The organism is Mucilaginibacter lappiensis (assembly GCF_050433765.1).
Classification (GTDB): domain Bacteria; phylum Bacteroidota; class Bacteroidia; order Sphingobacteriales; family Sphingobacteriaceae; genus Mucilaginibacter; species Mucilaginibacter lappiensis_A.
Window position 1 is genome coordinate 288358 of sequence record NZ_JBNPWP010000005.1, and the last position, 115343, is coordinate 403700.

Sequence of the window (115343 nt, forward strand, 5' to 3'; positions counted from 1 at the left end):
ATTTGTTGGACCAACCGCGCCGGCCACAAAGCGTGGCTTGTTGGGTGTTTTTTTATTGTATTCGTCGGCCACTTCGCGGGCCAGGCGCGCGCCCTCAAAGCTCAGTTCGTAGGCTAATTCCTCCAGCTTATAATCGGCAAGGGAAATTACCTGGGTGCTAAAAGTATTGGTTTCAATAATATCAGCACCGGCATCCAAATATTCCGCATGTATGGCCTTAATAATATCAGGGCGTGTGATGTTCAGCAGGTCGTTATTTCCCTGCAGATCGGAGTGGTGATCTTTAAAACGCTCCCCACGAAAATCCCGTTCGGTTAATTGGTACCGTTGTATCATGGTACCCATTGCCCCGTCAATTACCAGTATGCGTTTCTCTAATTCTTTTCTAATATCCATGTTGGTATCAAGTAATTAGTATCAGATAGCGGTATCAGGTAGCGAGTATCAAGTATCAAGTAAATCAAATTTACTATCCACTTACAGATACAGTCGTGATACTTGATACTAAATACGTGATACTAAAAATACAGCTTACATCGAAAAGTCGGGTGTTATATTGACTTTCGCTTATCTTTCCCAACACTTTGTAGTGATTGAGTAGAATGTAGCACCTTGTGAAGCACAGGTTGCTAAGACATCGCAGGGTCTAATCCCTCCGTCTTTCTCCATAAGCAATGCAAAGGTGCATAATAAAGCTTTAATATGCAATAGTTACACCCTTTACAATATGTGTACATTAAGTAAAATTATGCAAACAAAAAAAGCTGCCTTTGCGTGGCAGCTTTTAATAATAGTTTTTATTCGTATTATCTTCTTCTGCCAAATAAACGCAGTATCATCAGGAAAAGGTTGATAAAATCAAGGTAAAGCGTTAAGCCCCCCATAAGCGCCATTTTTTTAGCTGTGGCATCACCATACTCTAAACCGGCACCAATGCGTTTAAGTTTTTGTACGTCATACGCGGTTAAACCCACAAATACAGCAATACCAATATAGCTGATGATATAATCTAACTGGCTGCTGCGCATAAACATATTAACAACCGATGCTATGATAATGCCGAACAGGCCCATCATCATGATAGAACCAAATTTGGTAAGATCAGTTTTTGTAGTATAACCTGCAACGGCCATGATACCAAAAACGGCTGAGGTAGTTATAAACACGCCTAAAACCGAGCCTGCAGTAAAAACCAAAAGTATGTAGCTTAAACTCACACCCATTATTGCCGAAAACGCAACAAAGAGAAATGCTAATACACCGTACGATAGGCGATTAAAACCAAACGATATTATTAATACAAATGCAAGTGGGGCAAACATGGTTATAGTACCCAAGCCAGTATTACGACCTGTTTCCGGGTCTCTAAGCATATTAATTAATGTCTGGTCCTGCGAGAAGGCAAACGCGCAAAATGCAGAAAGACCAAGGGCAACAAACATCCACACAAACACATTAGCTATAAATCTGCGGGATGCATCAACCTCATTTAATTGTATAACGTTTTTATAAACGTATTCAGAATCTTTAATTTCCATTTTATTAAAATAAATTAATATACGAATTTACGAATAAAATGTGAATATAGTGTGAAGAGAACAAGAGGGTAGCATCAAAAAACAGGGCATGGGTAAACACGTACCGAACTAATTATTTATCAACGCGTTTAAGGTTGCTTTTAACTTCCGGGTGTTGTAGCGGCAGGTCTTTTACAGATTGTTCAACTTCGGTATGCCGCACATATACGGCATACTCTGCCGGCTCAATGTGGCTCCCTATAGCCTCGGCATAAACCTGCGTAAACTCCGCGCCTATGTACAGTATAGCCGCGGTATAATATATCCAAACTAAAATAACAATGATAGATCCTGCAGCTCCATATACTGATCCCTGAGCCGTATAATGGATGTATTGGCCTATGAGGTACTGGCCAAGCATAAACAACAAGGCGGTAAAAAACGCGCCGGTACGTACATCTTTCCATTTGATCTTCACATCGGGCAAAAATTTAAATATAATGCCGAATAAAGTTGTGATTACTACCAGGGTAATACCCAGGTTAACCGCTTGTAAAAGCAGGCCTGTTACCGCGGGCAAAAAGTGTTCTATTTTTTTACCTAATGCTTCAATAATAAGATTTACCAATAGGGATGCTAAAAGCAAAAACCCTAAACTAACGATCAGTGAAAATGACAGGAAACGGTTTTGGAGCAATTTTATCCAGCCACTTCTGGGTTTAGCTTTAACCCGCCAAATGATGTTTAATGAATCCTGTATCTCAATAAATATACTGCTTGCCCCTACTAATAAAGTTACAACGCCTATGGCAAAACCAAATCCACTTTTACCACTAAGTTTAAGGCTTGCAACTGTGCTGTGTATTTGATTGGCGCCATCGGCACCTACGTACACCGCTAATTGCTGGTACAATGCGTCGGTTTTAGCCAAAGGAATTAAACCTACTACGGCAATTAGCAAGAATAGCAGCGGAGCTATAGAAAAAATGGTGTAATAAGCCAATGACGCGCTTAGCTTTAACCCGTTATCGTTTGAAAATCCGCTAAACGTGGCTACCAGTATTTTCCATAAATGTTTAAGATACTCTTTACTAAAAAATTTCATCCCGGTTATTTATCAAAACAATGCTTAGCAATTTTAGTGCCTTTATACCTCGAACATGTTAATTAAAGTGCCGAAAACGGAATATCAAGCAGTTCGTAATTAGCCCATCCATTAAAATCATAATGCCACCACTCGGTGGTTAGTACGGTAAACCCGTGGGCCTGCATGATTGTTTTAAGCAGTTCGCGGTTATCCAGTTGTGGTTTTGTAATAGCCTGATAATTTGCTGCTGCCTTTTTGCTAAAGCTATCAAACCCGGTGGGCATATCCAGTTCTTTACCGGTTTTGAGATTGATAAGACTAAGGTCGATAGCGCAACCACGGTTATGTTTAGAGCCTTTTCTGGGATCGGCAACAAAGTTGGTATCGCTCGCCATTTCGTAAAACTTAACAGTAACCGAGTAGGGACGATAGGCATCATAAATTTTAAGGCCAAGGCCACGGGTTTTCAGATCGGCCTCTACCTGTTGTAAAGCTTTTACCACGGGTAAACGCGCATATGCTTTAGGCTGCTGGTACATGCGCCGGTGCATAAAATTATTGATGGTGGCATACCTGATATCCAAAACTATGGCTGGAATGTATTGCTTAATTTCAACCAGTTGCTTATCCGGATTAGCTTTTACCTGTCTTTTATAACGGGCAGTTCCACTTATTTTTGTACTGTCGATATATTTATAATGCTGCGCCTGGGCGCCGATCCATGCAATAATAAAAACCAATGCAATGAGGTAACAGCGCATATTAATAATTTTTAGCGGTGCGATACAATAAGCAGATCAAGATCTTTACAGGGGATATAAAAACGCTCGCCAATATGTTTATTGGTCAAATGTCCGTGGTAAATATACACCGCATTACGCACACCCGACTTTTGCCAGATCACATTCTTTATACCGCCCTGCTCGCCAATATCTAATAATATAGGAGTAAATATATTGGTGAGCGCATAAGTAGCGGTACGGGCCACGCGCGAGGCTATATTGGGCACACAATAATGAATTACATCATACTTGCGAAAAACCGGGTGCGTATGATTGGTAACTTCTGATGTTTCAAAACAACCACCCTGGTCAATGCTTACATCTATAATTACCGAATCGCGTTTCATGCGGCTTACGGTGGCTTCTGAAATAATGCAGGAACTGCGACCATCTTCGGCACGTATGGCACCTATGGCTACATCGCAGGTGGTTATTGCTTTTTCAAGCACAATGGGCTGTACTACCGAAGTAAATACCCGGCTGCCAATGTTATTTTGCAAACGGCGAAGTTTATATATCGATGGGTCAAAAACCTTTACTTCGGCACCTAATGATATGGCTGTGCGGGCGGCATATTCGCCAACTGTACCGGCGCCTAATATCACAATTTCTGTAGGGGGCACACCGGTAATACCACCCAGCATTAAACCCTTGCCTTCAAATACATTGCTTAAATACTCGGCCGCTATGAGTATAGATGTGGCACCCACTATTTCGCTCATGGCCCTTACTACGCTGAGCGAATTACCCTCATCCCGTAAATGCTCAAAGCATAGCGCTGTAATTTTTTTATTCATCAGGGCATGAAGACATTCGGCTTTCAGGGTTGATAGCTGCAGGGCCGATATCAATATCTGTCCGGGTTTCATCAGCTCAATTTCCTGCAGCATAGGGGGCGCTATTTTTATAATGATATCAGCTTCGTAAACCGATTTTGTATCATAAACAACGCGGGCGCCCTGATCGCTGTAATCCTTGTCTGAAAAATTGGCGGCCTGCCCGGCATTGCTTTCTAAAATAACCTCGTGCCCGTTATTAACCAATAACGCTACTGATAACGGGGTTAACGGGATCCTGTTCTCCTGGAAGGATATCTCTTTAGGAATGCCGATGTATAGCTTATCTTTTTTGTTTTTAACCTCCAGCATTGACTCCTGAGGCTGCATCATTGCCTGCTTGGCAACGTCCGAAAACCCACTGTATATCCCTGAACTCATGATGTATTATTTTGTGGCTGATGAAGATAAGAAAAAAGGGCTTATCATTAAACTAAAAAATTTTCAATATTGATCTGTCGTGAACCATCACTCAAAGCCTTTATGCTGATGCTGGTATAATGCGGCGGCAGCAGGTCTGGTATCTTTTCGGGCCATTCAACAAAGCAATAAGCGCCCCCGTGAAAATATTCTTCATAACCCATGTCCAGGGCTTCTGTTTGGTCTTTAAGCCGATAAAAATCAAAGTGATAGATCTTATCTTTTGCAGCCTGATATTCATTCACAATGGCAAAGGTGGGGCTTGTAACAGCATCAGTTGTGCCCAAAAGCCTGCAGAGGGTTTTAATGAGTGTAGTTTTACCGGCCCCCATATCGCCGTAAAAAAGAAATATCCTGTTATTGGCCGCATGCTCAATGATGGCTTCAGCAGCGGCTGGTAATTCTGATATGGTTTGAACAGTTAGTAACACTTTTGTAATTAATTATTTTTTGTTTTGTCATCCTGAGGAACGAAGGATCTATTCGTGAGTTTTCCTGCACAGAATAGATGCTTCACTACGTTCAGCATGACAAAAATATTCTCCCTTCAAAAATAATCAAATACTTAACGGGATAAATCATCGGATCATCAAATATTATTGATAAGTGCCTTTAAAAACTTTTCGGGTACTTCAATGTGTGGTATGTGGCCGCAGTTATCAAACTCTATGAGCTTGCAGCCGGGATTTTTTTTAGCTGTTTCGGGGCCCAATATTTTATATTGTCCGTGTTTGGCCTTTTCCTCGTCGCTTAACAACGCCTTGCCCACAATGGTTTTATCTTCCTTGCCAATAAATAATACGGTTGGCACTTTGATCAAGCTAAATTCATAACATACCGGTTGCTCATATATCATTTCGAAAGTAAGCGCGGCAACCTTGGCGTATCGTGGAAAATCAGCACTTTTATTTACTCCGGCACCTATCTTAACCAGGTAGTCATATTCGGGTTTCCAGGAAGTAAAGTAGGAGGTTTGATAATATTTTTTTACGCTTTCATAGCTTGTTTTCAGTTCGGCTTTATAATCGTCTTCGGCGCTCTGATAGGGGACAAAGGTTCGGTAATCTTCCAAACCTATGGGGTCTTCCAGCAGCAGTTTTTCAACCCGTTCAGGATACATCAGTGTAAAGCGTGTAGCCAGCATACCGCCCATGGAGTGGCCTAATATGGTTACTTTTTTAATGCCCAAAGTGTCGAGCAGGTTTTTGTTAAAGCGAGCCAACAGGTGAAAGCTGTAATGTATAAACGCTTTTGATGATTTGCCGAAACCAATCTGATCGGGTACAATCACACGGTAACCTTTTTCACTTAGGGCCCGGATAACGTTTGTCCAGTAATAACCACCAAAGTTTTTGCCATGAAACAATATTACGGCTTTGCCATTGGCATTGGCGGGTTTAATATCCATATAGGCCATGCGCACATCCTGTCCCTCAACCTTGATGGGTAAAAAGCTTACCGGATAAGGGTATTTAACATTTTCGAGGGTGACAGATAGCGTATCTGATTGAGCATTGGCAGCAATTGATATGATCAGTATGGTAAATAGTAATATTATTTTTCGGCACATAAGTATTAATACAGGAATGAAGTATAAATGTTTATGCGGAATAAAAAATGACCTGCAAATGGATTGACAAACAAAAAAGCCCCGCTTTTTAAGGCGGGACTTTTACATTAGCATAGGTATATTAAGATTTCTTTCCGCTGTTGAAACCAAACGGCACAACCACTTTAAAGCTAATATTGCGGCCCATATTAAAAATACCCGGACGAACGCCATCAGGCACCGTTGGATTATCAAAATACTTAAGCCGGCTCATGTTTGATTGATAGTTTACATTAGCAAGGTTGGTACCCTCAATAAACAGTTTTAAAACCGGTTGACCGGCCTTGTTTACAATGTTGCCACCAAAACCTGCGCTTAACAGGTTATAGCCTGGCGTTGCTGTTTCTGTGCCATAAGCCGCAAAAAAGCGATCTTGCGCACTGTAATGATCAAAGCCTACAAAAGCATACACGCTTTTAAAGCTGCCAAACCCTTTATTAAAGGTTCCGCGAAGTTCGGAGTGGGTATGCAACGGAGGTATAAAGGGCAGGTATTTCAAGCTATCTGCCACCGGGCCGCCATTACCTTTATTTTCGCCATAAGTGAGGCTAAGCGCGTTTTCAAAATGCAGCCATGGTATTGGATGAAGATCAACATTAACCTCGCCACCGTAGATCCTGGCCTTACTTTGTACATACGTAAATGTGGTATATCCCTGCGTGAAAACCGGGCTGCCATCTGCCGCCAAAACCTGTTGCTGGTAAATATAATTGGAGATATCATTATTAAACAGCTCCACACTTGCCGAAATATTGGGCAGGGTTAAAAAAGTACCGATGTCTTCCTGCAAGCTAAACTCAGGCTTAAAGTTTTTGTCGCCTATGTGGTAGATCTGCGAACCTGGATCAGGCCCGTTTGCCGATATTTCTGCAATACTTGGCGCCCTGAAACCACGTGCAATATTGCCCTTGATCAGGAAAGCGTCTGACACGTTGTAAGTAGCACCAAAGCTGCCCGAAAAGCCCGAGAATGTTTTGCTGAATGCCTCAAACTGCGGGACAACATTTGGGGCAGTAGCTGGGTTGCTGCCGGTATATAACTGCGGGAAACCATTAGATCCCAGGGTATCAACATAGGCGGCGTTGTTTTTAAACGACCGGGTATCAAAACGCGCACCTGCAGAAAGATCTAATTTGCCATAGCTTTTCTTTATCACAAAAAACGGCCCTATATCAAACTGGTGGTAAGCCGGTATTGGAAAATCGGTAGCATCACCAATGGTATTGTTCTGGTACTGGCCATTAACACCAAAGGTAGTTTCGTAACCATTACCCATGTTAAAGTCATATTTAACGTCATAGGTGTAAGTACTCAGGTGTAGATTTAAGCCTGCAATATCACCCGCTTCCGGGTGTGTATACTCGCGCCTGTGGCTAAATTGGTAACCCAGGTTCACAATCAGGTTTCCGTTGCCTAAAACAAAGTTACTGTTATTATAGATACGGTAAAGTTGCACATGCTGATGCAATGTTGGAATGCGGTATGAATTTAATTCAGATTCGGGAACAATAGGGCGAAAGGCATCATCCTCGGTTATTTGCTTGGTAAATTTACGGGTTAGCGAATCGCGGCTGCCGTCAGGAATATCCTGCTCATCATCAAAAATTGAAGCATGTAAATAGGAATAACCCCACGATTTGTTTAAACCAACCATTACCCGTGCATCTTTTTCTTTATATCCGGTAGCATACACCCGGCCGTCATGCTGGTTCTGATAGTTTTTGGCCTCCTTGGCAGATACTACTGTTCCCCAAACAAAACCATTTTGATTACCCTGCAACCTGAACGAGCCATTAAGTAATCCCTGGTTGGTACCATAAATGCCCTGTACCGACCCTAAAATTTTACCCTCAGGTACCGGGGCAGGCGTAATCAGGTTAACCACACCGCCAATGGCATCAGAGCCATAAGTTAAACTGGCTGGCCCTTTTATCACCTCAACGCGGTCAATAGAATTTTGATCTACCTCAATTCCGTGCTCATCGCCCCATTGCTGACCTTCCTGGCGTATACCATCCTGTAAGGTGATCACCCGGTTATACCCTAAACCGTGTATAAATGGTTTTGATACGTTTGGCCCGGTTGTAACCGCGCTTACACCCGGCAAGTTGGCTATCTGATCAATAATGTTACCAGAGGCTGCACGCTGATCTAAATAGGTTTTACCCACGGCCACCATTGGAACGGGGCTTCGTTTTATTTCAGTGGCCTTACTTACACCGGTTATAACTACCTCGCCAGCTTCCAGCGATGAGGTTTGCATCTGTACATTAAATGTGGCAGTTTTTGAAAAGTCAACTCTTTGATTGAAGGTAGAATAACCTATATAAGTTACCTGTACCAGGTAAATCCCTTTAGGCACTTTGTTGAAAGCATATTTCCCATTTACATCGGTAATAGCGCCCATTCTTAAATCAGGAATACTCACAGTGGCCCCAATAATGGGTTTGCCATCTGCTTTATCAGTAACAATACCTGATAAACTACCGATTGCATCTTCAACAGCAGTGTTTTTAACAGTAATAAAGTGGGTATCGGCAAATGCGGAAAAACCTATAAACAGCATTAATAAGCTACTAATTAGCTTTAATTTCATAATAAAATAAATTTTGGATCAATAAATACCACGCAAATGGTGGAGCACCTTTAAGAAAAATTATTACTATGAAATTGCAGGAGGAGCACGACCTGCGGCCAGTACAAGCGCAATGCTTACAAAATTATAATCAGAGGCTTTAAAAAAATGTATTGTGGCTACCTGCGGTTCAAAATGAAAAGGATTATCAATTATAGCAGCCTGGTGATGCATCGCATCGCACATGTTACATTTTTCTTTAACAATTTGCTGATGAGGATCGTTAGAGGCGTATGCCGTTTTGATCGCCCCCTTTGTAAACTGGTGCTGGTGTGCATAAACCATATATTGCCCGGCAGTGAAGCAGATGAGCAACAACCATGAATATATGATATGTGATTTAATTTTTTTCACCCTTAACACCTTTTTACAAAGATCATGCAAAAATAGTTAATAAAACGTTAAAACTAATGCAACATTGTAACATTACTGTTAATCGCCGATATAAATCATCCTTTATTGGGTTATTTGTCTGAATCTTGATTTATCGGATTAAGGGATTGAGGGATTTTATTTAATCTTCTAAAATAATCCCGGGTATCTTTAAATCCCATGAATTATAGTTCATACAACTATTCCATATCTTTGCCGCTATGACACCTGCCGAAATTAATTTAAAGTGGAACGCCTTGCAGCAACGTATTGCAGAGGATTTTGATAATGAAAAACCGGATATTAAAGTAATGCTGTTTTTAATTGGCGTGCAGGAACTTGGCCAGGGGCCACGCAAGTTTAGCAAACGCCAAAAAGAGGAGTTGATGCACATTGCCAATTGTAAATTATTGAGCATGATGGGCTTTTATGAACTGGAAGGATTGGACCAGGATGGCTGGCCTCACTGGAAAAGGATAAAAGTTATACCAAACTATACCCTGCTTGAACAAGAAATGCTCATGAAATCATTGATCATCAATTACTTTGAGGAGCTGGAGGGGGCGTAGTTTGGGTTTACCTGGCTGATTAATTAAAAGATTAATTCTGGAAATTCTTAAATTCAGCAAATTCTGATTCAGACCACGATATATGAAAAAACTCATTACCCTAAGTTTATTATTGCTAACTATTATTACCGCGTTTGCCAAGCCGCCAAAAAACCAATACGTACGTATTAAAACCACTTATGGCGATTGCATTATCCGCTTATATAATGAAACTCCACTACACCGGGATAACTTTATTAAACTGGCTAAAAAGGGGCTTTATAATGGCACCTTATTTCATAGAGTGATACAAAACTTTATGATACAGGGTGGCGACCCTGATTCAAAAGACCCCGAAAAAACAAAGTTTGATGCCGAGCTTGGAAATGGCGATGTGGGATATACCGTACCGGCTGAGTTCAGGGATAGTCTTTTCCATAAACGTGGTGTACTGGCGGCAGCACGTGAAGATAACCCTAAAAAAGCATCAAGCGGATGCCAGTTTTATATTACCGAAGGCAAACGCTTTACCGATGGTAAATTGGATACCCTGGAAAAAACCCGCCTTAAAGGCCGCAAAATACCTGCCTGGCAAAGGGAATGGTATAAATCGGTTGGCGGTGTGCCACACCTTGACCAAAACTATACCGTTTATGGCGAATTAGTTTCAGGAATTGATATGGTTGACCGTATTGCCGCTGTAAAAAAGGATGAGTGTGACCGCCCCTTGGCTGATGTGCCTATGACCGTAGAGGTGCTCAGCAAAAAGGCCTGCAGACAGTTGGATAAAATATTGTTTTGATTTCGGAATTCGGATGTTCGATTTCGGATTTTTTTATTTAATGAGATAGGGATTTCTAATCATTAAGTTGACAAATAAAAAATCTAAAATATCGTACTTTGGCAATCTAAATCCGAAATCGAACATCCGAATTCCGAAATCAATATGAAGATCATCACTTATAACGTTAATGGTATCCGCTCGGCTATCAACAAAAACTGGCTGGCCTGGCTGCAGGCTACCGATGCCGATGTAGTTTGCCTGCAGGAAATTAAAGCCACGCCCGATGTACTTAGCGACCTGGGATTGGTAGATCAGCTGGGGTACAAACACTACTGGTTCCCGGCCGAAAAGAAAGGCTATAGCGGTACTGCTATTTTTTGCAAACAAACCCCAAAACACATAGAATACGGCTGCGGTATTGCCGATTTTGACCGTGAAGGCCGTAACATCCGGGTTGATTTTAATGAGGTATCGGTCATGAGTGTTTACTTTCCATCTGGTTCAAGCGGCGATGAGCGGCAGATATTTAAATACCGCTTTTTAGATGAGTTTGGTAAATACCTTACCCTGTTAAAAGCTACTTATCCCAAGCTGGTAGTATGCGGCGATTATAATATTTGCCACCGGCCTATTGATATCCACAACCCAAAATCAAACGCCAACTCATCCGGCTTTTTACCCGAAGAGCGTGAGTGGATGGAAAAATTTGTGGAGAGTGGCTTTATTGACACTTTCCGCCATTTAAATAAAGAACCGCACAACTATACCTGGTGGAGTTTCAGGGCCAATTCAAGGGCCAAAAACTTAGGCTGGCGCATTGATTATACCATGGCCAGTACCGAATTGGAAGCAAATATTAAAAGAGTAGCCATATTACCCGAAGCCCGTCACTCTGATCATTGCCCTGTTTTGCTGGAGCTGGAGTTTTAGCCCCCCCAGCCCCCTAAAGGGGGAGCTATGTGCGGGTGGTTTTTAATGTGTAAAGTACTGATAGGATTGAAGTCATGCCGAACTTGTTTCGGCATCCCACTTGCAAAGTGTAAAGCATGAAGGCTAATTTGTCCTGAGGGATCCTGAAACAAGTTCAGGATGACAAAATAAAAAAAGAGGTGCCGAAACGGCACCTCTTTTTTTATTTCTGCAAAGCAGAAAGTAGCTAATCAAAAGTTCCCCCTTCAGGGGGTTAGGGGGCTTACGCCTTTACTCTTTCCACATAAGTGCCGGTAGTGGTATCAACCTTTACCTTGTCACCAATGTTGATGAACAGTGGCACACGAATCTCGGCGCCGGTTTCAACGGTTGCATTCTTTAGCGCTCCACTTGAGGTATCGCCTTTAACAGCGGGCTCGGTGTAGGTAACTTCCAGTTCGGCAGAACCTGGGATAGAACCCATAATAGGCTCATCGCTTTCAAAAGCGACTATTACGTTCATGCCTTCTTTTAAAAACTTCACCGCCGGACCAAATAACGTTTTTGGTATGTTATGCTGATCATAGGTGGTGTTATCCATCACTACAAGGGCATCGCCATCCTCATATAAATATTGGTAATCATTGGTTTCAACACGGGCAATATCTACTTCTTCGTCGGTACGGAAACGGTACTCAACCAGTTTCCCTGATTTTACGTTACGCATACGGGCCTGATAAAATGCACGCAAGTTACCTGGTGTACGGTGTAAAAATTCCTCTACCTGCACTAATTCGCCATTAAAGCGAAGCACATTTCCATTTTTAACATCTGATGCTTTAGCCATAAAAAAATATTGAGGCGCAAACTTAGCTACTTATAGGCAAAGAAACAAGAGGTGTTTTGGTTGATTGGGTGAGTACCTGATCAAATTAAGTGGTTGGATGATGTTGATAATAAAGCGATTGGATAAAATACTGAAGAGTTGATTATTTTCCTGAACTCAACCCACTATTCACTTAATCCAACCTCATTAAACACTCACTAACTCTTATAATCAGAAATACTTAACTGATGCTTGCAAAAGCCATATTCATGCTCCTGGTTTGAGCAGATGATGGTAAGGCGGTTATGGGCAAACTGCTCAACAAGGCTCAGGTACCAATCCACACCCTGGGTATCTAAATTTGATGTGGGTTCATCAAGCATCAGCATAGGGGTATCGGCACAAAAAGCAAGTATAAGCTTAAGGCGCTGTTTCATGCCTGATGAAAAATACCGGATCAGCTTGTTTTCACTGTGAGCCAGATTAAGGAGCGTGATCAATCCCCTTTTATCCATCCCATCCTTATATTTTTTAAACCGGAAATGAAAATCAACCATCTCATTCAGCGTAAACTCCTCTATCAGTTCCAGGTAGGGTGCGGCCAGACTTAAGTAATTAAATACCTGCTCGGGTTCAACCGGTTTATCCTGAAATGTAAAATTGATTGTGCCTGCAGAGGGCGACAAGCTTGCATTTAAAACCTGTAACAAAGTAGACTTCCCCGAACCGTTTGGCCCCAGGATGGCATAAGAATCGCCGCTGGTAAAAGTATAATCAATACCCCTGAAAATCCAGTCGCGGTTAAATCTACGGCCGATGTTGTTGAGGGAGATGTTCATTTAGCTTATAGATGATGGTTCGTGTTGTGTGGTTCGCGTTGCCGGGTTGATGGTCTATAGTTCAACGGTTAACATACAATCTGGTAACTCGCACCCCGAACCTCATAACCCGAACCAATTTAAGTATTCCCAAATCCCTTCATGATACCCCTTTGCGAATTTTGCAAAAAGTTAATGATTTCGTCGCGCTCAACACTTGGGGTAAATTCGGCCTCGATAATATCGAGTGCCTTGCTTACATTATATTTTTTAAGGAATAAAATACGGTAGATCTCCTGGATCTCATTAATGGTAGCGGCCGAAAAGCCCCTGCGGCGTAAACCTACGGAGTTAATACCCACGTATGATAATGGCTCACGACCTGCCTTAGTGAACGGCGGAACATCCTTGCGCACCAACGATCCACCTGATATCATGCTGTGCGCGCCAATTTCAACAAACTGGTGTACGGCAGATGAACCACCAACAAAAGCATAATCATAAATATTGATGTGTCCCGCCAGTTGTACCGAGTTGGCAATAATTACATTATCGCCAATAACACAGTCATGAGCTACGTGCACGTAGGCCATTAACAGGCAATTACTGCCAATAGTGGTGGTATTTTTATCAAGCGCGGTACCGCGGTTAAGGGTAACGCATTCGCGTATGGTAGTATTATCGCCAATGGATACGGTACTTTGCTCGCCCTTATATTTTAGGTCCTGCGGTGGGGCCGATACTACAGCGCCGGGAAATATACGGCAGTTTTTGCCTATACGGGCACCATCCATGATAACGGAGTTGGAGCCAATCCAGGTACCTTCGCCAATTTCAACATCCTTGTGGATGGTTACAAAAGGCTCGATCACCACATTGTCGGCTATTTTAGCCTGTGGGTGTATATATGCTAAAGGCTGGATCATGCTTCTGTTCCTTTTACTTTTACTATTTGAGCCATTAATTCGGCTTCCACAACAACCCTGTCGCCCACCATACCAACACCTTTCATGGTTGCTATGCCACGCCTGATTGGGGCCAGCAGATCGCAAATATAAATAATGGTATCGCCGGGCACTACTTTACTTTTAAAGCGAGCGTTTTCGATCTTCAAAAACAAGGTAAGATAATTTTCCGGATCGGGCACAGTATTTAAAACCAGGATACCCCCGGTTTGCACCATGCCTTCAATCTGCAGCACACCCGGAAATATAGGAGCGCCCGGGAAATGGCCTTTAAAAAACTCCTCGTTTATGGTCACGTTCTTCATGCCCACTACATGGCTTTTGGTCAATTCCAGAATCTTATCTATCATTAAAAAAGGCTGCCTGTGCGGCAACATGCCCATGATCTCAACGGTATCAAACACCGGCTTGGCATTGGGGTCATAAACCTTAACCTGCTTACGGCTTTTTTCTTTTTTAATTAATGCTTTTATTTTTTTAGCGAAGGCCACATTGGCTGCATGGCCAGGCCTGGCCGCCATAATATGCCCCTTTAACGGAACACCAACCAATGCCAGATCGCCAATCATGTCCAGCAATTTATGCCTCGCGGGCTCGTTCTGGTGGCGCAGCTCAATATTATTTAATATACCCTGAGGCGCAACATTGATATCCTTACGGTTAAAAAGTTTTGCTAAGTGGGCCAGTTCATCTTCGTCTACATCCTTATCAACCACTACAATGGCATTGTTAAGATCACCGCCCTTTATCAGGTCGTGCTTTAACAGCATTTCAAGTTCATGCAAAAAGCAAAAAGTACGGCATGAGGCAATTTCCTTTTTAAATTCACTTATAGTTGATATGCTGGCATGCTGACTGCCCAACACCTGTGAATTATAATCAACCATGCAAGTAAAGCGGTAATCATCCAAAGGCATAGCTACCATTTCTACCTTACGATCGGGCTCAGAGTAGTGAATGTTATAAGGTATATGATAATATTCCCTGTCGGCTTCCTGTTCAATCAAACCGGTCTCCATCATCACATCAACAAACTGTATCGAACTACCATCCATAATAGGTGTTTCGGGGCCGTCCATATCTATCAAAACATTATCAATCTCCAAACCCACCAGTGCAGCCAGTACGTGCTCAACCGTATTTACCGTTGCGCCGTTTTGTGAAATGGTAGTACCTCTTGAAGTATCGGTCACGTTATCAACATCAGCATCAATTATAGGCGAACCAGGCATATCAACCCTCCTGAATTTATAACCGTGGTTTTCTGGTGCCGGGTTAAAGGTCATGGTTACCCTTTGGCCAGTATGTAAGCCCGTGCCCGAAACTGAAACAGGTGATTTAATGGTTCTTTGTTTTACATTCATAATATTAATGTCGGCCGTATTAATTTCCGTCGCCCTTAGCGTTACGTAGTTCTATAATTATTTTTTCTAATTCGTTTATTCTTTTTTCCAGCTCAGGTAAGCGGCTTATCACCACGTTAGAGCGCATATTGGCATTATATGGGGCTGCAGGCGTACCTCCCCATTTCTTACCTTCTTCGGTAATGGAGCGGCTTACACCCGATTGAGCCTGAAACTGCGTACGGTTTGCAATGCTAATATGTCCTACTAAACCAACCTGTCCGCCCATGATCACATTTTCGCCAATCTTTGTACTGCCCGATATGCCAGACTGTGCAGCAATTACCGTATTGGCACCTATCTCCACATTATGTGCTATCTGTATCAGATTATCCAGTTTAACACCTTTACGTATCACTGTTGAACCCATAGTGGCCCTGTCAATAGTGGTATTTGATCCCACCTCAACATCATCTTCCAAAATAACATTGCCAATTTGTGCAATTTTTGTGTAGGTACCATCGGGGTTGGGTGCAAAACCAAAACCATCGCTACCAATCACCGCGCCCGAATGCACTATAACATTATTACCAATTACACAATCAAAATAAACGGTAACACCCGAAAACAAGGTAACGTTATCACCGATAGTAACATTGTCGGCAATGTTAACATTAGGATAAATTTTACAGTTGTTACCAATTTTGGCATTAAGCCCAATGTAGGCAAACGCACCGATATAAAGATCGGTACCTATTTGAGCGGTTGGGTGTATAAAGTTAGGCTCTTCAATACCCTTTTTATTGAGCTTAATGGTATTGTATTGTTCAAGCAGAACCGAAAATGAACTATAAGCATTCTCAACCCTAATCAGTGTAGCTTTTACAGGCCCCGTAAGCTGCAAGTCATTATTAACAATAACTATCGAAGCATTGGTGGTATATAAATACTGCTCATACTTAGGGTTGGCCAAAAAAGAAAGGCTTCCTGGGGTACCATCTTCTATTTTAGCCAGCTGATGAACTTGTACAGAAGGATCACCTTCAACAGTTCCGTTAAGCAGTAAACTTATTTCCTGAGCAGTAAATTGCATCGACAAATTTAAATGTTAAAATTAAAGCAGCAAATTATTAATTAGTTGCGGGTTGGGTTGCCGGTTGCGGGGATCCTGGTTCGTGTTCTTTTGTATTCTTCGTTCAATACCCGAACCACGATCCTCGTTCCCCGAGCCTCATAAAAATTCCTTACTATAACAAAGTATATATTTCTTAACGGTTTTAGCCAGGGCCTCCAAATTTGAATTGTCGCTGGCTGTTGTAATATCATGTACATTTCCATCCTTCATCAATATACCTATATTACCATCGCCGGCGGTGTAGGCATTGTTACGTATGGATGTTGTAAAAACAAAATACGAAGCCTCATGCTCGCTTATGCCATATTTTTTTACCGCTTTTTGTATCAGGCTATTAACAAACTCCTTCTCGGGCTGTTTGCTGGTAATATCTACATGATAAAGATTACGCTGTACCAGGTTTTTTGACAGGGTTGAAAGTACAAAATCATCATGCCCGGCCCAAACCTTTACCGCCGACATGATATCAGCATCATCCAAGCTTGCAAAAATTTCGAGGTGATGATCTTCGTTCATAAAGGCATCCCTGCTAATGTTACTTTTAATAAAATGCTTTAATGCCGGGGTTGCAAACAGGTCTTCACCCTTTAAGGATAGTTCACGGCAGCGTTTAAAAACTTTACCCAACAGTTCCTCGGCTGCTATTACCGTTTTATGCAGATAAACCTGCCAGTACATCAACCTGCGGGCTATTAAAAATTTTTCTATCGAATAAATGCCCTTTTCTTCCACCACAATATGATCATCCTTTACGTTCAACATTTTGATGATACGGTCTGAGCTGATCACTCCTTCAGATACGCCGGTGAAAAAACTATCCCGGTTCAGGTAGTCCAGCCTGTCCATATCCAGCTGACTTGATACCAGCTGGTGCAAAAACCTGCGGGGGTAAGTATCATTAAAAATATTGATAGCCATGGTTAAGCGGCCTTCAAACTGCTCGTTTAACTTGTTCATGAGCATAGCCGATATATCTTCATGTGCTATGCCTTCTATAATAGTGCATTCCAGCGCGTGCGAGAATGGACCATGACCAACATCATGCAGCAATATGGCTATAGTTAGGGCTTCCTCTTCGTCTGTACTTATATGATGCCCTTTATAACGTAAGGTTTCAATGGCCATATCCATCAGGTGCATGGCTCCCAGTGCATGATGGAAACGGGTGTGCAACGCCCCCGGATACACCAGGTGCGTCATGCCTAATTGCTTGATGTACCTTAACCGCTGAAAGTACGGATGTTCGATCAGGTCAAATACCAGTTCGGTTGGGATACTGATAAAGCCATAAACAGGGTCGTTTATTATTTTCTTTTTGTTCAATGTGGATGATTACGTTGCAAAAATGTAAAACAAAGGTAAAATAAGCGCACGATGTTTGTTAAATTTTGTTAATACCTTTACCTGTCAACAACAAAAACCATTGCTTGGGGTTTAATCTCTGACCCTGAATTTATAGAATTCAGGGATTTGTTGAATTTTGTTAATTCAATAATTAGGTTAAAAACCCTTTTTTATTCTGCTAATCCCTTAATTCTATAAATTCAGGTTCAGATTTACTTTAATATACAGATACTATGCAAGATACCACCATTTTATGGGCCGATGACGAAATTGACCTTTTAAAGCCACATATACTTTTCTTAAACGAAAAAGGATACAAAGTTACTACCGTTACCAATGGTAACGACGCGGTTGACGCGTTTAAGCAGAATTATTTCGACCTCGTATTCCTCGATGAGAACATGCCTGGATTAACCGGACTGGAAACCCTGCAGCAAATAAAAAACATTAATAATGATGTTCCCATTGTGCTGATCACCAAAAACGAGGAAGAGTATTTGATGGAAGATGCCATTGGGTCAAAGATCGACGATTACCTGATCAAGCCGGTGCACCCTAAACAAATATTGCTCACCATAAAAAAGCTTACAGAAAACAAACGCCTGGTTACCGAAAAAACAACCATGGCCTACCAAATGGATTTCCGTACCCTGGGTATGACGCTTAACGACAACCTGAGCCATCAGGAATGGGTTGATGTTTATAAAAAACTCATATACTGGGAGCTGGAGCTGGAGCAACTGGAAGATGCCGGAATGCACGAGATACTAACCCTGCAAAAAGCCGAAGCCAATGTCCAGTTCTGCAAGTTTATTGAACGCAATTATTTAAACTGGATCAAGAACCCCGATTTTGCACCAACCAGCTCGCCGCAATTATTTAAGAAGAAGGTATTCCCGAAACTCGATGGTAAAGGGCCCCTGTTTTTTATATTGATTGATAACCTGAGGTATGACCAATTTAAGGTGATCAACCCTATTATATCTGAATATTTCAGACTGGAGGAAGAAGATACTTATTATAGTATTTTACCTACCGCCACCCAATATGCGCGTAACTCTATATTCTCGGGATTAATGCCCCTGGATATGGAAAAACGCTACCCAAACATGTGGCAAAATGATGAGGACGAGGGCGGCAAGAACTTATATGAATCTGAATTTATTGCCGATCATTTAAAGCGCGTACTGCGTAAGGAATGCAAATATTCGTATCATAAAATATTGAATATTGATGAGGGCCGTGCCCTTAACGAGTCGGTAAATAACCTGATGAACAACGAGCTTAATGTGGTGGTGTACAACTTTGTTGACATGCTTTCGCACGCCCGTACCGATATGCAGATGATCCGTGAGCTGGCCAGCGACGACGCGGCATACCGTTCCTTAACGCTATCCTGGTTTGAGCATTCGCCGCTGTTTGACCTGCTTAAGTTTTTAGCCCAGAAACAGGTAAGGGTAATTATCACTACAGATCATGGTACCATCCGTGTTAAAAACCCAAGCAAAATTGTGGGCGACAGGAATACCAATACCAACCTGCGCTACAAACAAGGTAAAAACCTTAACTATAACGCCAAGGAAGTGTTCCACATCCGCAATCCGCATGATGCTATGCTGCCCAAATTGCACCTGAGCTCGAGTTTTGTGTTTGCCAAGGAAGACAGCTATTTTGTGTACCCGAACAACTATAACCACTTTGTTAATTTCTATAACGAAACCTTCCAGCACGGTGGTATCTCGTTAGAAGAAATGATCATACCGATAGTTACTTACGGTCCTAAATAGATAGCCCCCAGCCCCCTGAAGGGGTAGCTTTTGACATATTAAACGCCATCGCTTCCAAAAAAGCGATGGCGTTTTTGTTTATACATTATAAACCATGTCATTGTGAGGAGGAACGACGAAGCAAGAAGCCCCCTCTAAATCTCCCCCGGTAGGGGAGACTTTAAAAAGCATTTTAAAGCCCTCTCCTTTGGGGAGGGTTGGGTGAGGTTTCTCGCCGCGCTGCGCTCGCAATAACATATCTTTTATTTTGCCAATTTTCGCTGCCGCGAGATTAGCGTAGCGTATCTCATGGTATTGTATGGGGTAAGCCTCCGACTTAAAACTACAGCTGAAAGCTGAGTCATGTTAACCACGGGCTGAAAGCCCGCGGTAGCGGACAATGACATATCTTTTATTTTGTTAATTCTTAAATTCTGAGAATCCTGATTCAGACAACCAACCGCTTCACGATCTCATCAGCGGTAAGTTTTTCCTGCTCGCCGGTGGTCATATTTTTAAAGGAGAGCAGACCGCTTTGCATTTCGTCGCTACCGATCACTACAGTGTAGGGAATATTTTTATTATTGGCATATTCCATTTGCTTTTTGATCTTAGCACCAGCAGGGTATAGTTCCGCATTGATATTTTGGCGGCGCAGTTCCTGCAACAGGGGCAGACCATACAGCTCACCCTCTTTATCAAAGTTGCAGATCAGTACCTGGGTACTTTGGTTTGCTGCTGCCGGGAACAGCTCAAGTTCTTCCAACACATCATAAATACGGTCGGCGCCAAAGGATATGCCTACACCGGTAAGTCCTTTTAAACCGAACATGCCGGTAAGGTCATCATAACGGCCGCCGCCGCCGATGCTGCCCATATTAACCTCGTTGGTTTTAACCTCGAAGATAGCGCCGGTATAATAGTTTAGTCCGCGGGCAAGGGTAATATCCAGTTCCAGCTTAGCGGTTTGCAGTGGACAGCTTTTTATATAGTTAAATACGGTTTCAATTTCATCGCATCCTTTTAAGCCGATCTCAGAGGTGGCAAGGGCTTCGCGCAGGCTTTGCAATTTTTCAGTATTGGAACCTTCCAGTAAAATTACTGGTTTAATTTTTTCAATATCAGCCTCGGTAAAACCGCGTTCCAGCAGTTCTTTGATCACACCATCAAGACCGATCTTATCTAATTTATCAATGGCTACAGTCAAATCAATGATGTTATCAGCTTTATCTATAATCTGAGCAATACCCGATAGGATTTTTCTATTATTAATTTTAATGCTAAAATCCTTCAATCCAAGCTTGCTTAAAGCCTCATCGTAGATCAATACAAACTCGGCTTCGTTCAGTAAAGAATCGGAGCCAACCACATCGGCATCGCACTGGTAAAACTCGCGGTAACGGCCGCGCTGCGGCCTGTCTGCGCGCCAAACCGGCTGCACCTGGAAACGCTTGAACGGGAAGGTGATCTCGTTTTGATGTTGAACTACGTAGCGGGCGAATGGAACGGTGAGATCGTAGCGGAGGGCTTTTTCGGAAATCTCATACGCTAATCTATTTGACGTTACATAGTTTTTTAAAAATTCATATAACTCCAATTCGATTTTAGTTTGATTTAATGAAGTTTCCTTAATACTCGATTTAAAATTTTCATCAAAATTATCGAAGTTGTCATGTAGTTTATCTAAGACTGCCCTATACCCTCCTGTTTGAGCTATTAATGCATTAACTTTTTCGTCCAGCAACTTAAATGTGTTCGCTTTCTCCAAAAATTCTCCGTTATCTAATATTTTAAATATCAGCTTATCCCCCTCATCCCCATATTTACCGGTTAGGGTTGATAGGTTCTCCATGGTTGGAGTTTCAATCTGTTGATAGCCGTATTTACGGAAAACACCTTTAATAGTATCAAATATATAGTTACGTTTCACCATTTCGGTTGGTGAAAAATCGCGGGTTCCTTTGGGTACGGATGGTTTGATGGATGCCATGCGGCAAATGTACAAAAAAGCAAATTATGGCGAATAGTGGCTTGCATTCGGGTGTTCGCTTTTTCTGAATAGGCCCGAACGCCCCCAAACGCCCATTTTGCGACATCTATACCCCACTAAATGACACAGTTTTTACCTAAGCCACTGCAAAAAACATGTGGAATAATATATTTTTGAAAACCATGAACATTATCGCAAAAACATCGCGCCTGCTGATCCGTGAGTTTACACCCGAAGACGAAACACTTTTACTTGCATTAGATGAAGACGAGCGCCTGACCCGGTACGTAAAAAAGCGCACGCCACAGGAAAGCAAACAAGTTTTTAAGGATACACTGAAAGAATATAAAATTCAGTCGGGCTTGGGGCGGTGGGGAATTTTCAATATCGCTGATAACGACTTTATAGGGGTATGCATATTAAACTACAGCGAATCTGATAAAAACAGTATCGAACTGGGCTACCGCCTGCACCTCAAATACTGGGGAGCGGGCATCGCGACCGAACTTGCAAAAACCCTGGTGTATTATGGCCTTAATGAAGTGGGGTTAAAGGAAATTTGCGCCGTTACCCATCCAGACAATGCCGCATCACAACGGGTTTTATCCAAAGCTGGTTTTGAACCACACGGCCGGGCGTTTTGGTATGGTGAGGATTTGCCTTTGTTTAAGGTGGTGAGGGCTGATTAAGGGTAAATAAACCTTTGTGCCTTCCAACCACGTCATTGCGAGGTACGAAGCAATGACGCGTGGGTGAGATTAGATTAACTATTAGCTGTTCGTTAGCTCCTTTATAATATCCTTACACCCACCTTCAATCAGCATAAAAACGGGTTCAAACTGGGTATCATCATAGTAGGGGTCGGGGACTACCTTATCGCCAAGCAATAACTTTACTTTTTGGGCATCCTCATCGTTGCGGGCCAGGGCCAAAACATCGCGCAGGTTGTTTTTGTCCATCACAAAAATATGATCGAACTCATCGAAATCACTTTCCCTGAACAAGCGGCATACCTGTTTGCTGATGTCGATGCCATGATTACCCGCCGCGCGGGTTGATCGCCGGTCAGGACCTTCGCCAACGTGCCAGTTGCCCGTACCTGCCGAATCAACTTCCCAGTTTAAGCCATTTGCAGTTGCCAAATGCTGCATAATCCCCTCGGCCAATGGCGAACGGCATATATTGCCCAGGCAAACCATTAGTATTCTCATTTTTTTAAGGTTAAAGCTGAAAGGTAAAAGGCCAAAGGTTTTTATTTGAAAGGCAAAAAGTAAAATGCAGAGGGTCTTTTTAACAAACCGCTCGAAACCTTTTACCTTTCGCCTTTACCCTTTCACCTCAAAATTATCCAAAAATTTGATTAAGCACGCCAGCCAGCCGTACACCGGCTTTTAGCATCTGGTGATTAAGTATCTCTATGTATTTAAAATTGTATTTGTAGCTCAGGTTCTCCAGCGGAGTAACACCGGCATATATTTTTTCGGCAAGCTGGTTGCTTTCAAACAACCACTCACTTATCGGATCTTTTTGCAGTTTAGCTCGTTCAGCAGCGGTGGAATGGTTTATCATTGCCGCATATTCGGTATAGCTCAGTTGCTGCGCATCTATCAGCCCACTATCCCAAACCGAGTGCAGGTTGCTTTCCTTACCAAACCATTGTACTTTAACATCATTACCACCTTTATCCTGGGTGTGACCAGTGTGTAATGGCTGGTGTACATCCTCTACGATATGGATCAGCATACGCAGGTAAAGCAGCTTGTTGGTTTTAGCAAGGTCTTTCTTTTTTAATTCAGTAATTAAAAAATTCATTTTGGTGTAGGCATCGGTTACGGTGTCGGCCTTTAAATAGGCCTGCAATTCGGGATAGGTATAAGCCTTATCCAGATCAATAAAATGCCAGTTGTACATATAGTTGTAAGCCGGATCAGATTTAATAAAGTCGGCCCAGTTACTGGTGATAGCGATTGACTCATTGCCTAAAATAGCCTGTATGGCCAGGCGGGCTTTAGGAGTTAAATAGCTGTCGGCTATTTGTCCGCAAATACGGTGGCCGTTTGTTCCCCAGGCCATGCTTTGTAAGGGAGCGTAACATACAGCAATAAACAGAATGATCTTTTTGAGGAGGTTTTTTTTCATTGTTATAATGGTTTTGGTGTACAGCTTGTTCTTTTTATTAAATGCGCGTTGATGGGTATAACATTGGATGTACTTGCAAATTGAATAAGCGAATCGGTTTTTTGTTTAACCTTAAAATACTCCTCATAATCGCCCGAACGAAAACAGCCTTTTTCATCCTTATAGCTGCCATCGGCGTTACAAAACTCGCCTTTGAGGTGTAGCGTATCCAGCCTTTGCGAGTAGGTTCCTTTTATATATTCGGCCCAATGGCCTTTGTTCATACAAGTATCTGAACCGTAATTTACCTTGCTGTATGAGCTGACCTTCATGAAAAAAGAATCGCAGCTAAATTTAAGATCATACAGCGAATAAGCAACCAACCGTTTTTGTGCCGGTACCGAATCCTGTTGCCACTCGCCCTGTACATATTTTTCGCCGGGTTTTTGCACGTCGGGATTTAAGGAGCAAGAGGCTATTAGAAAGGCGAAAGGTAAAAGGTAAAAGGCAAAAGGTTGTTTTGCAATAAAAGATAAAAAACAAAAGCTAAAGGGCTTTGACATAAATACTGTTCGCTATAAACTAAAAGCCCCTCTCCTAAAGGAGAGGGGTTGGGGGTGAGGCTTTTATTTTAAACTACCTATCATTTCTTCGGGTTTAACCCATTGGTCAAACTGCTCGCTGGTTAACAGGCCCAGGGCTATAGCGGCTTCGCGTAATGATTTGTTTTCTTTTAACGCGGTTTTGGCTATTTTGGCAGCATTTTCATAACCGATGTGCGGGTTAAGCGCGGTAACCAGCATCAGTGAATTTTCCAAATGCTTTTTAATGCCTTCATAGTTTGGCTCAATGCCAACAGCGCAATGGTCATTAAATGAAACACAGGCATCACCAATTAAACGGGCCGACTGCAGGAAATTGGCAGCCATTACCGGTTTAAATACATTCAGCTCATAATGACCGTTCGATCCGCCAATGGATATGGTTACATCGTTACCCATAACCTGAGCCGCTACCATGGTAACCGCTTCGTTTTGGGTTGGATTAACCTTGCCCGGCATAATAGATGATCCCGGTTCGTTATCAGGAATGTGGATCTCGCCGATACCTGAACGCGGACCCGAAGCCAGCATCCTGATATCATTAGCTATTTTCATTAAGGAAACCGCTATCTGTTTCAGCGCGCCATGGCTTTCTACAATGGCATCATGAGCAGCAAGGGCTTCAAATTTATTTTCGGCAGTGATAAATGGCAAGTCAGTGAATTTGGCAATATATTCGGCCACTTTTACATCATAGCCTTTAGGCGTGTTGATGCCTGTACCTACCGCCGTACCACCCAAAGCAAGCTCTGAAAGGTGATCGAGGGTGTTTCTTAAAGCTTTTAAGCCGTGATTCAGTTGTGATACATAACCTGAAAATTCCTGGCCCAGGGTTAATGGTGTAGCATCCATCAGGTGGGTGCGGCCAATTTTCACTACGTTTTTAAACGCTTCAACCTTAGCCTGCAGGGTATCGCGCAGTTTTTCAATACCGGGGATGGTTACATCGATCAGTATTTTATATGCAGCGATGTGCATAGCTGTTGGATAAGTATCGTTTGATGATTGCGATTTATTTACATCATCATTCGGGTGGATAAAGGTTTTGCCTTCGCCCAGTTTATAACCTTGTAATACGTGGGCACGGTTGGCTACCACTTCGTTCACGTTCATGTTTGATTGCGTGCCCGAACCGGTTTGCCATATCACCAGTGGAAATTCTGAGGCTAATGCTCCGGTTAATATTTCATCACAAACCTGTGCTATCAGGTCGCGTTTTTCGGCAGGCAATACGCCTAAGTCGGTATTGGTATAAGCGGCAGCTTTTTTCAGATAGGCAAACGCGTCAATGATCTCCTTTGGCATAGATGCCTCGGGACCAATTTTAAAGTTATTGCGTGAACGTTCTGTTTGTGCTCCCCAGTATTTATCGGCAGGTACCTGTACCTCGCCCATGGTATCGTGTTCGGTTCTGAAACTCATGGTAGTATTAAAATTTTTAGCAGGGGCAAAGTTATGGTTTTATATGATGTAAGGGAATGGCTAAGCGTAATCTTTTTAATACAAGATATTCTATTAGGATGGCTGTTGCTTGCACTACTCCATCTAAGTGCTCCGTTTGTATTTCACTCTTTATTAAATAATAAATAACTTAGACGGAAACGCTTAAAACCTTGTATGGAAGCCAGGCCATATTTAAAAGAAATAATTCTTAAACGCGATCTCATTACATCTTTTGAGGAATACCCCTTTCATATCCCGGCCATAAAAAGTCTTTCGTCATTAGCATTTCACCCAGACGTAACTTTTATTGTTGGTGAAAACGGTTCCGGAAAATCAACACTGATAGAAGCGATAGCACTAAACCTGGGTTTTGCAATTGAAGGCGGCACTAAAAATGTGCAGTTTCAAACCCATAATAATGCCTCTGCACTTTTTAAATACCTAACCGGGGTTAAAAGCTTCCGCAAACCATCCGACTATTATTTTTTGCGTGCCGAAAGCTTTTACAATGTAGCTACTTATATGGAAACGGAAACACCGGAGTATCTGGGAAGTTATGGTAACAATGGCAAACCCTTGCATCAATATTCACATGGCGAGGCCTTTATGACCACGTTAACCAATAAGCTTAAAGGAAACGGCCTCTATATTTTTGATGAGCCCGAAGCCGCGTTATCGCCCGCAAGGCAATTAGCGGCACTATCGCTAATAGGCAGACTGGTTAACGAAAACTCTCAATTTATTGTAGCTACTCATTCACCTATATTACTGGCATATCCCAATGCTATTATTTATCAGCTTGATGATGCAGGCATTAAACAGGTTAATTACGAAGAAACCGAACACTATATGGTTACCAAATATTTTTTAAACAACCATCAGGAAATGACCAGGATACTTTTAGGCAATTAAACAGCAGGGCTAAAACTCCCTCTTAGTACCCGATACCCAGGCGTCCAGAGCCGATAGCTGTTTATCGTTTTCATTAAACCATTTCAGATTATCCTCCCGGTAAGCGCTCAGGCTAATGAGGCGGGTAAATGCAGGCATATTATCGGTTTGGGCCAGTTTGCCAAAATAATCGGCATAGTATTTCCAGAAAAAATCCTTGTTGGTTTGTTTCTCCCCCTCTTTAGCTGTTGTTTCGAACACCATTTTTAATTCATTGCTCAGGCGTTCCTGCGGCGAACCGATATTCTGGGTTTCCATTGCCTTTGTTGCCAAAGCAGCTATTGCAATGGAAGCTTCGGCCATTGATATGGGCGAAATTTTATCTTTATCGGTAGTTATTAAAATATTCTTTTGCTCTGCACCGGCCTTAAATATTTTATCAATGTATTCATAGGCTTCGGTCGACCGCTTGGTTTGGGGTTCAAGCAACAGAAAATTACAAAAGGCCATCATGGCACATAACCTTTTATTTTGACCAAGGGCAGCCAGTGCATACGTTCTTTGACTACTGGCATGTTTGGGCTCCAGCTTTATGGCTTCAATAGCATAGGTTTCGGCTTCGGGATATCTTTTTTGACGTAAATAAGCTAAAGCCAAATTAAAGCGCAGCCGCTGAAAATCCGGAAATGCCTTTATCCCCGCTTTGTAACAGGCTTCGGCCTTATCAAACTGATTTTCGTCGTCATAAGTGCTCCCGAGCAGGTCGTAAGCCTGGGCCATTTTATTAGATGCTACCAGTTTCTCCAGGTAAGGGATAGCCTCTTTTGCCCTGCCTGAGCTACACAAGGTATATGACAATTCATACTGTGTATTGATATTATCCGGGTCAATTTTTAATGCTTCCTGGTATTTGGCAATGGCTTCCGGGTATTTACCCTCATCATGCAGGGCAATCCCCTGTTTAACCAGTGTAACTGCATCATCCTTATTTTGTGAAAAAGCATGTAATGAAAAAGCAGAAAATATAAATAGCAGCAAAAATTGGTGATAGGTTTTCATGCTTAAATTTAAACACTGAAATCCGAAAAAGAAAGTGCTTTAAAACTTTCTTTCCGTTGCTGTAACCCAAGCCTCCAACGCCTTACGCTTATCATCATTTTGCTGCAGCCATTGATTATCGGCGGCTTTATTGGCGCTCAGATCCATTAACCGGGCAAATGCCGGCATGTGCTCAGTTTGGGCCAGCTTTAAAAAAAATGAAGCGTAATAGTTTCTAAAAAAGTCATTCCCTGTTTGCTTTTCGGCCAGTTGACCAACGGCCACAAAGATAGCTTTAAGCTGGGCCGCCAACAGATCGGCCGGCGATGCGTATCTCCTCAATGCAGTCGTCGCTACCGCCGCCAAAAGCCCTTTATTTAACGCAATGTTCGAGGCATCCGTTTTTTCGGTTTTCAGGGTACCGCCCTTTAAAATGCTCTGCATATTAGTATACGCCTCGGCCGAGCGTGGACCATCGGGCTCCAGTAATAAAAAGTTGCAAAGCCCCAGTAAAGCAGCTGCCCTTTTGTTTTGATGAAAAGTAACTAAGCCATATAAACGCTGGCTGTTGGCGTGTTTGGGGTCGAGCTTAATGGCATTAATGGCGGCCAATTCCGCATCGGCATATTTCCCTGCTCTGAAGTAGGCCAGCCCGATGTTAAAAAAAAGCGGCTGATAGTCGGGCTTTAACGCTATTCCTGCTTTGTAAGCATCAATGGCTTGTTGAGGTTGATGTGCGGCATCATAAATACTACCTAAAAGCTCGTAGGCCGGGCCGGTAAAATTGTTGCTTGTTTTAATCACTTTATTCAAATAAGGAATACCATCGGCCCCTTTGCCTGACGCAAAAAGCGAGTAAGCCAGCTGGTAATTAGCCTGCGTATTTTCGGGGTCGGCAGTTAATGCTTGTTTATATTTTTCGATGGCGCCGGCATAATTCCGTTCATTGTTTAGCTGAACACCCTGTTTTATTAAGGCATTAACATCAGTATCCTGGGCCTGAGCTAAAACTCCAGGGAATAAAATGGATATAATAAGACAGATCTTTTTCACAGTATTCATACTTAAACATACAAAGAGTAACAATTAAACGAAAAAAATTAAAACTTTAATTCATTCATGAGGTATAATTTCTAATTTTCGCATCCGTTTAAGAGTGAGAAATTTATTATGAGATTAGTGTACCAAAGCGTTCTAACATTTGCCGCCTCCCTATTGATATTAACGTCCTGTTCGTCAAAAAACAATGATAAAAATAAAAGTGTAGACCCTGCTAAAAGCAAGCCCTTAGATACTGTGGCACTGCTGGCCTATAACCCCAAAAATGCTGATAAAAAGATCGACGAAGTGATGAAGGAACTGCATCGCACCCGTGGCTTTAACGGCAATGTGCTGGTTGCAAAAAAAGGTAAAATTATATATGAGAACGCCATTGGCTGGGCCGATTATCTGCATCGCGACAGTCTGAAATTAGGTTCGCAGTTTGAACTGGCTTCGGTTACCAAAACCATGACCTCCACTGCCATTTTGATGCTGATGGAGCGGGGCAAGCTAACGCTTGATGATAACGTAAAAAAGTTTTTTCCTGATTTCCCCTATGAGGGCATCACCATACGCCTGTTGCTTACGCACCGCTCGGGCATGATGAACTATGTATATTTTATTGATGATATATACCGCAGCCAGCACCTGAACCAACGCAAAGGCCTTACCAATGCGGATGCCATGAAAATGATAGCCGAATACAAGCCGCATCCGTTTAATGTGCCCAACAAAAGATTTTTATATAACAACTCCAACTTTATGGTGCTTGGCGCCATTATCGAAAAGGTGAGCGGTATGTCATATGCCCAGTTCATGAAACAGAACGTGTTTATCCCGGCCAGCATGATGCATACCAACGTTTATTCAAAAGCCGTGTATGATAAAATACCGGTTGATGTGGTTGGGCACGACAGGGGGCAGTGGCGTTATTCGGTGGCACAGAACTTTTTGGATGGCCCGGTGGGCGACAAAGGTGTTTACAGTACTATTGCTGATCTTTTTTTGTTCGACCGTGCATTACGTGCCGGCAGGTTGCTGAAACAGGCCACGCTTGATTCCGCCTACGTGCCTCGTAACCCTATGCTGCATGGGCACTTTAGCTATGGCTATGGCTGGCGTACATTTACCGCGCCCGGTCAGGAGGTTATTTACCACACCGGCTGGTGGCATGGTTTCAGGCACATTTATTTGCGCGATATGAAAAACGATATCACCATTGTGCTGTTATCTAATTTAGCCAATGGCAGCTTACTGAAGCTTGATGACCTGTTTAAAGCCGCGGGTATGCCTGTAGTACGTAAAAGCGCATACAAGGGCAATGGCGATACCAGTGATGATTAATTTTTGGTGAGTAGTTGATTAAGTGAATGGCTAATTTAAAATCAAGGTAATTTGCAAATCTGTAATTCTGTCTGAACCACGATTAAACAGATTTTTTAGATTTATAGGATTAAAAAAATCGGGGAAATCCATTAACGGCGCAGCCCTCTTGAACACCAATAAAAAATTAAATCGTGAAAAATCCCATAAATCCTGATTCAGACAATTTGTACATCTATAAACTAAAATATCATGTTTGATAAATTAATGGAGGCCCAGCAAAAGGCGGGCGAAATAAAAAAACGTTTGGATGCCATTACGGTATCAGGAGCGGCCGAGGGTGGAAAAATTACGGTAACAGCCAATGGTAATAAGGTTGTACAGTCTGTACAGATAGACAGTGATTTTTTAGCCGGCGCGGGTAAAGAAGAGGTTGAAGAATTATTAGTAGTGGCCATTAACAAGGCTATGGAACAAGCCGAAAACATAAGCCAAAGTGAAATGGCTGCCATGACCAAAGATATGCTTGGCGGCTTAGGCGGCATGTTTGGAAAATAGACCGCCCTTTAACTCTCTGAAAGGGAAACCTTAGAAGCATCACTTTGTAACTTTTTTGCCACGATAGGGTTATGTGTTGCAACACTTAGTTATAAGTGTTTAGATCTACTTTAATAAATATCAACTATGAAAACTACTTATTACGGTCAATCAACTATTGAAATAGAAACCGGCGGCAAAAAGTTGCTGTTTGATCCTTTTATTACGCATAACCCACTGGCTAAGCATATTGACATCAAGAGCATTAAACCTGATTATATCCTGGTATCGCACGGGCATGGCGATCATGTGGCCGACTTAATTGAGGTACAAAAGAACAGCGGGGCCAAGGTTATCTGTATTGCCGAAATAGCCGACTGGCTTAACAGCAAAGGGGTTGATAATGTACACGGATTGAATATTGGCGGAGGCTTTAATTTTGATTTCGGACGGGTTAAAATGGTTAATGCCATACATTCCAGCACCATGCCCGATGGCGCACCGGGTGGTAACCCAGCTGGGTTTGTGATATATGCCACAGAAGGTAAAAACGTATATTTTGCCGGCGATACCGCCCTTACCTATGATATGAAACTGCTGGAAGATGAGAATCTTGAATGGGCGTATTTACCCATTGGCGATAACTATACCATGGGTGCCGATGATGCCATAAAGGCCGCTGGGTTTATAAACTGCAAAAATATTATTGGTATGCATTACGATTCCTTCCCGGTTATAGTAATTGATAAGGATGACGTGGCCGAAAAGTTTATCAAAGCAGGCCTTAATTTAAAGCTTCCCGCAATAGGCGAAACTATTGAGTTGTAGGAAATTAATGATAAGTCATGCCGAACTTGTTTGGGCACCCCACAAGTAGAGCTTGTCCTGAGAGATCCTGAAACAAGTTCAGGATGACAAACCTCTAAACCCGCTTATCAACAAAAAAAAGCCTCCCGAAATACATCGGGAGGCTTTTTTGCTGATCAGGATTACCGTTTCATCTTGGTGGTGTCTTTTTTCATGGTAGTATCCTTCTTCATTTTTTTGTGTTTCATTTTTTTCTTGGTAGTATCGGTTTGCATTGTACCATTTGTTGTTTTTACTACCGGACCATACGCAAAAACGCTTCCAAAAGAGATCGCTACTAAAGCAATCATACAAAGAGCCTTTTTCATAGTTTTTAAGTTTTAATTTAAATAGTTTTATCTTTTTAAATAGTTTTATCTATTTATAACAAATTAACTATAAATTGTTTGCGTTAATTTTCAATTAAATAATTGTACCGTTAGGTATGATAGCCCGTTTTTTTACAACCACAATGCCATCCTGTACGGTATGTGTTCCAAAATCTCCGTCAGGCAATGTTGCACCAACGTTTATTTGCACATCGTTACCAATATAGGTGTTCTTATCAATAATGGCATTTTTGATCTTGCACCTATCGCCTATACCCATTATTGGCGAACTGCTCAATTTCAATTCGGCAATTTGCTCCAGCGTTTGATAATTATCGCTACCCATTACATAACAGTTCTCAATAATTGTATCAACACCTATACGGGTGCGTATACCAATTAAAGAGCGTGTAATTTGTTTTGCATTGATAATACAACCATCGGCAATAATGGAGTGCTCAAGCAATGTGCCCGATATTTTTGATGGCGGCAGCATGCGGGCCCTGGTATATATGTGATTTTCGCCGAAAAGGTTGAATTTCGGAATGTCATCAGTTAAACCAAGATTGGCTTCAAAAAACGATGGAATAGTACCAATATCTGTCCAGTAACCTTCGTACTGGTAACTTGCTACCTTATGCTCCGAAATTGATTGCGGGATAATCTCCTTACCGAAGTCGGTACGGTCATTGCCTTCCAGCAACTCATATAAAAGCTTACGATTAAAGATATAAATACCCATCGAGGCCAGGTAAACCCTGCCTTCGGCTTTCATTTCATCGCTTACCTCTGAGGCCCAGCTTTCAAAATCCTTTTTAGGCTTTTCAATAAAAGCTGTAACCATGTTATTTTCATCGGTTTTTAATATACCGAATCCCGGAACATCAGCGGCATCAACAGGGATAGTAGCTATAGAAATTTCGGCACCTGTATCAATATGCTGACCGATCATTTCCTCAAAGTCCATCTGGTATAATTGATCGCCCGACAGGATGAGCACATAGTCAAAATCATGCACCGCGAGGTGGTGCAAGCTTTGCCTCACCGCATCGGCCGTACCCTGGTACCAGGTTACATTTGATGGTGTTTGCTCTGCCGCTAAAATATCAACAAAAGCATCACTAAAGCTGCTGAAGTGATACGTGTTTTTGATATGCTTATTTAACGATGCCGAGTTGAACTGCGTTAGCACATAAATACGGGTAATACCTGCATGGAGGCAATTAGAAATTGGAATGTCAACCAGGCGGTACTTACCGGCAATAGGAACTGCCGGCTTGGAGCGTGTTGCCGTAAGGGGGGATAAACGACTGCCCTGGCCACCGCCAAGCACAATTGAAATTACTTTAGATGTCATATCGTAGGGTTTAAACTTTCATATAGGTCATTATATTCTTTTGCCGAACGATCCCATGAAAAATCGAGCGCCATCATGCGTTTGCGTAATAATTGTAGCTGGGCGGTGTTTTGATAAAGTACAATGGCCCGCGAAATTGCCAGGCATATATCATCAACAGAGGCCTGGTTAAAACGGATACCATAACCGTCCTCATCGCCAAAATCAATAACCGAGTCAATTAATCCACCGGTGCTGCGTACCAATGGCATCGTACCATATCTTAGCGAGTATAGTTGGTTAAGGCCACATGGCTCCACCCGCGAAGGCATGAGTAAAAAATCGGCCCCGGCATAAATAAGGTGCGCCAGGGCTTCATCATAACCAATAAACACATTACACTGGCCGGGATATTTGTCTTTAAGCTCCAGCAAGGGAGTTTCCATTTCTTCCTCGCCCGAGCCCAGTATTAAAAAGTTAGCCTCGCCCGGGTTTTCCGTAAGGCTGCGTTCAATAGCCTCAGGCAATAGGTCGGCGCCTTTCTCAATTACCAGGCGGCCTATAAATGTAAACAAGGGCTTGTTGGGGTTTAAAGCAAACCTTTCGCAGAGTGCCTCTTTATTGGCCTGCTTACCTTTTGCCAATTGCTTTACAGTGAAATTCGCGGCTATCATGGCATCGGTTTTGGGGTTCCATACTTCGGTGTCAATACCGTTGATAATGCCATATCCCTTAGCACTTTCAATCCAAAACAAATACTCCAGCCCGTTTGAGTTAATAGTAAGCTCACGCAGATAGGTTGGAGATACGGTTGTATAACGCCAGCAGCATTTTACCGCGGCTGCCAACGGGTTAATGCCCCCGGCCCAGTCAAGCAGACCTGTTTTTGTAAGGTCTATCTCGGGCAGGTACGACAGGTTTTCCCAACCAAAAGCGCCGTGGTATTGCCCGTTATGAATAGTAAATACAGTTGGTATATTAGCCAGTCGCCGGTATAATTTAGAATGATACATTAAGAACGGCACCAAACCCGAATGATGGTCATGGCAATGGATAATATCGGGCGTTTGGTAGGTATAGCTTATCCAATCTAAAAACGCCAGCTGAAAAGCAATAAACTGTTCTCTTTCGTCGGGGTAACTATATACATTTTCGCGATCAAGCAAACCCGGAATCCTCACTAAAAAAAGCTCAAAGCCAAGTTTATTGGTTTTTTCCTTTAATATCTCGAAGTAAAGCCTGCGGGTGCCCAATAGCGTGGCCGCACTGAAAACAATGTCAAATTCATTTTCGCGGGTAAACTTACGGTCGTAATAAGGCATTACAACTGCCGCCTGCAACCCCAACATATTTTGGTATTTGGGCAGTGCGCCAACAACATCGGCAAGCCCGCCAACCTTAGCAACAGGGTAACATTCAGCACTCAGATGGTATATTTTCATTCAGGTTTTATTAGCTCAATTTAAGCAAAGATTACTAAAAGAGAAACCTATAATGATTAATATAGTTTTTAAAATTTAGCGGGATTATTGTAAAAAACTTATTAAAGTTTTACGCCTTACTTTGAAGTATTTGCACTAAAAGCAGCAAAATGATGGAAGAATGCTTTGGGCCTTAGGTACACTAAGCTGAGTTTGTGGCATAAAAACGTCTGATTTATGCTTAGATGGGTTTTGGTTAATACAAGTATGCGATTATTTCTGTGTATTAATAATCCATAAACCAATCATAACCCATTATATTCTGATAGTCGCGGGGAACTGCTGATAATATTTTTTTATTTTTAGGATCATTGTAACCATGCACCAGGTAAAACTTTTTCTTTAGTGTATCTGCGGGATAAATGTATTCAACGGTATCAATGTTCAATCCGTTCCACTTATATTTATAAAGCGGCACCTCTCCGGGATGTCCATATTCAACACCGCGTATCAGTTTTTCAGATGGTGAAAATGTTGGGTTAATGAACCGATATGCTGAAGTAAAATTACCAGCATGAGGCCGGTATAAATAAACATTATAAGCATTACGGGCACAGCAGCCCGATGTGGCATACCAGTTATATAAAAAGTCTTTGAAATGGTCGCCATTAACATCTCTTACTTCAAAGCCCAGATAGTTTAAATAGCCTTCATCCCAGCTTATTAATAAATGGAACTGATTACCATCAAGCAAAAAAACATTGATATGTACATCAATATCGTTGTTCTTGTTAACAACGATCAGATGCTTTTTGTCGTTTGAAAATAAATGCCCAAAAACGAGTTTTGCATACAACGAGGTGTCACTATAGATGATTAACTTTTTTTTATAAGATGACCGGCCCTTATGTTGAAGCGCATATTTCAAAACAGTATCAATAGTTCTTTTTTGTGCGATACTATCGGCTATTCCTTCTTCTTTTTGCTTTTGTCTTATAGAATCTATCCGTTCAATTTTTATTGAATCAGGATGCGTCTGTGCTTTTATAGCAATTGTTTTGTTATTTGGCTGTCGGCAGCCAAATAACAAAACCGCAATAAAGGCGATATACCATTTCACAACTGCATCAGTTTATCAATGCGCTTCCAGCCAGTTCAATCCAGTACCAATCTCTACCATGATAGGAACCGTTGTTTTAATGGCTGTTTTCATGTTGTGCATAATAATGGGTTTAACAATTTCAATTTCATCATTTGGCACATCAAACACCAACTCATCATGTACCTGCATGGTCATGCGGGCATCCAGGTTTTGCGCTTTAAACTCGCGGTGAATATTGATCATGGCAATCTTGATCATATCGGCGGCCGAGCCTTGTATCGGGGCGTTAATCGCGTTTCGCTCTGCAAAACCACGCACGGTCGCATTGGCCGAATTAATATCGCGCAGGTACCTACGCCTGCCCATCAGGGTACATACATAGCCATTTTCACGGGCAAAGTTCATGGTATCACTCATGTATTGTTTTATACCCGGGAATTGTGCAAAGTATTGTTCAATAATATCGGCGGCTTCCTTACGCGGTATGCCCAGGTTTTGTGATAACCCAAAAGCCGATTGCCCGTAAATGATACCAAAATTCACTGCCTTAGCATTGCGGCGCTGGTCGCTGGTTACTTCATCAAGCGAGATACCATAAACATTGGCGGCTGTCGCTGTGTGAATATCCAGGTTATCAACAAAAGCCTGCATCATGTTAGGGTCCTTGCTGATCTCGGCAATAATGCGCAGTTCTATTTGCGAATAATCTGCCGATACAATGCTGTGACCACTATCGCGCGGGATAAAAGCCTTGCGTACCTCGCGGCCGCGTTCGGTACGGATAGGTATATTTTGCAGGTTGGGGTTAACACTGCTTAAACGCCCGGTTGCTGCAACTGCCTGGTTGTAAGAGGTATGCACGCGACCGGTCTTGGAGTTCACCATTGTTGGAAGCGCATCAACATAAGTTGATTTTAATTTTTGCAGCTGGCGAAAATCCAGTATATCCCTCACGATATCGCTTTTGGCGGCAAGGGAAAGTAACACATCCTCACCAGTTTGATACTGGCCGGTTTTGGTTTTTTTGGCCTTAGGGTCAAGCATTAGTTTTTCAAACAATACTTCGCCCAGTTGTTTTGGCGATGCGATGTTGAACCGCACACCCGCTTTTTCATATACGGTTTTCTCGTACCCGGCTATATCGGTTTCCAGTTGTTTGGAGAACTCGCGCAGTGTATCATGATCTATTTTTACACCCTCGTACTCCATATCGGCCAGTACATATATCAGGGGGTGCTCAATTTCATTGATTAGCTTTTCACTTTCAACCTGCTTTAGTTTAGGTTCAAAAATGGTTTTAAGCTGTAGGGTGATGTCGGCATCCTCGGCGGCGTATTCTTTTATCTTTTCAATTTCCACATCGCGCATATTGCCCTGATTTTTACCTTTTGGACCAATAAGCGAAGTGATAGAAACCGGTTTGTAGCCCAGGTAATTTTCAGACAATACGTCCATGCCATGACGGGTATCGGGGTCAATCACATAGTGCGCCATCATGGTATCAAATAAGCTACCCTTTACTTCAACACCGTACCATTTTAGTATCAGGATATCGAACTTAATGTTTTGTCCTATTTTGCCTATTTGTTCATGTTCAAGTACCGGCTTAAACTCGGTTACAATGCTTTTTGCATCATCCTGATTAGCCGGAACAGGCACATACCAGGCCTCGCCCGGCTTCACCGCGAATGACAGGCCCACCAGCTCGCAAAAGTTGGCATCTGTACCTGTGGTTTCGGTATCAAAGCAAATAGTTTGCTGCTGCAATAGCAAGGCTATCAGCTCTACGCGTTTTTCAAGCGTATCGGCCAGGTGATATTCGTGCGGTACATTATTAATATTTTTAGCGGCGCTGGTAGCATCTTCATAAATGTCTTCCACATCAACCGTCATGGTGGTGCGGGCGGTGGCAACAGGATCGCCAAACAGGTCGGTTTGTACCGAAACCGCTTTCATTTCGGTAATGCTGAAATCGTCGCCAAAAACACGCCTGCCCAGGGTACGGAACTCCAGTTCAGCAAAAAGAGGCTCCAACAGATCTTTGCTTGGCGCGCACATCTCCAGGCCTTCCTCGTCAAGCTCAACCGGAACATTTAATAATATGGTAGCCAGTTTTTTTGATAGCAGGCCCTGTTCTGCAAATTGCTCTATATTTTCGCGTTGCTTGCCTTTTAACTCATGGCTATGGCTGATGATCTCTTCCATAGATCCATATTGTTTAATGAGCGCCTTAGCTGTTTTTTCGCCAATACCGGGAATACCGGGGATGTTATCAACAGCATCGCCCCATAAACCTAAAATATCGATAACTTGCTCTACGCGCTCTATTTCCCATTTCTCCAACACTTCCTTAACACCAAGGATCTCCATTTCGTTACCCATGCGGGCCGGTTTGTAAATGCGGATGTTATCAGATACCAGTTGTGCAAAATCCTTATCAGGAGTCATACAGTATACCTGGTAGCCCTTTTGTTCGGCCTTTTTGGCCAGGGTACCTATAATATCATCGGCCTCATAACCGTCAGAAGTAATAACGGGGATATTGAAACCCAGTATCACCTTAATTACATAAGGCAGGGCTTTGGCAAGATCCTCGGGCATGGCTTCACGGTGGGCTTTGTAGGCCTCATAATCGGCATGGCGCTCGGTAGGTGCCTCGGTATCAAACACCACGGCCATATGTGTTGGCTTTTCTTTCTTCAAAACATCAAGCAGGGTATTGGTAAAACCCATTACGGCTGATGTATTTAATCCGTTCGACGTAAACCGCGGACTTTTACTTAAAGCAAAATGCGCCCGGTAAATAAGGGCCATGCCATCCAAAAGAAATAGTTTTTTCATTGATATGTTGCACTAATTGCACTTATTTATTCGAATTACACGAATTTCAGGTACAATGGTTTATGCAAAAATAACATTTATGGGAACAATGGAATGATTTATTGGCAGTATTAATAATGCGTATAATCAAGGAAAATTGGCGTTCATTCAATTCGTGTAATTCGAATAAATAAGTGCAATTAGTGCTACCTAAAATCGCAGTTCGCCAGGTGGTCGTTCACCATACCGGTAGCTTGCATGTGGGCATAGCAAATAGTAGTACCAAAAAATTTAAAACCACGCTTTTTCATGTCCTTGCTTATAGCATCAGATATTGGCGTACTGGCCGGTATGCTTTTTTCGGGATGATTGGTGAGCGGTTTACCATCGGGCATAAAACTGTACAGGTATTTATCAAACGAGCCAAACTCCTTTTGTACTTCAATAAACAATTTAGCATTGTTAATGGCAGCCAGAATTTTTAAGCGGTTACGAATAATGCCGGTATCCTGCATCAGGCGCTCTACATCCTCGGCAGTAAAAGCCGCTACTTTTTTAACATCAAAATTAGCAAAGGCTTTCCGGTATCCTTCTCGACGGCGCAAAATAGTAATCCAGCTCAAACCCGCCTGTGCCGATTCGAGCACCAAAAACTCAAACAGGGTTTTATCGTCATGAGTTTCCTTGCCCCATTCTTTATCATGGTATTCCATGTACAATGGGTCGGTACCAGCCCAGGAGCAACGTTTTAAGTCGGAAGTCTTAAGTTTTGAGTCAGAAGTCGTCATATCTATGCGTTTTTAAGAAATACTTAATTCTATTTAAACTTTTCATGGTTGTTCATCATGTAAATTAATAAGTAAGAAACCTCTTCGCTTTGCTTATTAAGTTCTTGAAATTTTTCATCTGTGATGTACTTACATGCCAATGATGCATCAAGCCAAGCTTGTGTTTCTGCATTTTCCATTTCTGCGTCAGTAAGTTTACTTATAAAATGATTGGGGTATTTTCGCTTTTTATAAGATTCAGCTATTGACGCAAATACAGACCTTGATGATCTTCTAATTTGATCGATCAAGCTGTATGTTTCTTCTTTAGGAAAATTTTTTGTCAACCAAAAGATTTCCATCGATAAAGCAAAAGCTTTTTTATATGCAATCAAATCTCTGAACAAACTCATTTTATAAGTCTAAAGTTTGAGGTCCTTATGGTTAAATTAATTTTGTAAAACTGAAAATCCATTTTTGACTTAGAACTTAAGACTCAAGACTTAACTCATCCCAATACTCCACGGCCCGGCGGTAATGAGGGATCACGATGGAACCGCCTACCAGGTTGGCTATCATGAATACTTCGTTCATTTCGTCGTGCTTTACACCAGCCTCGTGGCATTTGCCCAGATGATATTTAATACAATCGTCGCAGCGCAAAACCATGCTGGCTACCAAGCCCAGCATCTCTTTTGTTTTAACATCTAATGCGCCTTCGGCGTAGGAGGTGGTATCCAGTGCGAAAAAGCGTTTTATATTGGTATTAGCCGTTTCCATTATCCTGTCGTTCATTTTGGTACGATAGGCGTCAAATTCTTCTATTAGTTTTCCCACAGGTTATTAATTATTGAGTTACCGGATCAGTGAATTATTTATTACTAATTTAATTAGCATTTAAAGGTATAAATATTTATTTTTATCCCAAGAGTTTTAAACCAATTTTTACAGGATAATCAAAAAAGTTATGGATAGCCTATCGCCCAATATTTTTGTTAATGATATTAATGCAACTATAGCCTTTTATCAGCAATTAGGTTTTAAATTGATAGTTACCGTACCCGAAACCGGCACCGACCTGGTTTGGGCTATGATGGTGAATGGCGGCGTTACCATCATGTTTCAGACCTATACCAGCCTGGGTAACGACCTGCCGGATATTAGCCGGCAGGATGGAGGTTCACTGCTATTGTACATTAAACTAAAAAATATCAGGTTTTTTTTTGAGGAGATAAAGGATAAGGTTACCGTACTGCATGGCCTGCAGAAAACTTTTTATGGTGCTACCGAGTTTTCTATAAAAGATATTAATAATTATGTATTGACCTTTGCTGAAGACGAATAGTCCTTTTTACTGTAACCCATGATCAACTTTAAACGGGCCGACCATATACACATCTGTGTTCCGCATGATAGACTGGAAGAGGCAAGATTGTTTTATACCAACATCATTGGCCTGCAGCTAATGGAAAGGCCTGATGTATTTTCATCAACCGGTTATTGGTTTAAGGTAGCCGATATTGAGTTACATATAGGAGTTGAAGATAGTTTGCCCCGTTCCATAAGGCATACAGCTATGGAAGTTAGCGATATCGCAGCCGCCCGCAGGCACCTTAAAAATAACGATGTTGAAATTGTGGAAGAACCTGTAATTGCCGGCCGTACGCGTTTTGCCTTTATTGACCCGTTTGGCAACCGGATGGAGCTGTTGCAAATGCTATAAAGCCAGCTCGATAGACGGATCCCAAAACAGGGTTTTAAAATCCTGTACATGATCGTCTTTTACTTTTACACCCTCGCTTTCCAGCAACTCCTGCATCAGGTCGCCGCCGAAATGGAATTTTGCGGTAAGCAAGCCCTGGCGGTTTACAACCCGGTGCGCAGGTACTTTGGGCACTACTTTGCCGGCCGCCTGCATGGCATAACCCACCATCCGCGATGAGCCTTTGGTACCTAAATAGGTGGCAATTGCTCCGTACGAGGTTACCCTGCCCGGCGGGACAAGCCGGGCTACCTGGTACACTTTATCAAAAAAATTAATATCGTCCATTATTAAGGCTTAAAGCTGAATGCATAAAGCTTAAAGCTCCACCATAAGCTAAGTGGCTTTAAGCAAAAGAAAACTTAAGGTAGTTAATGTTCTTATTATCTTTTAAATATTTTTTCTCGTAATATGTTTTTATCGATAACACTTCATCGGCATGGGGCGAGTGGTAAAGGTCCTCTGTTTTAACGTGCAATCTGAGTTTTAACTCTTCTATCTTTTCGGCGGTGTAAGCGTGCAGGCCATCATTATCCGTTTTTAAATTGATATAGCCACCGGGTTTTAAAATTTCGGTGTACTTATTCAAAAATCGGGGCGAGGTAAGGCGTTTTTTTTCGCGGCTCAGTTGCGGCTGCGGATCAGGGAAAGTTATCCAGATCTCGTCAATCTCACCATCGGCAAAATAATCCAACAGGTTTTCTATCTGTATGCGCAAAAAGGCTACGTTAGGCACGTTTTCTTCAATAGCGGTTTTAGCGCCACGCCAAATGCGGTTGCCTTTATAATCAATACCAATAAAATTTTTATCGGGAAACAGGTTGGCCAGGTTTACGGTGTATTCGCCTTTACCGCAGGCCAGCTCCAAAACTACCGGGTTGTTGTTTTTAAAAAAACTTTTGCTCCATTCGCCTTTAAAAGGCTTGCCGGCATCTAACTGCAATACATTGCTAAAGGTATCAATCTCAGCAAAGCGCTTTAATTTATCTTTTCCCACTTTTTTAAATAAAGTGCAAAAATAGCCTTTTCTTTAAATTGTGAAACCTTTGTTTAAGTGGATTAAAGAACTACCGGCGGCGGCACAGACGGCATCGGCTTAAAGGGTTCTCCGGGCTTTTTGGTTGCCTTACTAAAAAGCGATTTTACTTTACCCCATATTCCGCTCACCGCATCTTCGCTAATATAGTGCGATGCCTTTTGCGATACCAGGCCCACCAATGCTTTAACTAAAAAGTTAGAGTGTTTGAACAGAGTTTTATTTAAGGTAACGGGTAATACAATTCTTGATAATAGGCCTAAAAAATCCTGGCTAAAAATACCCGGCTGTTTAGCCCCATTATGGCTGCTCCCTGAATTTATCAGGGACATTATACTTGAAAATATAGCGGATGGACTACTAAAGCGCGCAGCCAATGCAGTGCCTTGCTGGTTTTCAATAACACGCATCCTGGCAATTTCTTCCCGCAGATCGTCAATATTTTTTATTTGGAAGTCCATTGCTTTTACTTTTTAAATAATTTTTGGACAAAGAGATTAGCAAGCGGCTTTTCAATACGCTCCTTATTGAGTTTTATAACAACTGCAATAATTAAATAAATAAGGGCAACACACCCAAAACCTTCCCAAAATGATTGCAATACATCAGATAAATAATAAGCTAAAGTAAAGCTGGCAAATATAAAGGCCAATACCATGCTTATGGCGGTAATGGCATCTGTGATTACACTTGCTAAAATTGAAGTTCCACCCTCAATAGCCTCATATTTTAAAAGCTTAAAACGCGTTTCAGCATATTCTTTCAGCTGATCAACAATTGGCGGTAATGGTGGTGGTGTTTCTTTTTTGGCTTCCATATATATTTAATTTATATATCCCGGATAATTCATTTCCATGAACAATCCGGGATGGAGGTAAATTATGCGTGTTCCAGATCGTCCTGATACTCTTCTTCGGCGCCCCTGATCTTTGATTTTATATTTTCAACCACCTTATCCTTTAAACCCACCAGGTTATCGATCTCGGCTGCTGCGGTTTCTTTAATAGAATCACCAAGGTTTTTTAATGATTCGGTAAGTTTGTCGCGTGTTTCGTTACCTTTATCTGGTGCAAATAAAATTCCTAACGCTGCCCCTGCCGCCAAGCCTGCAAGCAATGCAACAACTACTTTTGTGTTATCATTCATTGTAATATAATTTTAAGTTGAACATTTGTTTTAATATGATTAAATACCTTGCCAAATATCATAAATCAGCTAATTTGTCGGTAATTTCTGTATAAATTGTTTTTTTAGGCCGATTGAATTCTGCAACTGTGTTCACAAAAGTATTCAATATGCCCGGTCAGTTTTCAGGAGTGCGTATGCGTTCCAAACGGTCGGCGGCCATCCTGTTTGTTTCATATATCTCTATCAACAGTAAAAAATACGATAATAATACCGGCCCAAAAACCAGGCCCAAAATTCCAAAAAGCGGCAAACCTATAAACACCCCTATAACCGATATAATGGGATGGGTATTGGCTATACGCTTGTTGATGATCATTCGTAAAACGTTATCAACGTTGCCTATAAATAACAACCCGTAAGCTAACAGTAAAATTCCATTTAAAGTATGCCCTTGTGCAAATAATATGATACTTGCCGGTATGCATAGCGTTGGTGCACCTACCACCGGCAAAAATGAAATAAATACGGCAATAACCCCCCAAAACACCGGGTCGCCGATGCCAAATATCCAAAAGCCATTGGCTAATAGTACACCTTGCGTAATAGCTATTATTCCTTGTCCTAAAACGTTTGAATAGGTAGAATCGCGCAGGGCTGCTGCAAATTTTAATGCATGTTGCTCGCGGAAGGGAGCATATTTTAATAAACCGGCCTCAAACTCCCCAATCTGCGTAAGCATAAAGTACAACAAAAAATAAAGTACCAGCAAGGTTATGATAATGCTTGCCGCGCTGCCTAATATGGAAGGAAAAAGTTCAGTTACAAACGTTCCTAATTTTTGCAGTGTATTTTCGGCAAAATGGGGTTGATTAAGGTTAGCGGCGGCAAAGGCATCAATTTTTGTGGTCCATTGCTCAATTGGCAGCGATTTTAGGTCGATACTTGATATTTTACCTACCACCATAATACTCAATGACAAAAACGGGATCACAATAACGATAAGAGAAGAAAAAATGATAAGCAGGGCAACCAACACTTTGTTCCAGCCTTTTTTTTCGACCAGGTGGATATAAAAGGGTCTGAAAATGGTGAATAACACAACGGCACCTAATATGGAACTAAATAAACCATGCAGTGCATACAGCAAAAAACAGCCAAGCACAACAATGCTTACCAGGATGATATTATTACGCTGCTTATAGTTAAAAATTGACATTAAGGCTTGGCTTTTAGAAATCCATAAAAAAAGAGTCAAGGGTTAAGACTAATGATCAAAATTATTGTCTTGATTCCTGACTCTCATCTCTTGATTCTCATTGTTATGTTAAACAAAAAAACGCCAAAAAGGTTTAGCGTTTTTAAAGTATTATATGCGATAAAAAAGGCTATTTCGTATCATCAAGAAGTGTATTTATCTGGGTTGAACTTCTTGAAATTGTATCCAGATAAAACAGGCAATCGGCAGAGGCATCGGGCATTTCGTACTTCAGCTGTTCAAGCGCCAAATAAATATTAGAAAGCTGATTTTTAATATCGTGCTTTAGTTTACGCAGGCTTTCCTCGCTTCGCCCTTGCTGCTCCTCTTCCATTTTATTTAAGGTTTATGGCCTTCATTTTATTATACAGTGTTTTACGGTCGATATTTAATATCTCAGCGGCTTTTGTCTTATTAAAATTAACCTCTCTTAAAACTTTAATAATAGTTTCATATTCGGCTTCGAGTGCCGCGTTTTTAAGATCGTGGCGTATTTCTTTTATCTCCGGCACCTCATAGGTGTTGGTATGGGCATGGGAGTGCTCAAACGAATGTGTTTTAAAATTAGATATTTCAAGAGGCAGCGCCTTCATGGTGATCTCACTTTCTTCGGCTAATAAAGCTGCCCGCCTGATCACATTTTTTAGTTCACGGATATTACCTGGCCATCTGTAGTTCATAAAGCAATCAACAACCTCGGCCGAAAACGCGGTTACACTGCGCCCCAGTTCATTATTAGCGATCTTTAAAAAATGCTCGGCCAGTAACATAATATCATTGCCGCGCTCACGCAATGGCGGCATATATATGGTAAACTCATTAAAGCGATGGTACAGGTCTTCCCTGAACCTCCCCTTTTGAATTCCTTCCTGCAGGTTTTCGTTAGTAGCTATAATAATGCGTACATCAAGGTCAATTTCTTTGGTGCTGCCTATCCTTTTAACTTTGCGTTCCTGAACGGTACGCAGTAAGGCCGCCTGGATCTCATAGGAAAGATTACCCACTTCATCCAAAAACAGGGTGCCTCCGTTTGCCATTTCAAAATGCCCGATCTTAGTGTAAAGCGCCCCGGTGAATGACCCTTTTTCGTGGCCAAAAAACTCGCTGGCTGCCAGTTCTTTGGTTAATGAGCCACAATCCATAGCAACAAAGGGTTGGTTGTGGCGCAGGCTGTTAAGGTGTATACTTTGAGCCACCGACTCTTTGCCGGTACCACTTTCGCCCAGTATAATTACGCTGTAATTGGTAGGAGCCACCAACTCTATCTGCCGCAACAACTCTTTTGAAGCCCTGCTGGTGCCGGCAACAAATTCATTGGCGAAAGTCTGTTTTTTATTATCCCGGCCTTTTGATTTATCATTAACCGTATTATCGCTCACTGCTTCTTCAACCAGGGCATAGTGGGTTTCAACGGCTTTATTAATAGTATTTAATATTTCATCGGGATACAATGGCTTGGTAATATAGTCGTATGCGCCCATTTTAATAAGCTCAACTGCCATTTTAATATCAGAGTAACCCGTAATGATGATCACCCCGGTTTTAGGGTATTGGTTTTTTATGTTTCTGAGCATTTCGCGACCGTCGGTATCTTCCAACCTGAAATCGCACAGAACGAGGTTAAATTCATCGTTTTTTAGGGCCTCCATGCCACTTGTTCCACTTGAGGCTGTACTTACATCAAAGCCATTGCGGGTTAAAAACTTTGATAGCAATAAAGCCACATTAACTTCATCATCAATGATGAGGATTTTCTTCATAAGAGCAATACTGGTAACGGTAAATGTATTTAAACGTGTTAAGTTACTAACAATGTTGCTAATTTATGGAGCTTTTTTTAAATACAGCCTTTAAACTCAAAAAAAGCATAAACAAAATGGGCGGTCAATTGACCGCCCATTTTGTTTATAGGTATAAGTAGGGCCATATTAAAAGCCGTACGCTACACGGATACCCACAAAGTTTACTTTGCTGTTATCAACACCGCTGGTGTATTTGGTAGTTGCTTCGTAACGAACACCTGCATCAATAAAGTTTCCGTTTGCACTTACCGGGAACTGAACACCTATTTGAGGAGCGTAAACAAATGCAGTTGATTTATCAGCACCAACATCAGATTTGTTTAACAGGAAAGCTGCACCAGCTTCGCCTTGTACATAAAAGTTCTCGATAGGGAAGAATTTTAAACCTGCTTTAACTGGTATTAAATGAATGTCAGTCGGGTTTACTAATCCGTTTGGTGTAGTGATATCATTCTTACCAAAAATATTATTGTAACCTGCGTTAACAGTAACAAATAATTTGTTTGAAAGAACCGGGATATCTGCTTGTACCGAACCACCTAAGTTCCATTTGTAGCTATCTTTAAAGTTACCTGTTGGGATACCCGCATCAACACCAATGCTGTAACGGATACCGTCTTTAGTTGTAGTTGATGTAGTTGTAGGGGTAGTTGTTTGTGCTTTAGCGCCTAATGCAAATCCTGCAAATGCTAAAACAAGGGCTGAAATTTTAAATGTATTTTTCATAACAATTGTGTGTTTTTGATATATGTTTTATAAACACAATGCAAAGTAAAGCACAGAATCACATATGATTTTTCATCCAAAAGTCACGAATATTTAATCGCTTGATTAACAATAATTTATTTTTTGACCCGATTGGTATTTTGGTCAGCCCATTGTAAAATAGGCGAATATATCCCTTAGAATTGTCAAATTAACATTGGCTTAACATTGGATCTGCGTTGATAACGGGCTGGTTTCTGCACGTTATCAGCGCAATTTTACTCGGTTTTAAGCCTATTTAATGGAAAAATATAGAAATAGAAGCACAAAGAAGCTTGAATATGCCCGATAATTATTGCTTTAGCAGATCATTCGCCTTTAAAATCCGCTTTTCGCTTGGCTAAAAATGCCGCAACACCTTCCTGAAAATCCTGCGTTCCAAAGCATTTTCCAAACTCCGCTATCTCGGTTTCATAGCCATTTACGCCATCGGTAAAGCCCGCGTTTACAGCATGTATAGCAGCAGCCAATGCTAATGGCGCCCTTGATAATATTTTTTGCAATAACCCCTCGGCCTCTATCAGCAGGTCTTCGGGGCAAGCTACATGCGTAACCAGTCCAAATTGCTGAGCCTCAACAGCAGTTATCATATCGGCGGTAAGTATCATTTGTAAAGCTTTACTTTTACCTATTAATTGAGCCAACCTCTGTGTACCGCCATAACCGGGTATTAAACCCAGCGTTACTTCGGGCAGGCCCATCTTAGCCGTTTCTGATGCTATGCGTATATGGCAGGCCATAGCCAGTTCAAGACCGCCGCCAAGAGCAAATCCATTTATGGCAGCAATTACAGGCTTATTACCATTAGCAATCAGGTCAAACACTTCTTTTTGTCCTTCACGTGCCAGGGCAGTGCCGGCAGCAACATCCAGACTGGCAAATTCACTAATATCGGCACCGGCAACAAAGGCTTTGGTACCTGCGCCTGTAATAATGATACCACCAACATCAGGATTATTAAAAGCTTCAAAAAAAGCGGTATGCAGTTCGGCAAGGGTGTCTTTGTTCAGCGCGTTAAGTTTGCTTTCGCGGTTTATAATAATATACTGTATACGCTCTTTGTTTTCTATCAGTAAATTTTGAAATTCCATGGGATTAGCTATTAAAAATTACGGTGTTCGTGCACCCAGCCTGTAATATAAGCAACAATATCCTGCGTATTGGTTCCGGGCGGAAAAAGCTCGCCAACACCTAATTGTTTTAGCGACAGCATATCATCATTAGGGATAATGCCGCCACCGGTAAGCAGTACATCATCCATTTGCTTTTCTTTAATTAGTTTAATGATCTTGGGGAAAACGGTCATGTGGGCTCCCGATAATATGGATATGCCTATGGCATCCACGTCTTCCTGTAAGGCGGTGTTCACTACCATTTCGGGCGTTTGGCGCAGGCCGGTATAAATTACTTCCATCCCGGCATCGCGCAGGGAAGTGGCTATAATACGTGCGCCGCGGTCGTGCCCGTCAAGCCCTACTTTGGCAACTAATACACGGATGGGTCTGTTAAAGGTATTACTCATGTAAAACCATATTGGTTGCCGTAAAAGTAAGAAGAAATTTATGATGTTCAGTATCCCGGAAATATACCTGAAACGGTCTATTGCTTTTTCAGCCGGTACACATAACTATAGCTCTCGCCTTTTTTTTCCAGGATCAAACTATCGCCTTTGGTAATTTGTGTATAGGTACCATTCAATAAAAGTCCCCAGTCAAAATTAGCTGTATGAACTAAACTATCCTGAAAAGTTAGCTGGTTGTTATTTACGGTATAGCTGCCACGGCTCCCAATTGTCATAAAGGTATTTAATGTAGCCTGATATGTTTTACCTGAAATTACAATTTTAACGGTGCCGTTGGCTGCATTAACACTTGAAGAGGTAAATGTACCTGTATAGGTACCTTCTAATTTTACAGGGGTGGCATTATCTTTATTGCAGGCCGCTAAAGTCGCCACCGCAAATAGCATTATAATAAGGCTTTGTGATTTCATGAGTTTGGTGTTTATAATATTACGAAGAATTTAAAGCCAATGCTACAGTCTGTTAAAACACTGGTTTAAACATCCCGCTAAGGCAGGAACATACATCTCCAAAAAATAAATTTTTAACTTTGCCGCTTATGATGATCAGTGCGGCAACTCCATTCACTTTACTCGGGCAAAACCTTTTATTACTCCCTCAAAAAGCAATTTTCTGGGAGCAGCAAAAAGCATTAATTATTGCCGATGTACATTTTGGCAAAGTAGGCCATTTCCGCAAAGCTGGCATCGCGGTACCCCGGGATATGGAACAAAGTGACCTGGCAACCCTGTCGGACCTGATCAGTGAATACCGGCCCGAAAAATTATTGTTCCTTGGCGACCTGTTCCACAGCGATATGAATAATGATTGGGACTGGTTTATCCTTTGGCGCAGCCAGTTCCCCAGCCTGCAGATCATCCTGATCAGGGGCAACCATGATATTATTGCCGACAGCCATTATCAAAAACTAAATATCGAACTGTATGATGAATTGTTAATTGGCCCTTTCCTCATGCTGCATCATCCGCTACCCGATATACAGTTACAACATGCCTCGGGTTACGTTTTTTGCGGGCACATCCATCCGGGAGTTAGTTTAAGTGGCCGGGGCAGGCAGTCAATTACACTGCCTTGTTTTGCTTTTAGCAGCAAGCAGGCCGTACTGCCGTCTTTTGGTAAATTCACCGGCAAGGTGGCCATTCGCAGCCGGTTAACCGATAAAATATTCGCGGTTTTAAAGGATAAAGTGATCGCTATTGATTAATTACACCTTTAATATATAGGCTATTATACAGCAAATGCAGTGTAATTTGAATGCAATTTCTTAGATTGATTCTAAATAGCCTTTTCACGGTCAATAAGCCAATTGCATTTCTATCTTTTGGCATTTAATAAATACTTTTGCCTAAAATAAATCTATTTCATAATGAGCGAATTTAAACAAACCTTTAACTCATCGCTGGGAAAAAAGCTGATCATGGCTTTAACAGGCTTGTTTTTGTGTACTTTTATTATCGTACACGTAGGAGGTAACCTGTTGCTGTTTAGCAACGACAATGGTTTTGGCTTTAATGTATATGCCAATTTTTTAACACATTTTCCGCCTATTGAGGTTGTTGCGTGGATTTTGTACCTGTGTATCGCGGTACATGCGTTATACGGACTTATCTTAACCGTTAAAAACCGCAAAGCGCGCCCGGTAGGTTACGCAGTGCAACCCAAGTCAGATGCCAGCTGGTCATCAAAAAACATGGGCTTGTTAGGCTCTATCCTGTTTCTGTTTATAGTTATCCACATGGGCAACTTCTGGTTTAAATACAAATACACCAATGAGGTTGGCTTTAAGGAGTACCGTACAGACCTGGCTACGGGTCAAACTACGGAGTCGGCCTACACTCCTGTATCTGCCGATTTCAACCACTCCGTTTCTACCGAAAACAATGTGGAAATAGTAAGGGTGAAAGACCTGCACGCACGTGTGTCACACACCTTTGGTAATATCTGGTATGTAATTTTATATGTAATAGCAATGGGCGCGTTATCGTTCCACCTGCTGCATGGCTTTCAGAGTGCTTTCCGCACACTGGGCTGGGTACATCGTAAGTATACGCCTGTAGTATATGCTATTGGCACCTGGTTTTTCGCGGTAATTATTCCGTTTCTTTTTGCCCTTATGCCGGTATACTACTTTTTTGCACACAAATAAGCCCCCCAGCCCCCTAAAGGGGGAGCTTTCAGAGTTCCCCCTTAGGGGGTTAGGGGGCTAAACTACTCACTAAATATAAAATTAGATAAGAAATGAGTTTAGATGCTAAAATTCCTCAAGGCCCATTAGCCGAAAAATGGAGCAAGCATAAATTTAACCTGAAGCTGGTTAACCCGGCCAACAAGCGTAAATACGATATCATTATTGTAGGTACGGGCTTGGCAGGAGCTTCGGCCGCGGCTTCACTGGCCGAGTTGGGTTACAACGTAAAATCTTTTTGTTTCCAGGATAGTCCCCGCCGTGCGCACTCTATTGCCGCGCAGGGAGGTATCAACGCGGCAAAAAATTATCAGAACGATGGCGATAGCGTTTACCGTTTGTTTTATGATACTATTAAAGGTGGTGACTACCGTGCCCGCGAAGGCAATGTGTACCGCCTTGCCGAGGTATCGGTAAATATAATTGACCAGTGTGTAGCACAAGGTGTTCCATTTGCACGTGAATATGGTGGTTTGTTAGACAACCGCTCGTTTGGTGGTTCGCAGGTATCCCGTACGTTTTACGCCCGCGGCCAAACCGGACAACAATTACTTTTAGGTGCTTACTCTGCATTAAATCGCCAGATACATGCCGGCAAAGTAAAGATGTACACCCGTACCGAAATGCTTGATGTGGTTACCATTGATGGTCATGCCAAGGGTATTGTTACCCGTAATATGATCACCGGTGCTATTGAAACACATGCGGGCCATGCGGTATTGTTATGTACAGGTGGTTACAGCAACGTTTTCTATCTGTCAACCAATGCCATTGGTTCAAACGTTACTGCTGCCTGGAGAGCCCATAAACGTGGTGCATTCTTTGGCAACCCTTGCTATACCCAAATTCACCCAACCTGTATCCCGGTAAGCGGCGATCACCAGAGCAAGCTTACGCTGATGTCTGAGTCGTTACGTAACGACGGACGTGTTTGGGCACCTAAAACAGCTGCAATTGCCGAGCAATTACGCAAAGGCACACTGAAGGCTGATCAGGTTAAAGAAGACGACCGGGATTACTTCCTGGAACGTAAGTATCCTGCGTTTGGTAACCTTGTTCCGCGCGACGTGGCTTCACGTAACGCTAAGGAAATGGTTGAGGATGGTCGTGGTGTAGGCGCATCAGGTTTCGCTGTATTTCTTGACTTTGCCGACGCAATTAAGCGCCTTGGCGAAGAAACCGTTAAAGCCAAGTATGGTAATCTGTTTGATATGTACATCCAGATCACCGACGAAAACCCATACAAACAACCAATGCGTATTTACCCTGCAGTACACTATACCATGGGTGGCCTTTGGGTTGATTATAACCTGAGCACCAATGTACCAGGCCTTTATGCTTTGGGCGAGTGCAATTTCAGTGACCACGGTGCTAACCGTCTTGGTGCTTCTGCCTTAATGCAGGGCTTATCTGATGGTTACTTTGTGATCCCTTATACCCTTGGCGATTACCTGGCTACCATCGGCCCTAAAAAGGTTGATACCAGCCACCCTGCTTTTGAACAAACCAGGAAGGAAGTAATTGACCACGTAAATAAATTACTGGCATTAAACGGCACCAAAACGGCCGAAGCTTACCACCGCGACCTTGGCCACATCATGTGGGAATATTGCGGCATGGCCCGTACCGAAGAGGGCTTGACAAAAGCCAAAGGACTGATACAAGCCCTTAAAGCAGACTTCTGGAAGAACGCCAAAGTAGTTGGTGAAAACGAAGAGGTGAATGCTTCGCTTGAAAGAGCCGGCCGTGTTGCCGATTTTATTGAATTGGGCGAACTGATGGTTGATGACGCTTTAATGCGCCGTGAATCATGCGGTGGCCACTTCAGGGTAGAATCACAAACAGAAGGTGGTGAGGCAAAACGCGATGACGAGAATTTTGCATTTGTTGCAGCATGGGAGTTTAAAGGTGAAAACCAACCCGAAGTATTGCACAAAGAGCAATTGGTATTTGAATCGGTACATTTATCACAACGTAATTATGCTTAAGTAGTATCAAGTACATAGTATCAAGTATCAAGACAGCCGCATTTGTTTTAAGATACTTGCCAGAAAAGTCTTGATACTTGATACTAACTACCTGATACCATATATACTATATACTTGATACTAAATCTCAAAAAAGATGAGTAACGGAAATATGAACCTGACGCTTAAAGTATGGCGCCAGAAAAATGCTCAAACAGCGGGCAAATTTGTGACTTACAAGGCCGAAAGCATTTCGCCCGATATGTCATTCCTGGAAATGCTTGACGTTGTTAACGAAAGCCTTACCCTTAAGGGTGATGAGCCTATACACTTTGATCATGATTGCCGCGAAGGTATTTGTGGTATGTGCTCTTTATATATTAACGGGCACCCTCACGGGCCAAAACGTGCGGTTACTACTTGTCAGTTGCACATGCGTACCTTTCACGATGGCGAAACCATTACCATTGAGCCTTGGCGCGCATCAGCATTCCCGGTAATAAAAGATCTGGCGGTTGATCGTTCCGCGTTCGACAGGATACAACAGGCAGGTGGTTACGTATCGGTAAATACCGGTGGTGTACCTGATGGTAATGCCATCCCGATCCCTAAAGTAATAGCCGACGAAGCCTTTAACTCTGCTACTTGCATTGGTTGCGGCGCCTGCGTTGCAGCATGTAAAAATGCATCAGCCATGCTGTTTGTTTCGGCAAAGATCACCCAATTAGGCCTGTTACCACAAGGTCAGCCTGAGCGTTACCGTCGTGCACAATCTATGGTAGCCCAAATGGACGAAGAAGGTTTTGGCAGCTGTACCAATACCGGCGCCTGCGAAGCAGAATGCCCTAAAGAAATTAAGCTGACTAACATTGCCCGTATGAATAATGATTACTTCAGCGCTAAATTATTCCGCGAAGAAGAAATTCACGAAGAACAACATGGTGCTTAATCAAGATTGATCGTCTATATAATAAAAAGGCTTTGGAGATTTTCCAAAGCCTTTTTTGTTGAGCGTTCTTTTATTCCCTCCCTCGGGAGGGGTGCTGCGGCTGGTGTGATGGCAGGGAGGGGTTTCATCGCTGGTTAAACCCCTCCCTGCCCCTCCCAGGGGAGGGAATCGCACTGTCCCCACATTTACCAACTTGTGACCAACTTGCGCTCGTCTATGACGAGTGTTTAATATGGATGGGCGATTATATCGCCCAATCAGCCGAGTTTAAAGCCAATTGATTATTTCCGCCGTTGTTGGTGTTGTCACCATAGGTGTTCGGAAGATTGTAATTGCAGTGTATATTCCCTCCCTTGGGAGGGGTGCTGTGGATTGTGAAATGGCAGGGAGGGGTTTATACGTGCGATTAAACCTGTAATGTTCAATAAACCCCTACCTCCCCCTTCCCCAAGGAAGGAATCGCACTAGGCCCAAGCTTTCTTTTTATTTCTTCCCAACACCTATAGTGTTGTCACCAATAACATGCTTTGATAAAATAGTTGTTAGTGACAAACTACCTTTCGCCTTTGACCTTTATCCTTTTACCCCAGCTTCATATTTACCGGATCCCATTTAATAACCTTGTTTTCGAAGTAACTGTCATTACAGGCCAGGCAAGGGGCAGCTGCGCGGAAACCGAATACGGCATCCTCAACCACGGGTTTTCCAGTTTTCATGGAATCAAAAAAATTGGCAAAATGTTCATTGGAATCATTGTAGCCTTCAGGTTCGCGATAAATAACATCATCCATTTTGGGCGCCTGCCGGTCGGCTGCAGAATATTTTTTATTATAATCCTCCACAATGGCTTTCTGCATGGCTTCGGGATAAGTTTCGAATGAATCCCATCCACCATAACCCGGGGCTACCGGCATTTTACGTTTACGTATGGTAAAGCCTCCGCCATCGCTCATATCAATAACACCTTCAGAGCCTACTATTTTGGTTGTGGAGCGCTCACCCTCGCCGCTTACAAAATTAACCCGCAAGGTGGTTTGGAAAGCCGGATGCTCAGGTGATTCAGGGTAGGAGATTACCGCGCTCATTACATCAGGCACATTGCGCCCATCCTTCCAGTAGTCGAGGTCGCCAATCGAAAATATTTTGTTGGGTCCTTTGGAGCCGGTTATAAAGTGGATGCCTGTAAGCAGGTGTACAAAAAGGTCGCCGGCTACACCGGTTCCATATTCGCGATAATTGCGCCACCTGAAAAAACGGTTGCTGTCATAAGCATGCTTCTCTTTACTATTGGCCTGAAACTGATCCCAGTCTACCGTTTGTGCCGAGGCGTCAAGCGGTATAGTATACTGCCACGCCCCTAATGCGCTTTGCCTGCTGAACGATGCCTCGATCGAGTTGATCTTTCCTATAGCGCCGGCCTGGTACAGTTCCTGCGCTTTTTTAAAGGCAATGCTGCTTACCCGCTGACTGCCTACCTGAAAAACAGCCTTGGTTTCCTGCTGCGCCTTTATTTCTTTAAGTCCTTCACTGATGTGATGCACCATGGGCTTTTCGCTGTAAACCGCTTTGCCCTTGCGCATGGCCTCAATAGATATAGGCGTATGCCAGTTATCGCTGGTGGCTACTATTACGGCATCAATATCCTTGCGGTTTAATATCTCCCTATAATCAGCAGTGGTAAAAATATTGTTACCATAAAGCTCTTTAACCCGGTCAAGCCTGCCTTTATACAGATCGGCACAAGCCACCAGTTCAACCCCTGGAACGCTTAGGGCCGCCCGTGTATCATTAAAACCCATAATGCCCATGCCTATGGTGGCTATTCTGATCTTATCATTAGAGCTGATCCGTTTTTCGGCCTGTAGTATCCGTTTTTCATGTTCTTCCTTTGCAGCCAGGCTGGTAAGCGATGCCGAAGTAAGAATAACTGAGGTGCCAAATTGCTTTAAAAATTTTCTTCTGTCTGTTGCCATAGGTTTATGCATCAAGGTTTGGTAAATGAATAATTGGTTAATACGATCAGGTATATTTTGCAGGGGCGCAAATACGGGATGTATTTATATGCAATATAAAAGAACAAAATTTAGTCTGCAACTTTTTAATATTATTTAAAAAGTTTAATTTGCATAACGTTTCCAATAAACTATAACCTCTTTATGAAAAAATTATCCTTATTGCTATGTTGCTGCCTTGTGCACTTTTTATCATTTGGCCAGGTTGCCCAAAGCGGCTTATCCATTATTCCTGAACCGGTAAAAGCTGCCCGGTTTGCGGGCCAGTTTGTGCTACCTAAAAATGTTATTGTGGAGGCCAGTGCACTGCCTGAACTTACCCCGGTAACGGCTTATCTTAAAAAGAAACTGTCTACAGCACCCGGTTCATTAGTTACCATAAAAAATGTTGCTCCAACCGCATCTATCCGTTTGATCCTGAATAAAACGGTGGACACGCTGATCGGTAAAGAGGGATACAAATTATCGGTAAAAGCAAAAAAGGTGGTGATAAGGGCTAATGAGGCGGCCGGCTTGTTTTATGGGGTGCAAACCCTGATGCAGTTACTGCCTACAGAGATTGAAAGCATTGAGCCGGTTAAAAATGTAAAATGGGCAGTACCTTGTGTGGAAATTACTGATTATCCCAGATTTGCCTGGAGAGGACTGATGTTTGATGTAGCCCGTCACTTTTTTACCAAGGCCGAAGTAAAGCAATATATAGATGCTATGGTGAAGTATAAACTTAACCTGCTGCACATGCATTTAACCGACGATGAAGGCTGGCGTGTTGAGATCAAAAGTCTGCCGAGGCTAACCACTGTAGGGGCCCTTAATGTTAAAAAGGTGGGCCAGTTTGGTACATTTACCCCCCCCGCGGCTGATGAGCCGCGTAATTACGGTGGTTTTTATACCCAGGATGATATTAAAGAATTGGTTCAATATGCCAAAGACAGATTTGTAGATATATTGCCCGAGATTGATGTACCGGGACATAGCCTTGCCGCGGTTGTAGCCTATCCGGAACTTTCCTGTACACCGGGAGCCGATAAATATGTAGTTAACTCTGGTGAGCCTTTTATGGACTGGAGTGGTCCGCATAATAAGGCCATTGTTGATAACACCCTTTGCCCGGCCAACGAGAATGTATATACGTTTTTAGATAAAGTAGTAACCGAAATAGCACAGTTATTTCCTTTCCCATACATCCACATGGGTGGCGACGAGTGTGCTAAGAATTTCTGGGAGCAAAGCGATGCAATTAAGGCCCTCATGATCAAGGAAAATCTAAAAGATCAACAGGAAGTGCAAAGTTATTTTGAGAAACGCCTGGAAAAAATAGTAGAATCAAAAGGCAAAAAGTTTATGGGTTGGGACGAAATTCTTGAAGGAGGCTTAGGTCCTAATGCCGCGGTCATGAGCTGGAGAGGTATTCAAGGGGGAATTCAAGCCGCCAAAATGGGTCACGAGGTGATAATGAGCCCTACAACTTTTGCTTACCTTGATTATATGCAAAGCGACCGCGTGAATGAAACCCACATTTATGCCACATTACGTTTAAATAAAACCTACGAGTTTGAGCCGGTACCCGACAGTGTTGACGCCAAACTGATTAAAGGCGGCCAGGCTAATTTATGGACGGAGCAGGTTTACAACATTCGCCAGGCTGAGTATATGACCTGGCCAAGGGGTATGGCCATTGCCGAGTCGGTATGGTCGCCGAAGGAGAAGAAGAACTGGAACTACTTTTTTGGTAAGGTAGAAAAACAGTTTAACCGTTTTGATGTGGCCGAGACAAAATATGCACCAAGCGTTTATGACCCATCTTTCGATGCTATCCGCAACGCGGATAAAACCCTGAAGATCACCCTGACCAATGAGGTAGAGGGGCTGGACGTTTATTACAGCTTTGACAATTCGTTCCCGGATAGGTTTTATCCAAAATATACCGAACCAATTGATGCGCCAAAAGATGCTACCACACTTAGGGTAATAACTTACAGGGGCAAAAAGCCAATTGGCCGCATGGTTACCATGCCGCTTTCGGAATTGAACGGCCGGATTAAATAAGGAGTTTAAATTCTGGATTATTTGTAACAAAGCCTTCCTGATGATATATCAGGAAGGCTTTGTTGTTACCCTTTTGTCATGCCGAACTTGTTTCGGCACCCCATATGCAGCGTTGTACAACATTGCAGCTGGCTTGTCCAGAGAGATCCTGAAACAAGTTCAGGATGACAAATTGTTTTTGTTTTTACTTCAACTCCGGAAAACGGGCATTATCAAAAATACTTTTATCAGCTGCCATTTTCTCTACATCCTGCCATTTGCGTGGCGCATCTATTGATAAAATTGTGCCGCCGTTTTTACCTATCTGTACATCATCTTCAATACGTACACCAATATTCCACCATTTTTTGTCGCAGGGGCTGCCGGCCGGAATATAAATACCAGGCTCAACGGTAATTACCATATTGGCGCTCAGGTTACCATCGTAACCGCCCTTATCATGTACATCAAGCCCTAAATGGTGTGAGCATCCATGCGGGTAATATTTTCTAACTTCTGATGCATCCTTTATAATACCTAATTTGATCAGGCCGGCGGCCAGCACTTGTTCTGATTTCTTTTCCAGTTTGGCATAAAGAGTTCCTTCTTTACATAATTTAAAAACCTCTTCCTGTGCATCATATACCAGCTGGTAAATAGCACGCTGATCGTCAGTAAACTTTCCGTTGGCGGGCACCGTACGGGTTACATCGGCCGAGTAGCCATGATATTCGGCGCCAACATCCATCAGGGTAAGCTGGTTATCCAGTTTGGTCGCGCTGTTTTCTTCATAATGTAAAATACATCCATTGGCACCCGCGCCAACTATTGGTGGATATCCTTCATCCTCGGCACCATATTTTTTATGCACATACATGAAAATGCCCTCCAGTTCCCTTTCAGACATCTGGGGTTTAATAGACCGCATTATTTCGGCATGAGCGATGCTTGATATCTCTACAGATTTTTTTAGCAGCACCAGTTCTTCCGGTGTTTTTATGCCCCGTAAAGTATTGGTATAGTTATTATAATTTGATATGCCCGAAAAACTTGCATTGATCTTTGCCTTTACATCAACCAGGGTTGCAGAATCAGGCTTATTTACCAACTCCTGTATAATGGCGCTGTTTTTATAGGCTTCTTTATCAAGTTTTGGTTTTAAATAATTGATGATGCGTGCCAGGTTACCGGGCATAGCACGTTTATTGATCAGGCTCAGATCGCCCATTAACTGCCTATCTATATTAGGGATATTGGCTTTACTTTTAAAGGCATTTACCAGGTTCTTTAATTCACCTGCCGAGCCATCACCGGTAACATCCGCGGGCATTTCGTCATAAAATACAGCGCTGAACTTTTTAAAATCAATCGGAAAATTCACGAAAGCTTCGCTGTTATAAACGCGCTTAAAACCAAGTTGTGTCTTCACTCCTTCCACACCAAGCCTTCTGCCAGTCCACTGCTCGCGTTGTGGGTCCCGGTGGCGTACAAAAAACAGTTCGTTGTAACTACTATCGCCATCGGCCTGCACATCTTTAAAAATAAGCAGCACCGCATTGGGTTCTTTATAGCCCGAAAAATAATAAAGATCGGGGTTGGGGTGATAAACGTAATTTACATCATTTGAAAAAACCTGGTCGGGGTACGAAAAGATCACCGTAACCGAGTTGGCCGGCATCAGGTTGCGCAGCGCCTGCCGCCGGCCGGCGTGAAACTCTTTGCTCAAATAATCCTTTGGCAAATTTTCGGTACTGTTTACTGATTGTGAAAATCCCTGAAATACGCCCAGGCACATAGCGCCTGCAACGAAAAGTATTTTGTGATAAGATCTCATAATGGTTAATAGGTAAAGTCAGTTAAAACTTGGTCAATATACAAAATATGGTGTACAGCAAAAAGCATGGGACATAGCACCATGCATTATGAATTATACACTTTTTAGACTTGTTTTACAAAACATGAAGTTCTGCCAATTCCTTTTCCAACTGTTCTGACGATGTAAAATGGATGGTTTTAATGCCGGCCTTTTCGGCGGCCAGCACGTTGCGGTAGTTATCATCTATAAACAGGGCTTCCTGTGGGTTTACCTGGTAACGATCAAGCAGGATCTGGTAAAACTCAGGAGCGGGCTTACGCATCTTTTCGGCTCCTGAAACTACAATACCATCAAACCAGCTCAGAAAGTCATACCGCTGCAAAGCCACCGGAAAAGTTTCGGCCGACCAATTGGTAAGGGCATATATTTTATATTGGTTGCCGGCTTTTAAACGACGTAGGATATCAACAGTGCCGTGAAAAGGTTCGCCCAGCATTTCTTCCCAGCGGCCATAAAATGCACGAATATTGGTTTCATGTTCCGGGAATTGTGTTACCAGTATCTCTGTGCCTTCCTGCAATGAGCGACCGGCATCCTGTTCCTCGTTCCAGTCTGAAGTGCAAACACTGGCCAGGAAGTTTTTCATTTCCTGCTCGTCATCAAATATGGTCCGGTACATGTAATGCGGGTTCCAATCGATCAAAACCGCACCCAGGTCAAAAATTATTGTGTTGATCATTTCTTATTACCGCTTTCTACAACTTTGATATCGGTTACCACCGAATCTTTGTTCAGGTAAAGAATAAGGTTTTTATTAGGCTTTTTGCTGCCAAGGTCAAGCTGGCTCACAATTTCATAATACATCATGGTTGAATCGGCCCTCTGAGGCCTGTGGAGCAGGCTAATTACCTGCTGATATTTCAGGCCCTTCAATTTATGGTTCTGAAGTAAGTCGTTCAGCATCTTATCCCGGTTAGGAAAGATTAAGCCGTCACCATAATCCCATTTATCCCGGTCAAATTTCATTTCTCGGCTGCATGAGGTGGAAACAACAATAAGCAGGCTGAACAGGATGATTATATTTTTGTTAAACATGGTATGACAGGTTTCGCCGACCAAATATAAATATAACCACTCCCTTATTCAGCATTCAATAAATAATCTTTAAACGTATCAAAATCCTTACTTAATGGAACAGACAGCTTTGTTTTTGACTGCAAGGCTTTAACCTCCTCTGGTATTTCAATTTTAGCGCTGATCTCCTCACTAAAAACATCCGGGAATTTGCATGGATGGGCGGTTGATAAAAATACACCTGCAGTATCTGCACTGCTATGATCATGCTGATAATCAGTTAAGGCTTGCCAGGCTATGGCGGTATGCGGGCAAACTACATAACCATAGGTATCAAAAACCCAGTTAATGGCTTTTACAGTTTCTTCGTCGTTGTATTTAAAACCAACCACCAGCTCTTTAAGCTTAGCCATATCTTCCTTAAACAGGTCGGCAATGCGCACCCAGTTACTTGGATTGCCTACATCCATCGCATTTGACAGGGTGGCCACAGATGGCTTAGGCTGATAAACGCCGGTTTTTAAAAACTCAGGAACAGTATCATTAGCATTGGTTGCCGCTATAAATTTTTCAACAGGCAAGCCCATTTTCCAGGCCAGTAAACCAGCACCAATGTTACCAAAGTTTCCACTCGGAACCGAGAAGATCACTTTTTTAACACCTTGCCTTAACAACTGCGCATAGGCATTAAAATAGTAAAAGGTTTGCGGCACCAAACGCGCAATGTTAATAGAGTTGGCCGATGTTAAACGGAATTTCTCATTTAGCTCCGCATCGGTGAAGGCTTGCTTAACCAGCGCCTGGCAATCGTCAAATGTACCGTCAATTTCCAGCGCGCGGATATTTTGTCCGTTGGTGGTGAGCTGTTGCTCCTGCACACCACTTACCTTGCCTTTAGGATATAATATGGTTACCCTGGTATTAGGTACACCTAAAAAGCCCAGGGCCACCGCGCCGCCAGTATCACCACTTGTGGCTACCAGCACGTCCAGTTGTTTTTCGCCATCCTCTAAAAAATAGCTCATTACCCGGCTCATGAAACGGGCGCCAAAATCTTTAAATGCCAATGACGGTCCGTGGAAAAGTTCCAGTACATGAACGTTCTCATCCAATTTTACAACAGGAGCCGGGAAGTTGATAGCATCATCGATCAAGGCTTTCAGATCAGCTTCGGGCATGGCATCACCCAATAGGTTTTTAGCTACACGGAAAGCGATCTCGGGTAAGGTGTATTTATCTAAATTGCTGATAAAATCCGCATCCAAACGAGGGATGCTGATGGGCATATATAAACCTTTATCCTGCGGCATACTGTTAAAAACCGCGTCTTTAAAGGATACTTGTAATGAGGTGTTGTTGGTACTGTAAAGTTTCATTTTGATTTCGGATTAGCCCCCTCTAAATCTCCCCCTAAAGGGTGAGACTTTTGGAACTTTTGTTTGTATTGTTTTTCTTCCTGGCTGTCGTGCTGAGCTTGTCGAAGCATGGAGGGCAGGCCTCTGCACGCGCCCTTCGACAAGCTCAGGGTGACACCCTCTTTTTAAAGCCCTCTCCCCTTAGGGGAGGGTTGGGTTGGGCTACTTACCCTATCACCTTAGGCCCTGCATCATTGATGGTAGACACATAGGTGTTTGAACCAATGTTAAGACCGGTTAAATGCTGCTGTAATTTTTGGGTAATGAGCCTTGCTGTTTCTTCATCTTTAGTAAACGCAAAAACCGACGGACCAGAGCCTGATATGCCAAAACTTACCGCACCCATACTCATGGCCATTTCGCGCATTTTATAAAAATCAGGGATCAACATGGAGCGCACCGGCTCAACCAGTACATCTTTCATGCTGCGGCCTATCAGGTCAATATCCTGCATAAACAAACCGCTCACTAAGCCCGCAATATTACCCCATTGGGTCACGGCATCCTTCATCTGTATGTTTTTCCGGATGATCTGGCGGGCCTCACGTGTTGGCACATCCACATCAGGGAAAACGATGGCGCAATACAATCCGGCCGGATGCGGCAGGCGTACCACATCAAGCGGTTCATAACTGCGTATCAGCACAAAGCCACCTAAAAGGGCAGGAGCCACGTTATCCGCATGACCATGCCCGCAGGCCATTTCCTCGCCTTTCATGGCAAATGGCAACAGTTTGGCAGGGTCAGCATCATCGCCCAATAAGGTTTTTATGGCGAACAAGCCCGCAACCGTACTGGCCGAGCTGGAACCCAGTCCACTGCCTATAGGCATTTTTTTGTGCAGCTCAATATCCAGTCCTATATCTGCACGGCCAACGCTTTGCAGGTAATGCTGTACGCTCACGCTCACGGTATTTTTTGCAGGGTCAAGCGGCAAACGTCCGTCATCGCCGGTAATTTTACTGATGGTGATGCCTGGTTTATTGGTAACGCGCATGATTACCTCATCGCCCGGTTCATTAACAGCGAAACCCAGCACATCAAAACCGCAAACCACATTGGCAACGGTAGCCGGAGCAAAAACGTGAATACCTGCGCCAACGCCCCCCCCGCCCCCTAAAGGGGGTGCTATCTGTGGAGCGGCTTTTACTTCTTGTATTTTATTATCTTCCATTTTTTTAATATCAAATTATTCCTCCCCCTTCTGGGGGGTCAGGGGGTTATCAAACTATAGTTCCCCCTTTAGGGGGTTAGGGGGCTTATGGGCCTGGTTTAATTCGCTCCCAAATTTATTAAATCAGCAAATACACCGGCAGCGGTTACTTCTGCACCTGCGCCGGGGCCTTTTACTACCAGCGGGCGCTCCCTGTACCTGTCGGTGGTGAACGATATAATGTTATCGCTGCCCGACAGCATGTAGAACGGGTGATTTTCATCAACCATTTGCAGCGTGATGGTCACTTTTCCATTTTCCAGCTTGCCAATATAGCGTAACACTTTTCCATCCTTTTCAGCTTGCTCTTTTAGTTTAGCAAAGTGAGCATCTTCGGTTTTAAGCGTTGCATAAAAATCCTCTACAGATTTGGCTTCTAAACTGGCTTTGGGTAATACGCTTTCAATTTCCACGTCGGCCTCTTCCATTTGGTAACCTGCATCGCGGGCCAGGATCAGCATTTTACGCATAAAGTCTTTGCCGCTCAAATCATCCCGCGGATCGGGCTCGGTATAGCCCTTTTCCTGTGCCTCTTTTACCACATCATGGAAATTGGCATCGCCTTTAAAGTTATTAAAGATGAACGATATAGTTCCCGACAGAATGGCCTCAATACGTTGCACTCTGTCGCCACTGTTCATCAGGTTTTTCAATGTATTGATGATCGGCAGACCGGCACCTACGTTGGTTTCGTAAAAGAAATCAACCCCATGGCTGCGCGCGGTATCCCTAAAAGTTTTATACTGTTTATAACTACCCGAGTTGCCAATTTTATTACAAGTGATCACCGAGATATTGGCTTTAAAAACTTCCTCATAAAAACCCACCGGAACCGGGCTGGCCGTATTATCAATGAATACACAGTTGGGCAGGTTCATTTCCTTCATGCGATTAATGAACCCCTGCAGGTCGGCCGCATATGGGGAGGCCTGCAGATCATCCTGCCAGGTATCTAAAGAAATACCATCACTGTTAAAAGTCATTTTACGGGTATTGCTCACACCGGCAATTTTAACCTGTATGCCATTGTTATCCTTTAAATATTCGCTGTGGGCTTTCAACTGGTTAAACAAAGTTTTACCAATGTTGCCGGTACCCAGGCAAAATGCGTGCAGGGTTTTGGTAAGCTGCACAAAAAATGCATCATGTACAGCATTCAACGCTTTTGAAAGATCATTTGCCGATATGATAACCGATATATTATACTCAGACGAGCCTTGCGCGATAGCCCTTACATTAACCCCGTTACGGCCCAGCGCATGGAACAACTTGCCCGACATGCCCGGGGTTTGTTTCATGTTTTCGCCCACAACGGCTAATATGGCCAGATTTTTTTCGATCACTAAATGCTCCAGCTTTTTGGCCAGCAGCTCCAGTTCAAATTCCTGCTCAATTACCAGCTTAGCTCTTTCGGTATCCTGTGGTTGTACCGCGAAGGTGATGCTATGCTCTGATGACGACTGTGTGATGAGGATGATGTTGATCTGCTCGCGGGCGAGTAATGAGAATAACCGGCCGCTAAAGCCTGATTTACCCACCATGCCACTACCCTCTAAATTGAGGATACTGATATTATTGATAGAGGAAATTCCTTTAATAGGCAGTGCCGATGCCTTGCAATCGTGACGGATCACGGTGCCCTCAAACTCCGGCTCAAAAGTATTTTTGATCACGATAGGGATCTTTTTCAAGAAAGCCGGGATCATGGTTGGCGGATAGATCACCTTGGCGCCAAAGTAGGAAAGCTCCATCGCTTCGGTATAAGTAAGCTCAGTTAGTGAGAATGCCTTTTTTACCATACGCGGGTCGGCGGTCATCATGCCATTAACATCTGTCCATATCTGGATCTCTTTGGCGTTAAGAGCAGCACCAAATATAGCAGCGGTATAATCGCTGCCGCCACGGCCCAGGGTAGTGGTTTGGCCAACATCGTTACCTGCAATAAACCCGGTTACAAACAGCATTTTGCCTTTATTTGCTTCGTAAAGGTTGCGGATCAACAGCTCAGACAACTCGGTATTTACCTTTGCCTGGCCAAAGGCACTGTCGGTTTTTATTACTTCTGATGCATCAACAAAAAGCACCTCTTTAAAATGCTGTGCCGCAATTTTGCTCACCATAATAGTTGAGCAGCGCTCGCCGTAGCTTAAAACCTGGTCGCGTGTTTTTGGCGTAAGTTCCCTTAGGGTTAATACGCCCTGCAATAATTCTTCTAACTGGTTAAAGTGAATTTTTAAACGGGTAAAGGCGGGGTTTTGATTTTGTACCGTGAGCAGGTTTTTCACCACATCAAAATGGCGTTTTTCCAGCTCAGCTAACGCTGCGGTAAAATCACTGCCGTTAGCGGCATCCTCGGCCATTGATGCCAGCAGGTTGGTTACTCCACCCATTGCTGATAGTATAACTACCGGTTTTTCTTCGTTTTTAACTTCATCACTCAGGATGTTTAAAAGGGTTTGGATGCTGGCAACTGATCCTACGGATGTACCGCCAAATTTTAGAACTTTCATTTATAGTTTAGTATCAATATTTTAAATATTCCCCGGTTGGCCTCACCTAAATCCCCTCCAAAGGAGAGGACTTCAATATTTATTCCCAGAACCCTCTCCTTTGGGGAGGGCAGGGTGAGGCTTTTTAAACAAAAAAGCCTTCCTCTTTGCGGAGGAAGGCTTTCATTTGGTTTCTTTTTATGTTTTACACCATACGATTATCTTCCTCCGGTAACTTTGCCGATGGTAATAATTGATGTAATAATGGTGTTGTTAAGTATCATATTTTAATGTCGACAAAGTAAATAGATATTTTTCTAATAAGCAAGCTAAAAATGTTTTATTTTTTCAATACCTGTTAACTTTCCTAAATTGCACCCCTTATGCACGGACTCATTACCAAATCGACCGGAAGCTGGTACCAGGTACAAACACCCGATGGGCAACGGATAGATTGCCGCATTAAAGGGAAGTTTAGGATGAAGGGTATCACCACCACCAACCCTGTTGCCGTTGGCGATGTGGTTGATTTTGAAATGGAGCCGGATAGTGAAAACGGTGTGATCACCAATTTACGACAGCGTAAAAATTATATTATCCGTAAAGCTATTAACCTGAGCAAACAGGCCCAGATCATTGCCGCCAATCTTGACCAGGCATTGCTGGTAGTTACTTTGGCCTCGCCACGCACCTCTTTAGGGTTCATCGACCGCTTTTTGGTTACCGCCGAAGCCTATGATATACCGGCCCGCCTTATTTTTAACAAGCTCGATTTGTTTAGCGATGAAGGCTTGGAGATACTGGCCGATTATAAAGCCATATATGAAAAAATTGGTTATCCATGTTTTGAGGTTTCGGCGCTGGAAGGGACCAATATTGATCAGGTGCAGGAATTATTGAAAGATAAGGTGACACTGTTCTCGGGCCATTCCGGGGTAGGTAAATCAAGCCTGATCAATTCCCTGTTGCCCAGTCTGGATCTGCGCACACACATGGTATCTGAGTGGAGCGATAAGGGTATGCACACCACTACCTTTGCCGAAATGTTTGAACTGCCACAAGGTGGGTTTATTATTGACACCCCCGGTATCCGTGAATTAGGTGTTATCGATATAGAAAAACAGGAACTCAGCCACTTTTTCCCCGAGATGCGCTCACGCATGAACCAGTGCCGTTTTAATAACTGCCGCCACATTAACGAACCCGGCTGCGCCGTGTTAGAAGCACTGGAAGAAGGTGAAATAGAGCTATCGCGCTATGAAAGCTATTTGAGCATTTATAATGGGAATGATACGAGAGCGTAGCAGCATCTCCCCCTTTTTTAGTTGTCATCCTGAGGAACGAAGGATCTATTATTGAGTATGCATATCGCAGAGTAGGCGCTTCACTGCGTTCAGCATGACAGATGGTGAAATAGAGCGTCATGCCGAACTTGTTTCGGCATCTCACATGAAAGGCTTTACAGCAAGTCGGTTAAATGTCCTGAGAGATACTGAAACAAGTTCAGGATGACAGGTGCTTTTTATGTTGTTGTACGGTTTCTACTTTGCCGCTTCTTGCACCAGTACATCAACAATTGATTGTTTATTGGGTAAATATTTATTGCAAAGAAACATCCCGCCCTTACCTGTAGCCTTGTTAAAAAACAAATAGGCGCCCACACCTGGGTCATCGCCGTCATGGCCAATGGTTCCGTTAGTGTACAGGTTCCAGAAAATTCCTTTGTTACGGTAGGTTAAGTTGATGTCTTTAGGCGGATGCTCTTTGCTGAACTGCGGGGTAAACATGGCCTGGTATGATGCTTCGGTCAGGAGCTTTTTGTCATGACTGCTAATGGCCATCAGATACCGGCTTAAATCCGCAGCAGAGGTTTTCAATCCGCCATCGGGATAGGTAGTAAGATCATATAACGGGAACCAGCTTTTTTGATCGAGATACAATTTGGCGTGATCTTTTAAATTCACATCAGGAATATGCCAGCCGGAGTGATCCATCTTTAATGGCTTCAGGATATATTTTCTTGTAAAATTGGCGTAGGAGAGGTGCGATTTGATCTCGATGAGATAGGCCACCAGCGCCGAACCGATATTGCTGTACGATGATGTGCCCCCTGCCAGCCCCTGGCCAAAGTTAGCTTTGCTGTAATATTTGCCTTGTGGCGATAAATAATTGTAAAAGAATTGAGTTAAAGTAGTGTCTTTTAATTTTTCGCCAAAGCCCATCTTATTCAGGACCATTACTGAGGTGCTGTCATACGCCCGTAGCTTCGGGTAAAAACGATAGCTGTAATGATAAATCTCCGGGTTATCAATAATGCCCGACGTATGATCGGTTAATTGCCTTATGGTTATTTTACCATCCGGGTCATTAGGGTTAGCTACTTTAAAAGGCAGTATCTCGTTAATGTCGGTTTCTAAAGTAAAATACTTCAACTCAATAGCCTTCATCAGCGCAACCGCTATAAAAGTTTTACTTACTGAGCCAATGTTTTGAATGGTACCGGCAGAATAGGGAATATGATTGGCAATATCGGCATAACCAAAACCATGCTGGTAGGTTGCTTTATTGGCATCGGTCATGATCACATACATGCCGGGCAGGCTATCCTGCGCAAATGCCTGTTGCAGTTTGTTGGTAAGGGAATCGGGTTTAGCCTGTGCTTCGGCCTTATTTAAAGCCAAAGCACATGTAAGGCAAATCAAAATGGTGCACAAGATAGGTTTGCTGGGTTTCATATACTATATTACAATAATATGTGTGACAACCCCTATCCCGATCAGAAATATTTTTTACCTCCGGGATTACAAATCCTATAGCAGTTATTCGCCCAAAGCTGTCTTAAAATCCTCCATCAGATCATCCAAATCTTCGATACCTATTGACAGGCGGATCATGGTTTCGGGGATGCCCATTTCGGCGCGCTTTTCGGCACCCAGCTCAAAAAATATAGTTTGTGCCACCGGGATAGCCAGCGTACGGGTATCGCCCAGGTTACTTGATTTTACAACCAATTTAAGCTTGTTTAAAAAAGTGAGGCAATCAACACTTTCATCAAGCTCGATGCTCATTAATCCGCCAAATTTCTTAAACAGTTTAGCCGCCCTGTCATGCTGCGGATGACTCTTAACGCCGGGATAAAATACATTTTTTATGAGTGGATGAGCTTCAAAATACTGTGCTAAAGCCAAAGCATTGTCGCAAGAGCGTTCCAAACGCAGGGCCAGTGTTTCGGCACCTACCGCTATAGAATGAGCTGCCTCGGGCGATAAAGTACCACCTGAATCCCTCAGTCCTTTTTTACGAATTTGAGTAAGACCCAGCGTTTCGGGCTTTACCTGTTTTTTAAAGGTTTCAAATATGTTAGGGTATACCGTCCAGTTAATTAAGCCGGTATCGGTAACGCTGCCGCCCAGCGCATTGCCGTGGCCGCCAATATATTTGGTTAATGAGTTAATTACCAGGCCTGCCTTTACATCAACCGGGTTAAACAGGTAGGGTGATGTCATGGTATTATCAACCATATATATAATGCCCTTTTGCGCGCAAAGCTCGCCTATGGCTTCCAGATCGGCAATCTGGGTTGCTGGGTTGGCAATGGTTTCCACAAAAACCATCCTGGTATTTTCTTTAATTTCGTTACGTACGTTTTCAACATCGGTAGCATCAACAAAAGTGATGTTTAAGCCCATGTCAATATAAGTTTGAAATATACTGCGGGTGTTGCCAAATAAAAATGAGCTGGCAACAACATGATCAGCTTGCTTTATAAGAGCCATTACCGTAGCCGAAATTGCAGCCATGCCTGTTGAAAAAGCAATGGACGCTAATCCCTTCTCCATCTGCGTTACCTTTTGCTCTAAAGCGGTAATGGTTGGATTGCCCTGGCGTGAGTAGGCGTAGCCTTTTTTCTTATTCTGAAAAATATCAACCAGGTCCTGTACATCCTCATGCCCATAGGTTACCGAAGTATGTATGGGTTTATGTAATGAACCATGTTCTGGTTTACCTAAACGGTCGGAGTGTAAAATGGTGGTAGTAAAGCCTTTTTTAGTTGTCATTTTATCCCTATTAATTAAAAAGCATAATAGCGGTTGCGAACTTAATGAAATAGGCACAAATTTTAGCCACGAATTTCACTAATGCGATGGAATTGACACGAATCTGAATGATTTCATGTTTTATTCGTGAAATTCGACCTTATTCCTGTTAATTAGTGCTTAAATAATTATTTATGAGGGCTGTATTACAACGCGTTTCGGAAGCAAGCTGCATGGTTGATGGCAAAATAACCGGCGAAATCAAGACTGGTTTTTTGGTTTTGTTGGGCATTGAAAATGACGATACCGATGACGACCTGAACTGGCTGGCCAATAAAATGGTTAACATGCGTGTTTTTGGCGATGAAAATGACCTGATGAACAAAGCACTGGCCGATGTTGACGGCAATATCCTGCTGATATCACAGTTCACCCTGTTTGCCCAAACCAAAAAGGGTAACCGTCCGTCGTTCATTCGTGCGGCAAAGCCTGATAAGGCCATACCGATGTATGAGCAAATGATAAAAGTATTAGAAGGCCTAACAAACAAAAAAGTGGCTACCGGAATATTTGGAGCCGATATGAAGGTCAGTTTGGTTAATGACGGACCTGTAACCATAATAATAGACACGAAGTCTCGCGAATGATATCGAATTTCACGAAAAATAAACACCAATCAATTTAATTCCTATGGCTAATATATTATTTAAAGAGGAGTCTTATAAAATAATCGGGGCTTGCTTTGAAGTGCATAATATATTAGGGCACGGGTTCAAGGAAGCCGTTTATAAAGATGCATTGGAGCTTGAGTTTATCAAGTTAGAAATTCCCTTTGTTAGGGAAAAGCCTTTCTGCATTATTTACAAAGACCAGAAATTAAAGCATTTTTTCATAGCCGACTTTGTAATATATGATACTATTATACTCGAAATAAAAATTGGCAGTTATATTGGTGAACCTTATATCAAACAAACTTTAAATTATCTGAAAGCGTCGGGCTTACGTTTGGGGATGGTAATAAACTTTGGAGCCCCATCACTAAACTACCAAAGAGTAATCTTTTAAACAATCAGCTATTAGTTACACGGCATTAATTAGTGTAATTCGATAAAATTCGTGTAATTAGTGCAAATTCTTTTAAATAATTATGGAAATTAAAGAAGCGCAGCATCTTGTAGATAAGTGGATAAAAACCATGGGTATCAGGTATTTTAATGAGCTTACCAATACGGCTATTTTGATGGAAGAAGTGGGCGAGGTGGCCCGCATTATGGCAAGGCAGTATGGCGAGCAATCATTCAAAAAATCAGATACAGAGGTTAATCTGGCCGATGAAATGGCTGATGTATTGTTTGTACTGATATGCCTGGCTAACCAAACCGGAATTGACCTCACGGATGCGCTGGAGAAAAATATGGAAAAGAAAAGCATCCGTGATGCCGACCGGCACCGGAATAATGAGAAACTGAAGTGATGCTTTATTGAAATTATATTTTAAATAAAACAATTTAACAAAATATAATTCTGTTGAATTTAAAATAAACATAATTTAATAAGGCAGCATTCGTTTATACAGTATAACTAATTTGCCTTATTATGAAAGCTTATCTTATCCCCTTTACTTTGTTGCTGACCTTTTCGGCTTGCGGAAACAAAAACACTGAACAAAATAATAACAAAGTTGAACAGGTCAAGTTCTCACCACCTATTGTAAAGCCAGATAATGAGGTAATAGAAGCACCTCCATCGCAGAGTTATGCTGTAGCTGATAAGGCGGAAGGAAATGCTTATACTAATAATGCCAACCAGGTACGTGACACGACAAAAAAGATCATCAAAAACGGCTCTATTGAGTTTGAAACCGCTAACATTAATGCCACCCGCAAAAGGATCCTGCAATCGCTCAAAAAATATGGCGGTTATGTTGACGAGGATAATCAGTCGACCAATAGTGGTATCGACCGAAAAGAGTATAATTTAAAAATAAGCATCCCGGCTAAATACTTTGATTTTTTGGTTGATTCTGTTTCGGCATCGGCAGATAAGATTGATAGCAAAAACATATCTGTCACAGATGTTACCACCCGGTATATCGACATAAAAACAAGGCTTGATAATAAAAAGATCCTGGAAAACCGGTATCTCGAATTGCTGAAAAGAGGGACAAAGATCTCGGACCTGCTGGAAATTGAAAATAAACTTACCGAGATCCGCAGTGATATTGAATCGACACAGGGACAATTAAATTACCTGAACAAACAAGTTGCCTACAGTTCGCTGGAGATTACTTTTTACACCCAACATGTAGAAAAAACAGATAAAGGCACCGGCCTCGGCTATAAACTTAAAACCGCCCTGGCCAATGGCTGGAACATTTTACAAAGCTTGTTTTTTGGTGTGATCACGATATGGCCGGTTATTATTATGATGCTGGTAGTCTATTGGCTGTTTAAAAAGTGGAGAAGAACAAGAAGAGCGAAAAAGGTGGAGTAATTACGTCCATTACTTCAGTACGTCATTGCGAGGTACGAAGCAATCTCTATGCTATACAGGGCGAATAGAACAGTTTAGACCCTGCATACCCGACTTGCCTGTTTAGAGATTGCTTCGTTCCTCACAATAATGTGATTATTCTTTAAAGAACCTTACCTAAACCAGCTTCACCAGCCGCTCTCCCTGTAAAACGGGGATTGCGGTTGTGATATCAACCTGCAGGCAAAAAGTTATATCTTTCTCAATACCTAATTTTTTCATTCGCTCGCCGTGCGATGTTTTTTTGAGGTACTCATCAATATCACCTTTACCCAGCTGAAAAAGATCATTGGCAGCAATGGCGGCATCATCCAACTCAAAACCTTCTGCTTTTAGCTGCTCAATAACGGCGCCTGCAAACAGGGTATCTTCCAGATTAAAGTTGTTTTTCCAGCCGGCGCATACCAGCAGTATGTTTTCATGCTGTGTTTTTAACCAGGCACTCAAAGCTGTAAGGTTTAAAAACGATCCGATAACAATTTTTTTTGCGCTGCGCGATAAATGCAGCGCGTGAGTGCCGTTGGTGGTAGTAAGCACCACGGTTTTGCCGGCAACTTTTTCGGCAGTGTATGAAAATGGCGAGTTGCCAAAATCAAAGCCATCCACTACTTTTCCGTCGCGCTCTGCTGCCAAAAGGTAATCCAGCCCTTTCTCTCTATACGCGGAACACTCCTCAACCTGTGATACCGGGATAATAGCTTCAGCACCGTTTTCAATACCATAACATATAGATGATGTTGCCCTGAAAATATCAATGATCACTACAATGTATTCTTCCACCTTGTACAGTGGTATCAACGCAGGGGTTAGGCAAACATGAGCCGACCGGCCGGCTTGTTGTTCGATATTTTTAGACATATTTTTAAATAACAAAAAGAAGAATAAACTATTGTTTATAGTTCCCCCTTCAGGGGGTTAGGGGGCTTAGACTTTATAAAAAGGTGGCTTCACAACCCTGGCCTTTACTTTATTATCCCTAATGCTGATGTAAATTTCGGCGCCTTCTTTGGCAAACTCATTTTTTACATAACCCAGGCCAATGGCCTTTTGTAAAGAGTATGATTGTGTTCCTGAAGTTACTTTTCCAATATCATTACCATCTGCATCAACAATGGGGTAATCATGACGCGGAATGCCGCGATCAATCATTTCAAAACCCACCAGCTTACGGTTTACACCGGCTTGTTTCTGAGCCTGTAAAGCATCAGAATTGGTAAAATCTTTATTGAATTTGGTTACCCAGCCCAAGCCGGCCTCCAGGGGCGAAGTAGTATCGTCAATATCGTTACCGTATAAGCAAAAACCCATTTCAAGGCGTAAGGTATCGCGGGCGCCCAAGCCAATTGGTTTTATACCGAATGGTTCGCCGGCTTTAAAAATGGCATCCCATATTTGTTCTGCATATTGGTTTTCAAAATATATCTCAAAACCACCAGCGCCGGTATAGCCGGTTGCCGAAACCAGCACATTATCCACACCGGCAAATTTTCCTTTTTTAAAGGTGTAATATTCCATTGATACCAGGTCAATATCAGTTAAGCTTTGCAAGGCTTCGGCTGCTTTTGGGCCCTGTATAGCCAGCAATGAGGTGCGGTCTGATATGTTTTTCATATCAACACCCCAGGTATTATATTTTGCTATCCAGTTCCAGTCTTTATCAATATTTGACGCGTTAACCACCAGCATATAGGTTTTTTCGTCAATACGATAAACCAACAGATCATCAACAATACCGCCATCCTCATTTGGCAGGCAGGAGTATTGCACCTTACCATCATACAGCTTTGAAGCATCATTGCTGGTAACCTTTTGGATCAGGTCAAGGGCATGGTCGCCTTTTAAAATAAATTCGCCCATGTGGCTTACATCAAAAACACCAACTGCTTTACGTACGGTTTCGTGTTCTGCATTTATCCCTGCGTATTGTACGGGCATATTATAGCCGGCAAACGGCACCATTTTGGCGCCTGTTTTAATATGTATATCGGTTAAGGCCGTGTTTTTCATCAAAATAATTTGTTTTTTAACGGAGATGAAGCTATCATAAGCGGTAGCTCATGATGGTTTCATCATCAACTTATATTGGCGCAAAAGTAATTATTCTGACCGGAATTTTGAGGGATTAACAAAACTGGTGTGCCGGTTATGTGAGCCTGGTATAAAACTCAACCAGGCTAAGGGCTACATTATTTACATCGTGGTGTTTCTCAACCAGTTTGCGTGCATTTAAACCAATATTCCTGCAATGCTCTTCATCAGTAATACAGCGCACAATAGCATCATAAAACTCTTCCTGGTTATTGGCGATGATGATATTAGTGCCGTTTTCAAAATTTATACCCTCGGCCCCAAGCGATGTTGATATGATACATTTTTGCATGGCCATACCTTCAACTATTTTTACACGCATACCACCGCCCGATAAAAGCGGAACGATCATGATGGCCTTGCTGTTTACAAATTCAAAAGCATCATCAACCTCGCCCTGAATAAATATTTTGCCCATCACCTCGTAATCATCAAACCGCTCGGGAATGTTATGGCCGGCAACGTAAAACTTTACCCGCAGGTCGCCATCGGTAAGGTCTTTATGAAAATTATCAATAAACCACTCAATGCCCTCACGATTAGGCAGCCAATCCAGCGAACCCAGGAAAAACAAGCTCGGAAACTCTGTTTTACTAAAATCTGGCTTATACTGAGTAAGGTCAATACCTACCGGAAATATTTCTACAGGGATGCTGGTACCGTATGACAGGATCGTGTTTTTATCCTCAATAGTAAAAGCCGCTATAGCATCAACCTTATTGAGCTGCTGCAGTTCATAATCCTTTACACGCCTGGCCAGCAAGCGCAGGTACCATTTTTTAAACAGATCACTTTTTTGTTGTGCCAGCCTTTGCCATACCTGGTGCTCAATATTATGGGAACGATAAACCAGCTTGGCTTTTGAGTGTTTGCGTATGGCCGTTAAATAAGGCGTTACAAACAAACCCTCAAACTGGATAACATCATAAGTGGTTTGCCGTAATTCACGTATCAATAGCTTTTCAAACTCCGCGTCATAATACCGGTCAATATCATTTGTTTTTTTGTTGAACAGGTTTGCCAGTGCATCAAACATTGATATGCTGATATCAATATTATAAGATGTATAATTTATTTTGGCAATCAGATCATCAGTGGTTTCCTGTACGCTGCCATTATATTTTTTGGCATTAAGTGCCGCCAATGATACCTCATGTCCAAGCGCAACCAATCCTTTTATGGTATTATATACCACAATGGCGTAGCCTCCATTCTGCGGAAATGGCACTCGGTGAGTTAAAATAAGAATTTTCAATGGTTGCTTGGTTTGGGTGCAAAAATACCAACCAGAAAGCCGTAATCAAAGTATCTTTAAAAAATACTTAGCTGAGGGTCTGTTACTCTGAAAGTTTTACGGTGATATGGCGTAAAACCCATTTTTAAAACCGTTTCACGGTGTTTAATAGTTGGATAGCCTTTATTGGTATGCCAGTCATACTCCGGGTGCTCGGCTGCAATCTGCAGCATGTAATCATCCCGATAGGTTTTGGCCAGTATAGATGCTGCTGCTATGCTGAAATATTTGCCATCGCCCTGAATAATACATTCATGCGGAATATTGGGGTACTTATTAAAGCGGTTACCATCAATAATTAAAAACTGCGGTGTTAGGTTAAGCTTTGCTATAGCCCGGTGCATGGCCAGGAACGAGGCATTCAAAATATTGATCTCATCAATCTCCAGATTATCAACAGATGCTACGGCATAGGCAACAGCCTTTTGTTCTATCTCGATACGCAACTGATACCGTAGTTCTTCGGTTACCTGTTTAGAGTCATTAAGCAAATGGTGGTCAAAATCATGAGGGAGTATTACTGCAGCTGCAAAAACAGGTCCGGCAAGGCAACCGCGTCCGGCTTCATCACATCCCGCCTCAATAAATTCATGCTGGTACCTGGCTGATAACATATGGGCAAATATAAATAGATAGTATCAAGTAGCGAGTATCAAGTATCAAGATTTTGAACGCCCTATAAGAATTGAAGCTGTCTTGATACTTGATACTCGCTACTTGATACTAAAAATTAAAATATCCTTAAAGTGAGCAGGGTAATATCGTCAATGGGTTTGCTTTTAAACACATGGTTCAAATGCTCTAAAAGCGCCTCATTAAAGTTATCTGGCGATAGGTGGCCATTTGCTTTTACAAAATCAAGCAGCTTGTCTTCGTTCCACACCTTTGTACTTGTCGATTCAAAGTCCATCAGCCCATCGGTATAATTAAGTATCAGGCTTCCCGGTTCCATATCTATTTCGCCTTCATTTAAAAATGGCAGATCTTCAAAAACACCTATCATGGTGGTGCCCAGTTTAAGCGGGATAGCTTCGCCATTGGCATACAAAATAGTAGGGTTATGTCCCGCATTAATATAGTTGAGCTTGCGTTTCTTTTCGTTATACCGGGCCAGGAACAAGGTTATAAACCTTTCGCCTTTGGTATTGCTCAGTACTATTTTATTCAAACGGTCAATAATGTTGGTCAGGTCATCCTCAACCGCGGCCCAGGCATGCAAGCTGGCCTGAAAGTTTGCCATGAGTAAAGCGGCCGATATCCCTTTGCCCGATACATCGGCAATACACCATAAAAACTCATTTTCATTAAGCCGTATAAAATCAAAATAATCACCGCCAATATTTTGATGCGGCAGATATTTTGCCCCTATCTCTACACTGTCATCCTTATGCATTCTTAAGGGGATCAGCATATTTTGCACCTCAACGGCCAGCTCCATTTCGCGTTGAAAACGTTCTGATTGTAAGCGTTCGCGAAATAGCTTTTTATTCTCCAACGCCACAATGATCACATTCATCAGCGTTTGTATAAAGTTCAGATCGTTGTTAAGCATTTCGCCCGATGTATTAAAATCACCGATGAGGGCGTAGGCTAAGGCTTTGCTTTTATGATATATGGGGATAAAATAATTGTATTTGGAGAGTAAAGGATCCTGATGATCTGATATAGAAATGGGCGACTTGATCTTATTTAATTTGTTACATGCCCTGTTCAGTAAAACAGCCGACTCGATATCGCCGCCATATTTAGATATACAAACAAACTTATTTTCTTTTTCAATTAAAAACCGAAGCTTGCCCACCTGAAGGTAACTTTGCAGAATCACTTCGAGCATTTGTATCAGTATAGGAGTGGCGGTGTTTTTATTAATGGCCCTGGTAATCTCCAATAGAGAATTTAATTCCGACTGTCTTTTGAGCAACAGCCTGATTAATTCGTCTTCGCCAGAACTATCGTCTATATACTGCATTTGTTATTGTGGTCTGACTAAAGTAAAAAAAATATTTTCAAATGCGTGTACTTTGTGATTTTATATCGAAGGCATCGCGCAGGCCAACAGTAACCAGGTTAAAAGCATAAACCAGTAACATAATGGCCAATCCCGGAATAATGGCAAGGTACGCCGAGTTCATGACAATATAACCATAATGTTCTTTGATCATACCGCCCCAGGTTGGCATGGGCGGCTGCGCGCCAAACCCTAAAAAGCTAAGCCCCGCTTCCAGCAATATCGCCGATGCAAAATTGGAGGATGCCAGTACCAATATAGGCCCTGTAATATTAGGTAAAATATGCCGGGTGATGATGCGCGTATTATTGAAGCCCAGCGCCCTGGCGGCTTCAATATATTCAACCTGCTTCAGACTCATTACCTGTCCGCGTACCAAACGCGCTACCTCAACCCACATGGATAAGCCCACGGCAATAAATATTTGCCATAAACCCTTACCCAATGCAAATGATATGGCTATAACCAGCAACAGCGCGGGCAATGACCATAATATGTTCATTAACCAGCTTAAACAGGCATCAATCCAGCCACCAAAGTATCCGGCAATGGCACCAATACTTACCCCAAGTAACATACTGATCATGACTGACATGAGCCCAACGGCCAGCGATATACGGGTACCCAGCAGCAAACGGCTCAGCATATCCCGCCCATAAATATCAGTACCCAGCCAAAAAGTTCGGGTACTTATTTGGTCCGCTTTAATTTTATTGGTAAAGCGCCGGTATATTTCGTTGCTTTTATTGATCGAAATTCCGGGGTTTAATAAAACCGAGCCATAATGATAGCGTGGCTTAACCCCGTTCACCACTTCAAAAATATTATAGGCTTTTTTTTCGGGCTTGTCTTCGTCGCCAATATATTCATTCACATAAATAGAGTCCTGTGCAAAATGATACCCTGTGATGGGGATGTCGCGGTAAAAGGAAGGTTGGCCAAAAAGCATTTTTTCGAAGAAACCAACCGTATCAACCGGTTCACTTTTCCTGATGTGCAACATCATAAATGAGGTCCCGGGCTTTTTAATACTCAGCTGTATGGTCATGTTATTGGCATGAGGAGATTGGTCGGGCATTATTAAATAGCCCAATATGGCTATAAGCAGGGTAAGTATAATAAAAACAAGTCCGCCAATGGCAATTTTATTGCGCTTAAAAGCATACCAGGTACGTTTTGATGGGGTGAGTTCTGCCAAGAGTTAATAGTTCTTTTTGGCTAAATATCGCTTAAATAGGCACAATTTACAAGGGCGTAAGGTAATCTTTACAAACACTTGTTATTTCACCACCCTGCCTTTCCACAAATATTTGTGATTATTGCCCATTATACCAATTACTACAAAATATACAATGTGCAGAGGTATAAGCAAAATGAGCAGGCTAACCAGGTAGGTACGTTTAAAAAACGCGGTTATGGGTAGCAAATAAATGATCTCGAACAAGTATTTCAATAAAAACTGAACCAAAAAAAGTTTAAAAAAGTAAAAGTCATAAAAGCCCAAAGTGGCATTTACCAGTAACGAAATATTAAACAGCCAGATGCATATTCCAAAGGCCACTACTTTTTTATCTTTATATTTTGTTGATTTTGATGCCCAGCGCCTCCTTTGCTGCATAAACTCCTTCAGCGTGTGCTTGGCATGGGTATAAACTATGGCTTCCGTTTGCTTTAAAAAGCCAATTTTACCCGGATAGCGCTCCGCAACCTTTTGCAACAACAATTCATCATCGCCCGATGCCAGGTCATCAATGCCCTTAAAGCCCCCAACCTCATAAAATACATCTTTACGATAAGCAAAATTTGCCCCGTTGCAGGTTGATGCCCTGCCGTTACCAATAAATGCCGCCCCAATGCCTATCAAATAACCAAACTCCAGGGTTTGCATCAGCTCAAATATTGACCGCTCTTCAAAATAAGTTACCGGCGATGATATCATAACCAGGTTATTTGTTTCATAATACCCCACAATAGATGATAACCATGCCGGCCCCATACGGCAATCAGCATCAGTAGCTACCATCAGTTCGCCGGTTGATAACTTAATTGCTTCGGCAATGGCCTTTTTCTTATAGGAGTTTAGCGCTCGCGCTTCATTCAGTTGTAGCAGCTTTACCCCCTGGTTTGCATAACTGCTAATGATGGCAGCGGTATTATCGGTAGAATGATCGTCAACAATGATCACTTCCAGCAGGTGTTTGGGGTAATCCTGTGCCAAAACATCATCAATGGTTAAACTGATCCTTTCTTCCTCATTGCGGGCGGCTATCAATACGGTAACCTTTGTTTGGAAGGAGGTAATTTTAGGGGTGGTAACTTTTACGTTGGCCCATCCGCGTATCAGGTAAATTAATAATAGCAGATAAATACCTGTTAAAAATAGCGAAACAAAACTATGCAGTGCGATCAAAGAATTTGAGTTTAAAAACGAATAAAGATCCTAAAATAGCTGGAATAATTAAATTAATGAGCCATATTGATGACACACCGGCTATAACAGCTATTTTTTGATCGGTTACGTAAGCGAATAAATGTGAGGCGGTAAAACTGCGTACACCCACATCAAGCAGATCAAGTGAGGGCACTGCCGATGTAATAAAGAAATACACAAACAACATCATCACCATCGGAAAAAATGCAAACTGCGGGATAAGCAGGTGGAATACAATGCAATACTGAATCGTAAATGTAACATAGCGGGCCATGCTAAAACCAAGTACGCGCATTAGTTCATTGGTTTTATAGCGGCCCATAATTTCAAAAAACTTATGATATTTTTTCAGGAAACCAATCCTGTCGAGCAAATTCACCAGCCATTTAATATGGAAGAAAAATATCAGCAATACGGCTAAAGTAAGGGCACATATCAGGATGATGAGACCAAACAACCATGTACTTACCGGAATGTAGACATCAACAAACCAAATTATAGCAATTAACCCTAAAAGATTTGTCATAATGATTTGGCCAAAGGCGCCTACTGCCATGGCAAAAACGCCATGAATGCGCTTTCGGTTTGGTAAAAACATTACCCGCCCGCCATACTCCCCAACGCGGTTGGGCGTTGAAATAGCCCAGGTAAGACCACAAAAAACAGCCTCGATAGATTCCCATAAGGTAATATTAACCAGCGTTTTGGTCAGATAACGCCATTTAAATGCCTCCAACAACCAGTTAACTACCATCAATAACACTACGACACCCATGGTTATTAACACATGTGTAGTATTTATTTTGCTTGTTAAAGCTTCAAACTGCTTAAAATCGTTGTTTTTTTTGTAGAACTGGTGATATATATACCATGCAGCCATTACCAATACGGCGGCTTTGAGCGATACAGAGATTATTTTTTTGGTAGAAGTAGTCAAAGTAAATTTTATGCAATGTTACAAAAAAACCGGGCAGGGATTAATCTGCCCGGTATAACATAACATAAATGCGTTTTGTTTATTTTAAACGTGCTTTTAAAAAAGTAATTGTGTTGGCGTAAGCATCTTTGGTTGCATTGCTATCATAAATAGGGTTGCTTGGGTTGGCAAAGCCGTGATCAGCATCATATTGATGCAGGTAAACTTTTTTACCGGCCTTTTTCATATCAGCATCAAACTTGGCAACAACCTTTGGGTTTATCCACTGATCTTTATTGGCAAAATTTCCTAACACATCGGCATTTAATGTTTTTAAACGGTTAACATCCTGCTCGGGCATGCCATAATACATTACGCAGCCAACCGCTTTTTTACCGGCCAGTATGCTGGTTTGCAAACTCCAACCACCACCAAAACACCAGCCAATAGTAGCAATATGTGCATTAGCGCCGGTATAAGCAATTGCACCGTTTATAATGGCTTTTGCTCGGTCTTCACTTACTGCCTGCATAAATTTGCCGGCATCCTCACGGGTAGTAGCTACTTTACCATCATAAAGGTCAAGGTCAATTATATTTACATTGTCCAGATCGTTATATATTTTTTCTGATTCGCGCTTTACAAAATCATTTAGTCCCCACCATTCATGTATAACCAGGATATAATTATTGGTTGCTTTTTTAGCTTTAAGCAGCCAGGCTATTGACTCCTTGCCATCGGCAGTTTTATAGGTTATAGAAGTGCCAACGGCACTTTGAAAACGGACAGGCAGCGGATTTTTATGCGCCATACGAAATGTAGGACTGGATGCCAGCATGGCAAATTGCCTTGTTGCCGACGGTTTACTGCAGCAAACCACCTTGCGCTGACCAAAAGCAAAAGCACCAAGGCAAATAAATAGTGTAAAGAGAATAAGTTTTTTCATGGATTGATCTTTTGAGTTGATAAATTGAGCATTATATCATAATTACGATTTTACCGCAATTGGAGTTGCCGATGTAAGAGAATAAACTTTTCAGACGAGAACTTTACTTATCAAATGGTATTATCTATCGGATATGATTAAAGATTTACGAAGTTTTAAATAACTGTCCGGAGGGATCCTGAAACAAGTTCAGGATGACCGGTATTTTTTTATTTCCTTGTCCCCAGTTATAAAATCCTGGCAATCCTTTAATCCGTTTAATCGTGGTTCAGACAAACTTATGGCACTAAACTAAGCCCGATGCATGTTTTAATGCTTCGGTAATACTGGCCGGGGCTAATTTTAATTTAAACGAATTGTAGCCGAAACCTTTAGCTCCCTGCATGGCTAGCTGTGCCGCCTGCTGAAAGCTCTCTTCAGATACCCGTTTGCCAATGAGCGATTTTTCGGCATCAAACAAGCGCCATGGTTTATGCGCTACACCGCCCATTGCCAGGCGGGCATGTCGTATAATGCCATTTTCAATATCTAAAGCCGCGGCAACAGATACCAGTGCAAACGCGTACGATTGCCTGTCGCGCACCTTTAGGTAATAGCTGTTTTTGGCAAAGTTGTTATCTGGTATTTCCACAGCTACAATCATCTCGTCGGGAGCAAGGTGGTTATCTGTTTCGGGATGGTCGCCAGGCAAGCGATGAAATTCAGTAAAAGGTAAACGGCGCTCACCTTTTTTACCCGCAATTATCACCACGCCATCCAGCGCGGCAAGGCCAACGCACATATCACTGGGGTGTACAGCTATACATTGCGTACTGGTACCAAATATGGCATGCATCCGGTTTACGCCTTCATATGCTCCGCAACCAGAACCCGGAACGCGCTTATTGCAAGGCATGGCAGTATCATAAAAATAAGTGCAACGGGTGCGTTGCATCATGTTACCACCTACGGTAGCCATGTTACGCAATTGCGGCGATGCGCCCGCTTTAAGCGCCATGGCCAAAAGCGGATGTTTATCGGCAACCAATTTGTTTTCTGATACCACACTGTTCAGGGCCAATGCCCCTATATGTAATCCGTTTTTGGTTGCTGTTATACTTTTAAGCGGCAAATGGTTTATATCAACCAGCTTATCGGGTGCAGTTACCCCGCGTTTCATCAGATCGACCAGGTTGGTGCCGCCTGCTATTATTTTTGTACCGGGTTTGTTTATTACGTCAAGTACGGCTTGCTGTGTGGCCGCACGAACATATTGGAACTGTTTCATACGGTTTGTCCTCCATCTTTTACTTCCTGTATAGCGTTCACTATATTGGGGTAGGCCCCGCAACGACAAATATTACCACTCATATATTCTCTTATCTCGGTTTCTGAACCGGCATGACCTTCGCGTATACAGGCCACTGCCGACATGATCTGGCCGGGGGTACAGTAACCGCATTGAAAACCATCGTGTTTTATAAAAGCCTCCTGCATGGGGTGTAACTTGTCACCTTTGGCTAAACCTTCAATGGTGGTGATCTTTTTACCATTCATCATAACCCCCAATGTTAAACAGGAATTTACCCGGATGCCATCCACATGCACGGTACAGGCGCCGCATTGCCCATAGTCACAGCCCTTTTTAGTACCCGTTAGATCGAGCTGTTCACGCAGTATATCCAGCAGCGTCGACCGGGGTTCAACCGAAAGATTTTGTTGTTTGCCGTTCACCTCCATTTTTAAAGGCATTTTTTCAAAAACTGCCGCTATCTTCTCATCAACATGCATAGCGGCCGCCTTTACCGCCGCTCCCGGTGTAAGGGCCACCGCAGTTAGCAATGACGATTGTTTAAGGAAATTCCTCCGTGAGCTATCCTTTACATCCAGCTCATTTTCGGGCCCGGTACAGGTTTTTTCATTTTCCATAAATAATAGGCTTAATATGATGTTAAGTTAGGGATTTTTATTAAAAAGGATAATACGTAAACAATGTTTTACAATGCCAATGGCAAACTATGCAGTCAAATAAATGTATGGAAAGTGTGTTAATCAGAAACCAGATTAAGAATGAGGGCAATATCAGGCAAGAACTGCCCGATAGTAAGTTGAACCAGCAAGAAACCGGCAACATGAATGTTTGTTAAAACAAGGGAGAAGGTATATGTTTAAAGTGATTTGCTACAGAAATCAATAAACAAATTAAATAAAGCAATTCGATTTTTTTTGATAAGGCACAGCCCTGCCGGTAAAAAACCCGCCGTTGGTAATGCCCCGAAAAACCGATAATAGGATCTATAATTAAAAATAAAACACCGGGCAATACTTAGCCGGTGTTTTATTTTAGTTTATATTTTACCAACGGCCACCACCGCCGCCACCTCTGTTATTATCTTTTGAGTAGCCGCCGCCACCACCGCTACGGTTACCGCCGCCATAGCCGCCACCGCCGCCACGGTTGCCACCATAACCACCACCACCGCCTCTGCGATCATTCGGTTTCTTTTCTTCTGCCTGGCTTACCGCTATCGATCTGCCTTTAACTTCAGAGCCGTTTAAGCCGGTAATGGCAGACTGAGCAGCTTCATCATCAGGCATTTCAACAAATCCGAAACCTTTGCTTCTTCCAGATTCTCTGTCAATAATTAGTTTTACGGTGCTTACTTCACCATACGCTTCAAAAAGCTCTTTTAAATCGGCTTCCTCTAATTGAAAAGGAAGGCTTCCTACGAATATGTTCATCAATCTTTAATTTATAATGAGCAAGATTAGTTTACTTGCCATCTTTTGTTAACATCAAATATAGTAATAGATATTCGATGATTACTGCAAGAATTTGTGAATGAACATTTTTATTTTTTTTATTAGTTAAAACAACCTTTAATTAAAACAAAATAATGTTGATTATTGTTACAAAGCGCGCTTGATTTGGTTACAAAAACCGGGAAAAATCAATTTAATTTACCAATTCAATGATGTACAGCTTCCCATTAAGGGTAAAATTTTCCCCAATTGCTTTACCAGCCAGCATCAAACCCACCGGCGAGCCCGGAGAAACCGCGAAATAGGTTTTACCATCAACCATTAAGCTGCCCGCGCTGATAGCCAGATAAAAATTTCCATTATTAGTAATGATCACACTGCCTGTTTCGGCTTTGGTGGCTGTGCCGGCAACACTGATCCTGTTAAGGGCTACCATGAGTTTATTGGCTTCATTAAGTTGGGCCAGATTGCGGTTGGTTTCCTGCTGCATCATGGCGCGGCCCGTTTCATACTTATCGCCTGCGCTGCTTTTGGTATCATCATTTGATGCTTTTTGCGCCTCTTTTATACCTAATTCAGCAGCATCCATGCTTTTACGCACATAACTTACACACTGGGCATACAATTCTTTCTTCAGATCGCTCATTTGCGGGTTTTAAAATCAATACCAAATAAAGCTTAACCAACGGACAGCTTTTTAAGTATTCAAGCAGCAAAATAAAGCATTTTTATGTGAAGAGCGGTGCACTGTAAATCCGACTTAAAATAAAAGCCCCCTTGCACTCGCTGCTTGGGGGCTTTAAACCTAAACCTTATCACTATTTGCAGGTGTGAACCTACAAAGTAGATAAACGTTAAAAATGGGCAAATTGGTATACGAACATGTCACTAATTGACAAAATAATGATAATTCGGTTAATTTTGATTTCTTTTTAGTTAATTATCAGGACTTTACGCCTTGTATTACGCTCAATACATTTTTTAAATTAACAAAATATCCGTTTAGATAGATATAAAAAAACAAACGCGCCTGCTGGTTTAACCCCGCAGACGCGTTAAAAACATATGGATACAATTACTTATACATTTTCCATGCCATAATGCTTCAACACATCGGCAGGTACACCTGTCCACTTGTTTGGAGCATTACCGGCATAGCCAACATCTTTAACACCTATTTCGCTGGTGAAAAAGCCCGAAGCGGTTAAATCGCGCATGCGGTTAAAAAAAGCAACGCCTTGAGCCATTTCAGGTTTGGCTTTTTTAGGATAGGCTATCATGTCTACCAGTTCTATCTGCTGGGCTTTGGAGCTATCGGTAAAAGTTTTACCAAAACGATTTAAGCATTGCATATCCAGCCAGCGTAAACCTCCCCGCATTGGGGTTTGATGGTCGGGTATGTCTTTTACAATAAATTCAATAAAATCGGGCACTTTAGCGTCTGATGCGCTGCCTGATTTTTCGTCCTTAGGGATAATAATATCAGCAAGCAGGGTTATTGTAGCCATTTCGGCTGCTGTAAAAAACTTGTCTGCATTTAGTTTTTTATCCCGCTCAACTTCAAAGGGCTGGCGTCCGGCTTCTGCTCCGGTGGTCGGTACAGCTTCTTCGGCTGCTTTTTTATTGTCGGTTTTACAGGCTTCCAGTAATAATCCTGCTGAAAGTGTGCTTAAGCCTAATGCTTTAAGGGAGTCACGTCTGTTCATAATAAATTGCTATAGGTGGCTTGTTAAACGTTTAATTTTTTTCTTTCCTGTAAAATATATTCCGCGGTACGCATAGACATGGCCAGGATTGTCCAGGTAGCATTTTTATCGCCCTGCTGAACAAACGGAGCGGCATCGACTACAAAAAGATTTTTACAGTCATGCGCCTGGCACCATTTATTTAAGGCCGATTTTTTAGGATCGTCGCCCATGCGGATGGTACCCACTTCGTGGATGATCTTTCCGGGAGCTTCCAAACCGTAATTGGTTTCAGGGCCTTGCGGACCACCGTAAATCGCGCCCATATTATGCATAATTTCCTGGAAAGTTTCCTGCATGTGCTTGGCTTGTTTTATCTCGTCATCAGCCCATTTATAGTGGAAACGTAATACCGGGATACCATATTTATCAACCACGTTGGGATCTATTTCGCAATAGTTATCATAACGGGCAATGGCAGTACCACGACCGGCCATACCAAACTGGGTACCGTAAAAACGACGGTAATCATCTTTTAACGACGCGCCATAACCGCCGGCTTCTTTTGTTTTTCCATCGCGATCCGGCACCATGCCATTCATATTTTGAATCCCGTGGCCAAAGCCATAAGAAGGCATATGTAAACCGCCGCCATATTCAATATGGTAACCACGCGGAAAGTCGAGTTTTTTATTATCAAGCCACCATGGCGAGTAGATGTGTACGCTGCCTGCACCATCTTCATTGTACCGCTTACGGTCAAGTAATTGCGGAAGGAAACCACCCGCGCTTGATCCGGTTGAGTCATGCAGGTACCGGCCTACAACACCACTGCTGTTAGCCAATCCGCCTGGATGTTCTGCCGATTTTGAGTTAAGCAAGATCCTTGCTGATTCGCCCGCGCTGGCACCAAGTATTACCGTTTTGGCATTTACCTGGTACTCCTGCATATCGTCTTTATTAATGTATGATACACCGGTAGCCAAACCTTCTTTATTGGTGATCACTTCCCTAACCATGGCATTGGTGATTACCTTTAAGTTGCCTGTTTTAATAGCAGGTATTACCAAACATGATGATGCCGAGAAATCGCCATAAATTTTACAGCTGCGACCGCACTGGCCACAAAAGAAACAGGCGCCGCGATCTTTGTTGTTAGGCAAAGCTTCGGTCAAAACCGCGCCACGACCAGGTATAATTTTCACACCCGCCTTTCTGGCGCCCTTAACAATATAAAGCTCATTAAGCCTTGGTTTTGGCGGAGGCAAAAAGATACCATCGGGCTCATTCTCCAAACCTTCTTTTGAGCCATAAACACCAATTAAACGGTCAACCTTATCATAATATGGTTTCACGTCATCATAGGTTATTGGCCAATCGTCGGTAAGGCCATCCCTGCTCTTAAAATCATGCGGCCCCATACGCAGTGAAATACGCCCCCAGTGATTAGTACGGCCGCCCAGCATACGTGAGCGGAACCAGAAAAACTCGGTTTTATCTTTGGTGGTATAAGGCTCACCGTCCAATTCCCAGCCGCCATAAGCGGCGTCAAAATCGCCAAATGGGCGGGTAGTTCCCGCACCGCGGCGCGGTGATTCCCATGGCCATTTTAATTGCTGTGAATCTTTAGCCGGATCAAAGTATGCACCCGCCTCCAGCATTAACACTTTTACACCGGCATTGGCTAAAACATAACCAGCCATACCACCACCGGCACCTGATCCAACAATTACTACGTCGTAAGTAGTTGTGGATTTTTTGATTTGTAGATCGCTCATATGATATTAAATGTATCTTCTGTAAGGAGAAGAAAATGCCTACGCAATGTAATGCATCTGCATTAATTTAGTTTTATGGTATAAATATATTTAACCCTATGCGTTAAACATATTAATGTTTAAAATTATTATAGTTGCTTAATAGAAATGTTGCGGAATGCTACCTCATGGTTATGATCCTGCAGTGCAATATGGCCCTTAGGGTATTTTGCAAAATCTGTCCAGGTTTTAAACTTGCTGTTATTTAGCATTTCTTTCCATTCGCTGCCGCCCATCTCTGTTTCAACGATCTTGGTGCCGTTTAACCAAAATGTAAGATGGCCATCTTTTTTACGCAATACTACTGAATTCCACTCACCGGCCGGCTTTGCAACATCTGCCGAAGGGGCTTTCATATCATATAAGGAACCTGCAAGATGGTTGGCTTTTTTGTTATCAGTGGCATTTTTATTATCAAGCACCTGCATTTCAACACCTGTTTCATAGGTTTCCTTAAATTTAGGATCTTCATGAACGCCAAAAATGATCCCGCTGTTACCGGTGTTAGAAATTTTCCAATCAATTTTCAATTCGTAATTTTCGTATTCATTGTCGGTAACCAGGTCGCCTTGTCCTTCGGCATTGGGGTCAAGCTGTAATGCACCGTCAACAACTTTCCATGCTCCGGCTCCGGTTTTTAAATAGGTGTGCCAGCCGGTAGTTGTTTTACCGTCAAATAACGACTGGTAGCCTTTGGTTTGTGCCGATACCGCAAAATGCAGGGCAGGGACAGCCAGAAGGCCCAAAAAGATCTTTTTCATCATAAATTTTTTAGAATTAGTTAAGATATAACCATTAGGTTGGGTTAAATATATCCGCTTTTTTTCAATGCTAAAACGATTATATGAAAAATAAATTACAAATAGCTATGGCGAGCAATGTAAAAATGTGGTTATATAAAATTATGGTGCTTTTTGGGCTTAATGTTTATGAAAATCAAACGACAGGCTCGATGCCAAACCTATGGTTATATAACCATAGCTATCCTCAAAAAATTGGTTATAATCATCCTGTCCGCGGTAGCCACCACCAAACATCAGGGCAGCACCTGGCATAAAAGGGAACTGATAATAATACCTGAGGCTTACGTTAAGTCGTTTTTTAAGATCTATGGCCGAGTAATTATCATACTTATCGGCAATGTAGGCAAAATCGAACCTGATGCGCTGCCAGTTTTTGTAGTTTTTTTTACCTTTTTCTAACGGATCATCATACGCTTTGGCAAAATTATACATGCGGCTGCCATTAACCCTTATAAAACCATAATGGTCTTTTAGCCCTTCAGATACGCCAAGGCCAAATAAGCCGGCGTGTACTTCAAGAGCAAGGTTATCATACCGGTTAATAATGAGACCCTCTTTGTCGATACGTTTCCCTGTATAATAAGTTAGTGTGTAAAAGTTGGTGGTAAATTTTCCGCTATCGCGGTTAAAGCTGCCATCGGGGTTTAAAGATGGCCCCCTTACGCCATTAGAGTGGTGCGAGTACCCAAACGACAGGAATTTAGGGTTGTAGGTATCTTCATTTAACCTGTAAAACACCGTTGCACCCGGCATAAAACTTGGCGACTTTACCGGCGCACCCCTTGTAGCCAGCAAACGCAGTTTAACCCTTGCCGTAAATACAGCAAAAAAGCGGGACTTGGGCGTGCTGAACAAAACAAAGTTAGGAGCCAAATCGGCCGTTAGCTGGGTTTTTACCTTGTTAAAATAATCATTACCTCCCTCTGATACCCTTAGGTTTTGCATAAAAATATCATCAAATGCATTGTTGATCAGACGCTTTTTGAGTAGCACTGAATCAGCAAGGGTATCGGCAGCTGCCGTATAGGATTGTTTTGGTGTTATACTGCGGGCCATTAATTCGCCAGGCAAAGCGAGGCAAAACATGCAGAAAATTAGGTTTAAAGCAGCAGTAAATTTTATATAAGGGACAGCGTTCTTTAACACTGCTTTAAGGGATAAAACGGGGACCAATTTGATGCGGATCATTCGACCGGTATAAATGAATTAAAATCAATTGCTGTTAACACTAATTATGTTAAAATACTGTTAACAATTGCGCTGGCAATATTAGATATTATTCTTTTTTAAGTGGCATATTCCGTGTCAAGCAAACGTAAAAGCTATCAGGGTCAATTTAAGTTTTTAGCGGGGTGCAAAAATATTAAACGGCTGTATTGTTGATATTTATAGTTTACGCAGCGTTTGGTTTTTAATTCTGTTTTGTTATATTTGATCAAAGCCAATCCTCCAATTTAACCTATGTATCATGATAAAAGTTTCAAATATCCTTGCGCGCAAAGGCGTTAACGTAATTACCATTGATGCTGATACGTCTGTTTTAGATGCATTAAAATTAATGGCCGATAAAAACATCGGCTCGGTAGTAGTTATGGAAGACGATGAATATGTTGGCCTGCTTACCGAAAGGGATTACGCCAGGAAGGTTATCCTGAAAGGAAAATCATCGCATGAAACCCTTGTAAGGGAGATCATGAGCACCGGGCTGCCACGTATAATCCCCCAAAACACAATTGAAACCTGTATGCAGATCATGAGCGAAAACAACATCCGCTATTTGCCTGTATTTATTGATGATAGCTTAAGCGGCATCATATCTATCAATGACCTGGTTACTGAAACCATACTTTCACAGTTAGAAACCATTGAGCATTTGAAGAGTTATATACATTCTTAGTATCAATTATTTCCAGGATGTAAAACAGACAAACGCCCTGTGCTATTAAAACACAAGGCGTTAGTCTCTATTATCCATCGTTTTGGGAATGTCATTGAATCACTTCGCTGATCTGAATAAGTGGGGTGGTATTGGTGTACTTAGGAAAATCAGCTTTGATTTCATCCGCATGCAGTGCACGGGCGTTCTCGTAATCAGAAAGCTTGTCAAAATACAAATAACCAATTGCCAGAAACGGAGCAGGCTCATTAATCGCTCTGCCTGATATTCCTTTATCAATAGCGTAAATTTTCAGGTTAAAAAACTTCGCCATCAGGGGCATATGTTTCTGGGTATAATAGTCCATGTCAAATGTTTTTCCCTCTCCATTTGGGTAAAGGACGGTTACTTTGAACATGCCCTTTTTTACCTGGGGAACATCTTTTGTTTGAGCTTGCAGGCAACTTAAAGAAAGTCCGAAAAATAAGAGGAGCAAAATAGTTTTTGTTTTCATTTTTATACGTTTTAAGGTTAAATTAAAGATAGCAAAAAAATGTTATCCCGATTTTTAGAGGCTTATAACCAACGGCTTGCGCTCGTTTGCAACGCGTGCAAGCAGAGCGCCCTCTTCCCGGCGAAGCCGAAAAGAGGGAAGACAAACGTAGCGATGTTAGGGCGCGTAACCGCTTCCACACCTACTATCCTGTTTAATTGCTATTTAAACAACAAATTTTCATACCTTGCATAATTTACCAGCAACATATAGTGACGTTTCAGGATTTTAATTTCAACGAACAATTATTCGAAGGCATACAAAGTATGGGGTTTACCACTCCTACGCCTATACAGGAAATGGCCATCCCGGTTGTTTTAAAAGGACAGGATCTTATTGCCTGCGCGCAAACCGGCACCGGTAAAACAGGAGCTTATTTACTGCCGGTTTTAAACCATATCAGCGGTACACCTAAACACCATACAAGTGCGCTTGTTTTAGCGCCAACCCGTGAACTGGCCCAGCAAATTGACCAGCAGGTTGAGGGATTAGCCTATTTTACAGGCGTAAGCTCTTTAGCTGTATTTGGCGGGGGCGACGGCATGGCTTACGAGCAGCAACGCAGGGGTATCCAGAATAATGTAAATATTATAATTGCCACACCAGGCCGGTTAATAGCCCACCTTACATCGGGCGTGTTAAAGCTTAACCACTTAACCCACCTGATATTGGACGAGGCCGACCGCATGCTTGACATGGGTTTCTCTGACGATATTATGAAGATCATCAGCTACCTGCCTAAAACCAGGCAAACGCTGTTGTTTTCGGCAACCATGCCAGGGCGTATCCGCTCGCTGGCCAAAGCCATTCTGAAAGAACCGCAACAGATCAATATTGCCATTTCGCAACCTGCTGTAGGTATTGATCAGCAGATCTATCGCCTGCACGACCAACAAAAAACACCTTTATTGCAGCTTATCCTGCGCGATTCGGCCTATGCGAGCACTATTATTTTTGCATCGAGAAAAGAGATCGTAAAATCATTATACAAAGAGCTTAAGGCCATAAAAATTAATGCCAACGCTTTTCACTCCGATCTGGAGCAAAAGGAGCGGGAAGAGATATTGCTGAAATTTAAAAACAAACAACTACCCGTTATTATTGGTACCGATGCCCTGTCGCGCGGTATTGATGTGGAGGGGATAGACCTGGTTATCAATTATGATGTTCCGGGCGATCCGGAAGATTATATTCACCGCATTGGCCGTACAGCACGCGCCGCAACTACCGGTACAGCCATAACCTTTGTTAATCATCGTGACGAGCGTAAGCTTAAAAATATTGAGCAACTGATTGAAAAACCTATCCGCCTGGTAGGTTTGCCTGATGAGCTGGCCTCTATACAGCCACACCCCGTTCAGCAGCATGACCGCACCGATGCTAAAAATAAGCCCAACAGGCGCTTTAACAAAAAGAAACCCAAAAGAACAACTTAATAACAAATGAAGGGCATCACTAAAAAGCTGCTTTTAAAGGTGATATTGGGTGCCGCGCTTGCTGCACCCTCCGTTAATGCTTTTGCGCAGGACAAAAAAACATCAGGTAACCCGGTTGTTGAAGGATGGTACGCCGATCCGGAAGCTAAAATATTCCATAAACAATATTGGTTATATCCAACATACTCTGCCAAATACAATGAGCAGGTATTTATGGATGCCTTTTCATCGCCCGATCTGGTGCATTGGACCAAACACAGCCATATTGTTGATACAAGCGGCGTTAAATGGGTAAAGCGGGCCTTATGGGCACCAGCAGTTACCGAAAAAGACGGCAAGTATTACTTGTTCTTCGGAGCCAATGACATCCAGAATAATAATGAAAAAGGCGGTATAGGCGTCGCGGTAAGTGATAATCCCGGCGGTCCGTTTAAAGATTACCTGGGCAAACCGCTTATTGACCAGATCATTAACAAAGCCCAGCCCATTGATCAGTTTGTTTTTAAAGACGATGACGGTCAGTATTACATGATATACGGCGGCTGGGGGCAATGCAATATTGTAAAACTAAAGAATAACTTTACCGGCGTTGTACCATTTGAGGATGGTGTAACCTATAAAAAGATAACCCCCGAAGGCTATGTGGAAGGACCGGTAATGTTTAAACGCAATGGCAAATATTATTTTATGTGGAGCGAGGGCGGCTGGACCGGTCCCGACTACCGCGTAGCCTATGCCATTGGCGATACACCATTCGGGCCGTTTAAGCGCATTGGCACCATCCTGAAACAGGATGCCAGCATTGCCACCGGTGCGGGCCATCACTCCGTGATCAATGTACCGGGTACGGATGAATGGTATATTGTATACCACCGCCGGCCACTAACCGAAACCAATGCTAACCACCGCGTAATGTGTATTGATAAAATGTACTTTGATGCCGATGGCAATATCAAGCCGGTTAAGATCACTAATGAGGGGGTAGCAGCAAGGTTGTTGAAGTAGGGAAAAAGATTTGTCATCCTGAGTTATCAAAACCAGCAGTACCTAAAGGATAAATGACGTATAAAGCGGAGGGCTGTGCGATTTCCCTCTTGAGAGGGGTGGAGGGGTGTGTCCTTTTCATCGCGCATATAAACATACCCCTGCCACCCTCGATTCCTACGCGCCCCCTCTCAAGAGGGAAACTAAAAACAAACACGTCATGGGTAGCTTTAAACTGATTCATATAATATGTTGTCATTATGAGCGCAGCAATCTTATCATGCAGGCTACACAAGCAAAGTTCATTACTTGTCCTATGAGATTATTAATGTTGTGTTTGTTTTTAATTGCATTAATGAGCTCCCTATGGTCGGTTGCCGCGCTACGCTCGCAATGACATATTAGTTATATTAGTTAATTATTGTACTAAAACAGCCCGTGGATAACATAGCGAAGGATCTGCGAGATGCATGTTTACGATTAGATCCTTCGTTCCTCAGGATGACAAGAGGAGAATATAAGAAAGACCTTTACTCTAAGCCTGTTGAAGACTCGCGTGCAGAGGCCTTTGCCCGCTATGCTTCGACAAGCTCCACATGACAGCCAACACTAACATCACTCAACCTTTACCCCCATTCTCCCCGTCAGCAGATAAGCTTCGGGCGAAAGCAGGCAGAACATGGTGGGTTGTGTGACTGGGAGGGGCATTAGCAATTTTGCCGAAGCGATGGCTACGAGCGAACGAAGTGGAGGCAAAATTAAGCAGCCCGTGGTTCTAACAGATTTGCAGGGTAAGGGCCTCGTGCGTAAAGAAGCATTTCTGCTGACTTGATCTTTTGGTTACTTTTGTATCAAGACAAAAGTAACAGCCTCAGCGGCAATTGAGCGCTCTACGATATGCATTATTCGCTCTGTATAGCTTAGAGATTGCTTCGTTCCTCGCAATGACGCGCGGGGAAGGTTATTTTCTATTCGCTCTGTATAGCATAGAGATTGCTTCGTACCTCGCAATGACGGGAGAAAAGTTTTTCTGTTTTTTCTCTACTTATCGGGGATTGCTTCGTTCCTCGCAATGACGCGTGGAAAGAGGCTGAAACTACCCAAACAACTCACTGCTCAAATACCTGTCGCCGCGGTCGCAGCAAACAAAAACAATTACGCCCTCTTTAAGTTCCTGCGCCAGTTTAATAGCGGCAGATAATGCGCCGCCACTGCTCATCCCTGCAAAAATCCCCTCAACCTTAGCCAGTTTGCGCGACATTTGGACGGCATCTTCTTCCGATATATCCATTACCCTGTCAACCCGGGTGGCATCAAATATTTTTGGCAAATAAGCCTCGGGCCAGCGGCGTATGCCGGGGATGGATGAGCCTTCGGTAGGCTGGCAACCAACTATTTGTATGTCCTTATTTTGCTCTTTTAAATACCGCGAGCAACCCATAATAGTACCCGTAGTACCCATAGCACTTACAAAGTGGGTTATTTTGCCTTCTGTATCGCGCCATATTTCGGGGCCGGTAGTTTTCACATGGGCCATATAATTATCAGGATTAGCAAATTGGTTCAGTAAAAAATAACCGGCAGTAGTGCCTTTTTCTTCGGCATAATCCCGGCATTGCTCAATACCCTCCAGCAAGGTTACTTTAGCACCAAAAGCTTCCATGGTAAGCGTACGCTCACGGGTGGAGTTTGATGGCATTACCAGTTCAATTTCCAGGTTAAACAAACGGGCTATCATGGCCAGGGCTATCCCGGTGTTACCGCTGGTAGCTTCAATCAGTTTAGTGCCAGGCTTTATATCACCGCGCTCAACAGCACTTCTGATCATGTTTAACGAAGCCCGGTCCTTAACGCTGCCGCCAGGGTTATTACCCTCTAACTTGGCGTATATTTTTACATCGGGATTAGGGTTTAACTTCTTTATTTCAACCAGTGGTGTGTTGCCTATAATATCAATTATACCAGCCATAATATGTTTTCAATAGTATATGAATAAATTATTTCTTCCTGCCAAATAGGCGCCTGCTCAAACTTGTCAATATCCGGTGATTGGGCGTATGATACACCCTTGAATTTGGCGGCAGGCTTTTGGTTAGCCACACATTACCGCCAATAATGCTATCACGCCCTATAACTGTTTCGCCACCTAATATGGTAGAACCTGAATATATGACCACATTATCTTCAACCGTTGGGTGGCGCTTGGTGTTGGCCATACTCTTGTCAACACTTAAAGCGCCCAGGGTTACGCCCTGGTACAATTTTACATGATTGCCAATTTTACAACTTTCGCCTATTACTATCCCTGTGCCATGATCAATATAAAAATACTCGCCGATCTGGGCGGCAGGGTGTATATCAATACCTGTTTTTGAGTGCGCGTATTCGGTTAGTATCCTTGGTATCAATGGTACATCATCCATATATAAACTATGCGCCAGGCGATACAACGATATAGCAAAAAAGCCCGGATAAGTACGCACCACCTCAAACTCGCTGCGGGCAGCCGGATCGCCATTAAATATAGCCTGAATGTCGGTGTTCAGCACTTGATAAAGCAGGGGTAGCTGTTCAAAAAACCTGCTGGCCCGTTTTTTATTATTACCATCGGCACAGGCCTTTGTAACCTCCATAATATGGAACAGCTCATTCTCCAGCAGTGTAAATTCGGCTTTCAACGCTTCAACATCGGCAAATACTTTCCCGGTTTGTTCAGGATATAGTAAATGGATAACCTGGAGCGCCCATTTAGTAATTTCTTTGTTAGACGGGACAGCTTCAAGGTTTTGCTGTTTGTTAAAAATTTGCTGATAAAACTCCTGGCTCATGTTTTACAATGGGTTGTTTTGGATAACAACTATTTAAACTACAAGTTTATGGAAAAGAATGTGTTTTACATGTAAAAAGACCTTGATAATTAGTCTGTAATAATATGTATACATAAAAGCAACTTTATTTTATCTTGTTACCTTTAATTTATTATAACCAATCATGAAAAGACGATCATTTGTAAAGGCATCCATTTTAACCGGCGCCGCAGCAAGTATATTACCCCATAGCAGTATGGCAGCAACGGAAAAAGAAAAAAAAGGTACAGAGTTTTACGAGTTGCGTACCTATATTTTAAAAAACGAAACGCAGCAAAAACTGGTTGAAGACTATTTTAAAAACGCTGCCATCCCGGCACTAAATAAATTGGGCAGTAAAAATATAGGTGTATTTACTGAACTTAAACCCGAAGGCCAAACTAAAATTTATGCCCTGATACCTTTTAACAGTCTTACCGATTTTTTAAACGTACAGGAAAAACTTAACCTCGACCCGGCTTATCTTGAAAAAGGTGCTCCTTATTTAACCGCGCCGGCCACCGAACCCGCTTATGAACGTATAGAAAGCTCGCTGTTAAAAGCCTTTGCGCACATGCCCCAAATGCAGGTACCAAAACAAAGTCCGCGGATTTTTGAGCTGCGCCGGTATGAGCATGCTACCGAAAGTGCGGGTAAAAAGAAACTGGAAATGTTTAATGATGCCGGCGAGATTGATATTTTTAAAAAGCTTGGTTTTAACCCCGTGTTTTTTGGCGAAACCATTATCGGCGACCATCGCCCCAACCTGATTTATATGATCACTTTTGACGATCTGGATGCTAAAGCCGCGCACTGGAAGGCCTTTGGCAGCGATCCGGAGTGGAAAAAGGTAAGCAGTATCCCTGATTATGCCGATGCTAAGCTGGTATCGCACATTACATCAACATTGTTACAGCCCGTTAATGGGTCGCAGGTTTAAACCATTCAATTAAAATTACGTCTTTTGCTTTAGTGTTCATAATACACTATATTTACATTAACCAATTTTAAAAGTAAATCAATGACTACCAGACGTTCATTTCTCAAAACTTCGGCATTGCTTTCAGCCGGACTTTTAGCGGCCCCTAATTTATTTGCATACGACAAAAAATATATAGGCCTGCAATTGTACACGGTTCGCGATGCCATGACAAAAGATCCGGCGGCAGCGCTGGCTAAAGTTGCCCAAATAGGTTACACTTCTGTTGAAGGCGCTACCTATACCGGCACCCAGTTGTTTTATGGCTCTGATGCTAAGGCATTTAAAGCGCTGTTAAAACAAAATGGCCTGATCATGCCAAGTGCGCATTATCGCCTGGGTGAGGAGCTGGTTAACGGCGCATCACAAAAAGGCACTATCCTGAATGATTGGGAAAAAGCCGTAGCCGACGCAGCCGAGGTGGGTATAAAATATATGGTTTGCGCCTATTTATCAACGCCTGAGCGTGGTAACCTTGATCATTATAAAAAAATTGCCGAGGATTTTAACAAAGCGGGCGAAACTTGTAAAAAAGCAGGCATCCAACTTTGCTACCACAACCACGACTTTGAATTTGTACAGGAAAATGGTAAATATCCGTACGAAATCATATTACAAAACACCGATAAAAACCTGGTAAAATTTGAAATGGACCTGTACTGGGTAACCAAGGCAAACCAGGACCCCATAGCTTTAATTAATGAAAACCCCGGTCGTTTCCCGCTTTGGCATGTTAAGGATCTGGATAAAACCCCCGAAAGGAAATTTACCGAAGTAGGTAACGGGATCATCGACTTTAAAAAGATATTCACACAATCGAAAAAAGCAGGGTTACAATATTTCTTTGTAGAGCAGGATATTTGCCCCGGCGATCCGTTTGACAGCATTACCCAAAGTATTACTTACATCAAAAAGAATCTGGTATAAAAATTCTGTTACAATACCTGATATGACATCAGCCATCGTTTTAAAATAAAGCGATGGCTTTTTTATTTTATCACATTACAACTCTTGCTGCTAAATTCTTCGTAGTTATGAAAAATGATGTTACCATGATAAAATATTTGCTCCTAATTTTAGCAGTATCCTTTCTGTTTGCCTGTGTGGCCGAGGCCCAATCCAACAAACCATTAATCACGGGCAAGGTAATGCCACCAAGCCCTCTTGCTGAGAAAAATCGCAGGGAATTTCTTTTATCTGACGTGCATCTACCCAAGCAGATTTAATAACAGAATAAGCAGTTTTAGTCATTATTTTTTTCATAAAATTGCCGGATGATCCGTTTTATAATCAGCATTTTACTATTGCTTGTTTCTTTACTGGCTATTTTTAAAGCCCCCGAATATCATGTATGGATGCTGGCTATTTTAATTACCGAGTTTCCCTGGATATTCATGATGTTTACCGCTATTGTTCTTTTAACAGGTTTTTATGTTGATAAATACCAGCTTGCCGGTACCATTACAGGGATCATTGCGTTGGTGCTGTTTACTTCGCCAATAATAAGGGCCTATGCGATATCGGCCAGCCTGAAACAAAATTTCACAACAGCCTTTGGGCAGGATAGTAACATTACCGATGATAACAGCGCCCCTCCCTTTAGCTTTTGGAAACAGTTTAGTGGTACAAAAAAGATTACCGCCAAAGTGATAACCTATAACAGTCGCCAAGGTTTAAACTTAACAATGGATTATTACAGCACGCAAATTGCAGGGAAAAAACCCTGTATTGTTGTGGTTCACGGCGGTTCATGGAGCAAGGGCGATAATAAGCAACTGCCCGAGTTAAACAGTTACCTTGCCGGCATTGGCTATAATGTGGCCGCTATAAACTACCGATTAGCGCCTGCGCATCAAAACCCAGCCCCTGTTGAGGATGTGCATACGGCTATTAATTACCTGCGCAAGCACGCCGTCGGGTTACATATTGATACTAATAATTTTGTTTTGCTGGGCCGGTCGGCGGGGGCACAGATTGCGCTGCTGGCTGCTTACACCCTGCACCAACCGGGCCTTAAAGCGGTTATTGATTATTACGGACCAGCAGATATGGTTTGGGGCTACTCTGCACCAGCGAGTCCGCTTGTTATGGATTCGCGCAAGGTAATGGAGGATTATTTAGGTGGTACTTACCAGCAGGTATCTCAAAAATATGCTGCCAGCTCACCAATTGAATTTGTGAACCGGCAATCAATCCCCACACTTATTATTCATGGCGATAATGATGTGCTGGTTTCGCCAGAGCATAGCCGTCGACTGAACGCAAAACTGGAACAAAACGGCATAAAACATTTTTTGCTTAAACTACCCTGGGCCACACACGGCTTCGATTATAATTTAAATGGCCCCGGCGGTCAATTAGCTACTTACACAGTGGAGCGGTTTTTAAAGGTGGTGACTAAGTAATATGTCACTTGGGACAAGAGAGGGAGAATGCTTTGATATATTATACTATAAGTATCCGCAAGTTTTTAAACCTGTAAGTAATGCAATTAGCCCCGAAACGATTGCTACCCATAATCCCAATTTTTCTATTATTGGTTTTTTAGAGATAGCATCAGGAGTATTCGTATTGATAGTTTGCTTCGCTATTTTATTATCACGGGATAAGTCCTGATTGATGCTTCCTGAATCGACGGTGTTATTATAGTTAATAACTGGTTGTGGCGATGCTTCTTTTTTAATGCCGTGATCTTTAATGTAATTTATACATAAATCAATCATTTTACGGCCTCTTTCTCTTTGCGACTGTTCTGTTTCAGACTGCACAGCATTTACGTTAGGCCAAAACGTATGGCTACTTAATAACCCGTATTGCTTGGAGTCTTTCCCAATAAATTTTTCAACTAAATCCAGTGTTTCATTTCTCCAAAACTCGTCGTCAGCGTTGGGAAAATTATCTATTTTTTGCCTTTGCTTTTCAAATAGTGCAATGACTTTGATATTTTCTTGGTTCATAAAAAAAGAGGTTATTGGTTTAGCCTCTTAAAGTTAATAAATGTTTTACAGCTATTAATCTTTAGATGAATCAGTGTGTTTAATATATTTCCCAATTTTTTTTATAAAATCTAAGTTAGCTTGCATTTGATCTATTGTCTGCTTTTCATTTTAGGTTTTCGCAGGGTCCTCTCCGAGAGACCCTACGCGAACAAAAAACTGCCGTTCCTATTTAATCAGATCAAGCGCTTTTTTTATATCCAGGTCTGCTTTATCCACAACATCTTCGGGACTGTACACAACCGTATAATCGGGCATAATACCATGCCCCGGCACCGGGTGTTTGGCAACTGAAACAAAACGCAACAACGGAAACTCCGCAACGACATGTGTATTGGGTAATGTTAAATGCTGTATGGTACCGCCACTGCAACCGTCAGCCCCGCCTGCTGTTTCCCGGCCAACAAACCGGGCGTTCTTACAAAATGTTTTAATGGCTATGGCGGAGTGCGCCCCCGCAGAAAAAGTTGCACCATCAATTAAAACAATCAAATTGCCGCTAAAATGAGCTGTTTTATGAAGTGCCGTAATGCCAAGCAAATTGCCAAAAACAGGTTTAAAGTCAACATGATAATAAGCACCCTCTTTAATCCCTGTTGGCTTAAAGCTTTGGTTAAAACTTGCTGTTCGCGCGGTATCAAAGTATTTTTCAAAATGATTTACCGCAGGGTTGGGTATTCTTGATTTTACATCGCCCACCATAGCAAAAGGCGAATCGGCCAGGTAGGTCAATAGTTTTGCTCCTATCCTGATATCGCCTCCCGTATTATGGCGCAGATCAATGATCAGGTTTTTTATTCCTTTTTCATGGATCTGTTTAAATGCCTCCTTAAAAATAATAGTATCATTATACTGATAGCTATGAACCTCAAACCATGCGGCTGATGAGTTTTTCAGAAACCGGAGTGGTAAATAATCCGTGTTTTTGGCAACAGACCAACCGGCATAGTTATCAACCACTTTTGCAGGTGTGGGTTGGGCGGCACCATCAGCGGGTCCATTAACCTGTATGGTTTTTAATATCCCCTGTTTAGTGCGCAGGCTGATATGATAAGGAGCTGCCCAATGATAATATTTATTACAGGCATCTTCAAAGCCATCATACTCGCTTAAAAATAACGCTTTAAATGTTTCATTGTACCCATCGCCGGCATACAGATCGGTACCATGGTTAATTATTGCTGCAACAGGAGCATTATTAATACTTAATAGTTCATCGCCGGTATTAAGATTGGCTGTTTGATGCGTAGTGACCCAGGCCCGACCATTGCGAACCAATACCTCAAAGGGCAGATGTGGCGCTTTTTCGCCTTTATATCCGGCAGAGTGCCTCAATTGGGTATGCCCGCACCGGAGTTTGCTCAACAAAGGATAAACGTGACTGATAAAGTCTGCTTCAGACTGTGGGGTATCGATAGCCGCGATCGTTTGATCATAAACTTTCTGCATACTATCCGCAGGCGTATACATACCATAAGCAGGGTGCATCTCTTTAATAGCAGACCAAAGGATAAAAAGATCATCACGCATACTTTTTACTGATAGTTTATGCGCGGAAGTATCTGCAACATCCGTTTTTAACAATGGCTGTTTTTTAGTCTCTTGCTGACCGCAACCCACAACCATAATAACGATGAATAAATAAAGGATGGTTTTAATGTTTAGGCTCATTGCAGCTATATTGTATTATAATATCACTAAAGATAATAAAATACAATACATAATATTTATAACTGTTTCGAGAGTAATAGCCCATCAAAAGACATGGCGAACAAATAATGTCCCAAAAGGGGGATGTCATGCTGAGCTCCGTCGAAGGGTCGAGCGCAGAGGCCTGCCCACTATGCTTCGACGGAGCTCAGCATGACACCCTTTTTGTAGAAATGTCTTTTCATGGGCTATTTGGTAGGTTAAATTCCCTCCTTGGGGAGGGGCGCGATGGTTTGTGTAATGGCAGGGAGGGGTTTATTCATGATGTAGGTCGCATAAACCCCTCCCTACACCCTCCCGTCGGGAGGGAATCGCACAGGCCAACACTTTAAAATTTAATCCTGTCTTTTCATAGGCTATTACTCTCAAGAGGGGAATCGCACTTGCCTGGCTATAATCCCTTATAAGCCCGAATAATAATCATAACCCTGCTCGGCCCAGTAATCGCGCGGGCGGCTGTTACTAAAGCTGATACTACCTATGCGTTTCAGATTTTTTATGCCGTATTTAACAGGTATAATAAGCCTTAATGGTGCACCGTGTTTTGGCGGGAGTGGTTTTCCATTTACCTCATAAGCAAGCAGGGTTTGCGGGTGCATGGCGCTGGGCATATCAATACCTACATAGTATTCCTTATCGGGTGTTTCCATACCAACATACTGTAGCTGTGTTTGATCGTCGAGCTTATAATGGCTTATAAAATCGCTGAACTTTACACCACCCCAGTGCGATATCTGATCCCAGCCTTCAACACACTTAAAATCATATATGATATCAGTTTTGGGCAATGCCTTTATTTCATCCAGGGTGATCTGCAACACTTGGCCCGATTGTTTTTTTACCTGTAGTTTCCAGGCGGCAACATCAATTTTTCCTTCAGATCCTATATCGCTGTTATGGCGTACATTTTTGGCGGCCATTTCTTTGGGATAGGTTTTAACCAGGTTATTATTACTAAAAAGCCTGCGCATGGCCAGCTCGGTTGTATTCAAAGCCCTCCTTAGGGGTTTGCGGGCACCCGCAGTTATGGTTGCAACTTCCTCGGGCGAATTGTACAGCCACTTCCATCCACCATAAGCAGCGCCAGATAGCACTATAAAGCTGCCAAATGAAATAAAATTACGCCTCGTGATCTTCTGATCAACGGTAAGTGGTTTTTTGGGCCCTTTATTTTTTTTACTGAATGGGTTTTTCATCGCTTGGTGTGGTGGTTTCAATAATTGATTTTGGTTCTTCATTCACAACTTCAAATCCCGATATAACCGATCTGAAATTATTCCATCCGGCAAGTACAACCTGCACCACGTGCACCACAAAGAAAAGCACATAGCCAATGGTTAATGCAAAATGAAGGATACGGGCAAGGTGGTAACCCCCACAAAGCCAGGTTAAATAATAAAACTGTACCGGCTTGTAAATAGCCAGGCCGGTTATTAACGATCCGAGCCCCATCACAATAATAGCCGTATAGGCAATACGCTGGGCCGCGTTATATTTATTTTGAGGGGGTGCCATCTTACGGATATGCAGATCATGCAGCAGCACCAGCCAGGCTTCTTTAAATGATTTTTTTTGAGGTACCAGCTCCCGCCATTCACCCGATATGATGGTATACAGCACATATAAAATGCCGTTCAATGCAAAAAACCACATAAACAAAAAGTGAAAAGCCATCCCCTCGGCCAGGCGGTGCGGTATGTGCAGCTTATCATAAAACCACTGCGGAAAAAAGCTAAAATAGGTATGTCCAAACAGGGTTATTTTATATTCGTCATTGGCCCAGTAAATAAGCATCCCGCTCCATATCATAATGGTAAGTATCGGAAAATTTACCCAATGGGTCCACCGCATGGCTAAGGGGTGTTTTTCTCTAATGACTTTCATATTTGCATTTTATATTATTTGTTTGCATTAACGGCCGGGCTAAAATCAGACTTTGCCGCGGCCAAAATTACACCGTTGGTTTTGTTTTGCACAAAGCCTATTATTTCCCAATCCTGTGTGTTAAATCCATCGGGCAGGGCAATGGCTGTATTACCATTCCCGCCGGCCCCTAAAGGTAAACTTTGTATTTTACGAACAATTTGAACATGCGATAGGGTGTGCCCGCCATTTTCGCCGCGTTCAACTTTGGTTTGGGCTGCTTTTTGTACTACGGCCAAAAACAGACTGGCATTTTTTTCGGCTCCGCTTGCATGATATTGTACAGTAAGCTTGCCCTGATCTTTTTGCGCGTTAAGTGTTAATGTTGAGGTGGGGGCTGTCTGCAATCCTGTAGTGATGGCGTTACGCAAATTGCCTTCCTCTGAGCCTACAAACTCCTTTTTCCCGTTCACTACAATTTGCGGGGTATAAACCGATTTAAGCTTGAGCCAGTTAGCATACTCATTTTGTCTTTTTGAATATTCGGCGCTGCTAAAAACATCTTTCCAGCCAAGCCGGTTCCAGTAATCAACATGAAAAGCCAGTATATACACCTGCTTATCCTTGTCTTCCTTTTGTATCCTGGCTACCAGTGCATCAGCAGGCGGGCAGCTTGAACAACCCTCTGACGTAAATAACTCCACAACAGCAAAGCCTTTGCCATCAACTTTTAAATTATCCTTTTTCACTAAGGCTTTATCCCGATGATTAATGAATGAGGCTAAAATCATTACTGCAATTGCAAAGCCGGCAGTAATGGCAAATATTTTGATCGGTTTCATGTTTTTTAGTTTGATATACGTTTTTCCGGCTTAGTCGGGTTGGGTTTAATAACCTTACAATAAATTCTATTTTTTTCTTTCGGATGGTGGCGTATTATAAGCACCGGTATAGATTATTTATAATCAATTGGGTATATGTAAATTTAGCTAATAAATAATGCAGTATAAAATAACATAAAACACGCGCGGTTATTTGTAAGGATATACGTGTATTAACGACTAACGGATTAAATGTTATGATCAATTTTATTAATGGCAACTGAAAATCATTTGTTGGATCCACATCATTGGGTTAAGGCCCATGCCGATTACCTGTACGCATACACGCTATCGCGTATTAATAACGAAGAGCAGGCTAAGGACCTGGTACAGGAAACCTTTTTAGCAGCTTTAGAAAAAGCAGACAGGTTTGAAGGTAAAAGTTCTGAACGCACCTGGCTTACCGCTATACTGAAAAATAAGATAGTGGATGTTTACCGTAAAAAGTCGTCGGGCCTGGGGAATATAGCCGAGAAAAAAGCGGAAGACGAACAACGGGATTTTTTTGATGAGGATACCGGACATTGGAACGATGCCTATAAGCCCTTACCATTTGGCATTGAAGATCATGACCCGCTTGTGAATAAAGAGTTTAACCAGATACTGCAAAAATGCTTGCAAAAATTACCCGGCCTATGGATGTCTGTTTTCACGATGAAACACATGGATGATGCCGCCACTGAATTTATTTGCAACGAATTGAAAGTTAGCCAGGCAAACTTTTGGGTTATTATTCACCGGGCCAAGCTTAACCTGCGGGCTTGTCTTCAAAAAAACTGGACTTAAAAACTGAGCTTATGAATCACTTTGAAAAAATTTTAAACAACTGTAAGCAAGCTACTTTACTGATCGAAAAAAAACAGATCAAAAAACTGAGCTTTCGGGAAGCCATAGAGTTAAGGATCCACCTGGCCGGTTGTTCTATGTGTAAACTGTATAATAAACAGAGCCATGTGATCAATACCATGGTTCACCAGCTTTTTCATGATTCCATGCAATCATCAGCTCCAACACTTGATGACGATTTTAAAAAAGAGTTGCAGGAACGGATAGAAGAAGAACTGAATAAAAACTAAAATACTTTGTAAGGTTTGCCCGGCCCGCCCGACTAAGGTTGAAATGTTAATAAGAACCACAACATTAAAAACTAAAAATCAAAGTATGAAATCAATTATTTCGGGCGCATTAGCCGCAGGTTTAGTAGCTGTATGTTTATCGGTAAATGTACAGGCCAGGTCATTGTCTCCAGTGTTAACAAAAACATCAACTACCGCGGTAAGTGATACCGGCAAAATATCTAAAATGGATAAGATGTCTCACGGCAAAAAAATGGACAAAATGGAAAAGAAAAAAATGGATAAGATGTCTAAAGGAAAGATGGATAAGAAAATGGCTAAAGACACTTCAGATAAAATGTGAGTTGTTTTGTTTTGACAAAGGGAGGGGATAACTCTCCCTTTGCTATTTTAACATAAGTTTCCAGAACATTCATTAATCATTGATAATCAATACTGACAATATCATGTAACGGCATATAGCACGCTGCAAAAATTTCAAACTTTATATCACATGAAAAAGTATTTATTACTAATAACCCTGTTTTTTGCCGGCTTACAGGTGATGGCACAAACCGGCCTTACAAAAGGCGATACAGCCCCTGCATTTACCGCTAAGGATAACACAGGTAAAAGTATCGATCTTAAAACCCTCCTTAAATCGCACAAATCAGTAGTGCTGTTCTTTTACCGTGGTGAGTGGTGTCCGTATTGCAATAAACATATTCAGCAACTACAGGATTCATTGCAATTGCTCAGCGCTAAAGGGGCTTATGTTATTGCCGTTACCCCCGAAACTAATGATGGTATCAATAAAACTATCGGGAAAACACATGCCTCGTTTTCCATTATTCAGGATAAGGGCTATCAGATCATGAAGGACTATAGAGTTAATTATGTTTTGGATGATGCTACAGTAGCAAAATACAAAACCTATGGTTTAGATCTTAATAAAAGCAATGGCAATGCCGATCATGTACTGCCCGTCCCGGCAACTTATATTATTAACCAGTCGGGCAAAATAGCATTTGTACATTTTAATAAGGATTATACCAAACGGGCCTCGGTAAATGATATGCTGCAGGTGTTGTAACCAGGTTTTGGGTTATACTCATTACTCAAACACCATTTCCTCATCAGTAAGCCCCTCCAGTTCCTGCGGATTGTGACTTACAATGAGGGTAGTTGTTCCAAGCTCTTTTAAAACAACTTTCAATTCCGCAATCAGCTCCGTTTTCATTTTAGAGTCGAGGGCCGAGAATGGCTCATCCATTAAAAGCAGTTTGGGTTTGGTGGCCAGGGCTCTTAATATGGCCAGTCGCTGTTGCTGCCCGCCAGACAGGTAGTCGGGTTTGTGTAGGGCAAAAGTATCCAGTTTACCCAATAATAGTAATCGTTTTATCCATTGCTCGTCGGTAGTGGCATATTGCAGGTGTTGCTTAACCGTCATGTTGGGGAACAATGCGTATTGCTGAAAAACAAAACCGGTATTCCTTTTTTGTGCAGGCAGGTTTATCCTGGCATCACTATCAAACCAGGTAATCCCATTGGCTACAATAGTACCGGCTTCGGGAGTTACTAACCCGGCTATGGTTTTCAGGAAAGTGGTTTTCCCGGTACCTGATGGACCATATATTTTGGTAATGCTGCCGCTTGCAAATTGCCTGTTAACCTGCAATACCTGCTGCCCGTGGTAGGCTTTTAGCTTTTTTTCAATGGCTATACTAATCATTCCAATGGGCTTTTTGCCTGGTATTTATTAAACACAAAAACGGCTATCACCAACACAAAAGTAATGGAAAATAAAATGAGCGAATAGTTATTGGCCGCAACATAATCCATTTTTTCAACCGAGTCGTACACCGCTATTGATGCTACCCGGGTTATGCCGGGTATATTACCCCCAATCATCAGCACCACGCCAAACTCGCCTAAAGTATGCGCAAAGGTAAGCACTATGGCTGTTAACAACGATGGTTTAATATTGGGCAGCAGCACGCTTTTAAAAGTTTGCCATTCTGTTTTACCTAAGGTGTATGATGCTTCAGAAAGCGCCGCCGGCAATTGCTGTAGGGCTGATTTTACCGGGCCAACCATAAATGGCATACTGTAAATAACCGATGCCAGCACCAGGCCCTGAAACGAGAATACAAATTGCACATTAAACGTATGCTGCAGCCATTTACCTATACCATGCTGAGTACTAAAAGCCAGTAACAAATAAAACCCCAGTACCGATGGCGGCAGCACCAAGGGCATGGTAATAATAGCCTCCACCATAATTTTAAAAAACGACCGCCCCCTTGAAAGCCACCAGGCAAACGGCAGCCCAATGAGCAGCAGCAACAGGGTAGTAATGCCTGCTAATTTTAAGGTAAGCCATATGGGCGAAAGATCCATCAGTAAAATGATTGGTTTATATTTTTATTGCAGACGGTAACCGTACTCCATAAATATTTTTTTTGCAGCCGGGCTTAAAATGTACTGATAAAATTTTTCGGCTTTAGGGTTATTCGCGGCATGTTTTAACAATATCATACCCTGCAATATAGGCGCGTAATCTTTGGGATCAATGATCTGATAATACAGCTGTGCTTTACTGCCGGCATCCTTAATCAGGGCTTGTGTAGTAAATCCAATGTCGGCCACTCCTGTTGTAATGTAGGTGTTTACCTGCGATATACTTTCGCCATAAACAATTTTGTTTTTCACATTATCTAAAACACCTTTACGTTGCAATACATCCTGCGCCGCTTTGCCATAGGGCGCAATGGCCGGGTTGGCTATGGCTATTTTTTTTACCCTTGCAGTCATTAATGTGCGCTCCCAGTTATTAAAACCTATATTTTGCGAACTGCAAATGATTAAACTTCCAGTAGCATACACTACCGGTTTTTTTACGGCGAAACCCGTTTTGAACAGCGTTTCAGGAAACCTCATATCTGCCGATAGGAACACGTCAAAAGGAGCGCCGTTGCTTATCTGGGCCACCAATTTTCCTGACGAGCCAATAACGGGTTCAATGGTAATGCCTGTTTTTTGCTTAAAATCTTTTTGCAAAACTTCAATTACCGATTGCAGGTTTGCTGCTGCTGCAACCCTTATGTTTTGCGCAAATAACGAATTATGCAGAAAAACAGCAGTAACCGTTAAAAATATGAGCAGTTTTTTATTCATGTTAGTAATTGATTTAACCCGCTTTTGCTTAAAATAACAAGATACTAATATACATTGTTAGTAAATGCGTATCTTATTTTTTGATTCATTGCCTTAAAAAAACACTAAATTATTGGGATAATAGCTGTTTAACCCGTTAAATGACGGAATTTGCCCCCGTTAAATAACTGTATTACTTACCTTTAATAGGATTATAAAAAGAAAAATATTATAATTGTGTCCCCCGGCCTGACGCTAACCAAAAGAAACCCCTCTTTCGTGCCTGTAGTATCTAAACTACGGGTACGAAAGTTCTTATTCAGCATGTGAACATGTTTAAATTTTTACTGAGATCCTTAACATCCGCCACGGTACTTTTTTTGTACCTTATTATAAACGTATCCGCACAAACTACAGTAGCTATAAATGACAAGGTTCAACAGCATATATTTGAGTATAGCCAGATTTCCTTTTTAGAAGATACTACCGGTAATCTTACTTTTAACCAGATAAAAGTCCTTGCATCAGCCGGTGGTTTTAAAGTTAACCAGGAACCCACCCCGGTAACCCGGCATCCAAATTCAGCTTATTGGTACCGCCTTAAGGTTGGTAAAAACCCAGGCACCAAAAACAACTGGATCCTGGAGTTTTTTGACCAAACCATTGATAGCATTACGGTTTACTCACCTACTGCTCCAAATACTTTTGCAGCAACATCCCTGGGAAGTAAGCACCCGTTTTCGGCAAGGTTTTATCTGCACAAAAATTTCAGTTTAAATATTGATCCCAATACCAATAGTGAGGGCGTTTATTATGTCCGCATCAGATCAAATCATTCTGTAAATGTGATCATCGTACTGCGCACGGTAAGCCGGTTTATCAGTTACGCGCTTGATGAGTATTTCTTTTTCGGTGTTTTTTATGGGATGATACTGGTATTTGGCCTGTATAACCTCATGATGTTTATAGCCATGCGACAGGTACAATACCTGTATTACATTGCCTATAACCTAAGCATTGGCTTATATGAAATGTGTGCCGATGGTATTGCTTACCAATATATATGGCCAAATTTTCCGGCATGGAACCAAAACGCGTATGGCATAGCCCTGTTTGCCGCAAGTATTTTTGCCGTGCTGTTTACACAAAGCCTGCTCAATTTAAAGGTAAATGCGCCGCGCTTAAATAAGGTGATTAGCTGGGTAATTGTACTGCGTAGCCTGTATTTTGTGGCTTGCCTTACTATTAATAACAATTGGTTCAATTACAAGATCATTGAATTTATACCCCTGTCGCTGGCATTTTATGCCGGTTGCTATACCCTGCTCACGGGGTACAAGCCAGCCCGATTTTTTGTTATTGGATATACCTTTTTGCTGGTTGGCTTTATTATTAAAAGCTGCATCGCGCTCAATATGTGGTGGCTGCCGGTTACAGAGTTTGATTACTATAGCCTAAGTGTTTGTTTCATTATGGAGATGCTGTTCATATCATTTGCCATAGGCGATAAGGTAAGGATATTGAAAAACGAAAAAGATGATGCCCAGCAGCGCATCATTATGCAAATGAAGCAGAATGAAGAGCTAAAGGACGTACTGAATAAACGCCTGGAGGAGCAGGTGCAGGAACGCACCAAAGAGCTGGTTGAAAAATCATCTATGATAGCCGAGCAGAACGAGGAGTTAAGATCGGTTAACGAATTATTGCAGCAACAGGCCGAGGAAATTTCGCGGATGAATGTGCTGCTTGAAAAGGATAACATCATTTTGCATAATGACATTGAGAAAGTGACCCATGACCGTGTAATGTCTGCCGAGGTTGATTTTGAAGAGTTCAGCAAAATATATCCCGACCGCGAAACCTGCTTCAAATTCCTGTCTGATCTGAAATGGGAAAACGGTTATGCCTGCCGCAAATGCAGCAACACCCATTATGGCAGCGGGCATTTACCCTATAGCCGCAGGTGTTCCAAATGCGGTTATGAGGAGTCGGTAATTGCCTATACCATTTTACAAAACACGCGCATACCCATTAACAAGGCTTTCTACATGATATTTTTAATGTACTCTACCAAGGGTAAAATATCATCACATAAACTATCCGAGATCCTGTCCATCCGTCAAAGCACCTGCTGGGCCTACAGTTCGCGCATTAAAAAGGTAATGGAAAGTAAGAAAAAAGAGATCAAAGATGCCGGCAATAAAGGTTGGAGCAAACTGGTTATTGACAATTCCACCAATTAACGCCTCCATCCCTTACCCCGTTACAACGATTTAGCAATAATTACCCTATGTTTTTTTGCTTTTAAATTAATTGTGATACAAGCGTATCATAAATATTTATTGCCTCGCCCAAAACCACCCCTATTACGTTCAACAGCCCTTTTCTAATAGGGCTATGCCTGTGCTTAAAGCGTATCGAATTTCATATAACTTATTATTAATCAGTTATTTATGAACATTTTGATTGCTTGTTACGTTTAAAATAATATAAATTTGTAGTAACAATTATAAACCATACTTAAACCTGTCATCCCCCAAAAACAATTGCGGTGGTGTATTTGATACACGGGCTTTAAAATTTAATGTTTTAAGGCTTGGTTAAATTCGTCATAGGGTTTACCGATGCGGGCTGGTATGTGCCGTGAAATTAATATGCTATCAAACCAATTAAATAATTACTTTATGAAAATCAATTACAATTTAAAGTGGCTGGCTGTGTTCACGCTGCTGCCCGCGGCGATATTTTATTCCTGCAAAAAGGATTCGCGCGGTACAGCAATGGCCCAAACCCCAACAACCGAAACGGTATCACGGGCCGCAAATGAAGTGGTTAATGCATGGGTAACCACCTCCGACAAGTCGAAGCTATTGCAGGCACAAACCAGCTTTAATTTTGCCGCGGATGCAGGCACCAATCCTACCACCGTAACCGTTGACGAGAACACTACTTACCAGGGTATTGACGGCTTTGGCTTTACCTTAACAGGGGGCAGCGCCGGTTTACTCAACGGGCTTGGCGGCAACCAGGCCGCTGTGCTGAGCGAACTATTCGGCACGGCCAACGGCCAGATAGGCATCAGCTATTTACGGATCAGCATTGGAGCATCCGACTTAAGCTCCAGTGATTTTACCTACAACCAAACATCGGGCGATGTGAATATGAGTAACTTCAGCATCAGCCAGGAAAATCAGGATATGATACCTATCCTGAAAAAGATTATCGCCATAAACCCCGGCATTAAGATCCTGGCCACTCCCTGGACAGCCCCAACCTGGATGAAAGTAAATACTACAGGCAATAACGGTTACACCGGCGGTAGCTTAAACACTGCTTATTATGATGCTTATGCCCGTTACTTTGTAAAATACATACAAGCCATGCAGGCGCAGGGTATAACCATTGATGCCATTACCCCGCAAAATGAGCCACTTAACCCATATAATAACCCAAGTATGGTAATGCAGGCTAATGAGCAGGCCAACTTTATAAAAAATAACCTGGGTCCACAATTACGTGGCGCGGGTCTAAATACCAAGATCATTGCCTATGATCATAATGCCGATGTGCCCAGTTATGCCACAACCGTATTGGGTGATGCCGGTGCAAACCCCTATGTTGATGGTTCCGCGTTTCACTTATATGCAGGCGATATCAGCGCTTTAACTGGTGTGCACAACGCTTACCCTAATAAAAACGTTTATTTCACCGAGCAATGGGTGGGAGCACCAAGCAACTTTGGCGGCGACTTATCATGGCATGTAAATACATTGATCATAGGCGCAACCCGTAACTGGAGCCGCAACGTGCTGGAATGGAACCTTGCTGCCGATCCAAACAACAACCCGCACACAGCCGGTGGTTGCAGTACCTGCCTGGGTGGTATCACCGTGAGCGGTACTTCTATAACCCGCAATGTTGGTTATTATATTATTGGCCACGCCGCCAGGTTTGTAAGGCCCGGCGCTGTCAGGATCTCCTCAAACCTGTCGGGCAGCATCCAGAACGTTGCCTTTAAAAATTCCGATGGCAGCAAGGTACTTATCGCGCTAAACAATGGTTCGTCAACCGTGAGCTTTAAGGTAAAGTGGGGTGCGGAGTCATTTACTTACAGCCTGGCAGCAGGTGCGGTGGCAACCTTCAAATGGTCGGGCACACAATCATCTGGCGGTGGTGGTGGTGGCGCGCCAATCGGCTCAACCATCACCCTAAAAGGAATCAATAACCAATATGTAAGCAGCGAGAATGGCACACAAGCCATGAACTGTAACCGGCCAACAGCATCGGGATGGGAAACATTTACCGTGGTTGATGCCGGGGCGGGTAAAATAGCCCTGCAAAGCCAGGGAAAATATGTATCCTCAGAAAACGGTACACAGGCTATTACCTGTAACCGTACTTCCTATGGCGACTGGGAAAAATTTGACTGGGTGGTAAATGCCGACGGTAAAATTTCATTAAGGGGCAACAATAGCAAATACATATCGAGCGAAAACGGTACACAGCCCATGACCTGCAACCGCGCAACCATATCGGGCTGGGAGGCTTTTGGCGTAAACCAATAAGCACATGATCAATTATGCAAACCAATTAATTGTTATACAAAAACCGATCTTATGAAACTATTTTTAAATTCTGTAAAAGGTGCCCTTATGGTAATGGCCCTTATGGTGTTAACAGCATCCTGCAAAAAAGACTTAAGTAAGCCCGCTGCCTCGCAGGCCGACCCAACGCAAGTTACTACTCCACGGGCCGGTACGCTGGTATGGGCCGACGAATTTAATGGCACCAGCGTAAACACTGCCAACTGGAACATTGATAATGGCAACCCCAATGTTAATAATGAAAAAGAGTACTACCAATCGGCCAATGCCACGGTAGGGGGCGGTTTATTGACCATTACTGCACGCAAACAAACTGTGGGTGGTCAGCCTTATACCTCGGCCAAATTAACTACCGCAGGCAAATTTCAGCCAACTTATGGTCGTATTGAGGCGAGTATTAAACTGCCCGCGGTACAGGGTACATGGCCAGCCTTCTGGATGCTGGGCGCAAATATAAACTCGGGCACCCCATGGCCAAGTTGCGGCGAAATTGACATTATGGAGCAGGTAAATACCTCCAATACCATATTAGGAACCATGCACTGGGGTATAAATGGAAACCAGCATACCCAATATGGTAACAGCACCACTACAACCCCAACCAACTTCCATACTTATGCCGTTGAGTGGGATACCAACTCCATCCGGTGGTATGTGGATAATACACTGTATGTAACCGGCAACATTGCCAACAACATCAATGGTACCGGGGCATTCCATAATCCATTCTTCATCATCCTTAACCTGGCCATTGGCGGCGATTTACCGGGCAATACCATTAATGACGGCGCCCTGCCTTGCAACATGCAGGTTGATTATGTGCGGGTTTACGATCTGTCGGGAACTGGTGGTGGCACTACCAATCCTCCAATTGGGCAAAATGTAACCTTTAAAGGTTTTAATAACCAATATGTAAGCGGCGAAAACGGCACACAGGCCATGAACTGTAACCGCCCAACCGCTTCGGCATGGGAAACATTTACGGTGGTTGATGCCGGTGGCGGCAAAGTGGCTTTAAAAAGCCAGGGCAAATATGTATCGTCAGAAAACGGCACGCAGGCCATTACCTGTAACCGTGCTACTTTTGGCGACTGGGAAAAATTTGACTGGATTGTTGCTGCTGACGGGAAAGTTACCTTAAGGGGCAATAACGGCAAATTCATTTCGAGCGAAAACGGTACACAGCCCATGACCTGTACTCGTGCTACAGCCTCGGGTTGGGAAGCTTTTGGCATAAATCAATAAAAAACCTTTTATATTTAGCCTGCCTTTGATACAAAGGCAGGCTTTTTTATATACCTGATGAAAAACTTTATTGGATTTTGCT

At 42.5% G+C, this 115343-nt stretch carries 115 protein-coding genes and 1 riboswitch (2 of these 116 only partly in view); of the genes, 36 read left to right on the forward strand and 79 right to left on the reverse strand.

The window, feature by feature from the left end:
- The 9 genes from metH to M2273_RS17595 all read right to left on the reverse strand — a co-directional run.
- On the reverse strand, positions 1 to 396 hold the 5' portion of the coding sequence (gene metH / locus M2273_RS17555) for a methionine synthase (RefSeq protein ID WP_429399055.1). Its footprint begins 3294 nt before the window's first position; the window shows 396 of its 3690 coding nt (coding positions 1–396); the start codon lies at positions 394 to 396; its stop codon lies off the left edge, out of view.
- Positions 397 to 564: 168 nt separating this feature from the next.
- Positions 565 to 674, reverse strand: a riboswitch (SAM riboswitch).
- 132 nt (positions 675 to 806) lie between these two features.
- Positions 807 to 1538 (reverse strand): Bax inhibitor-1/YccA family protein, encoded by a 732-nt coding sequence (locus M2273_RS17560; protein WP_429399056.1) that lies wholly within the window; start codon positions 1536 to 1538, stop codon positions 807 to 809.
- A gap of 112 nt (positions 1539 to 1650) precedes the next feature.
- Positions 1651 to 2622 carry a YihY/virulence factor BrkB family protein gene (locus M2273_RS17565; RefSeq protein ID WP_429399057.1) on the reverse strand — a complete coding sequence of 324 codons (972 nt, stop codon included), beginning with the start codon at positions 2620 to 2622 and terminating at the stop codon, positions 1651 to 1653.
- A gap of 62 nt (positions 2623 to 2684) precedes the next feature.
- Positions 2685 to 3365 (reverse strand): M15 family metallopeptidase, encoded by a 681-nt coding sequence (locus M2273_RS17570; RefSeq protein ID WP_429399058.1) that lies wholly within the window; start codon positions 3363 to 3365, stop codon positions 2685 to 2687.
- 11 nt (positions 3366 to 3376) lie between these two features.
- A complete protein-coding gene (locus M2273_RS17575; RefSeq protein WP_429399059.1) occupies positions 3377 to 4603 on the reverse strand; it encodes an alanine dehydrogenase in 1227 nt (408 codons plus the stop codon).
- Between the two features lie 47 nt (positions 4604 to 4650).
- The gene (gene tsaE / locus M2273_RS17580) at positions 4651 to 5073 is read right to left on the reverse strand and encodes a tRNA (adenosine(37)-N6)-threonylcarbamoyltransferase complex ATPase subunit type 1 TsaE (RefSeq protein ID WP_429399060.1); all 423 of its coding nucleotides are present in this window, start codon (positions 5071 to 5073) and stop codon (positions 4651 to 4653) included.
- 158 nt (positions 5074 to 5231) lie between these two features.
- Positions 5232 to 6212 carry an alpha/beta fold hydrolase gene (locus M2273_RS17585; RefSeq protein ID WP_429399061.1) on the reverse strand — a complete coding sequence of 327 codons (981 nt, stop codon included), beginning with the start codon at positions 6210 to 6212 and terminating at the stop codon, positions 5232 to 5234.
- A 121-nt stretch (positions 6213 to 6333) separates the two neighbouring features.
- Positions 6334 to 8847: a TonB-dependent receptor gene (locus tag M2273_RS17590; RefSeq protein ID WP_429399062.1), complete on the reverse strand. Its 2514-nt coding sequence runs from the start codon at positions 8845 to 8847 to the stop codon at positions 6334 to 6336.
- Between the two features lie 66 nt (positions 8848 to 8913).
- Positions 8914 to 9240, reverse strand: a complete 327-nt coding sequence (locus M2273_RS17595; RefSeq protein WP_429399063.1) for a hypothetical protein — start codon at positions 9238 to 9240, stop codon at positions 8914 to 8916.
- 239 nt (positions 9241 to 9479) lie between these two features.
- Here M2273_RS17595 and M2273_RS17600 point away from each other — a divergent pair, with 239 nt between their 5' ends.
- The 3 genes from M2273_RS17600 (at position 9480) to M2273_RS17610 (ending at position 11520) form a co-directional block, all read left to right on the forward strand.
- Positions 9480 to 9827, forward strand: a complete 348-nt coding sequence (locus tag M2273_RS17600; protein WP_429399064.1) for a hypothetical protein — start codon at positions 9480 to 9482, stop codon at positions 9825 to 9827.
- Between the two features lie 82 nt (positions 9828 to 9909).
- The gene (locus tag M2273_RS17605) at positions 9910 to 10608 is read left to right on the forward strand and encodes a peptidylprolyl isomerase (RefSeq protein WP_429399065.1); all 699 of its coding nucleotides are present in this window, start codon (positions 9910 to 9912) and stop codon (positions 10606 to 10608) included.
- 144 nt (positions 10609 to 10752) lie between these two features.
- A complete protein-coding gene (locus M2273_RS17610) occupies positions 10753 to 11520 on the forward strand; it encodes an exodeoxyribonuclease III (protein WP_429399066.1) in 768 nt (255 codons plus the stop codon).
- Positions 11521 to 11782: 262 nt separating this feature from the next.
- Here the strand turns inward: M2273_RS17610 and efp are convergent, their stop codons facing one another.
- The 6 genes from efp to M2273_RS17640 all read right to left on the reverse strand — a co-directional run bounded on the left by efp (position 11783) and on the right by M2273_RS17640 (position 17909).
- A complete protein-coding gene (efp, locus tag M2273_RS17615) occupies positions 11783 to 12346 on the reverse strand; it encodes an elongation factor P (RefSeq protein WP_429399067.1) in 564 nt (187 codons plus the stop codon).
- Between the two features lie 197 nt (positions 12347 to 12543).
- Entirely contained in the window at positions 12544 to 13164 is a 621-nt protein-coding gene (locus M2273_RS17620) for an ABC transporter ATP-binding protein (RefSeq protein ID WP_429399068.1), read from the reverse strand.
- A 119-nt stretch (positions 13165 to 13283) separates the two neighbouring features.
- On the reverse strand, positions 13284 to 14069 hold the full coding sequence (lpxA, locus tag M2273_RS17625) for an acyl-ACP--UDP-N-acetylglucosamine O-acyltransferase (RefSeq protein WP_429399069.1): 786 nt from the start codon (positions 14067 to 14069) through the stop codon (positions 13284 to 13286).
- Positions 14066 to 15472 carry a bifunctional UDP-3-O-[3-hydroxymyristoyl] N-acetylglucosamine deacetylase/3-hydroxyacyl-ACP dehydratase gene (locus M2273_RS17630; protein WP_429399070.1) on the reverse strand — a complete coding sequence of 469 codons (1407 nt, stop codon included), beginning with the start codon at positions 15470 to 15472 and terminating at the stop codon, positions 14066 to 14068. The genes lpxA and M2273_RS17630 overlap by 4 nt, the downstream gene beginning before the upstream one ends.
- A gap of 19 nt (positions 15473 to 15491) precedes the next feature.
- A complete protein-coding gene (gene lpxD, locus M2273_RS17635; protein ID WP_429399071.1) occupies positions 15492 to 16544 on the reverse strand; it encodes a UDP-3-O-(3-hydroxymyristoyl)glucosamine N-acyltransferase in 1053 nt (350 codons plus the stop codon).
- Between the two features lie 138 nt (positions 16545 to 16682).
- Positions 16683 to 17909 carry an HD domain-containing protein gene (locus M2273_RS17640; protein ID WP_429399072.1) on the reverse strand — a complete coding sequence of 409 codons (1227 nt, stop codon included), beginning with the start codon at positions 17907 to 17909 and terminating at the stop codon, positions 16683 to 16685.
- Between the two features lie 254 nt (positions 17910 to 18163).
- Between M2273_RS17640 and M2273_RS17645 the strand changes: the two genes are divergently transcribed.
- Complete coding sequence (locus tag M2273_RS17645; RefSeq protein ID WP_429399073.1) at positions 18164 to 19717, forward strand: PglZ domain-containing protein; 1554 nt, start codon at positions 18164 to 18166, stop codon at positions 19715 to 19717.
- Between the two features lie 427 nt (positions 19718 to 20144).
- Here the strand turns inward: M2273_RS17645 and hisS are convergent, their stop codons facing one another.
- Positions 20145 to 21686, reverse strand: a complete 1542-nt coding sequence (gene hisS / locus M2273_RS17650; protein ID WP_429399074.1) for a histidine--tRNA ligase — start codon at positions 21684 to 21686, stop codon at positions 20145 to 20147.
- A gap of 182 nt (positions 21687 to 21868) precedes the next feature.
- Here hisS and M2273_RS17655 point away from each other — a divergent pair, with 182 nt between their 5' ends.
- The gene (locus tag M2273_RS17655; RefSeq protein WP_429399075.1) at positions 21869 to 22375 is read left to right on the forward strand and encodes a GNAT family N-acetyltransferase; all 507 of its coding nucleotides are present in this window, start codon (positions 21869 to 21871) and stop codon (positions 22373 to 22375) included.
- Positions 22376 to 22456: 81 nt separating this feature from the next.
- Here the strand turns inward: M2273_RS17655 and M2273_RS17660 are convergent, their stop codons facing one another.
- From M2273_RS17660 to fumC, 4 genes are all read right to left on the reverse strand, one after another.
- On the reverse strand, positions 22457 to 22897 hold the full coding sequence (locus M2273_RS17660; RefSeq protein WP_429399076.1) for a low molecular weight protein-tyrosine-phosphatase: 441 nt from the start codon (positions 22895 to 22897) through the stop codon (positions 22457 to 22459).
- A gap of 133 nt (positions 22898 to 23030) precedes the next feature.
- Positions 23031 to 23825, reverse strand: a complete 795-nt coding sequence (locus M2273_RS17665; RefSeq protein ID WP_429399077.1) for a S1/P1 nuclease — start codon at positions 23823 to 23825, stop codon at positions 23031 to 23033.
- A gap of 2 nt (positions 23826 to 23827) precedes the next feature.
- Positions 23828 to 24367, reverse strand: coding sequence for a fumarate hydratase (locus tag M2273_RS17670; protein WP_429399078.1), 540 nt, complete (start codon positions 24365 to 24367; stop codon positions 23828 to 23830).
- 63 nt (positions 24368 to 24430) lie between these two features.
- A complete protein-coding gene (fumC, locus tag M2273_RS17675) occupies positions 24431 to 25828 on the reverse strand; it encodes a class II fumarate hydratase (RefSeq protein WP_429399079.1) in 1398 nt (465 codons plus the stop codon).
- Positions 25829 to 26023: 195 nt separating this feature from the next.
- Here fumC and M2273_RS17680 point away from each other — a divergent pair, with 195 nt between their 5' ends.
- Positions 26024 to 26761 carry an AAA family ATPase gene (locus tag M2273_RS17680; RefSeq protein ID WP_429399080.1) on the forward strand — a complete coding sequence of 246 codons (738 nt, stop codon included), beginning with the start codon at positions 26024 to 26026 and terminating at the stop codon, positions 26759 to 26761.
- Between the two features lie 9 nt (positions 26762 to 26770).
- On the opposite strand, the gene M2273_RS17685 is transcribed toward M2273_RS17680, so the two are convergent.
- Entirely contained in the window at positions 26771 to 27799 is a 1029-nt protein-coding gene (locus tag M2273_RS17685) for a tetratricopeptide repeat protein (RefSeq protein WP_429399081.1), read from the reverse strand.
- 39 nt (positions 27800 to 27838) lie between these two features.
- A complete protein-coding gene (locus M2273_RS17690) occupies positions 27839 to 28831 on the reverse strand; it encodes a tetratricopeptide repeat protein (protein ID WP_429399082.1) in 993 nt (330 codons plus the stop codon).
- A 117-nt stretch (positions 28832 to 28948) separates the two neighbouring features.
- Between M2273_RS17690 and M2273_RS17695 the strand changes: the two genes are divergently transcribed.
- The 3 genes from M2273_RS17695 (at position 28949) to M2273_RS17705 (ending at position 31507) form a co-directional block, all read left to right on the forward strand.
- Positions 28949 to 30163 (forward strand): serine hydrolase domain-containing protein, encoded by a 1215-nt coding sequence (locus M2273_RS17695; RefSeq protein ID WP_429399083.1) that lies wholly within the window; start codon positions 28949 to 28951, stop codon positions 30161 to 30163.
- Positions 30164 to 30394: 231 nt separating this feature from the next.
- Positions 30395 to 30700: a YbaB/EbfC family nucleoid-associated protein gene (locus M2273_RS17700; protein ID WP_429399084.1), complete on the forward strand. Its 306-nt coding sequence runs from the start codon at positions 30395 to 30397 to the stop codon at positions 30698 to 30700.
- A 126-nt stretch (positions 30701 to 30826) separates the two neighbouring features.
- Positions 30827 to 31507 carry a metal-dependent hydrolase gene (locus M2273_RS17705; RefSeq protein WP_429399085.1) on the forward strand — a complete coding sequence of 227 codons (681 nt, stop codon included), beginning with the start codon at positions 30827 to 30829 and terminating at the stop codon, positions 31505 to 31507.
- A gap of 161 nt (positions 31508 to 31668) precedes the next feature.
- Here the strand turns inward: M2273_RS17705 and M2273_RS17710 are convergent, their stop codons facing one another.
- From M2273_RS17710 to M2273_RS17745, 8 genes are all read right to left on the reverse strand, one after another.
- Entirely contained in the window at positions 31669 to 31854 is a 186-nt protein-coding gene (locus M2273_RS17710) for a hypothetical protein (RefSeq protein WP_429399086.1), read from the reverse strand.
- 94 nt (positions 31855 to 31948) lie between these two features.
- Positions 31949 to 33211: a glucose-1-phosphate adenylyltransferase gene (locus tag M2273_RS17715; RefSeq protein ID WP_429399087.1), complete on the reverse strand. Its 1263-nt coding sequence runs from the start codon at positions 33209 to 33211 to the stop codon at positions 31949 to 31951.
- Entirely contained in the window at positions 33208 to 34632 is a 1425-nt protein-coding gene (locus tag M2273_RS17720; RefSeq protein WP_429399088.1) for a glycogen synthase, read from the reverse strand. Before M2273_RS17720 ends, M2273_RS17715 begins: the two co-directional genes overlap by 4 nt.
- Positions 34633 to 34897: 265 nt before the next feature.
- Positions 34898 to 35731, reverse strand: a complete 834-nt coding sequence (locus tag M2273_RS17725; protein WP_429399089.1) for a hypothetical protein — start codon at positions 35729 to 35731, stop codon at positions 34898 to 34900.
- A gap of 15 nt (positions 35732 to 35746) precedes the next feature.
- A complete protein-coding gene (gene polA, locus M2273_RS17730) occupies positions 35747 to 38554 on the reverse strand; it encodes a DNA polymerase I (protein ID WP_429399090.1) in 2808 nt (935 codons plus the stop codon).
- A 185-nt stretch (positions 38555 to 38739) separates the two neighbouring features.
- Complete coding sequence (locus M2273_RS17735; RefSeq protein WP_429399091.1) at positions 38740 to 39321, reverse strand: DNA-3-methyladenine glycosylase I; 582 nt, start codon at positions 39319 to 39321, stop codon at positions 38740 to 38742.
- Between the two features lie 29 nt (positions 39322 to 39350).
- A complete protein-coding gene (locus M2273_RS17740) occupies positions 39351 to 39713 on the reverse strand; it encodes a four helix bundle protein (protein WP_429399092.1) in 363 nt (120 codons plus the stop codon).
- A 76-nt stretch (positions 39714 to 39789) separates the two neighbouring features.
- A complete protein-coding gene (locus M2273_RS17745; protein WP_429399093.1) occupies positions 39790 to 40137 on the reverse strand; it encodes a carboxymuconolactone decarboxylase family protein in 348 nt (115 codons plus the stop codon).
- Positions 40138 to 40267: 130 nt separating this feature from the next.
- Between M2273_RS17745 and M2273_RS17750 the strand changes: the two genes are divergently transcribed.
- Entirely contained in the window at positions 40268 to 40645 is a 378-nt protein-coding gene (locus M2273_RS17750; RefSeq protein ID WP_429399094.1) for a VOC family protein, read from the forward strand.
- An 18-nt stretch (positions 40646 to 40663) separates the two neighbouring features.
- Positions 40664 to 41023 (forward strand): VOC family protein, encoded by a 360-nt coding sequence (locus M2273_RS17755; protein ID WP_429399095.1) that lies wholly within the window; start codon positions 40664 to 40666, stop codon positions 41021 to 41023.
- On the opposite strand, the gene M2273_RS17760 is transcribed toward M2273_RS17755, so the two are convergent.
- The 12 genes from M2273_RS17760 to M2273_RS17815 form a co-directional block, all read right to left on the reverse strand.
- Positions 41018 to 41350 (reverse strand): MGMT family protein, encoded by a 333-nt coding sequence (locus M2273_RS17760; RefSeq protein WP_429399096.1) that lies wholly within the window; start codon positions 41348 to 41350, stop codon positions 41018 to 41020. The two genes, M2273_RS17755 and M2273_RS17760, sit on opposite strands and share 6 nt — an antisense overlap.
- Before the next feature lie 58 nt (positions 41351 to 41408).
- Positions 41409 to 42059: a tRNA (guanosine(46)-N7)-methyltransferase TrmB gene (gene trmB, locus M2273_RS17765; RefSeq protein WP_429399097.1), complete on the reverse strand. Its 651-nt coding sequence runs from the start codon at positions 42057 to 42059 to the stop codon at positions 41409 to 41411.
- A gap of 62 nt (positions 42060 to 42121) precedes the next feature.
- Positions 42122 to 42559, reverse strand: coding sequence for a hypothetical protein (locus M2273_RS17770; protein ID WP_429399098.1), 438 nt, complete (start codon positions 42557 to 42559; stop codon positions 42122 to 42124).
- A gap of 5 nt (positions 42560 to 42564) precedes the next feature.
- Positions 42565 to 42915: a phage holin family protein gene (locus tag M2273_RS17775; RefSeq protein ID WP_429399099.1), complete on the reverse strand. Its 351-nt coding sequence runs from the start codon at positions 42913 to 42915 to the stop codon at positions 42565 to 42567.
- 62 nt (positions 42916 to 42977) lie between these two features.
- Positions 42978 to 43244: a YtxH domain-containing protein gene (locus M2273_RS17780; protein WP_310094725.1), complete on the reverse strand. Its 267-nt coding sequence runs from the start codon at positions 43242 to 43244 to the stop codon at positions 42978 to 42980.
- A 157-nt stretch (positions 43245 to 43401) separates the two neighbouring features.
- Positions 43402 to 44442, reverse strand: a complete 1041-nt coding sequence (locus M2273_RS17785; RefSeq protein WP_429399100.1) for an AI-2E family transporter — start codon at positions 44440 to 44442, stop codon at positions 43402 to 43404.
- Positions 44443 to 44611: 169 nt separating this feature from the next.
- Complete coding sequence (locus tag M2273_RS17790) at positions 44612 to 44815, reverse strand: hypothetical protein (protein WP_429399101.1); 204 nt, start codon at positions 44813 to 44815, stop codon at positions 44612 to 44614.
- Position 44816: 1 nt separating this feature from the next.
- A complete protein-coding gene (locus M2273_RS17795; protein ID WP_429399102.1) occupies positions 44817 to 46241 on the reverse strand; it encodes a sigma-54-dependent transcriptional regulator in 1425 nt (474 codons plus the stop codon).
- Positions 46242 to 46409: 168 nt separating this feature from the next.
- The gene (locus tag M2273_RS17800; protein ID WP_429399103.1) at positions 46410 to 47009 is read right to left on the reverse strand and encodes a hypothetical protein; all 600 of its coding nucleotides are present in this window, start codon (positions 47007 to 47009) and stop codon (positions 46410 to 46412) included.
- Positions 47010 to 47356: 347 nt separating this feature from the next.
- Positions 47357 to 48139 carry an enoyl-CoA hydratase/isomerase family protein gene (locus tag M2273_RS17805; RefSeq protein ID WP_429399104.1) on the reverse strand — a complete coding sequence of 261 codons (783 nt, stop codon included), beginning with the start codon at positions 48137 to 48139 and terminating at the stop codon, positions 47357 to 47359.
- An 11-nt stretch (positions 48140 to 48150) separates the two neighbouring features.
- Complete coding sequence (locus M2273_RS17810) at positions 48151 to 48570, reverse strand: cobalamin B12-binding domain-containing protein (RefSeq protein ID WP_429399105.1); 420 nt, start codon at positions 48568 to 48570, stop codon at positions 48151 to 48153.
- A 77-nt stretch (positions 48571 to 48647) separates the two neighbouring features.
- A complete protein-coding gene (locus M2273_RS17815; RefSeq protein ID WP_429399106.1) occupies positions 48648 to 49040 on the reverse strand; it encodes a hypothetical protein in 393 nt (130 codons plus the stop codon).
- A gap of 128 nt (positions 49041 to 49168) precedes the next feature.
- Between M2273_RS17815 and pdeM the strand changes: the two genes are divergently transcribed.
- From pdeM to M2273_RS17835, 4 genes are all read left to right on the forward strand, one after another.
- A complete protein-coding gene (gene pdeM / locus M2273_RS17820; RefSeq protein WP_429399107.1) occupies positions 49169 to 49834 on the forward strand; it encodes a ligase-associated DNA damage response endonuclease PdeM in 666 nt (221 codons plus the stop codon).
- Positions 49835 to 49996: 162 nt separating this feature from the next.
- Positions 49997 to 50776 carry a succinate dehydrogenase cytochrome b subunit gene (locus tag M2273_RS17825; protein ID WP_429399108.1) on the forward strand — a complete coding sequence of 260 codons (780 nt, stop codon included), beginning with the start codon at positions 49997 to 49999 and terminating at the stop codon, positions 50774 to 50776.
- 92 nt (positions 50777 to 50868) lie between these two features.
- Entirely contained in the window at positions 50869 to 52803 is a 1935-nt protein-coding gene (locus M2273_RS17830) for a fumarate reductase/succinate dehydrogenase flavoprotein subunit (RefSeq protein ID WP_429399109.1), read from the forward strand.
- A 136-nt stretch (positions 52804 to 52939) separates the two neighbouring features.
- Positions 52940 to 53731, forward strand: coding sequence for a succinate dehydrogenase/fumarate reductase iron-sulfur subunit (locus M2273_RS17835; protein ID WP_429399110.1), 792 nt, complete (start codon positions 52940 to 52942; stop codon positions 53729 to 53731).
- Between the two features lie 581 nt (positions 53732 to 54312).
- Here M2273_RS17835 and M2273_RS17840 read toward each other — a convergent pair.
- On the reverse strand, positions 54313 to 55704 hold the full coding sequence (locus M2273_RS17840; protein ID WP_429399111.1) for a Gfo/Idh/MocA family protein: 1392 nt from the start codon (positions 55702 to 55704) through the stop codon (positions 54313 to 54315).
- Positions 55705 to 55887: 183 nt separating this feature from the next.
- Here M2273_RS17840 and M2273_RS17845 point away from each other — a divergent pair, with 183 nt between their 5' ends.
- Positions 55888 to 57792: a beta-N-acetylhexosaminidase gene (locus M2273_RS17845; protein ID WP_429399112.1), complete on the forward strand. Its 1905-nt coding sequence runs from the start codon at positions 55888 to 55890 to the stop codon at positions 57790 to 57792.
- A 184-nt stretch (positions 57793 to 57976) separates the two neighbouring features.
- Here the strand turns inward: M2273_RS17845 and M2273_RS17850 are convergent, their stop codons facing one another.
- The 6 genes from M2273_RS17850 to thrA form a co-directional block, all read right to left on the reverse strand.
- Positions 57977 to 59605 carry an aminopeptidase P N-terminal domain-containing protein gene (locus M2273_RS17850; RefSeq protein ID WP_429399113.1) on the reverse strand — a complete coding sequence of 543 codons (1629 nt, stop codon included), beginning with the start codon at positions 59603 to 59605 and terminating at the stop codon, positions 57977 to 57979.
- 115 nt (positions 59606 to 59720) lie between these two features.
- Positions 59721 to 60326 (reverse strand): HAD family hydrolase, encoded by a 606-nt coding sequence (locus M2273_RS17855; protein WP_429399114.1) that lies wholly within the window; start codon positions 60324 to 60326, stop codon positions 59721 to 59723.
- A complete protein-coding gene (locus tag M2273_RS17860) occupies positions 60323 to 60682 on the reverse strand; it encodes a hypothetical protein (protein ID WP_429399115.1) in 360 nt (119 codons plus the stop codon). Before M2273_RS17860 ends, M2273_RS17855 begins: the two co-directional genes overlap by 4 nt.
- 44 nt (positions 60683 to 60726) lie before the next feature.
- Entirely contained in the window at positions 60727 to 62037 is a 1311-nt protein-coding gene (gene thrC, locus M2273_RS17865; protein ID WP_429399116.1) for a threonine synthase, read from the reverse strand.
- A gap of 205 nt (positions 62038 to 62242) precedes the next feature.
- Positions 62243 to 63250, reverse strand: coding sequence for a homoserine kinase (locus M2273_RS17870; RefSeq protein ID WP_429399117.1), 1008 nt, complete (start codon positions 63248 to 63250; stop codon positions 62243 to 62245).
- Positions 63251 to 63348: 98 nt separating this feature from the next.
- A complete protein-coding gene (gene thrA, locus M2273_RS17875; protein WP_429399118.1) occupies positions 63349 to 65799 on the reverse strand; it encodes a bifunctional aspartate kinase/homoserine dehydrogenase I in 2451 nt (816 codons plus the stop codon).
- Positions 65800 to 66161: 362 nt separating this feature from the next.
- On the opposite strand from thrA, the gene rsgA reads away from it, so the two are divergent.
- Positions 66162 to 67082: a ribosome small subunit-dependent GTPase A gene (gene rsgA / locus M2273_RS17880; protein ID WP_429399119.1), complete on the forward strand. Its 921-nt coding sequence runs from the start codon at positions 66162 to 66164 to the stop codon at positions 67080 to 67082.
- Positions 67083 to 67319: 237 nt separating this feature from the next.
- On the opposite strand, the gene M2273_RS17885 is transcribed toward rsgA, so the two are convergent.
- Both M2273_RS17885 and M2273_RS17890 read right to left on the reverse strand, forming a co-directional pair.
- Entirely contained in the window at positions 67320 to 68513 is a 1194-nt protein-coding gene (locus M2273_RS17885) for a serine hydrolase domain-containing protein (RefSeq protein ID WP_429399120.1), read from the reverse strand.
- Positions 68514 to 68597: 84 nt separating this feature from the next.
- Positions 68598 to 69836, reverse strand: coding sequence for a cystathionine gamma-synthase family protein (locus tag M2273_RS17890; RefSeq protein WP_429399121.1), 1239 nt, complete (start codon positions 69834 to 69836; stop codon positions 68598 to 68600).
- 173 nt (positions 69837 to 70009) lie between these two features.
- Between M2273_RS17890 and dtd the strand changes: the two genes are divergently transcribed.
- The 4 genes from dtd (at position 70010) to M2273_RS17910 (ending at position 72308) form a co-directional block, all read left to right on the forward strand.
- A complete protein-coding gene (dtd, locus tag M2273_RS17895) occupies positions 70010 to 70462 on the forward strand; it encodes a D-aminoacyl-tRNA deacylase (RefSeq protein ID WP_429399122.1) in 453 nt (150 codons plus the stop codon).
- A gap of 43 nt (positions 70463 to 70505) precedes the next feature.
- Positions 70506 to 70880: a GxxExxY protein gene (locus M2273_RS17900; protein ID WP_429399123.1), complete on the forward strand. Its 375-nt coding sequence runs from the start codon at positions 70506 to 70508 to the stop codon at positions 70878 to 70880.
- 82 nt (positions 70881 to 70962) lie between these two features.
- A complete protein-coding gene (locus M2273_RS17905; RefSeq protein WP_076371234.1) occupies positions 70963 to 71289 on the forward strand; it encodes a nucleotide pyrophosphohydrolase in 327 nt (108 codons plus the stop codon).
- Positions 71290 to 71411: 122 nt separating this feature from the next.
- Positions 71412 to 72308, forward strand: a complete 897-nt coding sequence (locus M2273_RS17910; protein WP_429399124.1) for a DUF4349 domain-containing protein — start codon at positions 71412 to 71414, stop codon at positions 72306 to 72308.
- Between the two features lie 156 nt (positions 72309 to 72464).
- Here M2273_RS17910 and M2273_RS17915 read toward each other — a convergent pair whose 3' ends face one another.
- From M2273_RS17915 to M2273_RS17995, 17 genes are all read right to left on the reverse strand, one after another.
- Complete coding sequence (locus tag M2273_RS17915; RefSeq protein ID WP_429399125.1) at positions 72465 to 73205, reverse strand: 2-phosphosulfolactate phosphatase; 741 nt, start codon at positions 73203 to 73205, stop codon at positions 72465 to 72467.
- 66 nt (positions 73206 to 73271) lie between these two features.
- Positions 73272 to 74354 carry a glycine cleavage system aminomethyltransferase GcvT gene (gene gcvT, locus M2273_RS17920; protein WP_429399126.1) on the reverse strand — a complete coding sequence of 361 codons (1083 nt, stop codon included), beginning with the start codon at positions 74352 to 74354 and terminating at the stop codon, positions 73272 to 73274.
- Between the two features lie 136 nt (positions 74355 to 74490).
- On the reverse strand, positions 74491 to 75663 hold the full coding sequence (locus tag M2273_RS17925; RefSeq protein WP_429399127.1) for a glycosyltransferase family 4 protein: 1173 nt from the start codon (positions 75661 to 75663) through the stop codon (positions 74491 to 74493).
- A gap of 83 nt (positions 75664 to 75746) precedes the next feature.
- Complete coding sequence (locus M2273_RS17930; protein WP_429399128.1) at positions 75747 to 76343, reverse strand: ribonuclease HII; 597 nt, start codon at positions 76341 to 76343, stop codon at positions 75747 to 75749.
- A gap of 116 nt (positions 76344 to 76459) precedes the next feature.
- On the reverse strand, positions 76460 to 77698 hold the full coding sequence (locus tag M2273_RS17935; RefSeq protein WP_429399129.1) for a PP2C family protein-serine/threonine phosphatase: 1239 nt from the start codon (positions 77696 to 77698) through the stop codon (positions 76460 to 76462).
- 37 nt (positions 77699 to 77735) lie between these two features.
- Entirely contained in the window at positions 77736 to 78935 is a 1200-nt protein-coding gene (locus M2273_RS17940) for an ABC transporter permease (RefSeq protein ID WP_429399130.1), read from the reverse strand.
- Between the two features lie 81 nt (positions 78936 to 79016).
- A complete protein-coding gene (locus tag M2273_RS17945; RefSeq protein WP_429399131.1) occupies positions 79017 to 80147 on the reverse strand; it encodes a glycosyltransferase family 2 protein in 1131 nt (376 codons plus the stop codon).
- Positions 80131 to 81105, reverse strand: a complete 975-nt coding sequence (locus M2273_RS17950; RefSeq protein ID WP_429399132.1) for a hypothetical protein — start codon at positions 81103 to 81105, stop codon at positions 80131 to 80133. The genes M2273_RS17945 and M2273_RS17950 overlap by 17 nt, the downstream gene beginning before the upstream one ends.
- 79 nt (positions 81106 to 81184) lie before the next feature.
- On the reverse strand, positions 81185 to 82030 hold the full coding sequence (locus M2273_RS17955; RefSeq protein WP_429399133.1) for a dienelactone hydrolase family protein: 846 nt from the start codon (positions 82028 to 82030) through the stop codon (positions 81185 to 81187).
- A gap of 286 nt (positions 82031 to 82316) precedes the next feature.
- On the reverse strand, positions 82317 to 83297 hold the full coding sequence (locus M2273_RS17960; RefSeq protein ID WP_429399134.1) for an FAD binding domain-containing protein: 981 nt from the start codon (positions 83295 to 83297) through the stop codon (positions 82317 to 82319).
- On the reverse strand, positions 83294 to 83938 hold the full coding sequence (locus M2273_RS17965) for a (2Fe-2S)-binding protein (protein WP_429399135.1): 645 nt from the start codon (positions 83936 to 83938) through the stop codon (positions 83294 to 83296). Before M2273_RS17965 ends, M2273_RS17960 begins: the two co-directional genes overlap by 4 nt.
- 426 nt (positions 83939 to 84364) lie before the next feature.
- Positions 84365 to 84751, reverse strand: coding sequence for an RNA recognition motif domain-containing protein (locus M2273_RS17970; protein WP_429399136.1), 387 nt, complete (start codon positions 84749 to 84751; stop codon positions 84365 to 84367).
- Between the two features lie 214 nt (positions 84752 to 84965).
- Positions 84966 to 85418, reverse strand: a complete 453-nt coding sequence (locus M2273_RS17975; RefSeq protein WP_429399137.1) for a 3-oxoacyl-ACP synthase — start codon at positions 85416 to 85418, stop codon at positions 84966 to 84968.
- A gap of 433 nt (positions 85419 to 85851) precedes the next feature.
- Entirely contained in the window at positions 85852 to 86478 is a 627-nt protein-coding gene (locus tag M2273_RS17980; protein ID WP_429399138.1) for a gluconate 2-dehydrogenase subunit 3 family protein, read from the reverse strand.
- A gap of 23 nt (positions 86479 to 86501) precedes the next feature.
- Complete coding sequence (locus M2273_RS17985; protein WP_429399139.1) at positions 86502 to 88235, reverse strand: GMC family oxidoreductase; 1734 nt, start codon at positions 88233 to 88235, stop codon at positions 86502 to 86504.
- A gap of 128 nt (positions 88236 to 88363) precedes the next feature.
- On the reverse strand, positions 88364 to 89038 hold the full coding sequence (locus M2273_RS17990) for a 3-keto-disaccharide hydrolase (RefSeq protein WP_429399140.1): 675 nt from the start codon (positions 89036 to 89038) through the stop codon (positions 88364 to 88366).
- A 156-nt stretch (positions 89039 to 89194) separates the two neighbouring features.
- Positions 89195 to 90265 (reverse strand): hypothetical protein, encoded by a 1071-nt coding sequence (locus M2273_RS17995; RefSeq protein WP_429399141.1) that lies wholly within the window; start codon positions 90263 to 90265, stop codon positions 89195 to 89197.
- Positions 90266 to 90545: 280 nt separating this feature from the next.
- Here M2273_RS17995 and M2273_RS18000 point away from each other — a divergent pair, with 280 nt between their 5' ends.
- On the forward strand, positions 90546 to 90974 hold the full coding sequence (locus M2273_RS18000; protein ID WP_429399142.1) for a CBS domain-containing protein: 429 nt from the start codon (positions 90546 to 90548) through the stop codon (positions 90972 to 90974).
- A 91-nt stretch (positions 90975 to 91065) separates the two neighbouring features.
- Here M2273_RS18000 and M2273_RS18005 read toward each other — a convergent pair whose 3' ends face one another.
- The gene (locus M2273_RS18005; RefSeq protein WP_429399143.1) at positions 91066 to 91467 is read right to left on the reverse strand and encodes an EthD family reductase; all 402 of its coding nucleotides are present in this window, start codon (positions 91465 to 91467) and stop codon (positions 91066 to 91068) included.
- Between the two features lie 251 nt (positions 91468 to 91718).
- Here M2273_RS18005 and M2273_RS18010 point away from each other — a divergent pair, with 251 nt between their 5' ends.
- A complete protein-coding gene (locus tag M2273_RS18010) occupies positions 91719 to 92942 on the forward strand; it encodes a DEAD/DEAH box helicase (RefSeq protein WP_429399144.1) in 1224 nt (407 codons plus the stop codon).
- Between the two features lie 6 nt (positions 92943 to 92948).
- Complete coding sequence (locus M2273_RS18015) at positions 92949 to 93947, forward strand: glycoside hydrolase family 43 protein (RefSeq protein WP_429399145.1); 999 nt, start codon at positions 92949 to 92951, stop codon at positions 93945 to 93947.
- 1075 nt (positions 93948 to 95022) lie between these two features.
- Here the strand turns inward: M2273_RS18015 and cysM are convergent.
- Both cysM and epsC read right to left on the reverse strand, forming a co-directional pair.
- Positions 95023 to 95895 carry a cysteine synthase CysM gene (cysM, locus tag M2273_RS18020; protein ID WP_429399146.1) on the reverse strand — a complete coding sequence of 291 codons (873 nt, stop codon included), beginning with the start codon at positions 95893 to 95895 and terminating at the stop codon, positions 95023 to 95025.
- Between the two features lie 28 nt (positions 95896 to 95923).
- A complete protein-coding gene (gene epsC, locus M2273_RS18025) occupies positions 95924 to 96754 on the reverse strand; it encodes a serine O-acetyltransferase EpsC (RefSeq protein WP_429399147.1) in 831 nt (276 codons plus the stop codon).
- A gap of 163 nt (positions 96755 to 96917) precedes the next feature.
- Here epsC and M2273_RS18030 point away from each other — a divergent pair, with 163 nt between their 5' ends.
- The 4 genes from M2273_RS18030 (at position 96918) to M2273_RS18045 (ending at position 100156) form a co-directional block, all read left to right on the forward strand.
- Entirely contained in the window at positions 96918 to 97712 is a 795-nt protein-coding gene (locus M2273_RS18030) for an NIPSNAP family protein (RefSeq protein WP_429399148.1), read from the forward strand.
- 81 nt (positions 97713 to 97793) lie between these two features.
- Positions 97794 to 98678, forward strand: coding sequence for a sugar phosphate isomerase/epimerase family protein (locus tag M2273_RS18035; RefSeq protein ID WP_429399149.1), 885 nt, complete (start codon positions 97794 to 97796; stop codon positions 98676 to 98678).
- A 53-nt stretch (positions 98679 to 98731) separates the two neighbouring features.
- A complete protein-coding gene (locus M2273_RS18040) occupies positions 98732 to 98977 on the forward strand; it encodes a hypothetical protein (protein WP_429399150.1) in 246 nt (81 codons plus the stop codon).
- A gap of 48 nt (positions 98978 to 99025) precedes the next feature.
- Positions 99026 to 100156 (forward strand): alpha/beta hydrolase fold domain-containing protein, encoded by a 1131-nt coding sequence (locus tag M2273_RS18045; protein WP_429399151.1) that lies wholly within the window; start codon positions 99026 to 99028, stop codon positions 100154 to 100156.
- 45 nt (positions 100157 to 100201) lie between these two features.
- Here the strand turns inward: M2273_RS18045 and M2273_RS18050 are convergent, their stop codons facing one another.
- From M2273_RS18050 to M2273_RS18070, 5 genes are all read right to left on the reverse strand, one after another.
- Positions 100202 to 100708 carry a hypothetical protein gene (locus tag M2273_RS18050; RefSeq protein ID WP_429399152.1) on the reverse strand — a complete coding sequence of 169 codons (507 nt, stop codon included), beginning with the start codon at positions 100706 to 100708 and terminating at the stop codon, positions 100202 to 100204.
- 207 nt (positions 100709 to 100915) lie between these two features.
- The gene (locus M2273_RS18055) at positions 100916 to 102418 is read right to left on the reverse strand and encodes a S41 family peptidase (protein WP_429399153.1); all 1503 of its coding nucleotides are present in this window, start codon (positions 102416 to 102418) and stop codon (positions 100916 to 100918) included.
- A 440-nt stretch (positions 102419 to 102858) separates the two neighbouring features.
- Positions 102859 to 103653 carry a molybdopterin-dependent oxidoreductase gene (locus M2273_RS18060; RefSeq protein WP_429399154.1) on the reverse strand — a complete coding sequence of 265 codons (795 nt, stop codon included), beginning with the start codon at positions 103651 to 103653 and terminating at the stop codon, positions 102859 to 102861.
- On the reverse strand, positions 103634 to 104341 hold the full coding sequence (locus M2273_RS18065; protein WP_429399155.1) for a cytochrome b/b6 domain-containing protein: 708 nt from the start codon (positions 104339 to 104341) through the stop codon (positions 103634 to 103636). The genes M2273_RS18060 and M2273_RS18065 overlap by 20 nt, the downstream gene beginning before the upstream one ends.
- 14 nt (positions 104342 to 104355) lie before the next feature.
- A complete protein-coding gene (locus tag M2273_RS18070; protein WP_429399156.1) occupies positions 104356 to 105162 on the reverse strand; it encodes a DUF1223 domain-containing protein in 807 nt (268 codons plus the stop codon).
- 252 nt (positions 105163 to 105414) lie between these two features.
- On the opposite strand from M2273_RS18070, the gene M2273_RS18075 reads away from it, so the two are divergent.
- The 4 genes from M2273_RS18075 (at position 105415) to M2273_RS18090 (ending at position 107349) form a co-directional block, all read left to right on the forward strand.
- The gene (locus M2273_RS18075; protein WP_429399157.1) at positions 105415 to 105987 is read left to right on the forward strand and encodes a sigma-70 family RNA polymerase sigma factor; all 573 of its coding nucleotides are present in this window, start codon (positions 105415 to 105417) and stop codon (positions 105985 to 105987) included.
- A gap of 11 nt (positions 105988 to 105998) precedes the next feature.
- Positions 105999 to 106277, forward strand: coding sequence for a hypothetical protein (locus M2273_RS18080; RefSeq protein ID WP_429399158.1), 279 nt, complete (start codon positions 105999 to 106001; stop codon positions 106275 to 106277).
- Positions 106278 to 106362: 85 nt separating this feature from the next.
- Positions 106363 to 106620, forward strand: coding sequence for a hypothetical protein (locus M2273_RS18085; protein WP_429399159.1), 258 nt, complete (start codon positions 106363 to 106365; stop codon positions 106618 to 106620).
- Between the two features lie 150 nt (positions 106621 to 106770).
- Positions 106771 to 107349 carry a peroxiredoxin-like family protein gene (locus tag M2273_RS18090; protein WP_429399160.1) on the forward strand — a complete coding sequence of 193 codons (579 nt, stop codon included), beginning with the start codon at positions 106771 to 106773 and terminating at the stop codon, positions 107347 to 107349.
- Positions 107350 to 107370: 21 nt separating this feature from the next.
- Here M2273_RS18090 and M2273_RS18095 read toward each other — a convergent pair whose 3' ends face one another.
- From M2273_RS18095 to modA, 3 genes are read right to left on the reverse strand one after another with little or no spacing between them, the layout of a single operon-like run.
- Positions 107371 to 107988, reverse strand: a complete 618-nt coding sequence (locus M2273_RS18095) for an ATP-binding cassette domain-containing protein (protein ID WP_429399161.1) — start codon at positions 107986 to 107988, stop codon at positions 107371 to 107373.
- Complete coding sequence (gene modB / locus M2273_RS18100) at positions 107985 to 108656, reverse strand: molybdate ABC transporter permease subunit (protein WP_429399162.1); 672 nt, start codon at positions 108654 to 108656, stop codon at positions 107985 to 107987. Before modB ends, M2273_RS18095 begins: the two co-directional genes overlap by 4 nt.
- A gap of 24 nt (positions 108657 to 108680) precedes the next feature.
- Complete coding sequence (gene modA, locus M2273_RS18105) at positions 108681 to 109433, reverse strand: molybdate ABC transporter substrate-binding protein (RefSeq protein WP_429399163.1); 753 nt, start codon at positions 109431 to 109433, stop codon at positions 108681 to 108683.
- A gap of 311 nt (positions 109434 to 109744) precedes the next feature.
- Between modA and M2273_RS18110 the strand changes: the two genes are divergently transcribed.
- The 4 genes from M2273_RS18110 to M2273_RS18125 all read left to right on the forward strand — a co-directional run.
- Complete coding sequence (locus M2273_RS18110) at positions 109745 to 111655, forward strand: 7TM diverse intracellular signaling domain-containing protein (RefSeq protein WP_429399164.1); 1911 nt, start codon at positions 109745 to 109747, stop codon at positions 111653 to 111655.
- Between the two features lie 441 nt (positions 111656 to 112096).
- On the forward strand, positions 112097 to 113977 hold the full coding sequence (locus M2273_RS18115; protein WP_429399165.1) for a glycoside hydrolase family 30 beta sandwich domain-containing protein: 1881 nt from the start codon (positions 112097 to 112099) through the stop codon (positions 113975 to 113977).
- A 51-nt stretch (positions 113978 to 114028) separates the two neighbouring features.
- Positions 114029 to 115261, forward strand: coding sequence for a family 16 glycosylhydrolase (locus M2273_RS18120; RefSeq protein ID WP_429399166.1), 1233 nt, complete (start codon positions 114029 to 114031; stop codon positions 115259 to 115261).
- Between the two features lie 57 nt (positions 115262 to 115318).
- A protein-coding gene (locus M2273_RS18125; RefSeq protein WP_429399167.1) for a hypothetical protein crosses the window boundary here: on the forward strand, positions 115319 to 115343 show its 5' portion. It continues 866 nt past the right edge of the window; the window shows 25 of its 891 coding nt (coding positions 1–25); its start codon is at positions 115319 to 115321; its stop codon lies off the right edge, out of view.

Excerpts from the sequence above, each read along its gene's own strand:
- M2273_RS17560 (WP_429399056.1), bottom strand. The coding sequence starts at position 1,538 with ATGGAAATTAAAGATTCTGAATACGTTTATAAAAACGTTATACAATTA.
- M2273_RS17565 (WP_429399057.1), bottom strand. The coding sequence starts at position 2,622 with ATGAAATTTTTTAGTAAAGAGTATCTTAAACATTTATGGAAAATACTG.
- M2273_RS17570 (WP_429399058.1), bottom strand. The coding sequence starts at position 3,365 with ATGCGCTGTTACCTCATTGCATTGGTTTTTATTATTGCATGGATCGGC.
- M2273_RS17575 (WP_429399059.1), bottom strand. The coding sequence starts at position 4,603 with ATGAGTTCAGGGATATACAGTGGGTTTTCGGACGTTGCCAAGCAGGCA.
- M2273_RS17585 (WP_429399061.1), bottom strand. The coding sequence starts at position 6,212 with ATGTGCCGAAAAATAATATTACTATTTACCATACTGATCATATCAATT.
- M2273_RS17590 (WP_429399062.1), bottom strand. The coding sequence starts at position 8,847 with ATGAAATTAAAGCTAATTAGTAGCTTATTAATGCTGTTTATAGGTTTT.
- M2273_RS17600 (WP_429399064.1), top strand. The coding sequence starts at position 9,480 with ATGACACCTGCCGAAATTAATTTAAAGTGGAACGCCTTGCAGCAACGT.
- M2273_RS17605 (WP_429399065.1), top strand. The coding sequence starts at position 9,910 with ATGAAAAAACTCATTACCCTAAGTTTATTATTGCTAACTATTATTACC.
- M2273_RS17610 (WP_429399066.1), top strand. The coding sequence starts at position 10,753 with ATGAAGATCATCACTTATAACGTTAATGGTATCCGCTCGGCTATCAAC.
- efp (WP_429399067.1), bottom strand. The coding sequence starts at position 12,346 with ATGGCTAAAGCATCAGATGTTAAAAATGGAAATGTGCTTCGCTTTAAT.
- M2273_RS17620 (WP_429399068.1), bottom strand. The coding sequence starts at position 13,164 with ATGAACATCTCCCTCAACAACATCGGCCGTAGATTTAACCGCGACTGG.
- lpxA (WP_429399069.1), bottom strand. The coding sequence starts at position 14,069 with ATGATCCAGCCTTTAGCATATATACACCCACAGGCTAAAATAGCCGAC.
- M2273_RS17630 (WP_429399070.1), bottom strand. The coding sequence starts at position 15,472 with ATGAATGTAAAACAAAGAACCATTAAATCACCTGTTTCAGTTTCGGGC.
- lpxD (WP_429399071.1), bottom strand. The coding sequence starts at position 16,544 with ATGCAATTTACTGCTCAGGAAATAAGTTTACTGCTTAACGGAACTGTT.
- M2273_RS17645 (WP_429399073.1), top strand. The coding sequence starts at position 18,164 with ATGCAAGATACCACCATTTTATGGGCCGATGACGAAATTGACCTTTTA.
- hisS (WP_429399074.1), bottom strand. The coding sequence starts at position 21,686 with ATGGCATCCATCAAACCATCCGTACCCAAAGGAACCCGCGATTTTTCA.
- M2273_RS17655 (WP_429399075.1), top strand. The coding sequence starts at position 21,869 with ATGAACATTATCGCAAAAACATCGCGCCTGCTGATCCGTGAGTTTACA.
- M2273_RS17660 (WP_429399076.1), bottom strand. The coding sequence starts at position 22,897 with ATGAGAATACTAATGGTTTGCCTGGGCAATATATGCCGTTCGCCATTG.
- M2273_RS17665 (WP_429399077.1), bottom strand. The coding sequence starts at position 23,825 with ATGAAAAAAAACCTCCTCAAAAAGATCATTCTGTTTATTGCTGTATGT.
- M2273_RS17670 (WP_429399078.1), bottom strand. The coding sequence starts at position 24,367 with ATGTCAAAGCCCTTTAGCTTTTGTTTTTTATCTTTTATTGCAAAACAA.
- fumC (WP_429399079.1), bottom strand. The coding sequence starts at position 25,828 with ATGAGTTTCAGAACCGAACACGATACCATGGGCGAGGTACAGGTACCT.
- M2273_RS17680 (WP_429399080.1), top strand. The coding sequence starts at position 26,024 with ATGGAAGCCAGGCCATATTTAAAAGAAATAATTCTTAAACGCGATCTC.
- M2273_RS17685 (WP_429399081.1), bottom strand. The coding sequence starts at position 27,799 with ATGAAAACCTATCACCAATTTTTGCTGCTATTTATATTTTCTGCTTTT.
- M2273_RS17695 (WP_429399083.1), top strand. The coding sequence starts at position 28,949 with ATGAGATTAGTGTACCAAAGCGTTCTAACATTTGCCGCCTCCCTATTG.
- M2273_RS17700 (WP_429399084.1), top strand. The coding sequence starts at position 30,395 with ATGTTTGATAAATTAATGGAGGCCCAGCAAAAGGCGGGCGAAATAAAA.
- M2273_RS17705 (WP_429399085.1), top strand. The coding sequence starts at position 30,827 with ATGAAAACTACTTATTACGGTCAATCAACTATTGAAATAGAAACCGGC.
- M2273_RS17710 (WP_429399086.1), bottom strand. The coding sequence starts at position 31,854 with ATGAAAAAGGCTCTTTGTATGATTGCTTTAGTAGCGATCTCTTTTGGA.
- M2273_RS17715 (WP_429399087.1), bottom strand. The coding sequence starts at position 33,211 with ATGACATCTAAAGTAATTTCAATTGTGCTTGGCGGTGGCCAGGGCAGT.
- M2273_RS17720 (WP_429399088.1), bottom strand. The coding sequence starts at position 34,632 with ATGAAAATATACCATCTGAGTGCTGAATGTTACCCTGTTGCTAAGGTT.
- polA (WP_429399090.1), bottom strand. The coding sequence starts at position 38,554 with ATGAAAAAACTATTTCTTTTGGATGGCATGGCCCTTATTTACCGGGCG.
- M2273_RS17735 (WP_429399091.1), bottom strand. The coding sequence starts at position 39,321 with ATGACGACTTCTGACTCAAAACTTAAGACTTCCGACTTAAAACGTTGC.
- M2273_RS17740 (WP_429399092.1), bottom strand. The coding sequence starts at position 39,713 with ATGAGTTTGTTCAGAGATTTGATTGCATATAAAAAAGCTTTTGCTTTA.
- M2273_RS17750 (WP_429399094.1), top strand. The coding sequence starts at position 40,268 with ATGGATAGCCTATCGCCCAATATTTTTGTTAATGATATTAATGCAACT.
- M2273_RS17755 (WP_429399095.1), top strand. The coding sequence starts at position 40,664 with ATGATCAACTTTAAACGGGCCGACCATATACACATCTGTGTTCCGCAT.
- M2273_RS17760 (WP_429399096.1), bottom strand. The coding sequence starts at position 41,350 with ATGGACGATATTAATTTTTTTGATAAAGTGTACCAGGTAGCCCGGCTT.
- M2273_RS17770 (WP_429399098.1), bottom strand. The coding sequence starts at position 42,559 with ATGGACTTCCAAATAAAAAATATTGACGATCTGCGGGAAGAAATTGCC.
- M2273_RS17775 (WP_429399099.1), bottom strand. The coding sequence starts at position 42,915 with ATGGAAGCCAAAAAAGAAACACCACCACCATTACCGCCAATTGTTGAT.
- M2273_RS17780 (WP_310094725.1), bottom strand. The coding sequence starts at position 43,244 with ATGAATGATAACACAAAAGTAGTTGTTGCATTGCTTGCAGGCTTGGCG.
- M2273_RS17785 (WP_429399100.1), bottom strand. The coding sequence starts at position 44,442 with ATGTCAATTTTTAACTATAAGCAGCGTAATAATATCATCCTGGTAAGC.
- M2273_RS17790 (WP_429399101.1), bottom strand. The coding sequence starts at position 44,815 with ATGGAAGAGGAGCAGCAAGGGCGAAGCGAGGAAAGCCTGCGTAAACTA.
- M2273_RS17795 (WP_429399102.1), bottom strand. The coding sequence starts at position 46,241 with ATGAAGAAAATCCTCATCATTGATGATGAAGTTAATGTGGCTTTATTG.
- M2273_RS17800 (WP_429399103.1), bottom strand. The coding sequence starts at position 47,009 with ATGAAAAATACATTTAAAATTTCAGCCCTTGTTTTAGCATTTGCAGGA.
- M2273_RS17805 (WP_429399104.1), bottom strand. The coding sequence starts at position 48,139 with ATGGAATTTCAAAATTTACTGATAGAAAACAAAGAGCGTATACAGTAT.
- M2273_RS17810 (WP_429399105.1), bottom strand. The coding sequence starts at position 48,570 with ATGAGTAATACCTTTAACAGACCCATCCGTGTATTAGTTGCCAAAGTA.
- M2273_RS17815 (WP_429399106.1), bottom strand. The coding sequence starts at position 49,040 with ATGAAATCACAAAGCCTTATTATAATGCTATTTGCGGTGGCGACTTTA.
- pdeM (WP_429399107.1), top strand. The coding sequence starts at position 49,169 with ATGATGATCAGTGCGGCAACTCCATTCACTTTACTCGGGCAAAACCTT.
- M2273_RS17825 (WP_429399108.1), top strand. The coding sequence starts at position 49,997 with ATGAGCGAATTTAAACAAACCTTTAACTCATCGCTGGGAAAAAAGCTG.
- M2273_RS17830 (WP_429399109.1), top strand. The coding sequence starts at position 50,869 with ATGAGTTTAGATGCTAAAATTCCTCAAGGCCCATTAGCCGAAAAATGG.
- M2273_RS17835 (WP_429399110.1), top strand. The coding sequence starts at position 52,940 with ATGAGTAACGGAAATATGAACCTGACGCTTAAAGTATGGCGCCAGAAA.
- M2273_RS17840 (WP_429399111.1), bottom strand. The coding sequence starts at position 55,704 with ATGGCAACAGACAGAAGAAAATTTTTAAAGCAATTTGGCACCTCAGTT.
- M2273_RS17845 (WP_429399112.1), top strand. The coding sequence starts at position 55,888 with ATGAAAAAATTATCCTTATTGCTATGTTGCTGCCTTGTGCACTTTTTA.
- M2273_RS17850 (WP_429399113.1), bottom strand. The coding sequence starts at position 59,605 with ATGAGATCTTATCACAAAATACTTTTCGTTGCAGGCGCTATGTGCCTG.
- M2273_RS17855 (WP_429399114.1), bottom strand. The coding sequence starts at position 60,326 with ATGATCAACACAATAATTTTTGACCTGGGTGCGGTTTTGATCGATTGG.
- M2273_RS17860 (WP_429399115.1), bottom strand. The coding sequence starts at position 60,682 with ATGTTTAACAAAAATATAATCATCCTGTTCAGCCTGCTTATTGTTGTT.
- thrC (WP_429399116.1), bottom strand. The coding sequence starts at position 62,037 with ATGAAACTTTACAGTACCAACAACACCTCATTACAAGTATCCTTTAAA.
- M2273_RS17870 (WP_429399117.1), bottom strand. The coding sequence starts at position 63,250 with ATGGAAGATAATAAAATACAAGAAGTAAAAGCCGCTCCACAGATAGCA.
- thrA (WP_429399118.1), bottom strand. The coding sequence starts at position 65,799 with ATGAAAGTTCTAAAATTTGGCGGTACATCCGTAGGATCAGTTGCCAGC.
- rsgA (WP_429399119.1), top strand. The coding sequence starts at position 66,162 with ATGCACGGACTCATTACCAAATCGACCGGAAGCTGGTACCAGGTACAA.
- M2273_RS17885 (WP_429399120.1), bottom strand. The coding sequence starts at position 68,513 with ATGAAACCCAGCAAACCTATCTTGTGCACCATTTTGATTTGCCTTACA.
- M2273_RS17890 (WP_429399121.1), bottom strand. The coding sequence starts at position 69,836 with ATGACAACTAAAAAAGGCTTTACTACCACCATTTTACACTCCGACCGT.
- dtd (WP_429399122.1), top strand. The coding sequence starts at position 70,010 with ATGAGGGCTGTATTACAACGCGTTTCGGAAGCAAGCTGCATGGTTGAT.
- M2273_RS17900 (WP_429399123.1), top strand. The coding sequence starts at position 70,506 with ATGGCTAATATATTATTTAAAGAGGAGTCTTATAAAATAATCGGGGCT.
- M2273_RS17905 (WP_076371234.1), top strand. The coding sequence starts at position 70,963 with ATGGAAATTAAAGAAGCGCAGCATCTTGTAGATAAGTGGATAAAAACC.
- M2273_RS17910 (WP_429399124.1), top strand. The coding sequence starts at position 71,412 with ATGAAAGCTTATCTTATCCCCTTTACTTTGTTGCTGACCTTTTCGGCT.
- M2273_RS17915 (WP_429399125.1), bottom strand. The coding sequence starts at position 73,205 with ATGTCTAAAAATATCGAACAACAAGCCGGCCGGTCGGCTCATGTTTGC.
- gcvT (WP_429399126.1), bottom strand. The coding sequence starts at position 74,354 with ATGAAAAACACGGCCTTAACCGATATACATATTAAAACAGGCGCCAAA.
- M2273_RS17930 (WP_429399128.1), bottom strand. The coding sequence starts at position 76,343 with ATGTTATCAGCCAGGTACCAGCATGAATTTATTGAGGCGGGATGTGAT.
- M2273_RS17935 (WP_429399129.1), bottom strand. The coding sequence starts at position 77,698 with ATGCAGTATATAGACGATAGTTCTGGCGAAGACGAATTAATCAGGCTG.
- M2273_RS17955 (WP_429399133.1), bottom strand. The coding sequence starts at position 82,030 with ATGAAAAAACTTATTCTCTTTACACTATTTATTTGCCTTGGTGCTTTT.
- M2273_RS17960 (WP_429399134.1), bottom strand. The coding sequence starts at position 83,297 with ATGAAACAGTTCCAATATGTTCGTGCGGCCACACAGCAAGCCGTACTT.
- M2273_RS17965 (WP_429399135.1), bottom strand. The coding sequence starts at position 83,938 with ATGGAAAATGAAAAAACCTGTACCGGGCCCGAAAATGAGCTGGATGTA.
- M2273_RS17970 (WP_429399136.1), bottom strand. The coding sequence starts at position 84,751 with ATGAACATATTCGTAGGAAGCCTTCCTTTTCAATTAGAGGAAGCCGAT.
- M2273_RS17975 (WP_429399137.1), bottom strand. The coding sequence starts at position 85,418 with ATGAGCGATCTGAAGAAAGAATTGTATGCCCAGTGTGTAAGTTATGTG.
- M2273_RS17980 (WP_429399138.1), bottom strand. The coding sequence starts at position 86,478 with ATGAACAGACGTGACTCCCTTAAAGCATTAGGCTTAAGCACACTTTCA.
- M2273_RS17985 (WP_429399139.1), bottom strand. The coding sequence starts at position 88,235 with ATGAGCGATCTACAAATCAAAAAATCCACAACTACTTACGACGTAGTA.
- M2273_RS17990 (WP_429399140.1), bottom strand. The coding sequence starts at position 89,038 with ATGATGAAAAAGATCTTTTTGGGCCTTCTGGCTGTCCCTGCCCTGCAT.
- M2273_RS17995 (WP_429399141.1), bottom strand. The coding sequence starts at position 90,265 with ATGATCCGCATCAAATTGGTCCCCGTTTTATCCCTTAAAGCAGTGTTA.
- M2273_RS18000 (WP_429399142.1), top strand. The coding sequence starts at position 90,546 with ATGATAAAAGTTTCAAATATCCTTGCGCGCAAAGGCGTTAACGTAATT.
- M2273_RS18005 (WP_429399143.1), bottom strand. The coding sequence starts at position 91,467 with ATGAAAACAAAAACTATTTTGCTCCTCTTATTTTTCGGACTTTCTTTA.
- M2273_RS18015 (WP_429399145.1), top strand. The coding sequence starts at position 92,949 with ATGAAGGGCATCACTAAAAAGCTGCTTTTAAAGGTGATATTGGGTGCC.
- cysM (WP_429399146.1), bottom strand. The coding sequence starts at position 95,895 with ATGGCTGGTATAATTGATATTATAGGCAACACACCACTGGTTGAAATA.
- epsC (WP_429399147.1), bottom strand. The coding sequence starts at position 96,754 with ATGAGCCAGGAGTTTTATCAGCAAATTTTTAACAAACAGCAAAACCTT.
- M2273_RS18030 (WP_429399148.1), top strand. The coding sequence starts at position 96,918 with ATGAAAAGACGATCATTTGTAAAGGCATCCATTTTAACCGGCGCCGCA.
- M2273_RS18035 (WP_429399149.1), top strand. The coding sequence starts at position 97,794 with ATGACTACCAGACGTTCATTTCTCAAAACTTCGGCATTGCTTTCAGCC.
- M2273_RS18040 (WP_429399150.1), top strand. The coding sequence starts at position 98,732 with ATGGCTTTTTTATTTTATCACATTACAACTCTTGCTGCTAAATTCTTC.
- M2273_RS18045 (WP_429399151.1), top strand. The coding sequence starts at position 99,026 with ATGATCCGTTTTATAATCAGCATTTTACTATTGCTTGTTTCTTTACTG.
- M2273_RS18050 (WP_429399152.1), bottom strand. The coding sequence starts at position 100,708 with ATGAACCAAGAAAATATCAAAGTCATTGCACTATTTGAAAAGCAAAGG.
- M2273_RS18055 (WP_429399153.1), bottom strand. The coding sequence starts at position 102,418 with ATGAGCCTAAACATTAAAACCATCCTTTATTTATTCATCGTTATTATG.
- M2273_RS18060 (WP_429399154.1), bottom strand. The coding sequence starts at position 103,653 with ATGAAAAACCCATTCAGTAAAAAAAATAAAGGGCCCAAAAAACCACTT.
- M2273_RS18065 (WP_429399155.1), bottom strand. The coding sequence starts at position 104,341 with ATGAAAGTCATTAGAGAAAAACACCCCTTAGCCATGCGGTGGACCCAT.
- M2273_RS18070 (WP_429399156.1), bottom strand. The coding sequence starts at position 105,162 with ATGAAACCGATCAAAATATTTGCCATTACTGCCGGCTTTGCAATTGCA.
- M2273_RS18075 (WP_429399157.1), top strand. The coding sequence starts at position 105,415 with ATGGCAACTGAAAATCATTTGTTGGATCCACATCATTGGGTTAAGGCC.
- M2273_RS18080 (WP_429399158.1), top strand. The coding sequence starts at position 105,999 with ATGAATCACTTTGAAAAAATTTTAAACAACTGTAAGCAAGCTACTTTA.
- M2273_RS18085 (WP_429399159.1), top strand. The coding sequence starts at position 106,363 with ATGAAATCAATTATTTCGGGCGCATTAGCCGCAGGTTTAGTAGCTGTA.
- M2273_RS18090 (WP_429399160.1), top strand. The coding sequence starts at position 106,771 with ATGAAAAAGTATTTATTACTAATAACCCTGTTTTTTGCCGGCTTACAG.
- M2273_RS18095 (WP_429399161.1), bottom strand. The coding sequence starts at position 107,988 with ATGATTAGTATAGCCATTGAAAAAAAGCTAAAAGCCTACCACGGGCAG.
- modB (WP_429399162.1), bottom strand. The coding sequence starts at position 108,656 with ATGGATCTTTCGCCCATATGGCTTACCTTAAAATTAGCAGGCATTACT.
- modA (WP_429399163.1), bottom strand. The coding sequence starts at position 109,433 with ATGAATAAAAAACTGCTCATATTTTTAACGGTTACTGCTGTTTTTCTG.
- M2273_RS18110 (WP_429399164.1), top strand. The coding sequence starts at position 109,745 with ATGTTTAAATTTTTACTGAGATCCTTAACATCCGCCACGGTACTTTTT.
- M2273_RS18115 (WP_429399165.1), top strand. The coding sequence starts at position 112,097 with ATGAAAATCAATTACAATTTAAAGTGGCTGGCTGTGTTCACGCTGCTG.
- M2273_RS18120 (WP_429399166.1), top strand. The coding sequence starts at position 114,029 with ATGAAACTATTTTTAAATTCTGTAAAAGGTGCCCTTATGGTAATGGCC.